The 113,445-nt window shown below is 60.8% G+C and carries 106 protein-coding genes and 1 pseudogene (2 of these 107 only partly in view); 67 read left to right on the forward strand and 40 right to left on the reverse strand.

Translation table 11 applies throughout. The annotated features are described in order from the left end of the window. The 8 genes from NZ453_RS09835 to NZ453_RS09870 form a co-directional block, all read left to right on the forward strand. Positions 1-391 carry the 3' end of an HD domain-containing phosphohydrolase gene (locus tag NZ453_RS09835; protein WP_263770374.1) on the forward strand. Its footprint begins 632 nt before the window's first position, so only the last 391 of its 1,023 coding nucleotides appear in the window; its start codon lies beyond the left edge, outside the window; the stop codon is at positions 389-391. Positions 392-776: 385 nt separating this feature from the next. Further along, entirely contained in the window at positions 777-1,514 is a 738-nt protein-coding gene (locus tag NZ453_RS09840; RefSeq protein WP_263770375.1) for a FadR/GntR family transcriptional regulator, read from the forward strand. 2 nt (positions 1,515-1,516) lie between these two features. Then, positions 1,517-2,521: an ABC transporter ATP-binding protein gene (locus NZ453_RS09845; protein WP_263770376.1), complete on the forward strand. Its 1,005-nt coding sequence runs from the start codon at positions 1,517-1,519 to the stop codon at positions 2,519-2,521. Further along, complete coding sequence (locus NZ453_RS09850; protein ID WP_263770377.1) at positions 2,518-3,528, forward strand: ABC transporter ATP-binding protein; 1,011 nt, start codon at positions 2,518-2,520, stop codon at positions 3,526-3,528. The genes NZ453_RS09845 and NZ453_RS09850 overlap by 4 nt, the downstream gene beginning before the upstream one ends. Positions 3,529-3,591: 63 nt before the next feature. Beyond that, positions 3,592-5,208: an ABC transporter substrate-binding protein gene (locus tag NZ453_RS09855; protein ID WP_263770378.1), complete on the forward strand. Its 1,617-nt coding sequence runs from the start codon at positions 3,592-3,594 to the stop codon at positions 5,206-5,208. Between the two features lie 79 nt (positions 5,209-5,287). Beyond that, positions 5,288-6,244: an ABC transporter permease gene (locus NZ453_RS09860; RefSeq protein WP_263770379.1), complete on the forward strand. Its 957-nt coding sequence runs from the start codon at positions 5,288-5,290 to the stop codon at positions 6,242-6,244. 16 nt (positions 6,245-6,260) lie between these two features. Next, positions 6,261-7,163 (forward strand): oligopeptide ABC transporter permease, encoded by a 903-nt coding sequence (opp4C, locus tag NZ453_RS09865; protein ID WP_263770380.1) that lies wholly within the window; start codon positions 6,261-6,263, stop codon positions 7,161-7,163. Positions 7,164-7,178: 15 nt separating this feature from the next. After that, a complete protein-coding gene (locus NZ453_RS09870) occupies positions 7,179-8,096 on the forward strand; it encodes a dihydrodipicolinate synthase family protein (protein ID WP_263770381.1) in 918 nt (305 codons plus the stop codon). A 62-nt stretch (positions 8,097-8,158) separates the two neighbouring features. Here the strand turns inward: NZ453_RS09870 and otsB are convergent, their stop codons facing one another. Together otsB and NZ453_RS09880 are read right to left on the reverse strand one after the other, a co-directional pair. Continuing rightward, a complete protein-coding gene (gene otsB / locus NZ453_RS09875) occupies positions 8,159-8,968 on the reverse strand; it encodes a trehalose-phosphatase (RefSeq protein ID WP_263770382.1) in 810 nt (269 codons plus the stop codon). A gap of 17 nt (positions 8,969-8,985) precedes the next feature. Continuing rightward, the gene (locus NZ453_RS09880) at positions 8,986-11,274 is read right to left on the reverse strand and encodes an alpha,alpha-trehalose-phosphate synthase (UDP-forming) (RefSeq protein WP_263770383.1); all 2,289 of its coding nucleotides are present in this window, start codon (positions 11,272-11,274) and stop codon (positions 8,986-8,988) included. Between the two features lie 153 nt (positions 11,275-11,427). On the opposite strand from NZ453_RS09880, the gene NZ453_RS09885 reads away from it, so the two are divergent. Then, entirely contained in the window at positions 11,428-11,607 is a 180-nt protein-coding gene (locus NZ453_RS09885; RefSeq protein ID WP_263770384.1) for a hypothetical protein, read from the forward strand. 394 nt (positions 11,608-12,001) lie between these two features. Here NZ453_RS09885 and NZ453_RS09890 read toward each other — a convergent pair whose 3' ends face one another. Together NZ453_RS09890 and NZ453_RS09895 are read right to left on the reverse strand one after the other, a co-directional pair. Next, entirely contained in the window at positions 12,002-12,664 is a 663-nt protein-coding gene (locus NZ453_RS09890; RefSeq protein ID WP_263770385.1) for a YceH family protein, read from the reverse strand. 382 nt (positions 12,665-13,046) lie between these two features. Further along, the gene (locus NZ453_RS09895) at positions 13,047-13,616 is read right to left on the reverse strand and encodes a hypothetical protein (protein ID WP_263770386.1); all 570 of its coding nucleotides are present in this window, start codon (positions 13,614-13,616) and stop codon (positions 13,047-13,049) included. Between the two features lie 173 nt (positions 13,617-13,789). Between NZ453_RS09895 and NZ453_RS09900 the strand changes: the two genes are divergently transcribed. From NZ453_RS09900 to NZ453_RS09915, 4 genes are all read left to right on the forward strand, one after another. Then, positions 13,790-15,193, forward strand: a complete 1,404-nt coding sequence (locus tag NZ453_RS09900; protein ID WP_263770387.1) for an NAD(P)H-binding protein — start codon at positions 13,790-13,792, stop codon at positions 15,191-15,193. Beyond that, positions 15,193-15,657, forward strand: coding sequence for a DUF2269 family protein (locus NZ453_RS09905; RefSeq protein WP_263770388.1), 465 nt, complete (start codon positions 15,193-15,195; stop codon positions 15,655-15,657). Before NZ453_RS09900 ends, NZ453_RS09905 begins: the two co-directional genes overlap by 1 nt. A 111-nt stretch (positions 15,658-15,768) precedes the next feature. Beyond that, positions 15,769-16,065: a hypothetical protein gene (locus NZ453_RS09910; protein WP_263770389.1), complete on the forward strand. Its 297-nt coding sequence runs from the start codon at positions 15,769-15,771 to the stop codon at positions 16,063-16,065. A gap of 179 nt (positions 16,066-16,244) precedes the next feature. Continuing rightward, positions 16,245-17,393 carry a GNAT family N-acetyltransferase gene (locus NZ453_RS09915; RefSeq protein ID WP_263770390.1) on the forward strand — a complete coding sequence of 383 codons (1,149 nt, stop codon included), beginning with the start codon at positions 16,245-16,247 and terminating at the stop codon, positions 17,391-17,393. Between the two features lie 70 nt (positions 17,394-17,463). Here the strand turns inward: NZ453_RS09915 and NZ453_RS09920 are convergent, their stop codons facing one another. The 5 genes from NZ453_RS09920 to NZ453_RS09940 form a co-directional block, all read right to left on the reverse strand. Continuing rightward, positions 17,464-18,207 (reverse strand): BON domain-containing protein, encoded by a 744-nt coding sequence (locus NZ453_RS09920; RefSeq protein WP_263770391.1) that lies wholly within the window; start codon positions 18,205-18,207, stop codon positions 17,464-17,466. Between the two features lie 348 nt (positions 18,208-18,555). Then, a complete protein-coding gene (locus tag NZ453_RS09925; RefSeq protein WP_263770392.1) occupies positions 18,556-19,890 on the reverse strand; it encodes an RNA polymerase sigma factor in 1,335 nt (444 codons plus the stop codon). Positions 19,891-19,899: 9 nt separating this feature from the next. Further along, positions 19,900-20,745, reverse strand: a complete 846-nt coding sequence (locus NZ453_RS09930; RefSeq protein WP_263770393.1) for an SgcJ/EcaC family oxidoreductase — start codon at positions 20,743-20,745, stop codon at positions 19,900-19,902. A 10-nt stretch (positions 20,746-20,755) separates the two neighbouring features. Beyond that, complete coding sequence (locus NZ453_RS09935; protein ID WP_263770394.1) at positions 20,756-21,118, reverse strand: YciI family protein; 363 nt, start codon at positions 21,116-21,118, stop codon at positions 20,756-20,758. 193 nt (positions 21,119-21,311) lie between these two features. Beyond that, positions 21,312-21,728, reverse strand: coding sequence for a YciI family protein (locus NZ453_RS09940; RefSeq protein WP_263770395.1), 417 nt, complete (start codon positions 21,726-21,728; stop codon positions 21,312-21,314). Positions 21,729-22,023: 295 nt separating this feature from the next. Between NZ453_RS09940 and NZ453_RS09945 the strand changes: the two genes are divergently transcribed. The 3 genes from NZ453_RS09945 to NZ453_RS09955 all read left to right on the forward strand — a co-directional run bounded on the left by NZ453_RS09945 (position 22,024) and on the right by NZ453_RS09955 (position 24,594). Then, positions 22,024-22,464 (forward strand): VOC family protein, encoded by a 441-nt coding sequence (locus NZ453_RS09945; protein WP_263770396.1) that lies wholly within the window; start codon positions 22,024-22,026, stop codon positions 22,462-22,464. 232 nt (positions 22,465-22,696) lie between these two features. Further along, positions 22,697-24,022 carry a ferredoxin reductase family protein gene (locus NZ453_RS09950; protein ID WP_263770397.1) on the forward strand — a complete coding sequence of 442 codons (1,326 nt, stop codon included), beginning with the start codon at positions 22,697-22,699 and terminating at the stop codon, positions 24,020-24,022. A 92-nt stretch (positions 24,023-24,114) separates the two neighbouring features. Further along, entirely contained in the window at positions 24,115-24,594 is a 480-nt protein-coding gene (locus NZ453_RS09955; protein WP_263770398.1) for a hypothetical protein, read from the forward strand. Positions 24,595-24,825: 231 nt separating this feature from the next. Here the strand turns inward: NZ453_RS09955 and NZ453_RS09960 are convergent, their stop codons facing one another. After that, positions 24,826-25,884 (reverse strand): radical SAM protein, encoded by a 1,059-nt coding sequence (locus NZ453_RS09960; protein WP_263770399.1) that lies wholly within the window; start codon positions 25,882-25,884, stop codon positions 24,826-24,828. 232 nt (positions 25,885-26,116) lie between these two features. Here NZ453_RS09960 and NZ453_RS09965 point away from each other — a divergent pair, with 232 nt between their 5' ends. Together NZ453_RS09965 and NZ453_RS22195 are read left to right on the forward strand one after the other, a co-directional pair. Continuing rightward, complete coding sequence (locus NZ453_RS09965) at positions 26,117-26,791, forward strand: type 1 glutamine amidotransferase domain-containing protein (protein ID WP_263770400.1); 675 nt, start codon at positions 26,117-26,119, stop codon at positions 26,789-26,791. Positions 26,792-26,949: 158 nt separating this feature from the next. After that, positions 26,950-27,258, forward strand: a pseudogene (locus NZ453_RS22195) (DUF2231 domain-containing protein); the annotation flags it as partial. A gap of 312 nt (positions 27,259-27,570) precedes the next feature. Here NZ453_RS22195 and NZ453_RS09975 read toward each other — a convergent pair. Beyond that, the gene (locus NZ453_RS09975; RefSeq protein ID WP_263770402.1) at positions 27,571-27,873 is read right to left on the reverse strand and encodes a hypothetical protein; all 303 of its coding nucleotides are present in this window, start codon (positions 27,871-27,873) and stop codon (positions 27,571-27,573) included. A gap of 228 nt (positions 27,874-28,101) precedes the next feature. Here NZ453_RS09975 and NZ453_RS09980 point away from each other — a divergent pair, with 228 nt between their 5' ends. From NZ453_RS09980 to NZ453_RS09995, 4 genes are all read left to right on the forward strand, one after another. Continuing rightward, positions 28,102-28,902 carry an SDR family NAD(P)-dependent oxidoreductase gene (locus NZ453_RS09980; protein ID WP_263770403.1) on the forward strand — a complete coding sequence of 267 codons (801 nt, stop codon included), beginning with the start codon at positions 28,102-28,104 and terminating at the stop codon, positions 28,900-28,902. 227 nt (positions 28,903-29,129) lie between these two features. Continuing rightward, positions 29,130-30,698 carry a CHASE domain-containing protein gene (locus NZ453_RS09985; protein ID WP_263770404.1) on the forward strand — a complete coding sequence of 523 codons (1,569 nt, stop codon included), beginning with the start codon at positions 29,130-29,132 and terminating at the stop codon, positions 30,696-30,698. Positions 30,699-30,846: 148 nt separating this feature from the next. After that, positions 30,847-32,469: a phosphoethanolamine transferase gene (locus NZ453_RS09990; RefSeq protein WP_263770405.1), complete on the forward strand. Its 1,623-nt coding sequence runs from the start codon at positions 30,847-30,849 to the stop codon at positions 32,467-32,469. Between the two features lie 287 nt (positions 32,470-32,756). Further along, positions 32,757-33,455, forward strand: a complete 699-nt coding sequence (locus NZ453_RS09995; RefSeq protein ID WP_263770406.1) for a PEP-CTERM sorting domain-containing protein — start codon at positions 32,757-32,759, stop codon at positions 33,453-33,455. A gap of 180 nt (positions 33,456-33,635) precedes the next feature. Here the strand turns inward: NZ453_RS09995 and bla are convergent, their stop codons facing one another. Next, a complete protein-coding gene (gene bla / locus NZ453_RS10000) occupies positions 33,636-34,523 on the reverse strand; it encodes a class A beta-lactamase (RefSeq protein ID WP_263770407.1) in 888 nt (295 codons plus the stop codon). A gap of 127 nt (positions 34,524-34,650) precedes the next feature. Between bla and NZ453_RS10005 the strand changes: the two genes are divergently transcribed. Next, positions 34,651-35,505 carry a LysR family transcriptional regulator gene (locus NZ453_RS10005; RefSeq protein ID WP_263770408.1) on the forward strand — a complete coding sequence of 285 codons (855 nt, stop codon included), beginning with the start codon at positions 34,651-34,653 and terminating at the stop codon, positions 35,503-35,505. A 6-nt stretch (positions 35,506-35,511) separates the two neighbouring features. On the opposite strand, the gene NZ453_RS10010 is transcribed toward NZ453_RS10005, so the two are convergent. After that, complete coding sequence (locus NZ453_RS10010) at positions 35,512-36,483, reverse strand: GlxA family transcriptional regulator (RefSeq protein ID WP_263770409.1); 972 nt, start codon at positions 36,481-36,483, stop codon at positions 35,512-35,514. A gap of 124 nt (positions 36,484-36,607) precedes the next feature. On the opposite strand from NZ453_RS10010, the gene NZ453_RS10015 reads away from it, so the two are divergent. After that, a complete protein-coding gene (locus tag NZ453_RS10015; RefSeq protein WP_263770410.1) occupies positions 36,608-37,240 on the forward strand; it encodes a cysteine hydrolase family protein in 633 nt (210 codons plus the stop codon). A gap of 144 nt (positions 37,241-37,384) precedes the next feature. Beyond that, positions 37,385-38,896 (forward strand): FGGY-family carbohydrate kinase, encoded by a 1,512-nt coding sequence (locus tag NZ453_RS10020; RefSeq protein WP_263770411.1) that lies wholly within the window; start codon positions 37,385-37,387, stop codon positions 38,894-38,896. A gap of 27 nt (positions 38,897-38,923) precedes the next feature. Here the strand turns inward: NZ453_RS10020 and NZ453_RS10025 are convergent, their stop codons facing one another. Together NZ453_RS10025 and sugE are read right to left on the reverse strand one after the other, a co-directional pair. After that, a complete protein-coding gene (locus tag NZ453_RS10025; protein WP_263770412.1) occupies positions 38,924-39,658 on the reverse strand; it encodes an ABC transporter substrate-binding protein in 735 nt (244 codons plus the stop codon). Between the two features lie 29 nt (positions 39,659-39,687). Further along, entirely contained in the window at positions 39,688-40,008 is a 321-nt protein-coding gene (gene sugE / locus NZ453_RS10030) for a quaternary ammonium compound efflux SMR transporter SugE (protein ID WP_275983138.1), read from the reverse strand. A gap of 242 nt (positions 40,009-40,250) precedes the next feature. Here sugE and NZ453_RS10035 point away from each other — a divergent pair, with 242 nt between their 5' ends. Then, positions 40,251-40,694: a hypothetical protein gene (locus NZ453_RS10035; RefSeq protein WP_263770413.1), complete on the forward strand. Its 444-nt coding sequence runs from the start codon at positions 40,251-40,253 to the stop codon at positions 40,692-40,694. A gap of 7 nt (positions 40,695-40,701) precedes the next feature. Here NZ453_RS10035 and NZ453_RS10040 read toward each other — a convergent pair whose 3' ends face one another. Then, positions 40,702-41,607 (reverse strand): LysR family transcriptional regulator, encoded by a 906-nt coding sequence (locus NZ453_RS10040; RefSeq protein WP_263770414.1) that lies wholly within the window; start codon positions 41,605-41,607, stop codon positions 40,702-40,704. 170 nt (positions 41,608-41,777) lie between these two features. On the opposite strand from NZ453_RS10040, the gene NZ453_RS10045 reads away from it, so the two are divergent. The 3 genes from NZ453_RS10045 (at position 41,778) to gap (ending at position 44,977) form a co-directional block, all read left to right on the forward strand. Continuing rightward, a complete protein-coding gene (locus tag NZ453_RS10045; protein ID WP_263770415.1) occupies positions 41,778-42,791 on the forward strand; it encodes a zinc-binding alcohol dehydrogenase family protein in 1,014 nt (337 codons plus the stop codon). 118 nt (positions 42,792-42,909) lie between these two features. Then, positions 42,910-43,893 (forward strand): GlxA family transcriptional regulator, encoded by a 984-nt coding sequence (locus NZ453_RS10050; RefSeq protein ID WP_263770416.1) that lies wholly within the window; start codon positions 42,910-42,912, stop codon positions 43,891-43,893. Positions 43,894-43,966: 73 nt separating this feature from the next. Then, a complete protein-coding gene (gap, locus tag NZ453_RS10055; protein WP_263770417.1) occupies positions 43,967-44,977 on the forward strand; it encodes a type I glyceraldehyde-3-phosphate dehydrogenase in 1,011 nt (336 codons plus the stop codon). A gap of 153 nt (positions 44,978-45,130) precedes the next feature. On the opposite strand, the gene NZ453_RS10060 is transcribed toward gap, so the two are convergent. From NZ453_RS10060 to NZ453_RS10075, 4 genes are all read right to left on the reverse strand, one after another. Next, positions 45,131-45,550 (reverse strand): DUF1801 domain-containing protein, encoded by a 420-nt coding sequence (locus NZ453_RS10060; protein ID WP_263770418.1) that lies wholly within the window; start codon positions 45,548-45,550, stop codon positions 45,131-45,133. A 149-nt stretch (positions 45,551-45,699) separates the two neighbouring features. Beyond that, the gene (locus tag NZ453_RS10065; protein WP_263770419.1) at positions 45,700-47,361 is read right to left on the reverse strand and encodes a methyl-accepting chemotaxis protein; all 1,662 of its coding nucleotides are present in this window, start codon (positions 47,359-47,361) and stop codon (positions 45,700-45,702) included. Positions 47,362-47,764: 403 nt separating this feature from the next. Further along, on the reverse strand, positions 47,765-48,187 hold the full coding sequence (locus NZ453_RS10070) for a hypothetical protein (RefSeq protein WP_263770420.1): 423 nt from the start codon (positions 48,185-48,187) through the stop codon (positions 47,765-47,767). A 149-nt stretch (positions 48,188-48,336) separates the two neighbouring features. Next, positions 48,337-48,546, reverse strand: coding sequence for a hypothetical protein (locus NZ453_RS10075; RefSeq protein ID WP_263770421.1), 210 nt, complete (start codon positions 48,544-48,546; stop codon positions 48,337-48,339). A 460-nt stretch (positions 48,547-49,006) separates the two neighbouring features. Between NZ453_RS10075 and NZ453_RS10080 the strand changes: the two genes are divergently transcribed. Next, complete coding sequence (locus NZ453_RS10080) at positions 49,007-51,757, forward strand: bifunctional diguanylate cyclase/phosphodiesterase (protein ID WP_263770422.1); 2,751 nt, start codon at positions 49,007-49,009, stop codon at positions 51,755-51,757. A 30-nt stretch (positions 51,758-51,787) separates the two neighbouring features. Here NZ453_RS10080 and NZ453_RS10085 read toward each other — a convergent pair whose 3' ends face one another. The 8 genes from NZ453_RS10085 to NZ453_RS10120 form a co-directional block, all read right to left on the reverse strand. Then, entirely contained in the window at positions 51,788-52,165 is a 378-nt protein-coding gene (locus NZ453_RS10085; protein WP_263770423.1) for a non-heme iron oxygenase ferredoxin subunit, read from the reverse strand. 33 nt (positions 52,166-52,198) lie between these two features. Beyond that, entirely contained in the window at positions 52,199-52,549 is a 351-nt protein-coding gene (locus tag NZ453_RS10090; RefSeq protein ID WP_263770424.1) for an SUF system Fe-S cluster assembly protein, read from the reverse strand. Positions 52,550-52,575: 26 nt separating this feature from the next. Next, positions 52,576-53,022: a Fe-S cluster assembly sulfur transfer protein SufU gene (sufU, locus tag NZ453_RS10095; protein WP_263770425.1), complete on the reverse strand. Its 447-nt coding sequence runs from the start codon at positions 53,020-53,022 to the stop codon at positions 52,576-52,578. After that, complete coding sequence (locus NZ453_RS10100; protein ID WP_263770426.1) at positions 53,022-54,254, reverse strand: cysteine desulfurase; 1,233 nt, start codon at positions 54,252-54,254, stop codon at positions 53,022-53,024. Before NZ453_RS10100 ends, sufU begins: the two co-directional genes overlap by 1 nt. A 61-nt stretch (positions 54,255-54,315) precedes the next feature. Next, a complete protein-coding gene (gene sufD / locus NZ453_RS10105) occupies positions 54,316-55,641 on the reverse strand; it encodes a Fe-S cluster assembly protein SufD (RefSeq protein ID WP_263770427.1) in 1,326 nt (441 codons plus the stop codon). Between the two features lie 2 nt (positions 55,642-55,643). Continuing rightward, positions 55,644-56,474 (reverse strand): Fe-S cluster assembly ATPase SufC, encoded by an 831-nt coding sequence (gene sufC / locus NZ453_RS10110; RefSeq protein ID WP_338051158.1) that lies wholly within the window; start codon positions 56,472-56,474, stop codon positions 55,644-55,646. A gap of 46 nt (positions 56,475-56,520) precedes the next feature. Then, a complete protein-coding gene (sufB, locus tag NZ453_RS10115; protein ID WP_263770429.1) occupies positions 56,521-57,969 on the reverse strand; it encodes a Fe-S cluster assembly protein SufB in 1,449 nt (482 codons plus the stop codon). A gap of 125 nt (positions 57,970-58,094) precedes the next feature. Beyond that, positions 58,095-58,676: a Yip1 family protein gene (locus tag NZ453_RS10120; protein WP_263770430.1), complete on the reverse strand. Its 582-nt coding sequence runs from the start codon at positions 58,674-58,676 to the stop codon at positions 58,095-58,097. A gap of 332 nt (positions 58,677-59,008) precedes the next feature. Between NZ453_RS10120 and NZ453_RS10125 the strand changes: the two genes are divergently transcribed. The 6 genes from NZ453_RS10125 to NZ453_RS10150 all read left to right on the forward strand — a co-directional run bounded on the left by NZ453_RS10125 (position 59,009) and on the right by NZ453_RS10150 (position 67,052). Continuing rightward, positions 59,009-59,203 (forward strand): hypothetical protein, encoded by a 195-nt coding sequence (locus NZ453_RS10125; protein ID WP_263770433.1) that lies wholly within the window; start codon positions 59,009-59,011, stop codon positions 59,201-59,203. 234 nt (positions 59,204-59,437) lie between these two features. After that, entirely contained in the window at positions 59,438-61,360 is a 1,923-nt protein-coding gene (locus NZ453_RS10130; RefSeq protein ID WP_263770434.1) for a PrkA family serine protein kinase, read from the forward strand. A 192-nt stretch (positions 61,361-61,552) separates the two neighbouring features. Then, the gene (locus NZ453_RS10135; protein WP_263770435.1) at positions 61,553-62,818 is read left to right on the forward strand and encodes a YeaH/YhbH family protein; all 1,266 of its coding nucleotides are present in this window, start codon (positions 61,553-61,555) and stop codon (positions 62,816-62,818) included. Between the two features lie 8 nt (positions 62,819-62,826). Next, positions 62,827-64,359 (forward strand): SpoVR family protein, encoded by a 1,533-nt coding sequence (locus NZ453_RS10140; RefSeq protein ID WP_263770436.1) that lies wholly within the window; start codon positions 62,827-62,829, stop codon positions 64,357-64,359. Between the two features lie 135 nt (positions 64,360-64,494). Beyond that, entirely contained in the window at positions 64,495-65,913 is a 1,419-nt protein-coding gene (gene fumC / locus NZ453_RS10145; protein ID WP_263770438.1) for a class II fumarate hydratase, read from the forward strand. Between the two features lie 80 nt (positions 65,914-65,993). Beyond that, on the forward strand, positions 65,994-67,052 hold the full coding sequence (locus NZ453_RS10150) for a PQQ-dependent sugar dehydrogenase (protein WP_263770439.1): 1,059 nt from the start codon (positions 65,994-65,996) through the stop codon (positions 67,050-67,052). Positions 67,053-67,166: 114 nt separating this feature from the next. Here NZ453_RS10150 and NZ453_RS10155 read toward each other — a convergent pair whose 3' ends face one another. The 3 genes from NZ453_RS10155 to NZ453_RS10165 all read right to left on the reverse strand — a co-directional run bounded on the left by NZ453_RS10155 (position 67,167) and on the right by NZ453_RS10165 (position 69,611). Further along, positions 67,167-67,841 (reverse strand): DUF599 domain-containing protein, encoded by a 675-nt coding sequence (locus tag NZ453_RS10155; protein WP_263770440.1) that lies wholly within the window; start codon positions 67,839-67,841, stop codon positions 67,167-67,169. 341 nt (positions 67,842-68,182) lie between these two features. Further along, positions 68,183-68,737 (reverse strand): GNAT family N-acetyltransferase, encoded by a 555-nt coding sequence (locus NZ453_RS10160; protein ID WP_263770441.1) that lies wholly within the window; start codon positions 68,735-68,737, stop codon positions 68,183-68,185. A 4-nt stretch (positions 68,738-68,741) separates the two neighbouring features. Beyond that, entirely contained in the window at positions 68,742-69,611 is an 870-nt protein-coding gene (locus NZ453_RS10165; protein WP_263770442.1) for a TrmB family transcriptional regulator, read from the reverse strand. Positions 69,612-69,698: 87 nt separating this feature from the next. Between NZ453_RS10165 and NZ453_RS10170 the strand changes: the two genes are divergently transcribed. From NZ453_RS10170 to NZ453_RS10185, 4 genes are all read left to right on the forward strand, one after another. Beyond that, entirely contained in the window at positions 69,699-70,343 is a 645-nt protein-coding gene (locus tag NZ453_RS10170) for a TetR/AcrR family transcriptional regulator (protein WP_263770443.1), read from the forward strand. Further along, complete coding sequence (locus NZ453_RS10175) at positions 70,336-71,229, forward strand: alpha/beta fold hydrolase (protein ID WP_263770444.1); 894 nt, start codon at positions 70,336-70,338, stop codon at positions 71,227-71,229. The genes NZ453_RS10170 and NZ453_RS10175 overlap by 8 nt, the downstream gene beginning before the upstream one ends. A gap of 171 nt (positions 71,230-71,400) precedes the next feature. Further along, the gene (locus NZ453_RS10180) at positions 71,401-71,844 is read left to right on the forward strand and encodes a MarR family winged helix-turn-helix transcriptional regulator (protein ID WP_263770445.1); all 444 of its coding nucleotides are present in this window, start codon (positions 71,401-71,403) and stop codon (positions 71,842-71,844) included. After that, positions 71,844-73,409, forward strand: a complete 1,566-nt coding sequence (locus NZ453_RS10185; protein WP_263770446.1) for an MFS transporter — start codon at positions 71,844-71,846, stop codon at positions 73,407-73,409. Before NZ453_RS10180 ends, NZ453_RS10185 begins: the two co-directional genes overlap by 1 nt. Here NZ453_RS10185 and NZ453_RS10190 read toward each other — a convergent pair. Continuing rightward, the gene (locus tag NZ453_RS10190) at positions 73,394-74,629 is read right to left on the reverse strand and encodes a XylR family transcriptional regulator (RefSeq protein ID WP_263770447.1); all 1,236 of its coding nucleotides are present in this window, start codon (positions 74,627-74,629) and stop codon (positions 73,394-73,396) included. The two genes, NZ453_RS10185 and NZ453_RS10190, sit on opposite strands and share 16 nt — an antisense overlap. A 751-nt stretch (positions 74,630-75,380) precedes the next feature. On the opposite strand from NZ453_RS10190, the gene NZ453_RS10195 reads away from it, so the two are divergent. The 7 genes from NZ453_RS10195 to NZ453_RS10225 all read left to right on the forward strand — a co-directional run bounded on the left by NZ453_RS10195 (position 75,381) and on the right by NZ453_RS10225 (position 81,732). After that, on the forward strand, positions 75,381-75,557 hold the full coding sequence (locus NZ453_RS10195; RefSeq protein ID WP_263770448.1) for a hypothetical protein: 177 nt from the start codon (positions 75,381-75,383) through the stop codon (positions 75,555-75,557). Between the two features lie 64 nt (positions 75,558-75,621). Then, complete coding sequence (locus NZ453_RS10200) at positions 75,622-75,789, forward strand: hypothetical protein (RefSeq protein WP_263770449.1); 168 nt, start codon at positions 75,622-75,624, stop codon at positions 75,787-75,789. Positions 75,790-75,918: 129 nt separating this feature from the next. Continuing rightward, entirely contained in the window at positions 75,919-77,178 is a 1,260-nt protein-coding gene (locus tag NZ453_RS10205) for an ABC transporter substrate-binding protein (protein WP_263770451.1), read from the forward strand. Between the two features lie 61 nt (positions 77,179-77,239). Then, entirely contained in the window at positions 77,240-78,175 is a 936-nt protein-coding gene (locus NZ453_RS10210) for a carbohydrate ABC transporter permease (RefSeq protein ID WP_263770452.1), read from the forward strand. Further along, complete coding sequence (locus tag NZ453_RS22055; RefSeq protein WP_263770453.1) at positions 78,172-79,047, forward strand: carbohydrate ABC transporter permease; 876 nt, start codon at positions 78,172-78,174, stop codon at positions 79,045-79,047. Before NZ453_RS10210 ends, NZ453_RS22055 begins: the two co-directional genes overlap by 4 nt. A gap of 37 nt (positions 79,048-79,084) precedes the next feature. Beyond that, on the forward strand, positions 79,085-80,719 hold the full coding sequence (locus NZ453_RS10220) for a glycoside hydrolase family 43 protein (RefSeq protein WP_263770454.1): 1,635 nt from the start codon (positions 79,085-79,087) through the stop codon (positions 80,717-80,719). A gap of 14 nt (positions 80,720-80,733) precedes the next feature. After that, on the forward strand, positions 80,734-81,732 hold the full coding sequence (locus NZ453_RS10225) for an ABC transporter ATP-binding protein (protein ID WP_275983140.1): 999 nt from the start codon (positions 80,734-80,736) through the stop codon (positions 81,730-81,732). Between the two features lie 179 nt (positions 81,733-81,911). On the opposite strand, the gene NZ453_RS10235 is transcribed toward NZ453_RS10225, so the two are convergent. Then, complete coding sequence (locus NZ453_RS10235; protein WP_263770455.1) at positions 81,912-82,391, reverse strand: YbaK/EbsC family protein; 480 nt, start codon at positions 82,389-82,391, stop codon at positions 81,912-81,914. Positions 82,392-82,591: 200 nt separating this feature from the next. Here NZ453_RS10235 and NZ453_RS10240 point away from each other — a divergent pair, with 200 nt between their 5' ends. The 11 genes from NZ453_RS10240 (at position 82,592) to NZ453_RS10290 (ending at position 92,329) form a co-directional block, all read left to right on the forward strand. Further along, positions 82,592-83,392, forward strand: a complete 801-nt coding sequence (locus NZ453_RS10240) for an IclR family transcriptional regulator (protein ID WP_263770456.1) — start codon at positions 82,592-82,594, stop codon at positions 83,390-83,392. A gap of 46 nt (positions 83,393-83,438) precedes the next feature. Further along, positions 83,439-84,086, forward strand: a complete 648-nt coding sequence (gene eda / locus NZ453_RS10245; protein ID WP_263770457.1) for a bifunctional 4-hydroxy-2-oxoglutarate aldolase/2-dehydro-3-deoxy-phosphogluconate aldolase — start codon at positions 83,439-83,441, stop codon at positions 84,084-84,086. Continuing rightward, positions 84,086-85,063 carry a PfkB family carbohydrate kinase gene (locus NZ453_RS10250; RefSeq protein ID WP_263770458.1) on the forward strand — a complete coding sequence of 326 codons (978 nt, stop codon included), beginning with the start codon at positions 84,086-84,088 and terminating at the stop codon, positions 85,061-85,063. The genes eda and NZ453_RS10250 overlap by 1 nt, the downstream gene beginning before the upstream one ends. A 28-nt stretch (positions 85,064-85,091) precedes the next feature. Further along, on the forward strand, positions 85,092-85,577 hold the full coding sequence (locus NZ453_RS10255; RefSeq protein ID WP_263770459.1) for a tripartite tricarboxylate transporter TctB family protein: 486 nt from the start codon (positions 85,092-85,094) through the stop codon (positions 85,575-85,577). Positions 85,578-85,612: 35 nt separating this feature from the next. After that, positions 85,613-87,115, forward strand: a complete 1,503-nt coding sequence (locus tag NZ453_RS10260; RefSeq protein ID WP_263770460.1) for a tripartite tricarboxylate transporter permease — start codon at positions 85,613-85,615, stop codon at positions 87,113-87,115. Positions 87,116-87,225: 110 nt separating this feature from the next. Next, positions 87,226-88,188, forward strand: coding sequence for a tripartite tricarboxylate transporter substrate binding protein (locus NZ453_RS10265; protein WP_263770461.1), 963 nt, complete (start codon positions 87,226-87,228; stop codon positions 88,186-88,188). A 131-nt stretch (positions 88,189-88,319) separates the two neighbouring features. Beyond that, positions 88,320-89,003: a 2-dehydro-3-deoxy-6-phosphogalactonate aldolase gene (locus NZ453_RS10270; RefSeq protein WP_263770462.1), complete on the forward strand. Its 684-nt coding sequence runs from the start codon at positions 88,320-88,322 to the stop codon at positions 89,001-89,003. A gap of 45 nt (positions 89,004-89,048) precedes the next feature. After that, positions 89,049-89,987 (forward strand): PfkB family carbohydrate kinase, encoded by a 939-nt coding sequence (locus tag NZ453_RS10275; protein WP_263770463.1) that lies wholly within the window; start codon positions 89,049-89,051, stop codon positions 89,985-89,987. Between the two features lie 107 nt (positions 89,988-90,094). Beyond that, the gene (locus tag NZ453_RS10280; RefSeq protein ID WP_263770464.1) at positions 90,095-90,958 is read left to right on the forward strand and encodes an SDR family NAD(P)-dependent oxidoreductase; all 864 of its coding nucleotides are present in this window, start codon (positions 90,095-90,097) and stop codon (positions 90,956-90,958) included. 62 nt (positions 90,959-91,020) lie between these two features. After that, positions 91,021-91,356: a hypothetical protein gene (locus NZ453_RS10285; RefSeq protein ID WP_263770465.1), complete on the forward strand. Its 336-nt coding sequence runs from the start codon at positions 91,021-91,023 to the stop codon at positions 91,354-91,356. A gap of 55 nt (positions 91,357-91,411) precedes the next feature. Beyond that, the gene (locus NZ453_RS10290; RefSeq protein ID WP_263770466.1) at positions 91,412-92,329 is read left to right on the forward strand and encodes an FkbM family methyltransferase; all 918 of its coding nucleotides are present in this window, start codon (positions 91,412-91,414) and stop codon (positions 92,327-92,329) included. A 532-nt stretch (positions 92,330-92,861) separates the two neighbouring features. Here the strand turns inward: NZ453_RS10290 and NZ453_RS10295 are convergent. The 3 genes from NZ453_RS10295 to efeO form a co-directional block, all read right to left on the reverse strand. After that, positions 92,862-94,688: an FTR1 family iron permease gene (locus NZ453_RS10295; RefSeq protein ID WP_263770467.1), complete on the reverse strand. Its 1,827-nt coding sequence runs from the start codon at positions 94,686-94,688 to the stop codon at positions 92,862-92,864. After that, the gene (gene efeB, locus NZ453_RS10300; RefSeq protein ID WP_263770468.1) at positions 94,681-95,967 is read right to left on the reverse strand and encodes an iron uptake transporter deferrochelatase/peroxidase subunit; all 1,287 of its coding nucleotides are present in this window, start codon (positions 95,965-95,967) and stop codon (positions 94,681-94,683) included. The genes NZ453_RS10295 and efeB overlap by 8 nt, the downstream gene beginning before the upstream one ends. Positions 95,968-96,104: 137 nt before the next feature. After that, on the reverse strand, positions 96,105-96,968 hold the full coding sequence (efeO, locus tag NZ453_RS10305) for an iron uptake system protein EfeO (RefSeq protein WP_263770469.1): 864 nt from the start codon (positions 96,966-96,968) through the stop codon (positions 96,105-96,107). Between the two features lie 528 nt (positions 96,969-97,496). Between efeO and NZ453_RS10310 the strand changes: the two genes are divergently transcribed. After that, on the forward strand, positions 97,497-99,482 hold the full coding sequence (locus NZ453_RS10310) for a methyl-accepting chemotaxis protein (RefSeq protein ID WP_263770470.1): 1,986 nt from the start codon (positions 97,497-97,499) through the stop codon (positions 99,480-99,482). A 317-nt stretch (positions 99,483-99,799) separates the two neighbouring features. Then, on the forward strand, positions 99,800-100,642 hold the full coding sequence (locus NZ453_RS10315) for a DMT family transporter (protein ID WP_263770471.1): 843 nt from the start codon (positions 99,800-99,802) through the stop codon (positions 100,640-100,642). A 238-nt stretch (positions 100,643-100,880) separates the two neighbouring features. On the opposite strand, the gene NZ453_RS10320 is transcribed toward NZ453_RS10315, so the two are convergent. The 3 genes from NZ453_RS10320 to NZ453_RS10330 form a co-directional block, all read right to left on the reverse strand. Next, a complete protein-coding gene (locus NZ453_RS10320; RefSeq protein ID WP_263770472.1) occupies positions 100,881-102,083 on the reverse strand; it encodes an ammonium transporter in 1,203 nt (400 codons plus the stop codon). Between the two features lie 266 nt (positions 102,084-102,349). Beyond that, positions 102,350-103,963, reverse strand: coding sequence for a methyl-accepting chemotaxis protein (locus tag NZ453_RS10325; RefSeq protein WP_263770473.1), 1,614 nt, complete (start codon positions 103,961-103,963; stop codon positions 102,350-102,352). Positions 103,964-104,274: 311 nt separating this feature from the next. After that, positions 104,275-105,231, reverse strand: a complete 957-nt coding sequence (locus tag NZ453_RS10330; RefSeq protein ID WP_263770474.1) for a LysR family transcriptional regulator — start codon at positions 105,229-105,231, stop codon at positions 104,275-104,277. 214 nt (positions 105,232-105,445) lie between these two features. Between NZ453_RS10330 and denD the strand changes: the two genes are divergently transcribed. Both denD and NZ453_RS10340 read left to right on the forward strand, forming a co-directional pair. Then, on the forward strand, positions 105,446-106,420 hold the full coding sequence (denD, locus tag NZ453_RS10335) for a D-erythronate dehydrogenase (RefSeq protein WP_263770475.1): 975 nt from the start codon (positions 105,446-105,448) through the stop codon (positions 106,418-106,420). 33 nt (positions 106,421-106,453) lie between these two features. Further along, positions 106,454-107,401, forward strand: a complete 948-nt coding sequence (locus tag NZ453_RS10340; RefSeq protein WP_263770476.1) for a sugar phosphate isomerase/epimerase family protein — start codon at positions 106,454-106,456, stop codon at positions 107,399-107,401. Between the two features lie 278 nt (positions 107,402-107,679). Here the strand turns inward: NZ453_RS10340 and NZ453_RS10345 are convergent, their stop codons facing one another. Next, the gene (locus NZ453_RS10345) at positions 107,680-108,645 is read right to left on the reverse strand and encodes a LysR family transcriptional regulator (protein ID WP_263770478.1); all 966 of its coding nucleotides are present in this window, start codon (positions 108,643-108,645) and stop codon (positions 107,680-107,682) included. A gap of 114 nt (positions 108,646-108,759) precedes the next feature. Here NZ453_RS10345 and NZ453_RS10350 point away from each other — a divergent pair, with 114 nt between their 5' ends. From NZ453_RS10350 to NZ453_RS10370, 5 genes are all read left to right on the forward strand, one after another. Next, positions 108,760-109,731: an amidohydrolase family protein gene (locus tag NZ453_RS10350; protein WP_263770479.1), complete on the forward strand. Its 972-nt coding sequence runs from the start codon at positions 108,760-108,762 to the stop codon at positions 109,729-109,731. A 47-nt stretch (positions 109,732-109,778) separates the two neighbouring features. Continuing rightward, positions 109,779-110,795: a TRAP transporter substrate-binding protein gene (locus tag NZ453_RS10355; protein ID WP_263770480.1), complete on the forward strand. Its 1,017-nt coding sequence runs from the start codon at positions 109,779-109,781 to the stop codon at positions 110,793-110,795. Between the two features lie 289 nt (positions 110,796-111,084). After that, positions 111,085-111,591, forward strand: coding sequence for a TRAP transporter small permease (locus NZ453_RS10360; protein WP_263770482.1), 507 nt, complete (start codon positions 111,085-111,087; stop codon positions 111,589-111,591). A gap of 19 nt (positions 111,592-111,610) precedes the next feature. After that, positions 111,611-112,888, forward strand: a complete 1,278-nt coding sequence (locus NZ453_RS10365; RefSeq protein ID WP_263770483.1) for a TRAP transporter large permease — start codon at positions 111,611-111,613, stop codon at positions 112,886-112,888. A gap of 196 nt (positions 112,889-113,084) precedes the next feature. Continuing rightward, on the forward strand, positions 113,085-113,445 hold the 5' portion of the coding sequence (locus tag NZ453_RS10370; protein WP_338051155.1) for a lipocalin family protein. 221 nt of this gene lie beyond the right edge of the window; the window shows 361 of its 582 coding nt (coding positions 1-361); the start codon lies at positions 113,085-113,087; the stop codon falls past the right edge of the window.

Genomic DNA, 113,445 nt, shown 5'->3' on the forward strand with positions numbered 1-113,445 from the left:
CCGCACGCCAGCCGAGATTCTCAGCAAACCGGGAAAGCTCAATGACATCGAGTTCGGCCTGATCAAGCAGCATGCCGAAACCGGGTACGAAATCCTAAAAGCGATTGCGTTCCCGTGGCCCATTGCAGGTGCCGTCCTGCAGCATCATGAACGCATGAACGGCAAGGGGTATCCGTATGGCATCGACGGCAAGGATATCCTGCTCGAAGCCCGCATTATCGCCGTCGCCGATGTCGTCGAGGCGATGATCTCCTTCCGCCCGTACCGCCCGGGCCTCGGCGTGACCTCCGCACTCGAGGAAATCACCCGTTTCCGGGGTGAGCGCTACGACGCGGACGTCGTGGACGCCTGCCTGACGTTATTCAGGGAAAAGGGCTTCGCGTTCGAGTAGGGCTTTCTCGTCCCGTTACCGTTCCTCCGCTGTTGCCGGTATTTGCACAACTCGCACAGCGTCATAAGCGTTTCACCCTCGCCTTGGGGATTCGAAACGCCGCAGCCTCACAAGTTCGCCCCCGCCTGAGTGCCTGCCAGCACGGTTTTTCCCTCTCCTTTATGGGCAGGTAGGTTCTGGGCGAGCGAAGCGCTGTTTTCTCTGTCCAGGGCGGCGTTCTATTTTCATGAAATGTCTCCTTACTCTTTTCTCCTTATCATATAAGTCAATAATGTCTTGTAACATCAGCAAGTTAGTAGTTAAATTAATTAACCGTTGACCTGAAATTAGATATCCGATAACCTCTTTATCCAAGTTATCGGATATCTAATAAGAGGGTCAGACGATGCTTAAGCGGTCACGGGAACCGGGCTTGATCCGTATCATTCAGGAACGGATCAAGCAGATCATTACGGAGAATGAGCTGCAGCCGGGCGATCTCCTTCCGCCGGAAGGACAGTTGGCTGAAGACCTCGGCGTGAGCCGAGGTTCGGTGCGCGAAGCGGTCAAATCGCTAGAGTCGCTCGGGATCGTCGAATCGCGGCATGGTGAAGGCGTCGGCGTCCGCGAGTTCAACTTTGACTCCGTCCTCGACTTCCTTTCGTTTGGGCTCGCATTTCAGCCCGCACGCGCCTCCGAAATCCTGCAGATTCGCGAATGGTTGGAAGAATCGGCCGTCGTTGCGGTCACGCCGCTCATCGACCAGGCGCAACTCGATCAGATCGAGAAGCTGCTCGTCGTCTGGGAAAAGAAAGCCGCGGCCGGGGAATCGACCTCCGACGAAGACCGCAGCTTCCACCGTATGTTGTATTCACCGCTAGGCAACGCTTCGTTGCTGAGTCTGATCGACATCTTCTGGGTTGTCTATAACGCGCTCGCGATCCGCAAGGTCCCGGAAGACCGCGATCCGCTGCTCACCGTGCAGGCGCACCGCGAGCTGTTCGAAGCCGTTTGCCATCGCGATGCACCGTTGGCGCGTCAGCGCCTCAGCGAACACTTCCGCAGCATCGAGCTTCGCTTCAAGCAAGGGCTCGAAAGCGGAGCAGGAAAGAACGCCGCGTCCAACGCCACGGTCACGGAGTAGCCATGCCGTCCCTGCTTGAGGTCCGTGACCTCGTGACCCGGTTTTATTCCGAGGGCGCGGTGATTCACGCTGTCAATGGCGTCTCGTTCAGTCTCGACACCGGCGCCTCGATGGCCATCGTGGGTGAGAGCGGCAGCGGAAAATCGGTGACGGTGATGTCGCTGATGCGCTTGGTGCGCTTTCCACCCGGCCGTATCGAGGGCGGCGAAGTGATTTTCGAAGAGCGCGACTTGCTGCGGCTCAGCGAAGAGGAAATGCGGCGAATTCGCGGCAACCGCATTGCCATGATCTTCCAGGACCCGATGACCTCGCTCAACCCGGTATTGTCGATCGGGCTGCAAATGACCGAGGGTTTGCGTGCGCATCTCGGCCTGGGCGAGCGCGCGGCACGGGATCGGGCGGCGGAAATGCTCTCGCTGGTCGGCCTGCCGAGGCCGAAGGAACGTCTCGACGACTACCCGCATCAATTCTCCGGGGGCCAGCGGCAGCGGATCATGATCGCGCTTGCACTGTCCTGTAATCCGGCACTGTTGATTGCCGACGAACCGACCACGGCGCTCGACGTAACGGTGCAGGCGCAGATCGTCGAGTTGATCCAGGGGCTGCGAGAAAAACTCGGCATGGCGGTCATCTGGATCAGCCATAACCTCGGCCTTGTCGCTGGCGTTGTCGACAAGGTCGCCGTCATGTACGGCGGGCACATCGTTGAACAGTCGCCAGTCGACGAACTGTACGAGCACCCGCGGCATCCTTACACGCTCGGCCTGCTGAAAGCGATCCCGAAGATGGACGGACGCGACCAAGGCCGTTTGTTCTCGATCGACGGGATGCCGCCCGATCTGAGGCGTCCGCCCGAATCTTGTCCCTTTGCCCCGCGCTGCATCTATGCCGTTGATCGTTGCCGGCAGGCTTTGCCGCCGCTGGATGAACTGGGCGCAGGGCAATCCGTGCGCTGCTGGCGCGCCGACGAGGTGGCGGCGCTCAACGTGGCGGGAGCGATGCGATGAGAACGGCCGAACACAAGGACGTCCTCGTCCGCGTCGAAGACCTGAAAGTGCATTTCCCCATCCTGCGCGGACTGCTCAAGCGGCAAGTTGGGGCCGTGCGTGCCGTCGACGGCGTGTCGTTCGACCTCTTCCAAGGCGAGACCCTGGGGCTCGTCGGCGAAAGCGGTTGCGGCAAATCGACCACCGGGCTGGCGATGTTGCGATTGCTTGACCCGACCTCGGGACGGATCGTCTTCGGCGGTCGCGATGTGGCGTCGCTCGACCAGCGCGAATTGCGGGCCTCGCGCAAGCATATGCAGATGGTCTTTCAGGACCCGTATTCGTCGCTCAACCCACGTATGACGGTCGGCAGCATCATCATCGAGCCGCTCAACGTGCACAAGATCGGCACGCCGGCCGAGCGACGCGGACGCGTACAGGAACTGATGCGCCTCGTCGGGCTGAATCCTTCGTTCATCAATCGCTACCCCCACGAGTTTTCTGGCGGCCAACGCCAACGCATTGGATTGGCACGTGCGTTGGCCACGAATCCGTCGTTGATCGTCGCCGACGAGCCGATCTCTGCCCTCGACGTGTCGATTCAGGCGCAGGTCGTGAACCTGATGGCCGATCTGCGCGGACAGCTCGGTCTTACCTACCTGATGGTGTCGCACGACCTGTCGATGGTCCGCTACATCAGCGACCGCGTGGCCGTCATGTACCTCGGCCGCATCGTCGAGCTCGGTCGGCGCGATCCGGTCTTCGATACCCCGCGGCACCCGTACACGCGCGCTTTGCTGTCCGCGATACCGACGCCGAATCCGAAACGCGAACGCGAGCGGCGCCGCATCGTTCTGCAGGGCGATGTGCCGAACCCGGCGAATCCGCCGTCCGGCTGCCGGTTCCATCCTCGCTGCCCGCTTGCCACCGACGTTTGCCGCGAAGCCGATCCGGCGCTTCGCAATATCGGCGGCCTGCCGGATGGCCCGCCTCATCTCGTGGCGTGCCACCACGCCGAGAACGTCTGAAAAACACGGTTTCACTCTTTGCGCTGCAATCGTTATCCAAAATCAATGAAAGGAAACTTTGCAATGAAAACTCGCAAGACCCTTATCGCCGCGTCCGCCGCGCTCGTCGCGCTGTCATTGCTCGTCTCTCCCCTGATGGCATCGGCACAGGCAAAGACCGACAAGACGATCCGCCAGGCTTTCCGCACGGGTTGTATGGCCGGCCCGCTGTACACGACCTGCGGCAACCGCCTCGACGAAACCGTTCTGCAAGGATTGGCCCACGTGACGTGGAAGGGCGACGGCGTCAAGGCGCTGTTGGCCGAATCGTGGAGCACGCCGGACAAGGGCGCGACGTGGATTTTCAAGCTGCGCAAGGGCGTCAAGTGGCATGACGGCAAGCCCTTCACCGCCGATGACGTTGTCTTTTCCTACAACACCTATGCCGATCCGGCCGTCGCTTCGATTATCGCCAACAACCTCTCCGACGTGAAGGGCTACGAGGAGTTCCGGTCCGGCAAGGCCAGCAGCCTGAGCGGCGTGTCGAAGATCGACGACCATACGGTGAAGTTCGAACTCAACGGTCCGCGGCCGCTGTGGGTCGAGTTGAAACAGATCTATTTCTCGATCCTGCCCAAGCACATCCTGGGCGACGTCAAACCGTCGGAACTTGCGCGCTCTCCGTTCTGGACACAGAACCGCGTCGGCACCGGTCCGTTCAAGTGGTCGAAGTACGTCCCCGATCAGTATGTCGAGGTGGTGCGCAACGACGACTATTTCCTGGGCAAGCCGAAGGCGGACCGCATCGTCTATCGCATCTTCGCCGACATTCCGAGCATCCTCAATGCGCTGGCGGCGAACGAAGTCGACGTGATGTCGTATGAAGGCGGCGGCATCCCGGTGAGCGACATCGAGCGCATGCAGAAAGTGCCGACGCTGACCGTGCTTCCGAACGTCGACGCCGGCCTGCCGACCTACTTGCAGTTCAACTTCGCGCAGCCCTTCCTCAAGGATGTGCGTGTGCGCCAAGCAATGATCTACGCGATCGACCGCGAAAAGATCATCGCCACGGTGCGCAAGGGGACTGGAAAAATCTCGAACACGATGTTCCCGGCCACCTGGGCGCAATCGCCGTCGCTCAATCCCTACAAGTACGATCCGGTCAAGGCGAAGCAGTTGCTCAAGGAAGCCGGTTGGGATTCGAGCCGCAAGATCGACTTCATCTACTACTACGCCGATCAGGTCAATAAGGACACGGTGACCGCGATTCAGGCCTACCTCGCGGCGGTCGGCGTGAATATCGTGCCGCGTCTGCTCAACCCGGCGGAGATTCAGACGGTCTACAAGGACGGCACGTTCGAGATGGGCTATTTCGCCAACGGGCAAGGCCTCGATCCGTCGCTCGGCGCGCTTACCAGCACCTGCGGCGCGCAGCTTTCCTTCACCTATTGCAACAAGCGGGTGGACGAGCTGTATGACCTGGGGCTGAGCGAATCGCAACGTGAAAAACGCGCGCCGTACTACCAGGAAATCTCGAAGATTCTCAACGAAGAGGCGTTCCGCGGCTGGCTCTGGTACGAAGTGCGCCCGCTGGCCTTCAACAAGCGGGTGATCGGCGCCAGCGAACATTACGCGGAGATGCCGACGTTGATCTTCAACCTGCCGGTGTACAACGAAGTGGAGAAGTGGGACGTCAAGTAATTCCGTCCCCACAGGCGGCGGCGAGGGCGCTTACCGTCCGTTCCGCCCGCCTGTGTCCAGACAATCCTGAGAAACCCCGATGACCACCTACATCTTGCGCCGCTTGCTGGTCAGCATCCCCATCCTGTTGGGGATTACCGTGATCGTGTTTTTCGTCGCATCCAAAATGCCCGGCGACGCGGTGCTGGCGATGATTTCGACGGAAACGCCGCAGGCCGAGGACCTGATCAAATTGCGGCGCGGCCAGCTCGGCCTGGACTTGCCGCTGTACGTGCAATACGGGCGCTGGCTGTGGCAACTGCTGCAAGGAAATCTCGGCTATTCGTTTCAGACTGGCGAATCGGTGATCGACATTCTGCTGGCGCGGATTCCGGCGACGCTGCAATTGATGGGCACGGCCTTGCTCATCGCCATCGTGCTCGGTGTCGCGATGGGGGTCGTCTCGGCGCTCAAACAGTATTCGCGTACCGATTACACCTTCACCTTTCTCGGATTCGCCGGCATCTCGATCCCGGATTTCTTCCTCGGGATGGTGCTCGTCTACCTGCTTGCGATCCAATGGCCCTTGTTTCCGACGTCGGGGATCTCGACCGCCGGCGAGCCGTATTCGCTGGTCGATAACCTGCGCCACCTTGCACTTCCCGCGCTGGCGCTCGGCCTCGTGCGCACGGCGACGTTCATGCGCTACACGCGGACGAGCGTGCTCGAAGTCATGAACAACGACTACGTGCGGACAGCCCGCGCGAAAGGCTTGAGCGAATGGCTGGTGGTGGTCAGGCACATCCTGCGCAACGCGCTGATTCCGGTCGTTACCGTGATCGGCCTCACGCTGCCGGTGCTCTTCGGCGGTTCGGTAATCATCGAGATGATCTTCCAGTGGCCCGGGATCGGTTTGATGTTCATTGGCGCCGTTACCGCCCGCGATTCACCGGTCATCATGGGCTACGTGCTCTTCTCGGCGGTGATGGTGCAGGCCAGCAACCTGCTCACCGACATGGCCTATAGCTTCCTGGATCCTCGGATCCGCTACGACTGAAGATTGAGGGTACTTGATGATCGCCACTTCTTCCGAACCGCTCGCCGCCGGCGCCGAGCCGATGCCCACCGGCGAGAGCCTGTGGGCCAAAGCGCGCAAGCGGTTTTTTCGCCACAAGCTGGCCGTTCTCGGGCTCGTGGTCCTGACCGTTCTCGTGCTCATGGCCGTTCTCGCACCTCTGATCGAACGCTATTCGCCGATCGACCTCGACCTCGGATCGATGAGCCAGGCGCCGAGCGCCGCGCACTGGCTTGGAACCGACACGACGGGACGCGACGTGTGGTCGCGCATCGTCCATGCCGGGCGGGTTTCGCTCTCCGTCGGCCTGGTTGCCGTATCGATCTCGACGTTCATCGGCGTCCTCATTGGCGGTATCTCGGGTTATGCCGCCGGCAAAGTGGATATGGCGCTGATGCGTTTCACCGACATCGTGATGGCATTTCCGTCGCTGGTGATGATTATCACGATTGCCTCGGTGCTCGGGCCGAGCATCTACAACACCATGCTGGTGATCGGGATACTGACCTGGCCGGGTATCGCGCGACTCGTGCGCGGGCAGTTCCTGTCGTTCCGCGAACAGCAGTTCGTACTTGCAGCACGCTCGATCGGCGTGACCCCGTTTCAGATCATGGTGCGGCACCTCTTCCCCAACGTCGTGGGTACCGTCACGGTGGCGGCCACGTTCGGCATGGCGAACGCGATCCTGCAGGAAGCCTCCCTGTCGTTCCTCGGACTCGGGGTCCAGGCGCCCACGCCGAGCTGGGGGAACATGCTGCAGGATGCCCAGTCGCACGCCATCCTCGAAGGCACGCCGTGGTTATGGATTGCGCCCGGCCTGATGATCGCGCTCGCGGTGCTCAGCATCAATTTCATCGGAGACGGGCTGCGCGATGCGCTCGATCCCCGTTCGGTACATTGACTCATGGAGAACAACATGTCGAAGCAATTCTGGATGTCGGGCCTGATTCCGGCCACCTTTACGCCGATGCACGAGGATGGCCGCCTGAATCTCCCGTTGGTACCGGCGATGGTTGAGCGTCTGCTCGCGTTCAAGGTCTCCTCGCTCTTCGTCTGCGGCACGACCGGCGAAAGCGCCTCGTTGACCACCACCGAACGCAAGCAAACGCTCGAAGCTTTCCTGGATGCCGCCGGGGGTCGCATTCCGGTCATCGCTCACGTGGGGCATACGGCGGTCGCCGAGTCGCGCGATCTCGCCAAGCATGCCGCGCAGGCCGGTGCCGTCGCGATCGCGGCCACGCCGCCGTTCTACTTCCGGCCGGGTTCCGTCTCGGTGCTCGTCGAATGCATGGCCGAGGTGGCGGCGGCGACGCCGGAGTTGCCATTCTACTACTACCACATCCCCAGCCTCACGGGCGCCGCGCTCGACATGGACGAGTTTCTGAGAGCCGCCAGCCGGCGAATTCCAAATCTCGCGGGGATCAAATACACGGCGCCGACACTGTATGAATTCCAGACCTGCGCCGCCCTGGAAGACGCACGTTTCAACATGGTGTTCGGCGTCGATGAAATGCACCTGAGCGGCCTCGCGGCCGGAGCGCAGGGTGCGGTCGGCAGCACTTACAACCTGGCTGCGCCGCTGTACCACCGGATCCGCGAAAGCTTCGAGGCGGGTCAAATCGACGAGGCGCGGCGTCTGCAGTTGCTCTCCGCGCAGATGGTCGTTATCGCGAAAAAATACCGGGGGCTGCCGGCGATCAAAGCCATGATGCAATTCGCGGGCATCGACTGCGGACCGGTGCGCTTGCCGTTGGTTCGGCTAACTGCTGAAGAGACTCGGGAACTGCGTCGAGGGCTGGAGGAACTCGATTTCCTTCGCTGGATGCAACCGTAGGACGCGCTAGGACTCGCTGAGGGGAGAAGCCGGCCTTCTCGATTCTTCCCGATTCGAATGCGTCAGGGGCCGTTTCCCGCCACGTCGGGTTGGGGAGTGCCGGTGAGCCGAGGAACCGGGTGTCCGCCGGCTTTTGCGGCGCCGGCCAGCCACTCCCGGACGGCGGTGACGTCGGCGAGCACATAGTGCGCGTTGACACAGTCAGGGCCCACGCCGATGGAGACGCCGCCGCGTTCGTTGACGGCCATGAAGCCGTGTTCATCGGTGCTGTCGTCACCGACGAAGACCGGACGGCGACCGGCAAACGGCGGCTCGTTGAGGTAGGCGGCCACTGCCGTCGCTTTCGTGATCGCCGCCGGCTTTACCTCGACGATGCACTTGCCTTCCTGCACGACGAGGCCGGAGCCGACGCGTTCGACGAGTTGTCGCATCAAGTCTTTCACGTACTGCGCGAGGTCCGGCGCTCGCCGGTAGTGCAGTGCAAGGCTCAATCCCTTGTCTTCGAGAAGGAGCCCGGTGTGCTGTCGCAACACGGGGTCGAGCGCGTCCTGGATGGCCTGCTTGGCGCGTGTGGGTGCCGCGTGTACCCAGAGGCGGCCTTCGGCATCGCCACGTTCGAGCCCGTGTTGACCGGCCTTGGCGATCTGGGGGAGGCCGACACGGCGTTCCAGGTCGGTGAGCGCGCGGCCGCTTACCAAGGCCACGGCGCCGTCCGTTGCGCGATGGAGTGCCGTCAGGAGCTCAGGCAACGTGTGGTCGACGCGGACCGCGCCCGGCGTCGGGGCGAGTTCGATCAACGTGCCGTCGAAGTCGAGGAAATAGGCCCAGTCGGGCTGGGCGGCGGGCGGAGGTCCGATGATTTCGCTTGCCATTGCTGCAGTCGGATGTCCTAGGTTGGAGAAGGTGTCGGTACAGCCGGCGGTGCGCCGGTGTTGCCGACGGGAGTGTCCGGAAGCTTGCTGCGCCGACGCATGAGCGCGGCATCGAGCAGCATGCGGCCGGCCCAGCGGTAGACGTTGAACTCGGCGATCAGCCCGCGCATCAAGCGCATGCGGTCCGCCTGTTCCTGCTCGGGCATCGTCAGCGCCACATGCAATGCGGCAGCGCACTGATCGACATCGTAAGGGTTGACCACCACCGACTCGGGCAGTTCACGTGATGCACCGGTGAATTGCGAGAGGACGAGCACACCGCGCTCATCGTCGCGCGAGGCGACGAATTCCTTCGCCACCAAGTTCATGCCGTCGTGCAGGCTGCCGACAAAGCAGAGTTCAGCCGCTCGGTAGTATTCGTATACCTGCCACGGTTCGTGGTGTTCGACCTTAAGCAGGATCGCGGGCGCGGCGCCGCTGAAACGCGCATTGATACGTTCGGCGAGGGCGACGACGGCGTCGTGGTGGTTGCGGTAATCGTCGATACTCGCCCGGCTGGGCGCGGCGATCTGAATGAAGGTGAAGCGTCCGATCCATTGCGGGTTGAGGTCGAACAGGCGCTCCACGGCAAGGAAGCGTTCGAGAATGCCCTTCGTGTAGTCGAGGCGGTCCACGCCGACGCCGATCGCCTGATCGGGGGGCAAGCCATTCAGCTCGCGAATATGGCTTCGGCAATCGGCCACGGGCTTGCCGACCATTTCCTCGGAGGGCGGCCAGGCGATTGAAATCGGGTAGCGGCGGACAGCGGTCAGCTTGCCGCCCTGGCTGACCGTGAATGCTTCGCGGTCGACGCGCGCTTCGATCAGCCGGTCCACGGTGTCGACGAAATTATTCACATGGTATTGCGTGTGAAAGCCGAGAATGCTGCTGCCGAGCAACCCGCTGACGATATCGGCGGCCCACGGGCAGATGGCGAACGATTCGGGGTTCGGCCAGGGGATGTGCCAGAAGGTGATTACCGTTGCGTCTGGCAACGCCTCGCGAATCATGCGCGGCAGGAGTGCGAAGTGGTAGTCCTGGACGAGAACGATCGGGTCCCGGGTTTTCGATTCGCTGACCACGGCGTCAGCGAACTTGCGATTCGCGGCCACGTAATGGGCCCAATCGCCGGAGCGGAAGATCGGGCGCACGTGCGCAATATGGCACAGCGGCCAGAGGCCCTCGTTGGAGAACCCGTAGTAATAACCGGCTTCTTCTTCGGGCGTCATCCACACGCGGCGGAGCTGGTAGGCGGGTTTGTCGGGAGGCACGGCGACGCGGTCCCGAGTATCCACGACGTCGCGGTCGGCGCTGCCGGTACCTGTCGCGATCCAGACACCGGAGCACGCGCGCATGATCGGTTCCAGCGCCGTCACCAGACCGCTGGCCGGTCGCTGCACTTCGATATGGTCGCCCTTGCGCTGATGGATGTAGGGCTCGCGGTTCGATACGACGATCACGTCTTCCCCGCGCAACTCGCCATGAAGAATGGCGCGCAGCGTTTCAGGGGCCCAGGTGAGCTGGCTTTCGTCGCGCGCCGCGCGCTCGGCTTCGAGGTCGCGGATCAGGCGTTGCAGGTCGCGGGCGATGGGGCGGAATTCAGGAGCCGGCGGGACGATCTCGCTCGCCTTCGGTGGCGCCGGTGGCGAGGTGACGGGTTGCCGCAGGAGTCCCTCGCCACGCAGCAACGCTCGTGTCCCGGCGACCCAGCCGCGCCATGAAAGCTGCGCGATGATGACGGTGATCAGGGAGACGGCGGCGGCGAGCCCGAGGAAAAAGTAGAACAGGTAGCGGCGGGTTTCCTGGCTGCGCCGTTCAAGGAAATTCATGTCCTGCACGAGGATCAGGCGGCCCTCCGGGTGCGTCTCGCCCACCAGCGGCCGGACGGCAACGTGCAGGGGACCTTTCGGCAGGTGGAGGACCGATCCGCGCGGAGCGTTCCAGCGCTCCAGGTCGTTACAGCGTATCTCGGCGGGCACCGAGCGCGTCGCTTGCAGCTTGGCCTGCGGCGTCGCACAGTAACCGATCGCGTAGAGCCGCTCATCCTGGCTGATGCGCGAGAAGAACGTCATGATCTTGTTCGACGAGCCGGTGACCAACGCATCTTCGAGCGGTTCCTCGACCGCCTTGGCGATAACGGTTGAGCGGGCGTCGAGGTCGCGCAGGGACCAACGCAGCGTGAGTTCGTCGACGAGCGGAGCGACCACGTAGGCAATGGCCGCGAGAATAAGCAACAGGGGTAAGACGAAGCGCAGGGATAGCCGCATTATGAGTTCCTCTGTTATGTCGCGGAAGAAGCCTGCGACCGGACGGCGTCTGCCGTCGCCGCGGACTGCGTAGCGGAACATCAGAAAGGAAAAGTGAAATCCCGGAAGGGCTCGCTCGATTCGCTTCGGTTCCTGCCACGGTGAGATCGATCGTTGTCGGTGTTTCCTCCTTCGTTGGTGCCGTTCCCCATCGGCGTATTGAAAACTGCTGCCGTATTGCCGTACGTGTTCGTCGGCAACAACATTTACGTTGCCGCTGTCGAGCGCCACAGAAAGCTGCGCGAGCACGATGCGTGCCACGCGCGCGTCGCAAGCAATCAAGGCGCGATCTAGGAGGGAAGATGCGGTTTTTTGAGCTGACGCAAGAAGCTGAACGCGAAAACCGATTGTTATTCCGTATTCTTGTCGGTTTTGTTTGGCGAATGACGGAAAAACTCGGTCAGATTCTGGAAAAAATCTAACAAAACGTGCTTTAACGCGGATTGTTTAGGCGAAAAGAGGTGATTTGGCTGAGAACTCAGCAGGTGAGCTTGCTTCGCGCGGCGAAGCGGTTTCCCACTCTTACCGGTAATTCTTTCAAGACAGGGTTGGGCGGCGGGAATCACCTGGTCGCTCTGAACTACCCTGAACTACTCGTCCGTTCAAATGCCTGGCGGAGAAAACACGGGCAAAGCGGACAGTTGGGTCTGCCTTCGCGTTGCGGACGGCAACGAAGGGCGGCTACCCCTCAATCTCCCGTACTCGGCGGCAGAACGGCACGCAACTCTTCGCGCAGGCTGGCGAGTTCCCGTTCGAGCCGTTCGACACGCGCTTCGAGCACGGCACAACGATCCGGATCGGTGGCCGGTCCCAGTACCGGTTCGTTTTCCATGGCCATGGACACTGGCCCACAGAGAAGATGCATCCAACGATGCTCACGTGACCCGGGCGCTTTCGGCAATCGCACGGCCAGCGGCCCTTCGGCGCGAGTGGCGAGTTCCTCGAGATAGGCTTCGACCGACGAGGCATCGCCGAAGCGATGCAGCCTTTCGCAATTGGCGCGCAACTCGCTTGCGGTCTGCGGCCCGCGCAGCATGAGGATGGCGAGAAGGGCTGCCGACCCGGCCGGAACCCCGTAACACTTGCCGAAGTTATGCGCGTAGCGCAGCACGCGGCCGGAAGCTCCATAGGTTTCGAGCACCAGCAAACGGTTGCGCAGCTCCTCCAGGGCCGTCTGGATCTCGGCTTCGCTGACGTTCATGACGGGATGGCGCGAGGTCTTCTGGTTGCAGCCGGCCGCCAGGCCGTTGACGGTCAGAGGGTAGGCGTCGGGCGTGGTTTTTTCCTTTTCCATTAGCACGCCGAGAATGCGGGCTTCGAGGGCAGTCAGTTCGGGCAGAGGGGAGGTCATCGGCGTGTCCTTGGCAGCTTCGGATACGCGAATTGTCCCAAGCCCTGGGCGGGGCGGCAAGGAGAAGAAAAATGCCGAACAGGAAGGAGGGCGGATTGGCGCCGGGTCGATCGGTGCGCTTCATTGGCCCGGCCGTGACACGCCAGGCAGGTCGCCTGTTAGCTCGGAAGAGTGGGCGCGGAGGAAGCGGGGGCGAGACCTATGCGGGTTGTGCTTGCCGAATCCGCCTGAACGGGAGTTTTTTGGGCCAGGGTATGCACCGAATGCAGCGCGCAAGCGCCGAGCAAGAAATAAAGCATGGCGACGAGGCGCAAGGAGGGTTTCGGGCGGGGCTTCTTCGGGGGCATCGCTATCTCCTGCTGACAAGTCCTAGGCGAGCAGGTTAGCCGTCATGCGTTACACCCTCATGACCCGTCTTGCGCTTGTTCGTGGATCGGAGCTTTGTTTCCTCGGCCCTGAGGCGTCGGCGATCCCGTGCCGCAGTAAACAGAGTGCCGGCAAGAAGCCCGATGCCGAACATCGCGTACACGCCGAACAACGCCTTCGCTGAAAGGTGGTGTTGAAAACCGGGCGTCAGCCGATGCGGGACGACGGCGAGATCGACGGCGGCGGCAAGCGCCGTGATCAAGCCTGCACCTGCGACGTGGGCCCCGAGCGAGTGTCCGGGCTCAAAGGGGCGTAGCGACTGCGTATGAATAAGCGCCCAAAAGCCGGATGAGAGATGGTGCACCAGCACGCCGGCGACGGTATAGCGTACGCTCGGCCGGTGCTGCCCTAGCGCGGGGTTGCCCCAGATCCAGTGGCTCGGTGCGTTGACCGCGGCCCACACTGAACCGTTCTCGCGCCGACAGTGCGCCGACATGGCGGCGAGCGACGTAAGGCTCGCTACGCTGCCGACAATCGCGGCGTCCCTTAACGCCGTTCTCCACGTTTTCCGAGTTCCGGTTTGCATCCTCAGTTCCTTTCACGTCGCCGCGGCCATTTCGATTGCCGGGGGGCAGCGTGCGTGGGAATCCGTGTCGCTCGCTGCGTCCGGGCGAATGCGGCCGGCTTGGTCGGAGTTGTCGCTCGACGGCCATCGTACCGGCTGATGGCCCATCGTTCGGGAACGCCTGCGGCCATTCGATGCGGCCTTCGGAACACCATTTGCCGGGTAAAGAGGCCGGCTCGGCGCCCAGGCAATCGGCATTCCGTACCCGTAACCCGGGCCGGCCTCATTTCCCTCCGGAGGTTCCCATCGTCATTCTGCTCACAGGCGCGACCGGCTTTCTTGGCAGTCGCTTGGCCCGGGCGCTTGCCGACGCAGGGCACGACGTCGTGTGCGCGCTGCGCAATCCGCAGCACGCTGCCGCGCGCGCCTTGCCTGGGAGAATGGTTCAGGCAGACATGTCGCGTAACGTGCGGGCGACGGACTGGGCGCCCCATCTGCGGGGCGTGGACGTGGTTATCAATGCCGTGGGCATTCTTCGTGAATCAGCGACCCAACTCTTTTCGACGCTCCACGTCGCCGGGCCCTGCGCGTTGTTCGAAGCGTGCGTGGAGGCTGGCGTGCAGCGCGTGATCAACATTTCTGCGCTTGGCGCAGATGATGGTGCCGTTAGTGCCTACCACCGCAGCAAGAAAGAGGCCGACGATTTTTTGCTGCGGTTGCCGTTACGCGCCACCGTCGTGCAGCCTTCGCTGGTGTACGGAGCGGGTGGTGCGAGCGCATGCCTATTTGCGAAGCTAGCCACCGCTCCGCTCATTCCATTGCCCGGCCATGGCGAACAACTCGTACAACCTATTCATGTCGATGACGCCGTGCAGGCGATCATGGCACTCGTTCAAAAGGAGAAATGCATCGGCGAGCGGGTCGCTCTGGTAGGTGCGCGGCCGGTGACTTTGCGCGAATTTCTCATCGAGTTGCGGCAAGCCATGCGTTTGGAGCCTCCTTGGTTTCTGCCCTTGCCGATCGCCCTCGTAAAGCTTGCCGCTTCCCTCGGAGGAAATTTCCGCGCCAGCTTGCTCGACCGGGAAACCCTCGGCATGCTCGAGCGCGGCAATACGGGGCCGCCCGAGGCGACGCGGGTCCTTCTCGGCCGTTCTCCGCGTGAGCCCTCGGCGTTCATCACGCCCCCTGAGTGCGAAGGAACGCGGGCGCTTGCGTTGCTGGGCTGGTTGCTGCCGCTGCTGCGCTTCAGCATTGCGATTGTGTGGCTCGTCTCGGGGGTCGTCTCGTTCGGCGTGTTTCCGCGCAACGAAAGCTATGCCTTGCTCGCGCGTTCCGGAATCGAGACGCTGTGGGCGCCGTCGATGCTCTTCGGCGCGGCTGCGCTTGATCTGGCGTTCGGCATCGGCACGTTACTACTGAGTAACCGTTACTGGCTGTGGCTGGCGCAACTCGCGCTGATCATCGTTTATACCATCATCATTACGGTGTACCTGCCGGAATTCTGGGCGCATCCCTTCGGCCCCATTCTCAAAAACGTGCCAATGGTCGCTGTGCTGGTTCTGCTGATCGCTTTCGAACAACGGCAGGAGAAACGCTGATGGACTACACCGTGGTGAAATGGGTACATATCCTGTCGTCCACCTTGCTTTTCGGCACAGGCATCGGATCGGCCTTCTACATGTTGTTCGTGAGCCTGAAGGCGGAACCGAAGGCGGTAGCCATCCTCGTGCGTTACGTTGTGCGCGCCGACTGGCTATTCACTGCGCCGACGGTCATCCTGCAACCGCTCAGCGGCTTCTACCTCGCGCATCTCGCCGGCTTCCCCATGACGAGCAAATGGATCGTGGTGTCGTCCGCCCTTTTCGGCGTGGCCGTCGTCGCTTGGCTTCCAGTGGTGTGGATGCAGATCCGCATGCGTGACCTCGCCCAGCAAGCCGTAGAGCAGGACCGGCCGCTCCCCAAGCGCTACTGGCGTTACCTTGAATTGTGGTCTCTGCTCGGGATGGTAGCGTTCTTCGCTCTTGTCGCCATCTTCTGGCTGATGGTGGGCAAACCCGCATAACCATGCCGTGTCGGGCCGCATCGGCGCGGGGCACATGCATTGCCCGGTGAAGGGACGGCGAAGCGGACGCTGCACTATCCGCATGATCAATTCTCGAAGAGGAGATGAACGATGAACAAAGGAAGCGGCATCCTGAATAACACCGATGTACAGCCCGACTTGCCGGGACCGGTGGACCCCGATCGGCCCGATCTCCCGCAGCCCGACGTGCCGGAAGGCCCGGACGTTCCTGATGTTCCGGACCTGCCTGATCTCACCGATCCCATACAGCCTCCGGTACGCGGAGGACGCGGTCTCGATGCGCGTGAGAGCCCGGAAAAGCTCAAGGAGAATCGCGGCAAGCTGCGTGTCGACGACGAACACAAGACGCCTGAAATGCAGAAGGATCACCGGGGCACCTTTCCGTGACGCCGATGAACGGCGAAGAATGTTCTTAATACGGAGCGCTGACATGAGCGCACCCGATACCGCTACAACGGAGCCTCCCAATGAATGGGAACCAAACCCTGGTGGGGCGGCTCGGAGGACAGTTGTTCCCAAAAGCGGCGATGTTTGCGAGAGTGGGAACGCCTTCGGAATTACCGCTCATGTCTTCGCTGTCGATCGGCATGGTAACTTCCGCCGCCGGCATTCCGCGGGCGGTGTGGGAGCGTTTGTGTCCGCCCAACCATCCCTTTCTCAATCTGGACTTCCTGAGCATCCTCGAGCATCACGGCGCGGCGGGGCGTCATCTCGGCTGGGTGCCTCGTCATCTCGTGGCGACCCAGGCTGACGACGAGATTGTCGGGTTGTTGCCCCTCTACGTCCGCTTCAACTCGCACGGCGATTTCATCCATGACTGGTCTTGGGCGTCGGCCTACCAGCAGATCGGACGCGCGTACTATCCCAAGTTACTGACCGGCTTGCCCCATACGCCGGCCGCCGGACCGCGTCTCCTTGTCAAGCCAGGTCCGCACGCCGACGAGATCAGGAACGCGTTGATCGACGCCGCACTGAAGGTGACCAGCGAGTTCTCCGCCTCCTCCTGGCACGTCGCGTTTCCGGACGATGCGGACTATGCGGCCTTGCGCGAAGCGGGGTTGCTGGTAAGCCATAACGTACAGTTCCACTGGCAGGCCGGCGATTGTGTCGACTTCACCGATTATCTGGCGACCTTTACCGCGGAGAAGCGGCGCAAGGTGCGCGCAGAGCGGCGGCGAGTGGCGGAAAGCGGGCTGGCGATCGAGGTACGGCACGGCCACGAGATCGACGCCGCCGAGTGGCCGCGCCTCCATGCTCTGTACGCCTCGACGTTCGAGAAGTTCAACAATTACGCCGTGTTTACCCCTGAGTGTTTTGCCGATCTCGGTGTTGCCCTCGGACGGCGCATGGTGGTCTTCATTGCGCGCGACGGCGGGAAACCGGTGGCTGTCTCGCTTTGTTTCCGCAGCGACGAAGTACTGTACGGGCGCTATTGGGGTTGCCACGGCAATTACCACAGCCTGCACTTCGAACTGTGCTTCTACCAGGGCATCGAGTATTGCCTGCGCGAACATCTGCGCCGTTTCGAGCCGGGGGCCGGCGGCGAGCACAAGGTCGCGCGCGGTTTCACGCCCACTGTCGTGCGATCGGTGCACTGGATTGCCGATCCCGCAATGCGGCGGCTAATCGGGCGCCATCTCGATCAGCAGGGAAGCGCTGTGGAGGCGTATCGCCAGGAGGCGGCGGAACACCTGCCGTTTCGCAATGCTACGTGATCGGCGTACGAGTACGGTTAGGTGACCGCCCGACGGCCCGCATGCGGCCGCATACAGTCGTCAGGGAAAATCAGGCGATCTCTAGCTTATTGATCACCTGTTCGACGCCGTAGATGTACCAAACATCGGTTTCGATACGAGCGCGTTCCGCTTCGTTGCGTACTTTGCCCATCAGCGTTACGGTGCGGTCGCGGCACGCGATATTGACCCGCTCCATATTCAGGGAGAGCATCGGGTCGGTTTCCAGCACCAGACTGAGGGCCTCGATGATTTCCTCCTCGTTGTCGTCCTCCGCGGGCTCGATCGTCAGGCTGTTCACCACGTCCCGGCAACCCCGCGCCCACCAGGCGAGAACGCCCGCCAGCCGCTTATGCGAAAGGCTGATTACTTCGCCGCTCAGCCGCACCACGCCGTCGGCCACCGCCACTTCGATCACACCGGCCGCGTCGGTTCCGGTGGCGGCGGCCGGCGCTTCGCGCAGAACTTTACGCTCGCCTTTCCCCCAGGCGTAAATCGCGCACGTTTGGAAATCCACGGATTCGAGCAATTGCTTGCAGACGGCGTCCCGCGTTGCCCCATCGCCGAGCGGGTGGTTGCTGCCCATACGCAAGTGATCGACGACTTCTGTTACGCCGGGGACGGAATTGGTCGCACGCAAGACCAGTTTTTTTGCCCCGATATGCGGGACCCAGCCATCGACCGTCAACGTGCCTTCACTGAAGGTCATCGCGATCGGAGAGTTCCTCGGATCGAGGCGTGCGGCCCGTTCAATGGCCGCCTGGGCCTGCTTTACGACCGTTTCGTTACTCTGCATGGGGTTTCTCCTTCAGGTCGGCTCTTGGCCGTTTGATTCATCGTCGTTTGGTAATTCGTTTAGCTGTTCAATCCCGGAATGCCACGCACAGCGCCATTTGGCGGCCTTGGGGAGGCTACCTGCGGAGGTGCGCCAACTGCGTTTCCGGCTTCTTGTTGCGGATTGCCGCTTCCAGTGCGATGGCTCATGGCTGGAGACGTCCGGTACGCGGCAACCCGCGATCGCCCGAAACGTCCGTTCCAAATTTTGGAGCCGCGTATATGAAGGAAGTTCCTCGCTCGGCGCAACGGGCTGCAGGTGTGAGGCCGACGCCGACGGAATACGCGCGACGGCGGCGTGGGCGGGTCGCTAAACGGCGTTACAGCGAGCGGCGCGTGCCAGCAAGAGGGCTTTCTCGCGGGTATTCGCCGCCAACGCGGCCGCCCGCTCGAATTCCTCGCGTGCTTCGTCCGCGCGCTGCAGGCGGAAGAGCAACTCACCGCGAACGCTGGGCAGCAGGTGATAGCTTTGCAGTGCCGGTTCGCGCATCAGTGCATCGACGGCCGCGAGCGCGGGGGCTGGGCCGTACGCCATCGAGACGGCGACGGCGCGGTTGAGGCGGACGACAGGCGAGGGGACAACGGTGTCGAGCGCATCGTACAGCGCCACGATCTGTACCCAGTCGGTCTGCTCAACGCTGGCCGCGCGGCTGTGGCATGCCGCAATCGACGCCTGCAAGGCGTACGGACCGAGGTATCCTTCTCGACGGGGCAAGGATTCGGCACGCGAGAGCGCATCGAGCCCACGCCGGACCAGGAGATGGTCCCAGCGTTTGCGATTCTGATCGAGCAGCAGTACCGGTTCGCCTTGTGGCGAAATGCGCGCGGCAAAACGCGAGGCCTGCAATTCCATCAGCGCGACGAGTCCCCAGACCTCGCTTTCGTCGGGCATCAAGCCGGCGACTACACGTCCGAGGCGCAGCGCCTCCTCGCAAAGGGCCGGCCGCATCCAGTCGTTGCCGGCCGTCGCCGTGTAGCCTTCGTTGAACATCAGATAGATGACTTCGAGTACAGATGCGAGGCGGCGGCCCAACTCCTCGCCGCGCGGAACCTCGAAGCTGACCTTGGCGGCAGCGAGAGTGCGCTTGGCACGTACGATCCGCTGCGCGATCGTCGGCTCCGGCCGCAGGTAGGCGCGCGCGATCTCGTCGGTGGTGAGGCCGCCCATCACGCGCAGCGTGAGGGCACTGCGCGCGTCGGGTGAAAGAATCGGGTGGCAGGCGGTGAAGATCAGCCGCAAGAGGTCGTCGCCGATCGTGTCGTCAAGGCGGGCATCGATGATTTCGGCGTGCGTGTCGCTGGCGACTTCATGCTGGAAATCGATGGCCGCGCCGATCTCGTCGGCCTTATTTGCGGTCAACCGGGAGTGGCGCAGGTGGTCGAGCGCACGCCGTTCGGTAGCCCGCATCAGCCACGCACCCGGGTTGTCCGGGATGCCGTCGCGCGGCCAGGTTTCGAGCGCCGACAGCAACGCGTCCTGAGCGAACTCCTCGGCCAGTCCGACCTGGCGTACGAGGCGCGCCGCGCGGCCGATGACCTTGGCGGCCTCGATATGCCAGATGGCCTCGATCGTACGCCGGACGTTGTCGGTTGTGCCCAGCCGCCCGGTGTCCGTCCCGGCCGAGGTGTTCGTTGTGTTTTGCATCGGCCGGTGTTACTGCATCGAATGCAGGCCGATCATATTGCCCTCGGTATCGGTCACCAGCGCAATGAAACCGTACTGACCGATGGACATCTTGGCCTTGTGCAATCCGCCGCCGGCTTCGACAGCGCGCGCGGCCTGCACGGCGCAATCCTCGCAATGGAAATACACGAGCGCCCCGTGGCCGGTCGATGGACAATCGGGCATCTTGACCAGCGCACCGGCGGTGCCGTAACGGTCCATTTGCATCGGGAAAGCCCAAAATTCCATCTGCTCGATGGGGCTTTCGAGGCGGGTGAGGGTAACGTCGAATACCTTGTTGTAGAACGCCTTGGCCCGTTCCATGTCCTGCACGTAGATTTCGAACCAGCCGACCGGATTGACTGGAGCGCAAGGTTCGGCTGCGGCGGCAGAGCCGCCTTCCTCCGCGGTGGGTTGCAGTACCACTTTTTCGGTGAACGGGTCGAACGGCGCCGAGCAGTGGTCGTGGGTAATCAGCCAGCTTTGGTTGTCCTGCCGCTTCCAAACGAGCGACGTCCGCAGCCAGTGCCGACCGGCAGGGTGTCCCGCAGGCAATCCCGTGAAATGCCAGAGAAAGTGCGATGTGGCCAGCGTGCCGCCGACTTCGATGCGCACATCCTTCTTTTCGATCGAGAACTGGTCCGGGAAATGCGGAAAGCATTGTTCAAGCTTCTCGCGCATGGCCTGCACGCCCGAACTGAAGGGCGGTATGGCGTCGAAAAACACCGCATCGGCGGTATAGAGCGCGAGGCAGCGGTCGGCATTCTTGTTGCGGAAGGCCGCGCCCCATTCTTCGAGTGCGGCGTGGATCGCTTGTTCGTCGGTCATCGTAGTCATGGTCATCTCCTCAATTCACATAGCAGGGTGCGCATTCGCGGACTTCGACGCTTGCCCACTGGACGGCGGGGCAGCGGCGGGCAATGGCTACCGCCTCGTCGCGCGTCGCGACATCGATCAGAAAGAAACCGCCGATCATTTCCTTGGCTTCGGCGAACGGGCCGTCAAGCAACTGCTGCATGTTGTCCGCCGTCCGCGTCTTCACGCGCACCGCGTGTTCGTCCGGTCGCAACGATTCGGCACGCAGCAGCACGCCTTCGCGTTGCAGTTGATCCTTGAACGCCACCATCTTGTCGTAGAGGACGCGGGCGTCGGCCGTTGGGCGCTCTGCGCGTTGACCGCGCGGCTCGACCACCATGAGTAAGTAGGCCATCTCAGCGGCCTCCTGCATGGAGGAGAGAATCGCCGAGGGAGCGTCTGCGCTTGGCAGGCACGTCGGCGAGAAAAATTGGCCGACCGGGGTGTTGCGCGTGTCGTTGCATCGTGATCTCCTTCTGCTGTTGTTCGGGGGTTGCCAACGTCGACGTACCGAAGACGGCCAAAACGACATCGACCGAGAAAAGCCTTTACACGTTCCCTGCCAGCGCCTTGAATCGTTCGACCGACGGCGATGGGGGAAAATCCTCCAGCGCGTAGAGCGGTCGTACTTCGATTTCGGCCGGATTGCCTTCACCGCAGGGGTTGGGAAACCGGCGCGTCCAAGCGATCGCCTCTTCCCGGCTGCGTGCCTGGATCAAGGTGTAGCCGGCGATCAGTTCCTTGGTTTCGGCGAACGGACCGTCGATCACGCGCCGCTGCGTACCTTCGTAGCGCACGCGCCAACTTGCGGACGTTGGCTGCAGACCTGAGCAATCGAGGAGTGCCCCCGCTTGCGCGAGTTCTTCGTGGTAGTCGAGCATTTCCGACATGATCGCGGGGTCAGGCGCCGGCGAGGTTTGTGCCTCAGTCTCTGGGGTCGCCTTGACGATGATCAGAAAGCGCATTGTTCGTCTCCTTGTCTCCGGGTTGTACGCCCTACGGGGCGTTTCGGAAGTACGACGAACGAGCGGCGCTTGAATCGACAACGACAACTCGTTTGCCGCGAACGCGGGACGAAACGCCTTATGGAGCAGGAACTGGCGCCGAGACATACAACGAACGAATCTGAGCGGTGCCGGTCGATTGCTCTAAGTAATCGTTGCGGCAAGCGGTTCGCTGAGGATCGGCCGGTCACGTGGAGTCGGAGCGCAACGGCCTGAAGCCGACAAAGCAACAAAGTGAGGACACGACCATGCAATCATGGAAAGGAGCGCGATGATGAGCAGCGAGCGAACAGTTCTGGCGACCGTGATCCCTTGCCTGCGTTATCGGGACGCGTCGCGCGCCGTCGAGTGGCTGTGCGCCGCTTTCGGTTTCACGCGCCACGCCTTTTACACGAACCCGGACGGCACGGTGGCTCACGCGCAGTTGGCATTCGACAACAGCATGATCATGATCGGGTCCGTAGACAACAGTTCCGAATGGGGAAAGTTGATCAGGCAACCGGACGAGATTGGGGGAGCCGAGACGCAGAGTGCCTACATCGTCGTGCCGAATGCCGATGTCGTTTATGCTCAAGCCAAGTCCAGCGGCGCCGAGATACTCATCGACATCAAGGACGAGGATTACGGTGGGCGCGGTTTCACATGCCGCGACCCCGAAGGCCACATCTGGAACTTCGGCACGTACAACCCCTGGTGAGCGTCGTCGGCAGACGCTTCGCGCAGAGCGGAGTCGAGCGAAGATTCTCCTTTTTAACCCTCTGCTGCATCTGGCGGTAGAGTTCTCGCGACAGCACGAACCGACCGTCAGAACGAAATCGCTTCGGCGGTTGCTGTAACAATCCGAAACATATTCCGCGGAGCATGTAATTCTTTCTAATGCCGGCCGGAAGAGAATACCGCTACGTCATCATTCTCTACCGGGCAGGCAAATGAAAAAAATCGGACTCCCGCTTACGCTGTTGATCATCCTCACTTGGGCGGCGCTGCAGCCATCCGAGATTCTTTCCTTCTCTGCGGCCTACATGCCGATGCGCAAAGCGCTCACGGTTCTGACCGGCGCCCTGGCCCTTGGCTGGATGGGATTCTGCATGCTGCTTGCATTGCGTCCCATCTGGCTTGAGCGGTATCTGGGCGGCCTCGACAAGCTGTATCACGTGCATAAGTGGGCCGGGATCGTCGCCGTATTGTTGGTTGTGGTGCACTGGCTGATCATCCTGTCGCCAAAGACGCTCGTTTCCTGGGGTCTGCTCGACCTGCCGGCGCGGCGCCCGCATGGTCCAGGCCATGGTGGCGGCGGTTCCCTGACGGGGTTCGCCAAGGAGATGGGTGAGTGGGATGCGTGGCTGATGATTGCACTCGGTATCGTCGCGCTGCTGCGTTTTGTTCCTTACGGCTGGTTTCGCAAGCTGCACAAGGGGTTCCCCGTGGCGTTCCTGATTGGTGCATTCCATGGGGCCGTCCTGCTTCCCGACGGCAGTGCCATGACGCCGTTCGGCTGGTTGGTCATTGCAATTTCGATTGGCGGCAGTTTCGTTGCACTGAAGTCTTTGTTTGGCCGTATCGGCAACGAGCGTCAACACCGGGGTCGGGTGCTCAGTGCGCAGACGACCGAGGCTGGCGTTCTTGATCTACGCGTCGATCCGGGTGCCAATTGGCCGGGGCACGCGGCTGGGCAGTTCGCGCTGGTTACGCTGGAGCCGGCGGAGGGCCCGCATCCCTTTACGATCGTCTCCGATTGGGGCGGAAACGACCGCTGGAACGGCGAACTCCGCTTTGCCATCAAACCGCTCGGCGATTACACGCGGTCGTTGGCCGGGCGCTTCAAGAAGGGCGACCCGGTTGTCGTCGAAGGCCCTTACGGCAAGTTCGATTTCGGCGATGTCTCGGAAGAACAAGTCTGGATTGCCGGCGGCGTTGGTGTGGCGCCGTTCATCGCTCGCCTCGAAAAACTCGCGGCAAGCGGCGGTGCCCAAGGCAAGGTGCACTTCTTCTACTCGACCCACGACGCCAAGGAAGCGTCGTTCCCGGTTGGGCTCGAAGAATTGTGCCGAAAGGCTGGCGTCGAATTGCACAAGCGAGTCACGGCATCGGGCAAGCGCGTCACCTCGGGCGAGATCGGCCGTTGCGTCGGCAAGGCGAGCAGCGTCTGGTTTTGCGGCCCAGCCGCCTGGGGACGCGATCTCCAAACGGTGCTGAGCAAGGAGTTCGGACTGGCTCCGCACCGGTTCCACCGGGAACTGTTCGAGTTCCGCTGAGACGACGAGAATAATCACCGCATCCGGCGCTGGCAGGTAGCCATGCGTGGCCTTTTGACCAGCGCCACGATGTATCGAGAAGGGAGAACGCCATGAAGATCCTGCCGACGCTGGTCGCAGCGACCATCCTGCCGCCGGTGGTCGTTGCCACCGTGGTTTCAATCGGCCTGCTGACGGCTGCAAGCGCCTTCGCGTACGTGAAGGGACGCCACGAAACGGCTGACCGGAAGTCACTTGCGGCCAATGCGACGGCCAAATCTGGCAGCCACCAGCGACAGGACGTATCGCCTCCCGATAATGTCTCTTTGCGCACGACGTTGCACCTAACCTCGCAACAGGACCGGCTCTGGCGCGAAGCCGAACGTGCCGATTGGCAGGCGCACGGCGCTGCTCAGCAACCGGGAGGCGCGGCTTCTGGTGAGAACGGTGGCTCAGGCGCGGGCAAGCAGGCGGAGTCAGGAGACGTGAGTCGGCAAAGCTGGCAAGCCGTGTATGAAAGCCTGGATGCCGAACAGCGGGAGAAAGCGGCTAGCTTTTTCAACGACAAGCTCGGGGAATCAACTGATTCCTAAGTTCAAGGCATTCGGCCGCCCCTAATGGTGCGCGAGGGAGCCGTCGCTCGTATGTCGCGCTTTGTGCTTTCCCTGAGGAGAGGAAGTTGGGGCGGTCGACCGTCAATCAGTTGCCGCTTAACCCTCCTTGTGCCGATTCTCAGATGTAGATGGGCGCGAAATAGTGTGACGATCGAACGCCGGCTAAGCGTTCACGCCGGGCTGTTTTAGCGCCTAAGACTCTCCGGCCATTCAGAAAACGTGGTGGTAGACCGAGCATGCCTTGCAGATATCGGGCGGCTGGTCGCTGTCGAGGGCGGCGCGGAAGTCGTTGTATTCGGCACTGTTCCAGACGTCCGCGACCCCACGTTCGATCATGTTGCCGAAATTGGCTCGATCCGGCGTGCCCACCATGCAGCACGGCATCGCCAACCCCTGGTAGCTCACATAGGCACCGTGCCAAGGCCAATCGCAACGCTGTCGACCGGGCGTGCCGGGCGGATGCTCGCGTTCGTCGAGCCGCGGCAGACGTAGATTCACGCCCAAGCGGGCCGCGCGTTCGCGGGCCGCGGCGAAGACGCGTTCCACTTCGTCGCGTTCATGAGTGCGCAAGGCTTGCTGTTCAACGAATTCGCGCATCGGGCGATATTTTTCCGGCAAACCTTGCTCGCTGAAGTCGTGACAGAGCTGCTGCACCCAGACGGCGTCGATGCCGCGAGCATGGGCGAAGTCGACCAAGCCTTCGAGAGCGAGGAGATTGCGCCGCATCACGACCGCCACTACGCGAATTTCCGGGCGGCTTGTTCCCACGTTTCGACGTGCGTCGAGCACACGGTCGAGATTGCGTGCCACCTTCGAGAAGTGGCCGCGCACTCGAATGTACTCATAGGTGTCCGCGTCGGCCGCATCGAGCGAAACGTTGAGCACGGCGAGCCCGCTCTGCACGCATTCTGCGGCGCGCTTTTCCGAAATCAACGTGAGGTTGGTGTTGCACGACACAGCGATGCCTTTCGCCGAAGCGTAACGCACCATGTCGAAGAAACGCGGGTGCATCGTGGGTTCGCCGAGGCCTTGCAATTGCAACTCGGTGAGTCCGGGGAAACCGTCCACCAAACGCACGAAGTCTTCGTAAGGCATGAATGCCAGCGGCCCGAAAGGCGGTCCGTCTTCGCGGAACGGGATCGTGCACATGCGACAACGCAAGTTGCACTGCCCGACCGGCTCGATCTGCACAAAGGAGGGAAGCGGGGGCGACGGTTCCCGGGCTGGTCGGGCAAGGGGGGATGCATCCACAGCGGTCACGGCGGTCATAGTGGTGGTACCTCGCGGAGTTGCATTCCGGCGACAGAGCAAACGCGGTTCCCGGTCGGTGTCGGTACGGCCCACATCGTGGGTGGGCGATAGAGCACAGGTACAGGGTTTGCCGCGAATTCAGGGACTGTGAGCAGAACGTGAGGGGCTGTCAGGATTGAGCGGCAGCGCCGACGGTCGGCGGCGAGCGGCCGCCAACGTTTCATAACACCTGAAGGAGATCCCTATGCAAATGAACCAGAACGCCGCGTTGCGCGGCAAGAACGTGGCTGTCCTGATGACCGACGGTGTCGAGCAAGTTGAATACACCGGCCCGCGCCAGTTCCTGGAGGAGCACGGCGCCACGGTAACGCTGGTGGCACCGAAGGCCGCGGGCGACAAGGTGCAAGGGTTCAACCACCTCACACCGGCCGACCAATTTTCGGTGGACATGGACGTGCGCGACGCGCGGCCGGCCGAGTTCGACGCCCTCGTATTGCCGGGCGGCGTTGCCAACCCGGACAGCCTTCGGCTGAGTCCGCAGGCGATTACCTTCATCCGTGAGTTTGCACGCGAAGATAAACCCATCGCGGCCATCTGCCACGGCCCCTGGACATTGATCGACGCGGGGATCGCTCAGGACAAGCGGCTGACAAGCTGGCCGAGCCTGAAGGAAGACCTGCGTAATGCGGGCGCCGAATGGACCGATGCGCCGGTAGTTGTCGACGGCAAGCTGGTCACGAGCCGCAAGCCCGACGACTTGCCCGCCTTCGACGACGCCCTGTTGCAGGCGCTGGGAGGCAAAGAACAGTCCGCTCGGGCAGGCGAGAGGGGCGCACGCAGCCAGAAAAACGCGGTGCCCGGCCGCTCCTTCAGCGAGAGCCGGCATAACGTGCAGGAAGACCCCGGCAGCCAGGTGAGCGGCTAAAAGGTACGGCATGCCGGCGGTGGATCGGGCTCAAGGCGTCGGAGAGGGGCGCCGGGAGACCGTTCTACCGTCGGCGGCTGTTACTTGCCGTAAGGCGTACTTGCTGAGGTGCGTCCATGGAAAGCAAGGCGAAGCTCTTCGGTCACCCGATTCATCAGATGCTCATCGTGTTCCCGCTCGGGCTGCTTGCAACCTCGGTCGTGTTCGACCTTGTTCATCTCCTTGCGCCCGCCGCCCTCGGAGGTGATGCGGCGAGGACGGCGTATCGGTTGATTTCTGCAGGTTTGATTGGCGGCCTCCTCGCGGCGCTGTTCGGGGTGGTGGACTGGATGGCGATTCCGGGTGGCACGCGAGCCAAGCGAATTGGCGCTCTGCATGGCGGGGGCAACCTGCTGGTCGTGGCGCTCTTTACCGTCAGTTGGTGGCTGCGCAGAGACCCCGTCGACCAGCCTTCAGGGGCAGCCCTGGCCGCTTCGTTCGCAGGCGCTGGCATATCGCTGTTTACTGCTTGGCTCGGGGCGAACTCGTCAATCGACTTGGAGTCGGCGTATCGCCAAACGCGCACCTCGATGCCCGCAGTTCACTCGATGGGCCGGAGCCGAGAGGTACCGCCGCGCAAGTCGAGAGAAATCTGTGACCTGGCGCTTGGCGGGGATAGCGCCAACGATGTGACGCACGGCGTTACCGCCACGTGGCGAGATAAGTCGCCGGGCGAGCCCACTGCTGGTTGTTTTCAAAAGGAACGCACCGGGAGCGCACCGAAGCGTTCCCTATCTCCACTACTCGTTACCTTTCTGATTACTTCCCGCAGGCGCCGGGTTCGCCGGGCTGGACTGAGGTTTCGCGGGTTCGGCTTCCGAGCCGGGCTTGAGCTTCCAGTCGACCGGGTCCTTTTCGGTTGCGATCTTCCGCTCCGGGTGCTTGGCCGGGCTTGGCGCGATCGGGTCGCTGGCGGGAAAGGTCTCTGCCAGCGATTCGTCGAGCACTTCCTGGTAGGTCGGGTTCGACCGTTCTTCCTGCGGGGCGGCGTTTTTCGGATCGTCGTCGACCGGGGGTGTGGCCGGGGTCGGTTTGTCGGTCATTGGGACCTCCTGAGCGAATCGGTTTGCGAACGTTTGCGAATGAGGCTGAGATTTCATGCCTCGGATTCGGGCAAACCATGTGCCGTAGGCGAAGAAGGAGTGGTATGGAGCCGAGTCGATAGCGGACGAAAGCGAGTCGCGCACGCGAGTCAGCGCGTCACGGCGTCACGTTGTCCTTGTCCGGCACCGCGTTTGCCGACGGGCAAGCTGATATCCACGGAGTGCAGCATGAAGACTCGTCTCAAACCCATCGCGGAGCAGGTCGTTGTCATCACCGGCGCCTCGAGCGGCATCGGCCTGACAACGGCACGCCACGCCGCCGCACTCGGTGCGCGCCTCGTTCTGGTGAGCCGGAATGCGGAGGCGCTCGGCGCGCTGGTTCAGGAGCTACGCCGCAATGGGCACTTCGCAACGCGCGTGGTCGCCGACGTGGCACGCATCGACGACGTGCGCGAGATCGCCGAAGTCGCGCGTGGAGCCTTCGGCGGTATAGACACTTGGGTGAATAACGCCGGCATATCGGTATACGGCAAATTGGAAAGCATTCCGCTCGAAGACCAGCGACGCCTCTTCGACACGAATTTCTGGGGCGTCGTGCATGGCTCGCTGGTCGCGGCAAGCGAGCTGCGACGGCGTGGCGGTGCGTTGATCAACGTTGGCAGCGAAGTGTCCGACGTGGCGTTGCCGCTGCAGGGAATGTACAGCGCGTCGAAGCACGCGGTGAAGGGATTCACCGAGCCGGATGTCGTCGCCGATGCAATCATCTATGCCGCGCAGCACCGCAAGCGCGACATCTACGTCGGCGCCGCATCGCGACTGTTTTCGATTGGCAACCGGCTGATGCCTCACTTGATGGACAAATATCTCGAGCGGTTCATGTTTGCCCAGCAACGCTCGCAACGTCCGCGCCGCCGGGGAAGCCCGTCCGCCCTGTATGCGGCGGGTGTCGGAATGCATGAACGACAGCGGCAGGAAAACCGCGTCGCCGAATCGAGCCTGTACACGCGCTTGACGACGCTCGACTGGTAGACCGAGTAGGCCGGCAGCGAGGGCCTGTACGTCCGGCACTCTCAGACGGCCCTGATACTTGCCTTTGTTCCTGCAATAAGGAGTAGCATGATCTCGCACCTTTGAGGGGCGAGATCGGTTGCGGGCTGCCCGTTACCGTTCGTCGCCCGGTGATTGGCTGACCATCTCCCGTTCGAGCGAGCTAAAAAGACTCCGCTTGAACTGCCGGAAAACAACCGGGGAGCGCCATGACCCGCGCCACCTTGCAATCGGTATTACGACGGGTGAGCCAGGCACTGAGCCGCGAAGCGGTCGTGTGGGCCATTTTTTTCCTTTCGGTGCTCGTCACTGTGGCGCTCTGGCGTTACGCTTCGATCGAGCTCGAGCGGAGCTGGCACGAGAATTTTCGCTACCGCGTGGAGCGGCAACGCCTGGTTTTCCTCCAACACGTGAACCAATACGAGCAGCTCCTCCGGGGTGCCGGTGGGCTGTTCAGCATGGGGGAGCGCATCACTCGCGAGCAGTGGCACGGGTATGTCGAATCCTTGGAACTAGGACGGCTTCTCCCCGGTGCGCAGGCACTGGGTTTTGCGGTCGTCGTTTCGAGAGCGGGCCGAGAAGTTGTTGAGGCGACGGTTCGTGCCGAGGGGTTCGCAAATTACACGATTTACCCCGATGGTGACCGGGAGCCGCTATCTGCGGTTGTCTTCATTGAGCCTTTGACGGCAGGCAATGCGCACGTGCTCGGCTATGACATGTACGTCGACCCGGTGCGGCGGGAGGCCATGGAGCGCGCCCGGGACAGCGGCCAGCCGGCGCTTTCGGGGAAAGTCGACCTCCTGGCTGGCGATGGGGGTAAGGCCTACCCGGGCTTTCTTGTTTTTATGCCCGTCTATCGCCACCGGTTGGGGCTTGAGAACACGATGGATCGGCGCGTGGCGCTGACCGGTTTCGTTTTCAGTGCTTTTCGCGCCGACGATCTCCTCAGCGATTTTTTCCGTCTCGCCCGAAATGAGATCGGCATCGCGATCTACGATGGCGAGCCGAACCCAGACAATCTCCTCGCCACTTCCTGGAAAAACGGGGTTCATCCCGGTGCCGCCAGCCGTCATACGATCGAGAGCCAGATAGAGATCGCGGGGCATCGGTGGACGGCACAGTTCCACAGTTCTCCCGCGGCCGACGCCGCGTATGCCAGTGGCGGGCCGAAGGCCGTGCTGCTCGGCGGGCTGGTGTTGAGCCTGTTGTCTTTTCTCATGCTCGAAATGAATGTGCGCTATCAGGAGTTCATCCGCGAGCAGGCGATCCGCGACCCGCTCACTGGATTGTTCAATCGGCGGTTCATGGAGGAAACGCTCGAGCGGGAAATGAGCCGGGCGACGCGTTCAAGCCAGAAACTCGCCGTGGCCATCGTCGACCTCGATCATTTCAAGGCCCTGAACGACACCTTCGGGCACGATGCGGGCGATCAAGTCCTAAAGGACTTCGCCGGGCTGTTATCGCGTTTCCGGCAGGGGACGGACGTTGCCTGCCGTTTCGGGGGCGAGGAATTCGTCCTCATCCTGCCCGAAATTGAGCCGCCGCAAGCGATAGAGCGTCTCGAGGAACTGCGGCGCTGGGCCGCCGAGCTTGAACCGCGTGTCGGCGACCGGCCGTTGGGCCGCGTCACGGTTTCGATCGGGCTGGCGATGGTCCCAACTGACGGGGCTTCGATGGACGCCGTGTTGAAGGCGGCGGATAAAGCGCTCTACGCGGCTAAAGAGGCGGGAAGAAACCGCCTGGTCGTTTCGCCAGCGACGACGGCAGGCCTGCAGTAATCGCCGGTTTTGCCCCTGCACGTGCTAAGGTGATTCCGTTTCCTTAAGCTCGCCTTAAGGTGAGGTGCTTATCGTTGCGGACGCGCTCAACCATCACTGGCGACAACTCCCGGGACGTCCCGGGCTATAACCCATAAAGGCGGCCGGCTTGAAGCTAAACCTTCCTTCAAAAACCCTAAGCGGCAATACGCTCATCCTTCTCGTTTCCCTGGTCATCGTCGCTGGCGGCAACCTCACGTTCTTTTCCAACGTCCTCAAAACCTACTCGCTGGGCGGGATGGGGATCGTGTACTTCGGATCGCTGGCAATTGTGCTCACCGCGATCACGGCGTTGCTGTTCTCGCTGGTCTGCTTCGGGCGACTGACGAAACCGATCCTGGTTGTGTTCCTGCTCCTCTCGTCATTGGCGGCCTATTTCATGGACAGCTACGGCGTCGTGATCAACGAGGAGATGCTGCGCAACGCCATTGAGACCAATGCCGCGGAGAGTTTCGACCTGCTCACCGGTAAGCTCGTTCTGTACTTTGTCCTGCTCGGCGTGCTGCCAGCGTTCGTCGTCAGCCGATTCCGTCTCAAGCCGCGGGGCTTCGGCGCCGCGTTTAGGGCGAGGGCCATTTTTGTCGTCGTTCTCGTCGGTGTGATTGGGGCGTTGATTGCCGCTTCGGGCCCGTTCTACGCTTCCTTTCTGCGCGAACACAAATCGCTACGCAGCTATGCCAACCCGACCTATTTCACCTACTCGTCGGTGAGGCTCGTTCAAGGCGCGTCGGCTGCCACGGGCGGCACGCAGACGGTTGCCGTCCTCGGCGAGGATGCGCGGATACCGGAGACCGACCAGGATCGCGAGCTTATCTTCCTCGTCGTCGGCGAAACGGCGCGTGCCGATCATTTTTCGCTCAACGGCTACGAACGCGACACCAATCCCCGGTTGCGTGAGGCGAAGGCCGTCAGCTTTCCCAACGTGTGGTCATGCGGCACATCAACGGCCGTTTCGGTCCCCTGCATGTTCTCGATGGGCGGCATGGACAAGTTTGACGTGAAGACGGCCGGCTTGAAGGAAAACCTGCTCGACGTGCTTCGGCATGCGGGCGTGAACGTGCTGTGGCTGGAGAACAATTCGGACTCGAAAGGCGTCGCCATCCGGTCCGACTACCGGAACTTCAAATCGCGCGACCTCAACCCGGTATGCGATGAGGAGTGCCGTGACGAAGGCATGCTGGTCGGGCTACAGGACTACATCGACAGCCACCCGAAAGGCGACATCGTGGTCGTCATGCATCAGATGGGTAATCACGGGCCTGCGTACTTCAAGCGTTATCCGCCAGCGTTCGAGAAATTCACGCCGGCATGCAAGAGCAACGACTTGAGCCAGTGCAGTAACGAAGAAATACGCAACGCCTACGATAACGCGATCCTTTATACCGACCATTTCCTCGGTAAAGCGATCGATGTGCTGAAGCACAATGACGACAAGTTCGAAACCGCCCTGTTATACCTCAGCGACCATGGCGAATCGCTGGGTGAAAACGGTATCTACCTGCATGGCTTGCCCCGCGCCGTCGCGCCCGAGGCCCAGATCCACATTCCGGCGGTGATGTGGACAGGGAAGGGTTTCGCGCACGAGATCGACGAACAGGGGCTGCAGAAGAAACGCTTGGAACGTTTTACCCACGACAGCGTCCCGCATACAGTGCTCGGGTTGATGGAGATCCAAACCAAGGTATACCGCCCGGAACTCGATATCCTCAAAGGTTTGAGAAAACACGAGTAGGCGGTAGCGCCTTCCGGCTGATCAGCGTTCCGGTCGCCTCCTTACCGGGGCTGCCCGTGGAGGCGAAAACAGGCGCCCCCTGTCGGAGCCCTTTACACCTGCCCGTGCTTACCTTTCGGGCAATCTCGCCAAGGCCCGAAAACCTTTTTCTTTTCAAGGTCATTCCCTTCTCCGGAATGCACCTTGCTTCGCCCTCATTGCGCCAGCGGATACCGTTGTCTGAGGTATTCCTGCCGCGAGGTTCCAATACCAAGAAGTACGCAAGTACCTAACAGGGGGATTTCATCATGCTAACCAAGGCGATCTGGCCGCTTTTCGCACTCGTTGTCGCATCAAATGCGGCGGCGTATTCGGTGAACAACGCCAGCGGATGGAACACAACGGGCCTGACCGGGTTCTCCACGACCGGCGCGATGATGGACGGAATGACCGTCTCGGCCATCTTCGTCGATGGGACCAAGCAAACGGCGACCTGGGCCGACGATCCGTCGTCGGAAAACGGCGGTAAGGCAAGCGGTACGGACTTCATCTTCAGGGAATCGGGTGACACCTTCAGCAATCGCTGGACGCTGACGAGCACCGCGAGCCTGAAACCCATCCGCTCCTTGATCGTCGATGCAGGTACCGGCAATACCGTGTTCGATATCGTGTACGCAATGGGTATGGATTTCGGTTCGCCAGGATCGATGAACGGCTACTTCGACATAACGCTCATCAAGGCAGGCGTCGTCGCCGATGTCGTCTTCTCCGGACCGGTTTCTGTAAATCATGTCTTTTACGGCGACCTGTACCGGACGATGACGATCAACTTCACGAACCCGGAAGGCTACTTCGGCTTCAATTTCTTCCGTATTCAGGCCGATACCGACAACCTGCGAATCGCGGGCGACATCGTGCCCGACAATGGCGTCCCTGAGCCGACGGTCATCGCGCTACTGGGCGCTAGTCTGCTGGGCCTGGCGTTTGGTCGTCGCCGGAGGATGTAGCCTCGGGTGTCTGAATTCGAGGGTACAAGCGCCCTCAAAACTGAGAGAAGGAGCCAAGGGCTTCCAGTGATGGGAGCCCTTGGCGTTTTCCGGCGTGATAAGCCACCTGTTTCCAACGTAACCATTGCCGCGACGCTTGCGAAAGGCGGCGTACGACGCCGGGTGCGAAATCGGCCGCGCCTAATCGCTCAGCCCGGCAATCAACCGGCCGATTTCCTTGTACGTGGATTCTTTGGCGGCGGCGTTTCCGGTTGCCCCCGCGAGATAGGCGGTAACGACGAAGGGAGAGCGTGCGCCTGCCCAGATGACGCCGATGTCCGCCATGTCGCGTCGGCTCGTTCCCGTCTTGTCAGCGATAATCCAGTTCTCGGGAAGCCCGGCCTTCAGCCGCTTGCCGCCGGTTTGGTTGCCGACGAGCCAGGCACGCAGGAGCTGCCGCGACTTTTCGGACAGTACGTTACCCAGGACCAATGAACGAACCGTTTCGGCCATCGCGCGCGGCGTCGTTGTGTCCATCGGCTCCGTGGGGTGCGGATTGTTCAGTTCGGTTTCGTACCGATCGAAACGCGTCACGGTGTCCCCGATCTGGCGGATGAATCCGGTAAGACCGGCCGGCCCGCCGAAGCTCTTCAGGATGAGGTTCGCCGCCGTGTTGTCGCTCGTCACCAAGGTCGCCTCGCATAGCTCGGCGAGTGACATGCCATTGCCGTCCGCGTGCTTCTCGGTGACGGGCGACCACTCGACGAGATCCTTCTTGGCGTAGGTAATGCGGCGTTGTATCGAATCCTGGCCTTGGTCATCACGATAGAGGGCGAACGCACTGGCGGCGAGCTTGAAGGAGCTCAGCATCATGAAGCGTTCGTCGGACCGGTTACCGTATTGCGCTCCCGTCGCCGTGTCGAGGATGTGAACGCCCAGCCTTCCACCCGACGTGGCTTCCAGCGCGCGCAGGCGGGCGTGGGCTGCGTCGGTGCCCAGATCGGCCGAGGCGAAACTATTTCTTGTATTGATCGCGAGCAGAGGCAAAACCGCGGCCGGTGTGAGCGAGATGAATCTGCGTCTGTCCATGGGCGTTTTCTCCTGTAATCTGGTTGGGGGTGGAAGCGAGATTCTAGGGAACCGTCTGCGATCGAAAAAACGGGAAAAAACTCGGACTGACCAAAGAAAAACTTGGAGAACTCCCGGAGGGAAATGCATGGATTTGCCGCTCAATGCCTTGCGTGCCTTTGAAGTCTCGGCGCGCCATCTCAACTTTACCCGTGCAGCCGAAGAGCTTTGCCTGACTCAGACCGCGGTCAGTCAGCACGTGCGCAATCTCGAAAGCCGCCTCGGCACACGACTGTTCCGCCGCGTGCCGAAGGGCTTGGCCTTGACCGACGAAGGACTGATGCTGTTGCCGGTACTGGTCGAGTCGTTCGAGCGCATGTCGTCGCTGCTCGACAACCTGCGCCGCGGCCAGAAGCGGGAGGTATTGTCCGTGGGGACCGTGGGCACTTTCGCCGTCGGTTGGCTGTTGCCGCGCCTCGGTGAATTCCAGAAGCGGCATCCTTTCGTCGAACTCCGCTTGTTCACCAACAACAACCGAGTGGATCTGGCGGGTGAGGGGCTCGACTGCGCGATTCGCTTTGGCGACGGCCATTGGCACGGAACCGAAGCGCTGCGGCTGATGAGCGCTCCGTTGGCTCCGATGTGTTCGCCGCTTCTTCGAGGGCGCTTCAAGGAGCCGCGCGATCTGTGCGCCGCGCCGCTGTTACGTTCGTACCGCAATGACGAATGGGCGGCGTGGTTCCGACAGGCAGAGGTTACCCCGCCGGTGATTACGGGCCCGATGTTCGACTCGTCGCTCGTGCTCGCCGATGCTGCCGCGCAAGGTGCCGGCGTGGCCTTGCTGCCGACCCGTTTCTTCGAGCGCGACCTGCGCAGCGGCCGGTTGGTCAGGCCGTTCGATATCGAGATCCAAGCGGGCCGCTATTGGTTGACGTCGCTGACGACGCGGCGCCGGACGGAGGCGATGGACGCCTTTCGCGACTGGATTCTCACCGCGGCTTGACGGTATTTAGCCCCCCTTGAAGGTTCGCCGCCACGCATTCGGCGATACCCCGAACGCCTTGCGGAAATGCAGGCGCAACGAGACGGGCGAACCGAAGCCGACGCTCGCAGCAATGCGCTCGACCGACTGATCGCCGGCTTCGAGAAGACGCTGCGTGAGGCGCAGCCGTTCGCTGAGGAGCCATTCGAGGACAGTGTTCCCGGTCAGCGCACGGAAGTGGCGCGTGAATGTGCGCCGGCTCATCAACGCTTTTTCGGACAGCGAATCCAACGTGTGGGGGAGTTGCAGGTTGGCGCGCACCCAGTCGATCAGTCCCGCCAGCCGGGCGTCGCCGGCGCTCTCGGGAAGCGGTTGTTCGACGAATTGGGCCTGCCCACCCTGGCGATGCGGTGGCACGACGAGGCGGCGAGCCACGTGATTGGCATATTCCGCACCGCACCAGCGGCGTAGCAGGTGCAGGCAACAGTCAATGCCGGCCGCCGTGCCGGCGGAAGTCAACACGTTGCCGTCTTCGACGTAGAGCACGTCGGCGTCAACCTGCACCCGCGGGTAGCGGCGCGCGAAGTCGCCCGCGTAGGCCCAATGCGTCGTCGCGCGACATCCGTCGAGCAGCCCGGCTTCGGCCAGTACGTAAGAACCCAGGCATAGCCCGACGATCAGGGCGCCGCGGCGTTCGGCGGCTTGCAGCGCGGCGATGAGTTCCTCCGGAGGTGCTACGTCCGGATCGGGCCAACTGGGCACGATGATCGTGTCGGCGCACCGTGTCGCTCTCAGACCGTGCGAGGCGCTGATGGTGAATCCGGCAGAGGTGGCCAGCGACGTCCCGCCTGCCGAGCAGACGAGCAGGTCGAGCGGTGGATGGATGAATGGCGCATCCACTTTCGATTCACCGAAGACCAGGCAAGGGACGGAGAGAGGGAACGGGCTGATGCCGTCGAAGGCAATGACCGCGATCGTGTGGCCGGGCTTCGTTCTCATGAAAATCGATGGCGCACGTGAATGGCCCGATCTTATCGTATTTTGTCGATCGGGCCACTCGTCGCCAGATCGCCAGCCGCGAATAATGGCTGCGTCATTTACGCAACCAACGAAAGGAAACGCGATGTCGCAACCTAAACGAGCGCTCGTCGTCATCGACGTGCAGAACGAATATTTCACCGGCAACTTGAAGATCGAATATCCCGATGTGGCCGTTTCATTGCCGAACGTTTGCCGGGCCATGGACGCGGCGCGAGCGCACGGGATTCCGATCGTCGTTGTCCAGCACATTGCCCCGGAAGGAGCACCGATCTTTGCGCCGGGAACCCCTGGGGGCGCGTTGCATCCGGAGATCGCACGTCGCGACTGCGACCTGATCGTCGAGAAGAAGCGCACCAGCGCGTTGCACGGAACGCCGCTCGCCGCCTGGCTGCGCGAGCGGGCCATCGATACGCTGACCATCGTCGGCTACATGACCCACAACTGCGACCACACGACCGTGCTTCATGCCGGCCAGGAGGGATGGAAGGTCGAGGTTTTACATGACGCGACCGGTTCTGTTCCGTATGCGAACGAGATGGGCTTTGCGTCGGCCGAGGATATCCACCGTGTGTTCATGATCGTCATGCAGAGCAATTTCGCCGCCGTGGCGAGTACGGAGGATTGGCTGCACGCAGTGGAAGACGGGAAGCCGCTGCCGTCGAGTTCGATCGTTCAATCCAATCGCCAGGCAGTCGCTGCGCGAAGCGCCGGTTGATAGCAACCAGTCTGGTTGGTGCCCATGCATCCTCGGGCGCACTCGGAATCGTGCGAGTTGCTGGACCCGTCCACCGGGAAAAGCGGGTGCTGTCGATGGCAAAGCCTAGAATGGGGTTGTTCCGATCCCAATAAGGCAGCCGCCATGCAGAACTATTTTGTCGGAATCGATAACGGGGGAAGCGTCACCAAAGCGGTGGTGTTCGATGCGGCCGGCAGGGAGGTAGCATGCGCGGCGGAACGTGTTCCGGTCATCCATTCTCATCCCGGTTTTACCGAGCGCGATATGGAAGCGTTGTGGCGAGCTAACGTCGATGTCATTCGCGACGTGGTGGCGGCGTCCGCCGTAGATCCCCGGCGGATTGCCGGTATCGCGTGCACCGGCCACGGCAAAGGCATGTATCTGTGGGGAACGGATGACCGACCGGCGGCCAACGGCATCGTTTCCACCGATACCCGCGCGTGGGCGTATCCGGACGAGTGGAAGCGCAACGGCGTGTCGGCGGATGCTTTCCCGAAGATCATGCAGACCCCGCTGGCTTGTCAGCCGGCCGCCCTCTGGCGTTGGTTCCAGGACAACGCACCGGAGGTGCTGCAGCGCGTGCGCTGGTTGTTCTCGGTGAAGGACTACATCCGTTTTCGCCTGACTGGCGAAGCCTGGGCGGAGATGACGGATTACTCGGGGTCCGGGTTGATGAACCTTGCCGAAACCCGGTTCGATCGCGAGTTGCTTGATGTATTCGGCATCGCCGACGTGTATGACCGCTTGCCGCCGCTGTGCGGCTCGACGGCGTTGTGCGGGACGGTGACGGAAGAGGCTGCACGGCTCACGGGGCTCATGGCCGGGACACCCGTGGCCGCCGGCATGTTCGATATCGACGCCTGTGCCGTCGCCATGGACGTGACCGACGAAACCAACTTGTGCGTGGTCGCCGGCACGTGGGGAATCAACGAGTACGTTTCGCGAAAGCCGGTGCTTGACGGTTCGATCCACATGAATTCGTTGTTCTGTGCGCCCGGCTACTATCTGGTGGAAGAGTCGAGCCCCACATCAGTCAGCAACAACGATTGGTTCATCGACGTTTTTATGGAAAGCGAAAAAACGCTCGCGCAACAGCGCGGGGTCAGCCTGCATGCACTGGCTGAGGAACTTGCGGCCTCCATGGGCATGGACGAGCCGCCGATTCTTTTCCTACCGTTTCTGTACGGTTCGAACGACAACCCGCAGGCGCGAGCCTGTTTCCTCGGGTTGGAAAGCAGCCACTCGCGCCCGCACCTCATCCGTGCCGTACTTGAAGGCGTCGTCTTCTCACATCGCGTGCATGTCGAACGTTTGCTCGCCGGTCGCTCCCGCCCAGAAGCGGTTCGCCTGGCCGGCGGCGCCGTGAATAACCGGGTGTGGTGCCAGATTTTCGCCGACGTGCTTGGCCTCCCGATCGAGACCGTCGATACCCGGGAACTCGGTGCGCTTGGAGCCGCCATGGCGGCTGCGGTGGCCACCGGCGGCTATCCCGATCTCAAGGCTGCCGCGCGCGCCATGGTGCGGATAGCGGATCGTCTCGAACCCGATCTGGGTAAGAAACCCGAGTACGACAAGAAGTTCGGGTTGTTTACGGCGGCCAGTGCCGCGCTGGACGGGCTTTGGAAAAGGTTCTAGAGCGAATGAAGATGAGGGGAGCCTCGATTACGTCGACGGGCCGACGACCGTTGCCCCTTCGACGCCGTGGCGGGCAAGGGATTGGGCGATGAAGCCGTTGGCTTTCAGTTCCTCGACGAAGCCCGTCAATTGTGCGGCTGTTTCCTCGCCGCGGGCCCTCGCGACACCCATCGCCTGCCGGATGATCATGAAGTGGCCGGGCAGCAGGCGCAGGTCCGGATAGCGCCGCATGTCGGCCTCGAGTTGTTGCTTGACGCTCGCGGCGACATCGATTTGCTGTTCCATGAACAGGTCGACCACCGCCTGCGTGTTCGGTGCGCGCACCAGTTCTGCTTCTTTGAGCGACCGTGATAGGAAAAGGTCGTAGGCACTGCCACGGCCGACCACGACCCGCCTACCGTGTCGATCGACGTCTTCGTTGGTACGGACTGGCGACGCTTCGCGTACGAGGTAGCTGCCTTCGATGAGCAGGTAAGGTTCGGTGAAGGCGATCTGTTCGCCACGCTTTGGGTCGATGGCAAAGAAGCCGATATCCGCGAGTCCTTCGGCGATGGCCTCGACCGACTGTTGCGCGGTATCGACAGCGACGAGTTCAAGCCCGACACCGAGCCGCTGGGCGAATTCGGTCGCCATGTCGATGGTCACGCCATAAGGCGGTTTGTCGGGAAACGAGCGGCGCGCGAGGACCGCATTGCCGAGGTTGATCGCTGCGCGCAGCTTGCCGCCGGGAGCGAATAGATCGACGGCGTAGACCTGGGTCATGGCGTTTCTCTCAGTGCTTCCGATATGGACTAGGGCGTGGCCAGCTTGAGGCCAACGATGCCGGCCAGGATCAGCGCGAGGCTAAGGAGCCGGCCGATGTTTGCCGATTCTCCGAAAAGGATGATGCCGAGGATCGCCGTACCGACGGCGCCGACCCCTACCCATACCGCATACGCGGTGCCGACCGGCAACGATTTCATGGCGATGCCGAGCAGGACGACGCTCAATATCATGGCGATCGCGGTTCCCACGCTCGGCCACAGGCGCGTGAATCCTTCCGTGTATTTGAGCCCGATGGCCCAGGCCATTTCAAAGAGACCCGCGGCAAAAAGCAGCAACCAGTTCATCATTAACTCTCGCAAGATTCCATCCCTTTTTGACTGGAGCACCGGGAAACGTTCCATGCTCGAAGGGACCTATGTCTTGGATTGTACGTGGATGACGTCGCCAGGCGAATCGAGTGAGCCGCTTGCACGTTGCCCCGCAAGACGGCGCGAGTGGTGTATGTGGTGTATGGCCGTAGCGGCGAACTATTCGAAGGTCACCGGTTCCAATCTCCGGGTGTGGGATAACGCATGGAAACGGAGCCATCATGTTCTTCAAGGCGCGAGCCGGGCATTCCCTCAACCCGATGTACTACTTCGTGAGCTTTCACTCGCCGTATTTCCTCCTGTATGTGAAGTGCCCCAAAGCGCGCGTTTGGCAACTTGCTCGTTCGCAGCAGGAACCGTTGAAAGTCGTCGACGGAAGCGCCGAGCGGACGGTGTATCCCGTTCTCCTTTTCTCATCACGCGACGATGCCGAACACTATGCGGCCAAGGTTCTTGGACTCCGGCCGAAGAAGGTTTCCTTCGGTCTGAGCGTCTTTCTGCTTTGGCATGAGGGTGAACACTTCGAGCCGGTTACGTTGCCGGAAGAGACCATCTCCGTCGAGATCAAACTGCGGGTCGCGCCCGTTGTCTATGTGAAAGAGGAACACCCCGAGAAGATGGGGTCGGTACACCCCTTGCCGTTTGCCGAGCGCCGCCGGGATTAAAGGCTTATCAGGAACCGGCTGCTGTCTCGCCGAATCGTATCGCCAGGAATTCCCGCAGTCTTTGCACCGTATGGGTCAGCGCGCTGCGGTGCGCACAGACGAGCTGCAGCGGCGTCGGCTGGCCGAATTCGGGTGGAAATATTTCTACCAGACGCCCCGCCTGCAAGTCGGGCAGCACGTCGAGCCGCGATTTGTACACGACCCCGTACCCCGCGACCGCCCAGCGCCGGACCACGTCGGCATCGTCGCAGACGCGGTCGCCGTTCACCTTGATGGTCTGCGCGCCGTTCGGCAATTGGAAGGTCCAACGATCGTAAACCTCGTCGCCCATCACGTACCGCAGGCAGTTGTGTTGGCGCAGGTCCTCCGGAACCCGCGGCGCGCCCGCCCGAGCCAGATAGGCGGGGGAGGCGCAGACGGTACGTCGGTTGTCGGGCGCCAGCGGCAGGGAAACGAGGCTCGAATCGGCCAGCCGTCCGTAGCGGATTCCCACGTCGAGCGGTTCGCGGAAGAAGTCCGCCGTTTGGTCGCTCATGCGCAGATGCAACGAGAGCTTCGGGTGCTGCTCCTGGAACTCGTCCAACCACGGCAGCAGCACGTTGCGGCCCAGATCGGAGGGGACCGAAAGCCGCAAGACGCCACCGATTTCGGCTCGGCCTTGGGCCAGAGCCTCCTCGCCGCCGGCCACCGCCGAAAGGATCGCCTGCGCGTGCGGCAGGTAGCGTTCGCCGTCGGGCGAAAGCCGCATACGGCGCGTCGAGCGTACGAAGAGCCGAAGCCCCAATTCGCTCTCCAGGCGTTGCACGCCCCCGCTGGCGAGCGCGGGGCTCAGATCAAGCTGGCGAGCCGCTGCCGAGAAGCTTCCGAGTTGGGCAGCGTGAACAAAAACCTGCAAGTCGTCGAGCCGAACCATTTTCAAAACAAACGAGAAAGTGTTTGGTCATTTTCCTCGTTTATCGCCATAAAACAATCCGCGAAGATGGCCTCCGACACTACCCGATGGGCTCGCGGGCCATCACATCGATGCTCCGGGTCCCGGTATGGGTTGTCTTCATCCCCTAACTTTTCGTAAGGAGTTCGCAAATGAAAGCCGTCGGTTTGTACAAATCCCTCCCCATCGACCACCCGGAATCGCTGGTCGACATCGAATTGCCTGATCCCGTCGCGACGGGCCACGACCTGCTTGTCGAAGTCCACGCGGTTTCGGTCAATCCGGTCGACGTGAAGGTGCGCATGAAAGCGACCCTCGCCGCCGGTGAGCCACGTGTGCTTGGGTGGGATGCTGCCGGCATCGTGCGGGCGGTGGGCGAGAAGGTGACACGGTTCAAGGTCGGCGATCGCGTCTGGTACGCGGGTCAGATCGACCGGCCGGGGAGTAACGCCGAACTACAACTCGTCGACGAGCGCATCGTCGGCCCCGTTCCCACCAAGCTCGATTTCGCCGAAGCCGCGGCCATGCCGCTAACCGCCCTCACGGCGTGGGAATTGCTGTTTGATCGCCTGAAAGTGCAGGAAGCCGATCCGACGCAAGAGAACAGGCTGCTCGTCGTCGGGGCCGCCGGTGGCGTGGGCTCGATTCTCGTTCAACTCGCTCGTCGCCTCACTGGATTGACCATCGTGGCCACGGCTTCGCGCCAGGAGACGCGCGATTGGGCGCTGGAACAAGGTGCGCATTACGTCATCGATCACCATCAACCTTGGGCAGAACAGCTTGCCCAGCTCGGCATTGGCGATGTGACGCACGTCGCAAGTCTCACGCACACGGGTTCATACATTCCGCAAATCGTCGACGTCCTGCGCGCCGAAGGCCAGCTTGGGCTGATCGACGATCAAGCTCAACTCGATATCATGCCCTTCAAGGCCAAGGCGCTCTCGGTGCACTGGGAAATGATGTTTACCCGGCCGGTATTCAAAACGTCGACCCTGGCCCGCCAGCACGACATCCTGCGCAAAGTGGCCACGCTCGTTGACGCCGGGGTGGTGCGGACGACGTTGGCCCGACGTATCCAGGGAATAAATGCGACGAATCTCAAGGAAGCGCACGCGCAGATCGAGACGGGAACCACGCGCGGCAAGATCGTTCTCGAAGGCTTCTAGATAGACGCCTCTCAAGACCCTCACCCTGGGCATGAGCAGGTCGCCGCAGGGGTGGGAGCCGCCTGCGGCGCCAAGTGCTACACTTGGCTCGTTTTATATAAAAGGTTCTTATGAGGCCATGCGCACGTTCCTGATCATCGTTCCCGACGGCGGCCTGCTATTCGAAGCGGCGGGGATCGCCGACATCCTTACGCATGCCAATCGGTGGAATACGGCTCAGTCTCAAGAGCCGCTGTACGAGGTGGCGATTGCCACCACGCAGCCGCATCGCGTGGCGCATGGGCAATCGGGGCTGAACCTCCTCGCGGACCATCGTCTCGCCGACCTCGACCCGGAGGAAGCGCGCGATACGATCGTGATCACCGGGCGGGGTATCAATGAAGATGAGCGCGTCGTTGTCGCAGAGTGGGTGCGCCGAGCCGCCCCGCATGCGCGACGCACGGTTTCGGTCTGCGGCGGCGCGTGGATATTGGCGCTCGCGGGTTTGCTCGATGGGCGGCGGGCGACGACGCACTGGCGATTGCTCGACGCCTTGCAGGCGAACTTTCCGCAGGTGAAGGTGCAACGAGGGCCGATCTATGTACGGGAAGACTCGATCTGGACGTCGGCTGGCGTGACGGCTGGCTTCGACCTGACGCTCGCCCTTGTCGAGGAGGATTGCGGTTTCGCTTTGGCGCGCGACGTGGCGCAAGACCTGGTGATGTACCTGCGCCGTCCTGGCGGGCAGTCGCAATTCAGCCGCTATCTGCTCACGCAGGCGAAGACGCCGGGGCCGATCCGCGATCTGCAGGCGTGGATTCTGGAAAACCTGGACGAAGATCTCTCGGTGGAAGCGCTGGCCGGTCAGGTTTCGATGAGTCCGCGCAACTTCACTCGCGTCTTCACGCGCGAAACCGGTATTTCGCCAGCGAAGTACGTGGAAGAGGCCCGGCTCGATGCAGCCCGTCAGCGCCTCGAGCAGGGGGCGGAAGGCGTGGAGCAGGTGGCACTGGCAACGGGCTTCGGTAACGGCCTCAATCTACGCCGGGTCTTCGAACGAAATCTGCAGCTTACGCCCACCGAGTATCGAGACCGCTTTTGTTCGCAAGTTGGCTTAAATTGATCTTTTAATGTCGTGTACGCCATTCTTCGCCGCGGCTAAAGTGAGCGAAGGATAAACAGCGACAGGAGCAAAGATGGTCAAGATAGGTATCAACGGGTTCGGCCGCATCGGTCGCAACGTTCTGCGCGCTGCTCACGGTCGGAATGACTTCCAGGTCGTCGCGATCAATGACCTGACCGACAGCAAGACGCTCGCTCATCTTCTAAAGTACGACTCGCTTCTTGGCACGTTTGCCGCCAACGTGGAAGCCGCGGAAGGGCAGATGGTGGTCGACGGACGGACGATCCAGGTGTTTTCCGAACGCGACCCCGGCGCGATTCCCTGGGCTAGCGCAGGCGTCGATATCGTGATCGAGGCGACCGGCTTTTTTACCGACAAGGCCAAAGCCGAAGTCCACATCAGCCGCGGTGGTGCCAAACGCGTGATCATCTCGGCGCCGGGGAAGAACGACGACCTCACGGTCGTCATGGGTGTCAATCATGATCGGTACGACCCTGCCCGCCACCGCGTGGTGAGTAACGGAAGCTGTACCACGAACGCGCTGGCGCCCGCGGCGCAAGTGCTTCACCAGGCTTTCGGCATCGAGTACGGCCTGATGAATACGACGCACGCCTATACCAACAGCCAGGCGCTGCACGACCAGCCGGAGAAGGATCTGCGCGGCGCCCGGGCCGCCGCTCTTTCGATCGTTCCGTACTCCAGCGGGGCGGCGAAGGCGATCGGCAAGGTCATCCCGGAGCTCGAAGGCCGGCTGACCGGTTATTCCCTGCGAGTGCCGGTACCCGTCGTCTCGATCGTTGATTTGTCGGTGACGCTCAAGCGCGACGTAACGGTAGCCGAAGTGAATGCCGCCTTCCGCGAAGCGGCTGTCTCCGGTCCGCTGAAGGGTATCCTCGGTTACAGCGAGGAACCGCTGGTGTCGAACGATTACCGGGGCGACGCGCGCTCTTCGATTGTCGACGGACTGTCGACCCTCGTCATCGGCGGCAAGCTGGTCAAGGTCCTGACGTGGTACGACAACGAATGGGGCTTCTCGAATCGCCTCATCGATCTCGCGCTGCTGATAGAGAAACGCGGGCTGTGATCGCGGCTTCAGCTCGGCGGCGCCTTTCCATACGTTAGCCGTTACGCAAGAACGCCGCTTGACCGATGGTTGCTTATAGGGAAATCAGGCGGGGCCGTGGGTCCCGCATTCCCTTGTGAGCCAGCGCCGTTTTGGGCGGGAAGGCCGCGGTGCTTACGCTTTCGCCTTGTGTGGCTTTCCCTTTCGGTTCGACGTGTTGAGATCGATCGCGCCGCGAACGAGCGCCTTGAACGCTTCGGCGTCGACTTCTTCCCCTTCGTGAATGTCGATTGCGCGGCGCGTATTGCCGTCGAGACTCGAATTGAAAAGCCCGGCCGGGTCGGGCAGCGAGGCACCCTTGGCGAACGTCAGTTTCACAATTGACTTGTAGGACTCGCCGGTGCAGATGATGCCATCGTGCGACCACACCGGCGTTCCCCTCCATTTCAACTCTTCCGCGACCTCGGCATCAACTTCCCTTATGAGCCGGCGCATCCTGCTCAGGGCCTCTCCGCGCCAGTCGCCGAGTTCGGCGATCCGTTTGTCGATCAGTTCGGATGGCGTGGCAGTCGCCGCCGCGTCGGTTTCGCTCATGTTCTCCTCCTGAAATGGCCTGACTCAAACGCTGATGTGGAAATGCCGCGAGGGTAATTCGACAATCCGACACCACCGTGACGTGGCACGTTCCCAGAGCTGAGCGAATCAGGATGGCCGCGAGGCAGGAGTCGCGGCCTGGGGCGAACCTAGGCTTTGAAACGATCTGCCAGTTCTCGCATTCCCGTCGACAGACGTTTCATCTCCTGGGCCGCGCGATTGACTTCTTCCATGGCCGAGCTGTTCTCGTCGCTCATGGTCGCAATGACTTCGACCTGCTTCGCGATCAAGTCGCTGGCCGTGCTCTGTTCCTTGAGTGCCGTGTCGATTTCCGCGGAGACCTCGACCACGCGCTTCGAGCCCCCGTGAATATTCACCATTGACTCGCCCGCTACCCGCGCGCTCTGCGCGTTGGTCTCCACCTGGTCTACGAATTGATGCGTCTGCTCGACGACGTTTTGCGTTTCGGTCTGGATGCTCTGGATGAGACCGGCGATTTCCTTTGTCGAACTCGCCGTGCGCTCGGCGAGCTTGCGTACCTCGTCGGCCACGACGGCAAAACCGCGCCCTTGTTCGCCGGCACGTGCGGCTTCGATCGCCGCGTTCAGGGCGAGAAGATTCGTTTGATCGGCAATTTCCTTGATCACGCCGACGATACCGCCGATTTCGTCGGTACGTTTATTCAAGGCTTCCATCGTTCGCGATGTCGTTTGAGCCGATTCGGCCATTTCCAACATTTCGCGCACCGTCTTGTCGATCGCAACACTGCCGTGTTCGGCGGTGCCAAGCGATTGGGTCGCAATATCCTTGGCCGTGCTCGACGAATCGGAAACATGGTTCAGGCTCACGGCCATTTGTTCCATGGAGGCGGCCATCGACGAGGTGGACTCGTTCTGCTGCTCGACGGAACTGGCCAATTGTGTGACCGAATGGGAGAGCTCGTCCGACGCGCTTGAAACTTCGGAGCCGGCCTCCTTCATCCGTCGCACGACGGACTGAAATTCGTCGAGGAGGCCGTTGACGCTTGCCGCTACGTCGGCCATCTCGTCGTGGCCCGGCATGTGGATGCGCCGGGTAAGGTCCAGGGAGGAGCGGATTTCCCCGGTCGTCGTTTGCACCTCGGCGATCTGCCGAGCGATTCGTCGCACCGTTATCCAGACAATCATCGTCGACAACACCAGGCCGGCGATCATCAGCGCGATTTGCAGGTTTCGCGCGCGATCGTAGGTGGCTTGGGACTCCTCGATCTGCCGAGCCAAATGAGCGAGTTCGCCTTCTTGTACCCCGGTCACGAGCTTGTTCATTGCCTCGGTGGCGGCGCGATCCTTTCCTTTCAGGGCAGCGTCGAGTTTCTTGCCGCTCTCCGGATCGTGGGTGTCGAATCCGTTAAGAGCTGCCTTGTAAGCTTCTCCCAACTCCACGTGGACGCGTAGCACATCTTGTAAGCCTTTGATGACTTCGGCATTGGCCGGGTCGTTCTCCTTGCTGAGCGAGTCGAGCGCCTTTTTAAGCCTTTCCTGGACCGTACGTTCCTTCTGGAGGAACGCGTCCCGATACTTCGCCAGCTCGCTTTCATCGTTGCCGCGAATGAGAATGTTTTTCCACTCCTGAACCTGCGTCTTGAAGTCGATCCCGGCGCTCTCTATCTCCACTAGATTGCCGATACCTCCTTGAATCTCCTGTATATCGGCGCGGAGTTGCGAATTGAAGTGCGACAGCTGGAAGAGTCCCAGTCCGCCGGCGAGGAAAATGCCGCCTACGGCGAGTAGGCCGAGGACAAAGATGCGGTGTTTGATGGTGAGACTGTTCATGTCGTATCCAGATTGAATTGAGGATGCAGCGGAAATGCGCAGGTCTCGGTGAATTGAGGGGTAGCGTGTGGAGATGCAGCCGGCGGACTGTATCAGCGGCCGAGCGCTCGCCTTGGCTTGGCTGTCGCCATTGGTGGCGTACAGCAAGGAATGCGGACATTCCGCGTATGAAAATCAGTGGGTTAGGTTAAGAGTGCAAGACGTGCGCATCGAGGCCGACCTTGCGCACATGGGTGCCGATGTGGCGGCTCTCGACCTATCCCTGTTAGCCACGATGAGGCCAACGCGGCGGTACCTCGATCGATTTGCTTGGTGTTGGCAACCGGCAATTCAGTGCTAGCCCACTGATCTTGGAGCACCAGGGCTGGGTTTCCCTCGTCGCCGGGCAAATCCTCGTCGGCAATCAGCGGCTAAACCAATGGAACCATCGCCGCTTGGCGCGCCGTGAGGCGAGTTCCTGGGCGATATGCAGGCATAAGCGGCGATGCGCGTCGCCATACGGATCATCGGCCCATTTATCTTCTACCTCGTGGTAAGCGCGCTGCTCAGAAAGGGTAGGGTGCGGTACCGGGTAGTCCCACGATTGGGATCGGTTTTCGTGCCATGACCGAATGACAGGCAAGATGATGGCGTTGAGCCGCTCTACAAAGCGGCATCGCTCCTGATAGTGCTCTCGCAACTCGTCTTCGAAAGCAAGGAGGAAGTGGTCCTCAATGTTCCAGTAAGCACCGCATAGCCTGTTGGTCGGGGGCAGTGTTCCGTTGCCAAGACCCTGGGCAATACCGATAGCGACGCGCACAACATCCGGGCCGGACACAATTTTCATGATTCCCTGACAAGAAGGACTGGAATTAAGGGGCCCACAAAGAGTGGCGCGAAAGGGGAAAAAACCGAGCCTGCGGCCTAAGGCGTCGGAAGATGAGTGCCGGGAGTGTTTTTTCCCAGCGGGCATCGCAAGGGGAATTCCGGCGACGCTTACTCCTCAGAGTCGAGTATGGCGATGATCCGTTGCGCCAATTCCCGCGCTCTTGGTTTGTCGAGAATGTACTGACGATCGGTGACGGCCTTTTCCAGCGCTTCGGTCGCATCGGGAAGGCAAGCAAAGGATAAAAGGATCGCCTCGTACTCGGGCAGCGTCTTCAGTTGCCAACCAGCCACGGCGAACGTCGTTGGGTCTTTTTTCATGCGGGTACCTCGGGGAAGGGGTGGCGGCGGACTCATGGTACTCCTTTATGCTGGATTTTCACTTCATGTGCGATGAAGCCCGTTTTCTTTGCGGTCAAACAACCCCCGAGGACCGGCGGATAGGATCGGGCGCCATCGATCGACGTCGTCTAGGGGCAGTTGGCCCTGATGGGGTCGCCATCATTGGCTGTTATCCATTGAAGTGTCGGCTACGCCGGTGCCGAGAGCGAAAAAGGGCCTGCTTCGATGGCCTGCTCCGGGGTGAAGCCGGTGGCTTGCAACCAGGCGTGTTTTCGGGAACAGTCACCGTTCGGCGGGCCGGTTTGGCACCGAGGGGATTTTGGTCCAGACTGTGTCATAACGAGTCCGTGCCGGTCGGATGGGATGCCGGTTGGCGTGCTGGATCGCTTGTTACGGGGGTATGGCCTAGGTGGAGCTTCGGAAGCGCGCCGGAGGATGGTTGTTTGCTGCGCTCGTGACGCTGAACGTCGCGGCGGTGGCGCTTACCGTTTTAGCCTTAAAGCTCCTCTACGAGCGGGATATCGGCTTGGCCGAGACCCGCAGCCGGAGTGTTGCTCTGGCGATTGAGTTGGCGTTGAGCAACGAGATCAGCAAGATCGATCTTTCCCTGTCCACCCTCATTTCGGAGGTCGGGCACCATCCGTTGAACGAGGAGGATGGTGCCGTCCACGCGATTCGCGACCAAGTACGACAGCATCGCCTCCAACTGGTGGAAACCGAACCGTGGAGTCTTGCCGACGCCGAGGGGCGAGTTATTTTTAGCGAGGGCGGCGACGCATTGCCGGGTATATCGCTGGCCGATCAGGATTACTTTAGGGCGATGAAAGCGGGGCGTTTGACGGGTCTCGTGATGACACGCCCGCTGCGCAACTCATCGACGGGAAACGAAGTTGTCGTTTTTGCTCGCGCTTTCAAGAACAGTGCCGGGAACTTCGGCGGGATCGCGGTGATTCCTTTGCCACTTTTGTATCTCTACCAGTTGCTCGCCACGTTCGACATCGGCCCGGATGGGGTGATCAGCCTGCGCGATCAGGAAATGGGCATCATCACGCGCTTTCCCTCGATGCACCGGGGCGTTCCGATCGCCGTGGGCGACACGCGGATGAGTCCGGAAGCAACGCGTCTTCTCCAATCCGGGCGAATGGTCGGCTCGTATCATGCGCGCACGGCGATTGATCAAGTGGAACGCATCTACGGTTACCGCGCGATCAGTCAGGGCGCGTTCTACACCTTTGTCGGTGTGTCGAAGCAGGCCGCGCTCGCCGGCTGGAGGAATCTGGCTGTCGGACTATCGGCGTTCCTCGTGCTGTTCCTCACCGTCACCAATGTTTCCGGGCTTCTTCTGCATCGCTACTGGAAACGCCAAAATGCATTTTCGCGATCGCTGCAGGAGAGTAACGATCGGCTGGCGGCGTCACTTGAGGAGCTAGGGCTGCGCGACAAGGCGCTCCTGGCAGCGCAGGATGCCGGGGGGCTGGGCACGTATACGCTCGACATCGCGAGCGGCGTGTGGACCTCGCCCGCGAAGCTCGATGAACTGTTCGGCATCGACAGCGCATTTCCGCGGACGGTGGACGGATGGCTGGCGCTGATTCACGCCGACGATCGCGCGCAGATGCGATCCTATTTTATGCATGAAGTCATCGCCAAGCGTGGTGTGTTCGACCGGCAATACCGGATCTTGAGGCCGTCGGACGGCAAGGTGCGGTGGGTGCGCGGCTTGGGCAAGCTCGAATTCGACGAGCGAGGCACTCCCATTCGTATGAGCGGCACGATCCAGGACATCACGCCGTTGAAGGAGAGCCAGCGACGACTGGAGCGCATGGCCTTCTTCGACAGCCTCACCAGCCTGCCCAATCGCACCTTGCTCTCTGACCGTATGCGCCGGGCCATTGCCCAGTGCCGGCGCAAGGAAGGTCAGGTGCTGGGGGTGTGCTACCTTGACCTCGACGGTTTCAAAGCGGTCAATGACCAGCGCGGTCACGCCGTCGGCGATCAACTCCTCATCGAGGTGGCCAAGCGGCTGCAGAGCTGCACGCGCAGCATCGACACGGTGGCGCGCCTCGGAGGTGACGAGTTTGTGGTGCTCTTCTGCGGGCTTGAAGACGGCGCGGCGATCGAAAATGCTGTATCGCGGTTGCTGCAAACATCGAGCGAGCCATACCACGTGGGCGGGATGCGCGCCCTCGTGACGCTCAGCATCGGGGTGACGATCTTTCCCTTTGACGCGGCCGACGAGCCCGACGTGCTCCTGCGCCACGCCGACCACGCGATGTATGAGGCGAAGCGCAACGGCAAGAACCGCATGCACTTCTTCGATACCGAGAGCGAACGTCGGTATCGCGACCATCAGCAACAATATGCCCGGCTCGTGGAGGCGCTTGCCAACGGCGAGTTCCGACTGTTCTACCAACCCAAGGTCTCGCTGGAGACAGGCAAAGTGGTGGGCGCCGAAGCGCTGATGCGCTGGCTACATCCCGAGCAGGGTTTGCTTGCCCCGGGCAGCTTCCTGCATGTGATCGAGGCCACCGAACTTACGATGCCGGTCGGCGAATGGGTGCTGCAGGAGGCGCTCGCACAACGGCAGCGTTGGCATGAGCAGGGGATCGACCTGGAGGTCAGCGTCAACATCTTCGGTCTCCATTTGCAGCGCGCAGACTTTGCCGAGCGCCTGCAAACCATTCTCGCCGCCTACCCGGCGCTCGATCCGGCCGGCCTGGAACTCGAGATCCTCGAGACGACGGCGCTTGAGGATCTCGACGAGGTGACGGAGCGTGTCCTCGAATGCAAGCGGCTCGGCGTCCGCTTCTCGCTCGACGACTTCGGCACGGGCTACTCGTCGCTCACCTATCTGCGCAAGCTGCCGGTGGAACGGGTGAAGATTGACCGTTTCTTCATTCACGACATGCTGGGCAATGCCGAAGCGCGGGAAGTCGTCCACGGCATCGTCGGCATGGCGCATGGTCTTGGACGAGATGTCGTGGCGGAAGGTGTTGAGAGCTTGGCGCTCGGTGTGCCGCTGGTCGGATGCGGTTGCGATATCGCGCAGGGCTACGGCATTGCCCGGCCGATGCCGGCCGAGGAAATCCCTGCATGGTTGGAAAAATGGACGCCACCGGTGCTTTGGCAGGAAGCGACGCCCGAGGACGTGCTCTATTTCGGCAGCAGCTTGCTCGAGGCCGCCCACTGAGCGGACAGTGCTTGGAAAGCCGGTTTCCCGCTATTCGTCGAATCGATTGTCCCGAACCTGCACGCGTCCTTCGACGACGCGAACCGGAAAAGTCGCCACCGGCTCGTAGGCCGGCGGTGTCAGTGCCTCGCCGGTAACAAGAGAGAACCGCGCCTGATGGCGAGGGCAGATGATCTGGTCGCCGTCGATTTCGCCGCTCGATAGCTCTTCGGCATCGTGCGAGCACATATCCTCGATGGCATAGAAGCGGCCATTGACGTTGGCGACTGCTACCTGCGTTCCTGCCAGGTCGACCGTCCGGCACGTTCCTAGGCGAAAGCTCGCCACGTCGGCCACGTCGACCCAATCATCCCAATTGTCTCCATCGTTCATTTCCTGGGTTTCCCCGCCATCGTTCATCGCGTCCATTGCTCCCTCTTGTTGCGCATGCTGAGCCGAGTGCTAGATCAAGCCGAGTTGCAGCCGGGCCGCCTCGCCCATCATCTCCATCGACCAGGGCGGTTCCCACACAAGCTCGACCTCCACATTCTCGACCCCCTCGACCATCCACACCGCGCGGCTGACCGTGTCAGGGAAGGTTTGGGCGACGGGGCACGTCGGAGCAGTGAGCGTCATGCGCACGTGCACCGCTCCTTTTTCCTCGTCGATATCGAGCGCGTAGACCAAACCAAGATCGTAGATGTTGACCGGGATCTCCGGGTCGAACACCTTGCGCAATGCGGCGATCACACGGGTTTCGAGCGGGCTGCGATTGTCGTCGGCAACCGTCGGGGAAGTCGTTTCATCGTTCATTTCGGTCTCGCTTTGTTTCGCGACGCTCATTCCGTCGACACCGGTTCCGCACGGTCACGTAGCGCCGCCTGCAGCGTATGCCAGGCGAGCGTCGCGCACTTCACGCGGGTCGGGAACTCGCGCACGCCAGCGAACACGTTCAGCTTGCCGAGCGACGGGGACTCCTCGGGCGCCGAGCCGGTGACGAGGTCGTGGAAGGCGCCGAAAAGCGCTTCGACCTGCGCTTCGGTCTTGCCTTTGAGCGCCTCGGTCATCAGCGATGCGGAGGCGGTGGAGATGGCGCAGCCGGCACCATCGAAGCGCGCGTCTTGCACGATGCCGTTTTCGACCTTGAGATACAGCGTCAGGCGGTCGCCGCACAGGGGATTGAAGCCCTCGGCACTGTGGTTGTGACCGGGCAGTTCTCCGCGGTTGCGAGGGCGACGGCTGTGATCGATGATCACTTCCTGATAAAGCTCGCGCAGGTCAGACATCAGGCAAAAACCTCCTTCACACGACGCAGGGCGGCGAACAGGGCGTCGACCTCGTCGCGGGTGTTGTAAAGGCCGAATGAGGCGCGCACGGTCGCCGGCACGCCGAAACGCCCCATCACCGGCATGGCGCAATGATGGCCCGTGCGCACGGCGACTCCTTCCAGATCGAGGATGGTGCCGATGTCGTGCGGGTGTACGCCGTCGAGGACGAAGGAGAAAATGCCCGCTTTGTCCTTTGCGGTTCCGATCGGGCGCAAGCCGGGAAAATCGGCCGCCCGCTCGTTGGCGCGGATCAGCAAGTCGTTTTCGTGGCCCGCAATGGCGTCGAGCCCGATGTCTTCAACGTAGTCGATGGCGGCAGAGAGGGCGACGCCGCCGGCGATGTTCGGTGTGCCGGCCTCGAACTTATAGGGAAGGTCGTTCCAGGTGCTTTTGTTGAAGCTCACCTCCCGGATCATGTCACCGCCGCCTTGCCACGGCGGCATCGCGTCGAGCAGCCGCGCCTTGCCGTAAAGGGCACCGATGCCCGTCGGGCCGTACAGTTTGTGTCCGGAGAATACGTAGAAATCGCAGTCGAGCGCTTGCACATCGACGCGCGCGTGCGGTGCCGCCTGCGCGCCGTCGACCAACACGACAGCGCCGTTGGCGTGTGCCATTTCGATCAGTTCGCGTACCGGGTTGATGGTGCCGAGGGCGTTCGAAATATGAGTGAATGCCGCGATCCGCGTGCGTGGCCCGAGCAGGTGCTCGAACGACGTCAGATTAAGTTCGCCCGCGTCGTTGATCGACGCGACACGTAGCACCGCCCCGCTGCGTTCGCACAGGAGCTGCCATGGAACGATGTTGGAGTGATGCTCCATGGCCGTGATCAGCACTTCATCGCCGGACTTGAGCCGTTGTCCGTAGCTGGCGGCAACGAGATTGATCGCCTCGGTCGCTCCGCGCACGAAGACAATTTCCTCGCGCCGCGCGGCGTTGAGGAAGCGGCGTACTCGTTCGCGTGACGCCTCGTATGCGTCGGTGGCCTCCTGGCTGAGGAGGTGCACGCCGCGGTGAATGTTCGCGTTCATCGTCCTGTAATAACGCAGCTCGGTATCGATCACCGCCCGCGGCTTCTGGCTTGTCGCCGCATTGTCGAGATAGACGAGCGGGCGGCCATGGACCTCGCGGTCGAGAATCGGGAAGTCGCGCCGGATGCGTGCAATGTCGTATCGGTCGTTCGAAGCAATCATGGTTCATGTCTCCGCAGGCAGGAAGCGAAGCGCACCAGCGTTTCGCGACGGCGTACCCGCTTCATGCCAGTTTCTCCAACGGCTGAGGCAAGCGGGCGCGGATAAGCGCGTCGATTCGGTCGCGTAGAGCGGCAAAAGAAACACGTTCGGCCATTTCCGCCGCGAAGCCGTAGGTGAGCAGGGCGCGCGCAGAGGCGTCGTCCACCCCGCGCGACCGTAGATAGAAGATCTGGTCGACGTCGAGTTGGCCGACCGTCGCGCCGTGGCTGCACTTGACGTCGTCCGCCCAGATTTCAAGTTGCGGGCGGGTATCGACCTCCGCATTATCCGAAAGCAACAGGTTGCGGTTCGTCTGCTCGGCATCGCTTCTCTGCGCATTCGGTTGCACGACGATCTTGCCGTTGAAAACGCCGTGGCCGGCGCCCGCCATCACGCCTTTGTAAAGCTCGCGGCTCGTGCCGCGGGGCTGGTTATGATCGATCCGCGTATGGTGATCGATGTGCTGGCGGCTATTTGGCATGTACAGGCCGTCGAGCGTGCATTGCGCGCCTTCTCCATTGAGCGCGACATTGATTCCCACGCGCGCCAGCACCCCACCGAACGCATGCGAGCCGGAAACGAAATGCCCATCGCGTGCCACGTCGGCGGTTACGGCGGCGATATGGAAAGCCGCCCTGCCTTCGTCCTGCACCTTGTGGTGTTCGATGCGTGCGCCACGCTTTATCGTGATATCGGTGACGACGTTGGTGAAGTAGGCCGCGTCGGTCAAGGCCGCGTGCTGCTCAATGATCGCTGCCCGGCTATTGGGGCCGGCGACGATGATGTTACGCGTATGCGTGGCGGTGTCCGGCGTTGTCGCCAGGTAGAGGACATGAATCGGTTCGACCAGTTCGACGCCAGCTTCCAGCGCGACGAAAAGTCCGTCGGACATCCATGCCGTGTTCAAGGCCGTGAACGTCGAAGCTCGGGGTGTCGCGCGCGTCATTGCCGCCTCGACTTCCTCAGGCTGCGTTTCCAGCATGGCCGCCACGCTGGAAACTGCGGCACCGACTGGCAATGGGCGAAGCGATGAAAGCTCGGGAACGTGGCGGCCGTCGACGAACACCAGCATCGAGGTCCCGGGGAGGGCGAGCCCGGCGACAATGCTCGCGTCAAACGCCGAGGCGGCGCGTATCGTCGGTAGCGTGAAGCGTTTCTTCTCGATCGGCGCTACGTTGGTGTATTTCCAGCCCTCGTCGCGGGGTGTGGGAAAGCCAAGGGCGACGAAGCGCTTTATCGCATCCTCGCGCAGCGCCGTGAGCCACTGCAGCCGGCGTCCCGGGAGTTGCGATTTGTGCTGCGCATACTCGTCGAGATGGTATTTGTGTGATTCACCCAGCAGGCGCATGGCTATTCTCCGCTGGGTGTACTCGTCGCCGTTCGGCCGGCGGGGGCGGCTCCGCTCGGAAGCGATTTTTCGGCGGGTGCGCCATTCTCCACCCAGGCATAGCCGCGGCGTTCAAGCTCGCGCGCGAGTTCGGGACCGCCCGAAAGCGCGATGCGTCCCTGCGCCAATACGTGAATGTGGTCGGGGATGACGTAATCGAGCAGACGCTGGTAGTGCGTTATCAGGACGATGCCCCGATCGGAACGGCGCATCGCTTGAATACCGTCGGCCACGGTGCGCAGCGCATCGATGTCTAGGCCCGAATCCGTTTCGTCGAGGATCGCCAGGCGCGGTTCGAGCAGGGCCATCTGCAGGATTTCGTTGCGCTTCTTCTCGCCGCCGGAAAAACCCTGATTCACCGGGCGGTACAACAACGCCTCGTCCATGCCCATGGTGGTGAGCTTGTCGCGCACGAGGGCCAGAAAATCCATGGCGTCGAGTTCTTCCTCGCCGCGATGCTTGCGCGCCGCATTCACCGCCGCCTTGAGCAGGTAGATATTCGATACGCCGGGGATTTCGACCGGGTATTGAAAGGCGAGGAAGACGCCCGCGCGCGCGCGCTCTTCCGGGGCAATGTCGAGCAGGCTGTGTCCGTCGTAAAGGATCTCGCCGCTGGTCACGGTGTAACGATCGCGACCGGCGAGCACGTACGCCAGGGTGCTTTTGCCCGAGCCGTTCGGCCCCATCACGGCATGCACTTCACCGGCGCGCACGGTAAGGTCGAGGCCGCGCAAGATCGGACGGACGGCGGCGCCATCGTCGACACCGGCGTGTAAGTTACGTATCTCCAACAAAGTGTTCATTCGCTTTCCATTGTGTTCGATCAGGTTCGCCGCCTCATTAGCCGACGCTCCCTTCCAGGCTGATGCCCAGAAGCTTTTGCGCCTCGACCGCGAATTCCATCGGCAATTCCTTGAACACTTCCTTGCAGAAACCGTTCACGATCATGGCCACAGCATCCTCCGCGGAGAGCCCCCGGCTCTGGCAGTAGAAAAGCTGGTCCTCGCCGATGCGCGAGGTTGTCGCTTCGTGCTCGATCTGAGCGCCCGGGTTCTTCACTTCAATATAGGGGAAGGTATGCGCCGCGCATTGGTCGCCGAGTAACAGTGAGTCGCATTGCGTGTAATTGCGTGCGTTGACCGCGCTCTTGGCCACCTTCACCAGTCCGCGGTAGGCGTTATGCCCGTGTCCGGCGGAAATGCCTTTGGAAAGAATCGTGCTACGCGTGTTCTTGCCCAGGTGGATCATCTTGGTTCCGGTGTCCGCCTGCTGATGGTTGTTGGTGAGCGCCACCGAGTAAAACTCGCCGATGGAGTTGTCCCCGCGCAGGACGACGCTGGGGTACTTCCACGTGATGGCTGAGCCCGTCTCGACCTGCGTCCACGAGATCCGCGCGTTATCGCCGCGGCACTCGCCGCGCTTGGTGACGAAATTGTAGATGCCGCCTTTGCCGTTCTTGTCGCCGGGGTACCAGTTCTGCACGGTCGAGTACTTGATCTGCGCATCTTCGAGCGCAATCAATTCGACGACGGCCGCATGCAATTGATTCTCGTCGCGCATCGGCGCTGTGCAGCCTTCGAGGTAGCTCACGTAGGCCCCCTTGTCGGCGATGATCAGCGTGCGTTCGAATTGCCCGGTATTGCGCGCGTTGATGCGGAAGTACGTCGACAGTTCCATCGGGCAGCGCACGCCGGGCGGGATATAGCAGAACGAACCGTCCGAGAATACCGCCGAGTTGAGACAGGCGAAGTAGTTGTCGGTGTAGGGAACGACCGAGCCGAGGTACTTCTGCACGAGCTCGGGGTACTCTTTCACCGCGTCAGAGAACGAACTGAAGATGATGCCGAGTTCGGCCAGCTTTGCTTTGAACGTGGTCGCTACCGACACGCTGTCGAAGACCGCATCGACGGCGACGCCGGCCAGCATTTCGCGTTCGGCCAACGGCACGCCGAGTTTTTCGTAGGTGCGCAGGAGTTCGGGGTCGACCTCGTCCAGGCTGCGTGGCCCTACCTTTTTCGACTTGGGCGCCGAGTAGTAGGAGATCGCCTGGTAATCGATCGGCGGATACTTCACCGACGACCACTTCGGTTCCGTCATCGTCAGCCAATGCCGGTACGCTTGAAGCCGCCAGTCGAGCATGAACGCCGGCTCGCCCTTCTTTTCGGAGATCAGGCGAATGACGTTCTCGTCGAGCCCGTGGGGAACGGTATCGCTTTCGAGTGGCGTGAAGAATCCCTGGCGATACTTCTGGCCGATGAATTCGTCAAGGTTGAAGGTCGGGCTGCCCATAAAACGTTTCCTCCGTTCCCAGGTCGGACCGGTCGCTTTCGCCGAGGTTCAACCTCGCCGGCGAACGGTCCGCCGGAGGGCATTCGGAGCAAGCCTCCGGCGCACGCTTTCCGTGCGCCAGATTTTCAGCTCAGCACGGCGCCCCAAGCCACGAAAGCGGCGACGATCATCGTTACCCACGCCACCAAACCGGCGGCGAGCACCGAGCCGGCGACCAGCAGCGAATGCCCCTCATCGGGTAGACGGTATGTGCGGTCGACGCCCTGATATATCAAGGCCGCTGAACCAGCGAGCGCGAGCAACGTCACGGTGAGATTGAAGGCAAGGCTCGGCACGGCGAGGGCGAGCGGCGCCAGCCAGAGCGGCGTCGGGACGACGGCCGCGAAAGCGAACGCCGCATGGTACGGCGGCTCGGCGTTGGCCACCGAGCCAATCTTCTGCAACACGAATCCCATGATCGGCACCATCAGAAGTTCGGCGGCAAAGAAGATCGCCGCGAGGGTCATCGCCTGATTGGGCCCAATGTCGAGCAGAGGCAACTCGTCACCGTAATTCCGCCACGCGTACATAAGCATGGCGGGCGGGATCAGGGACATGGGAATCACATAGGCCAGATAGACTTTGGCTACCGACGGATGGAAGCGCGTCAGCCAGTCCCAGCCTTCGCGCCGCGAAACGAGCATTCTTGGGAACATCATGAGGTTCATGGTCGCTCCTTTCGTTGTGTTTCGTCATGAGATGAGGCACGCATTTGACCCACCAACGCGAATTTGGTTTGCAAACCTCGCGGGCGGCCTACCGAATTCAACTAGGTTTGAGGTAGGAGTGGCAGAAGGCAAATTGCGCTGACGCGCGCAGTGCGGCGTCACGGATCCTTTCTCCTCAACGGCCAGTGTTTGGACGATAGATGCTAGCCCGAGGGGGAACTTCGCCAAAAAACGCGGCGTCGAAGTGCACGAACGGGACGGAGCGCGTCGTCTGGGCTGTGTCGCCCAGCCGGGCAATGCGTTTCCCGTGTCCCGGGTTTGGATTGAACACCATGAACGATGATCGCCGACACGACCGCGTCGACGCCCGGCTCGACGCCGTGGTGAACAAAGGATTGGCCGCCGCCATGCTGGTCAATCTGTCGGCGGGTCTGAAGATCATGAGCGACGGAGGCGTGCCTCCAGACGTCGCGGTGCGCGTTTGCCTCGAACCGCAGCACCGGCGGGCGACGGACTGGAAACGCTAGCGCACTTCTTCCCAAATCGGTGTTTTTGCTATCGGGCGATGTCTGCCGGGTTGGCGTTCGGCTGCCGGTCGTGTACCGGCGGGCCGGTGCTTGCGGCGTGCATGCATGCTCACGGACCGAAAACACGACGAATGCCTGTTACAAGCTGAAACGGAAAACCCGGGAAAGGCGCAAACCTTTTCCCGATACGCTGCTCTAACAAGCGGGATGCAGCGCTCACGAAGGAGGTTGGGAATGTCGATCTTTGCCCGATATCAGAGCCGTTACGAAGCGGCGCAAGAAGAGGAAATGACGATCCAGGAGTATCTGGAACTGTGCAAGCACGATCGCAACGGTTATGCCAGCGTCGCGGAAAGGATGCTGGAAGCGATTGGTGAGCCGGAGCTGGTGGATACGCGCACCGACCAACGCCTCTCGCGCATTTTCGCCAACAAGATGCTGCGCCGTTACCCGGCCTTCCGCGATCTCTACGGAATGGAAGAGGTGATCGAGCACATCGTCTCGTACTTCCGACACGCGGCGCAGGGGCTGGAAGAAAAGAAACAGATCCTTTACCTGCTGGGCCCGGTGGGCGGCGGAAAATCATCGCTCGCCGAGAAACTCAAGCACCTCATCGAGCGAGTTCCCTTCTATGCGATCAAGGGATCACCGGTGCATGAATCTCCGCTCGGTCTTTTCAATCCCTTGGAGGACGCTGATCTGTTGGAAGAGGACTACGGTATTCCGCGCCGTTATCTGAACACGATCATGAGCCCGTGGGCCGTGAAACGCTTGCACGAGTATGGTGGCGACATAACGAAGTTCCGCGTCGTCAAACTCTACCCGTCGGTGCTTTCGCAGATCGCCGTCGCCAAGACGGAGCCGGGTGACGAGAACAACCAGGACATCTCGTCGCTGGTGGGCAAGATCGATATCCGCAAGCTGGAGACCTACTCGCAGGACGACCCGGACGCGTACTCGTATTCCGGCGGCCTGTGCCTGGCGAACCGCGGCGTGCTCGAGTTCGTCGAAATGTTCAAGGCGCCGATCAAAGTCCTGCACCCCTTGCTGACCGCCACGCAGGAAGGCAACTACAAGGGTACGGAAGGCTTCGGCGCGATCCCGTTCGACGGGTTGATCCTCGCGCACTCGAACGAGGCCGAATGGCTGTCGTTCAAGAACAACCGCAACAACGAAGCGTTCCTCGACCGGATCTACATCGTCAAGGTGCCGTATTCGCTGCGTGTGTCGGACGAAGTGCACATCTACGAAAAGTTGCTCGTCAACTCCTCGCTGGACCAAGCCCCGTGCGCACCGGACACGCTGCGCATGATGGCGCAATTCTCGGTGCTTTCGCGTCTGAAGGAACCGGAGAACTCGAGCATCTTTTCCAAGATGCGGGTGTACGACGGCGAGAACCTGAAGGACACCGACCCGAAGGCCAAGAGCTACCAGGAGTACCGCGACTTCGCTGGTGTGGACGAAGGCATGACCGGGTTATCGACCCGGTTCGCGTTCAAGATCCTGTCAAAGGTCTTTAACTTCGATCACCGCGAGGTGGCGGCGAATCCGGTGCACCTCATGTACGTGCTCGAACAGCAGATCGAGCAGGAGCAGTTCCCGGCGGAAATCGAGGAGCGGTATCTGCGCTTCATCAAGGAATACCTCTCGCCGCGTTATGCCGAGTTCATCGGCAAGGAGATCCAGACGGCCTATCTCGAGAGCTACTCGGAGTACGGCCAGAACATCTTCGACCGCTACGTGCTTTACGCCGACTTCTGGATTCAGGACCAGGAATTCCGCGATCCGAATACCGGCGAGATGCTCGATCGCAACGCGCTCAACGAGGAGCTGGAAAAGATCGAGAAGCCTGCGGGAATATCGAATCCGAAGGACTTCCGCAACGAGGTGGTGAACTTCGTGCTGCGGGCGCGGGCGAAGAACGGTGGGCGCAACCCGACATGGACCTCGTACGAAAAGCTGCGCGCGGTCATCGAACGCAAGATGTTCTCGAACACCGAGGAGCTGTTGCCGGTGATCTCGTTCAATGCCAAGGCGAGCGGCGAAGAGCAGAAGAAGCATCGCGATTTCGTCGATCGCATGGTGGCGAAGGGTTACACCGAGAAGCAGGTGCGGCTGCTGTGCGAGTGGTATCTGCGCGTGCGCAAGTCGTCATAGTCGGCGGACGAAGGACAAGGCGCGACGACGACGCGACGAAAGGAGCAGGCTTGCGGCAAGGAGATGTGCGACATCACGGCGGCCCGGGTTGTGCCGGAACGAGACCGGGGTCTGCTCCGGGCTCTCCGCGCACGGTTGTGGCGTTGCGCATGACATCCCGGTGCCGACGAGCTTGAACCAAGGGAGAATACGATGACCGTGCGTATAGTTGACCGCCGGTTCGACAGCAAGAACAAGAGTTCGGTGAACCGCAGCCGCTTCATCCGGCGGTTCAAGGGGCAGATTCGCAAGTCGGTTTCCGACGCTATCAACCAGCGCGGCGTGCGCGATCTCGACAACGGCGAAAAGATCGGCATCCCCGGCCGCGACATTGCCGAGCCGCAATTTGCCCATGGGCAGGGTGGTACACGCGAGATCGTGAGTCCGGGCAACGACCGTTTCGTCACCGGCGACCAGTTCGAGCGGCCACAAGGCGGCGGTGGAGGTCGTGGGCGAGGGCAGGCGAGTCGCGACGGCGAAGGCGAAGATGACTTCGTCTTCACGCTGACGCGTGACGAATTCCTCGACATCTTCTTCGACGAACTGGCGCTGCCGAATCTCGTCAAGCGCCAGTTGGCGCAGATCGAGCAATTCAAACGCGTGCGCGCCGGTTACACGCAGTCCGGCGTGCCGGCGAATATCAATCTCGGACGCACGATGCGTGGCGCCGCCGGTCGGCGCGTCGCGCTCGGCGGACCGCATGCGATCCGGCTGCGCAAGCTGCAAGCCGACCTCGACGAGTTGCGCAAGACGCGCCCAGAGGATGACGTCGAAGTTCAGCACTTGCGGCGCGAGATCGTGCGTTTGCGCGCCAGGATCGAGTCGCTGCCGTTTATCGACCCTTTCGACCTGCGCTACAACAACCGCATCCGCATCCCGCAACCGACCACGCAGGCCGTGATGTTCTGCCTGCTCGATGTTTCGGGCTCGATGGACGAGGCGCGCAAGAACATCGCCAAGCGCTTCTTCATGTTGCTCTACCTGTTCCTGAATCGGAACTACGAACATATCGAAGTGGTGTTCATTCGCCACCATACCGTGGCTTCCGAGGTGGACGAAGACGATTTCTTCACGTCGCGCGAATCCGGCGGCACGGTCGTATCGAGCGCATTGGTGCTGATGCAGAAGATCATCCAGGAGCGCTATTCGAGCGCGCTATGGAACATCTACGGCGCGCAGGCCTCGGACGGCGACAACTGGAACGACGATTCTCCGCGCTGCCGGGAACTCCTGGAGAATGCGTTGCTTCCCGTCTGCCAGTACTTCGCGTACATCGAGATCACCGACGGCGCGCCGCAGAACCTCTGGGAGGAGTACCAGAAGCTGCAGGGTAGCCACGAGCACTTCGCGATGCAGCGCATCGCCACGGTGACCGACATCTACCCGGTTTTCCGCGAACTCTTCAAACGCCGCGCCTAGGAGAGATCATGACGCAAATGCCTGTCGCGCTGGCCAAGCCACTGCCGGTCGGTTCCGAATGGACGTTCGAGGCGATCACCGAGTATGACGAAGCGATCGGCGAGGTGGCCCGGGAGTACGGCCTCGACTGTTACCCGCACATCCTCGAGGTGATCAGCGCCGAGCAGATGATGGACGCCTACGCGTCGATCGGGATGCCGGTCTATTACAACCACTGGTCGTTCGGGAAACACTTCCTGGCCACTGAAAACCGTTACCGTCGTGGGCAGATGGGGCTGGCGTACGAGATCGTCATCAATTCCGACCCCTGCATTGCCTATCTGATGGAGGAGAACACGCTAACGATGCAGGCGCTGGTGATCGCGCACGCGGCGTACGGGCACAACTCCTTCTTCAAGGGCAACCATCTGTTCAAGCAGTGGACGAGTGCCGACGCGATCATCGACTACCTGGTGTTCGCGCGGAATTACATCGCCGAATGCGAAGAGCGCCACGGCGTCGAAGCGGTCGAGCGGCTGCTCGACGCCTGCCATGCGCTGATGAACGTCGGCGTCGACCGCTACAAGCGCTCGCCGCGGCTCTCGCTCGAAAAGGAAAAACTACGCCAGAAGGAGCGGGAAGCTTACCTGCAAGCGCAGGTGAACGACCTGTGGCGGACATTGCCGCCGCGCCCCGAGGCCGAAGCCATGCCGCGCGAGGAAAAGCGCTTCCCCGAAGAGCCCGAAGAGAATCTGCTCTACTTCATCGAGAAGAACGCGCCGCTGCTCGAACCGTGGCAGCGCGAGGTCGTGCGCATCGTACGCAAGGTCGGGCAGTATTTTTACCCGCAGCGGCAGACGCAGGTCATGAACGAGGGCTGGGCCTGCTTCTGGCACTACACGCTGCTCAACACGCTGTATGACCGTGGTGCGCTGTCCGACGGCTTCATGCTCGAATTCCTGCAATCGCACACCAATGTCGTCTACCAGCCGCCGTACAACAGCCCGTACTACTCGGGCATCAACCCGTATGCGCTCGGTTACGCCATGTGGCAGGACATCCGGCGCATCTGCGAGAACCCGACCGACGAGGACCGCGAATGGTTTCCCGATATCGCCGGGTCGGATTGGCGCGCGACGTTCGATTTCGCGATGCAGAACTTCAAGGATGAGAGCTTCATCGCGCAATACCTCTCCCCGCGCCTGATGCGCGAATTCCGGTTGTTTTCGGTTCTCGACGACGATCGGCGCGGCAAGCTGCGCGTCGAGGCGATCCACGACGACTCCGGATATCGTCTGCTGCGCCAGCAGCTTTCGGAGCAATACGACCTCGGCAGCCGCGAGCCGAACATTCAAGTGTGGAACGTCGACCTGAGTGGGGACCGTTCGCTCACCTTGCGCCATTTCGTGCACCAGCGGCGGCCGCTCAACGAGTACAACGACGTCGTTCTCGAGCATCTGACGGAGCTTTGGGGTTTCAAAGTCCGCCTCGAACGCCAGAATTCCGACGGCACGGTCGACCTGCTCACCGAGAAGAAGACCGAGCGCCGCCGGCACAACTGACCATCGCAAGGTTGTACCCATCGAAGTTTTGGACGGATGGGCGGCCAGGATCGGAAAGCCGGTTGCCGACTTCGACGGTCGCCGGGCCGCGTCGGTCAGATCGGGTTCGCAAACCACTCGGCATGGAGCGGAAGCATGAACGAAACGCGCATCGAGCACGATTCCTTCGGCGACATCACGGTACCGGCCGAACGTCTATGGGGTTCGCAAACCCAGCGTTCGCTTGAGCATTTTGCGATTTCCAACGAGACCATGCCCAAGGCCGTGGTGCTCGCCCTATGCGCCGTCAAACGCGCGGCGGCAAAGGTGAACTACGACCTCGGCCTGTTTGCCAGGGAGAAGTGCGACGCGATTGTGGCCGCCGCGGACGAAGTCCTGGCCGGCAAGCACGCGGACGAGTTTCCGCTGTCCGTCTGGCAGACGGGATCGGGCACACAGTCGAACATGAACGTTAACGAGGTGCTGGCCAATCGCGCCTCGGAGATTCTCGGCGGCGTGCGGGGCGTCGGCCGTCTGGTGCATCCGAACGACGATGTAAACCTCGGTCAGTCGTCCAACGATGCGTTTCCAACCGCGATGAACGTGGCGGCGGCGCTCGGCGTTACCCGGGATCTGCTGCCCGCGCTCGCCAGCCTGCGCGAGGTTCTGGAAGCGAAATCGGCGACCTTTGCCGGCATCGTCAAGATCGGCCGCACGCATCTGCAAGACGCGACGCCGCTCACGCTCGGCCAGGAGTTTTCCGGCTACGCGTCGCAACTGGAGTTTTCCGAATACGCAATCGGTGAGGCCGTGCGCTCGCTGTATCCCCTGGCGATCGGCGGCACGGCGGTCGGTACGGGGCTTAACACGCATCCCGAGTTCGGCTCGCGCGTCGCCGCCGAGCTTGCCAAAACCAGTGGAGTTCCGTTCGTCAGCGCCACCAACAAGTTTGCGGCGCTCGCCGCCCACGACGCACTGGTGAGTGTGCACGGCACGTTGCGCACGCTCGCTACCTCTTTGATGAAAATCGCCAACGACGTGCGTTGGTTGGCCTCAGGGCCACGCTCGGGACTCGGCGAGATTTCGATTCCCGAGAACGAGCCGGGTAGCTCGATCATGCCCGGGAAGGTCAATCCGACCCAGTGCGAGGCGCTGACGATGCTTTGCGCCCAGGTCATGGGCAACGATGTGGCGATCGGTATCGGCGGTGCCTCGGGGAACTTCGAGCTCAACGTCTTCAAGCCGCTCATCATTCACAACTTCCTGCAGAGCGTCTGCCTGCTCGCCGACGGCATGGCCAGCTTCGAGAAGCATTGCGTCATCGGTATCGCGGCGAATCAGGAGCGCATCGCCGAACTCGTGGATCGCTCTCTCATGCTGGTGACGGCGCTCTCGCCGCACATCGGGTACGACCGTGCGGCCGAGATCGCCAAGCGTGCGCACCGGGACGGCGGCACGCTGCGCGAGGCGGCGCTGGCGCTCGGCTACATCAGCGGAGAAGACTTCGATCGCTGGGTTAATCCGAACGAGATGATCGGCCTCGGTGGCGCCGATGAACCGAGGGCCGAACCGTGATCGCGGGTTTCCGCGCACGAACGACGCGCTTCCTTGCCATCCTTGCGCTCGCCGGCGGGATTGCCCTTCAGGCGCCGAGTGTGGCGTCCGCCGCGGAACTGCCGCTGAACAAGGTCAAACTACCACCGGGTTTTTCGATCGAGGTCTGGGCACACGTCGAGAACGCTCGCCAGATGGCGCTCGGGCGGAATGACGAGAAGGGCGGCACGCTGTTCGTCGGTTCCCGCGAGGCGGGCAAGGTGTTGGCCGTGAGATTCGGTCCGGGCTTCAAGCCGCAGGGCGTGACGACCATCGGCAGTCGCTTGAAAATGCCGTCCGGCGTCGCGTACCGCGACGGGCGTCTTTACGTTGGCGCCGTCAACCGCATCCTGCGTTACGACGACATCGACAATCGGCTGGACGATCCGCCGCAACCCGTCGTCGTCACCGACAAGCTGCCGAGCGAGACCCACCACGGATGGAAATTCATCGCCTTCGGCCCGGACGGCAAGCTCTATGTGCCGGTCGGCGCACCCTGCAATATTTGCGAGCCCGAGAAGGACGTGTATGCCAGCCTGTTGCGCATGAATGCCGACGGCAGCGACCTCCAAGTGTTCGCTCACGGTATCCGCAATACCGTCGGATTTGATTGGCAGCCGCAAACTGGCGCTCTCTGGTTCACCGAGAACGGGCGCGACATGTTGGGTGACGACGTGCCGCCGGACGAACTCAATCGCGCGTCGCGCGCCGGCCAGCATTTTGGCTATCCGTACTGCCATGGCGGGGACATCGCCGATCCGCAGTTCGGCGACAAGCGCCGCTGCGACGCCTTCGAGCCGCCCGCGCGCAAGCTCGGCCCGCACGTCGCCGCGCTCGGGATGCGGTTCTACACGGGCCGCATGTTTCCGGCCGAATACAGGAACCAGATCTTCATCGCCGAACATGGCTCCTGGAACCGTGCGCAGAAGATCGGCTACCGGATTTCGCTGGTGCGCGTGCAAGGCGACAAAGCCGTCGCCTACGAGACGTTCGCCAGCGGTTGGCTCGACGGTCAATCGGTGTGGGGCCGCCCGTCTGATGTGCTCGTCCTGCCCGATGGCTCGCTGCTCGTTGCCGACGACTACGCCGACGTGATCTACCGCATCAGCTATCGCGGGTGATTGCCGTGGCCCCGGCGGCTGGACAAGCGCCAGGAGAGTCGTGGGCCGCGCGGGTCAGCGGGCTGGGCCGAGCCCGTAAGGTGCCGGCGTCAGATTGACGATCTGGCGGACGCGCTATTGTGAAAGCGCGTTCAACACCGGCGAGGAGAACTCCCGGCGGGCCAATACGATGACGATGACCACCGTGGAGACGATGAAGAGCCACGGCGACACCATCCACGACATGACGGCCATGCCAAAATAGTAGGCGCGCAGGCCGCGGTTGAAGTCGTTGCCGGCACAGGTATTCACGGCGGCGAATTTGCGCGCGTGCCGTTCGAGTTCTTCCTGGTCGCCTTCCTGCGGCACGGCGCCGAGCGTGATCGACAGAATATTGAACTGGCGTAGCGCCCAGGTAAACTTGAAGTAGGCGACGACAAAGACGCCGAGCAGGATGAGCAGCTTGAGTTCGGTCGCTTCGCGCGACATGCCGCGCGAAAACGGCAGCTCGGAGGTCATCGTCATCAGCTGGTCCAGGGCGCCAAGCGCGGCGAACAACGCCGCGATGATGTAGATCGACGTGTTGGCGTAAAAGGAAATACTGGTGAGCAGGTTGGCGATCAAGGCGACGTCGACGATGCGCGGGTTGCGGGTGAGCATCACGCGGCCCCAATTCAGGCGTAGCGCGTTGGTGGCTTCGTGCAAGGTCTTGCGCCGACTCCAGCCGCGCTCGACGACCTGCTCATAGCCGAACCAGCATGTCAGGAACCAGGCGAGCCCCGCCCAGTCCAGCCACGAAAACTTGTTCACAAAACTCGCAAGAGTCATACGCGCGCCCGTATCGTTGTCGTTCGAAAAGCTGCGTCGTGCGGCTACGCCCCGCATGCGCTGCTGGGACGACGGCCTCCGTGACGTAAGAATAGCGGAGGCTGGAGCGGCCGGGTAGGGCGGATGTTTCGTGTGGGGATTGCGGGAAGCCAGGGTCTTTGCGGGCCAAATGAGCTTCCGCGTTTCCGGCGCTGGGCCCCGACGGACGCGCTGCAAGCTGTACCGCCTTCGCATGGCACAGCCCGAGGGCGCCTTTCCTGTATTGCGTATCGCTCTATCGCTGGCTCTGTGCCGTGGACGGGTTTTCCTGGCGCCAGCTCCGCCTAAAGGGTGAGCGACATTTTCAGGTTTTCTCGCGGGACGGTGTACCGGTCGTCCCAATGACGTTCGACGATGGCGAACCCGGCTTTCTCGTAGAGATGCCGGGATTCCGGCAACTGATCGACGGTCCACAGGAAGACTTTTTCGTGACCGCGGTCGCGACACCAGTCGAGCGCGCCGCGCAGCAGCGCCGAACCGGCGCCCAGGCCGTGATACTCCGGATCGACGATGAAGAACCGTAACTGCACACCGTCGGTGCCGGCATTCTTGCCGAGCATCGAGATCGAGCCAATGATCTCGTCCTTGAAATGCGCGGAAAGAATCAGATCTTCCTCGGGGTCGTAATGCTCGATGAAGTCGCAGATTTCGCGCGTGATAAGTATTTCGAACGGCGCGCCCGAACCCCACACCTTTGCGTAATAGCGTCCGTGCAGCTCACCCAGCCGGCCCACGAGACCCGGTGTGTAGCCGCGCAGCAGGCGGATGCCGGAGGGCAGGGGAGCGGCCCGTTGCGTTCGCGGGCGAGACGTTTCGGTGGTGGCTGTTTGCATGGGCATGATTTCATCCTTCAAAAGACGTGGCTTCGCACCACAGGTGTTCGAAAGCCAAATTCAACATCGCGACGGCGCCGCGGTTGCGAATGGCGACAGCGGTGAAGCTCGGCGGGCCGCCAGCCGGGTCCTGCATGGAAACGAGCACGATCTCGTCGTCGAACGACTGCATTTTCAGCGGCAACTCGGGCACGACACGGATTTCCATGCCCATTTGCCGATACTGCGCCAGCCAACTGCGGACAGAGGCATCGACCAGCGTTGGCTCGTCGCACAATGAGCGATAACGCAACCCGCTGGCGATTGGTGTGCGCATGAAGGCGTCGTTCTGTTGCTCGGAAAGGATCAGCGGGCTCTTGATGCATGAATTCACGCTTTTGCGCGCTCCCTGTGCCAGAGCGACGGCGCGGTGCGCGATTCGCGCCGCGCCGCTAAGGACCTCGACATAAGCGAGCGGATCGTTATGCGAACGGCCTTGCGCGAAAACAGGGGCCAGTTGTACCGCCAGATTCGTTGCGAGGGCGGCGGACTCCTGCTTTCGACGTTCGAGGTCGGCGGCTGTTTCGGAAGCCAGATATTCAAGCGCGACGTGCGGATCGACGGCGGCAAAGGCTTTCGGATTCGTTCCGTACTCGATGCATAGTCCTTTGGCAACGAGCGAAGCGAGAACATCGTAGGCGCGTTGGCGGGGAATCTTCGCGCGTGCGGCGACTTCGGGCGGCGTCAGGCTGCTGCGCCCGAGCAGGGAAAGGTAGGCGCCAGCCTCATAGGCCGTAAGTCCCAGCGGAATCAGTGTCTGAGGATCGATCATGATCGTCGTTTTGTGTGTCACCACGTAATAGTGGTGACTATATGGCGAGAGCTTACGGAATGCAAGCACAGAAATCATTTCCGTGGATGCTTGCACATGGTCATTTCGCCTGTCATAATGAATAAATATTCATTCACCGATTCATATAATTCTGTAATGACTGCAAAAACAAACCGACGCAATGCGCGTGAAGTGCTGCCTCCTGAAGAGCGCAGGGAACGGTTGTTTGCTGCAGCCAGCCGAGTATTCGCCTCCCGCGGATTTGCCGGAACCAAAATTTCCGACATCGCGCAAGCCGCCGGCATCTCGCAGGGGCTGATGTACCGCTACTTCGACTCGAAAGAGACTTTGTTTACGGAGCTGATCGCACATTCGTTCGCCCGCTTGAACGCCGCGGCCGCCATGCTGGAGAAAATGCCGGCACCCGCTGACGAAAAGATTCTGCTTGCTCTGCGGCAGGTGATCGGCGGCATGCGTGACGATCCGGCCTTCCCCGAACGCGTCTTGCTGATTGCGCAGGCGTCGATCAGCGAGGGCATTCCGGCAGCGACCAAGGCCGTCATCGCCTCAGAAAGCATGAAGCCTTACGAGGCTGTGGCCCGCATCATGGCGGCGGGGCAGCATGAAGGCACGGTAGGGGAAGGCGAACCGATGGAACTCTCAACGCTGTTCTGGACGACGATCAAAGGGCTCGCCTTGCATCGCGTCTCGCAAGGAGATCGATTCCGGGCACCCGACACGGCGATCATCAGCCGCTTATTCTTGACGACAAAACGGCAAGAGGAGCCGAAAAATGATTGAAGCATCGGCCGCCGAAGGCTGCACCGCATACGGGAGTCCCCGCATTGCGGATACCGCACGTGGCCGCGTGGAGTACGCCGATTTCGGAGAAGGGCCTGCGGTCGTTGCGCTGCATGGCGCCATGGGCGGTTACGATCAAAGTGCCATTCTCGCGCATACCGTACTTGGCGGCCGGAACCGCATCATTGCCATCTCCCGCCCCGGTTATCTCGGTACGCCGCTCTCTTCGGGGCGTTCGCCGGACGAGCAGGCCGATCTTGTCGCTGCGCTGCTCGATTTGCTGAGCATCGAGCGGGCAGGGGTAATAGCAATATCCGGTGGCGGACCGTGCGCGCTCGCGTTCGCCCACCGTCATCCTGAACGGTGCAGTGCGCTTGTCCTCATCTCGACGGTAAGCGGGCCGAATCCGGTCTCGATTCCTTTGCGATTCCAGATCATGAAGCTCGCGGCACGTATCCCGCCACTTGTCTCGCGTATGCGGGCCAAGGCGCTTGCAAACCTCGAAGCCACGGCAGCGCGGTCGGTCAGGGACGCCGTCTGTCGGCAGCGCATGCTGAACCATCCCTCCGCGCGCCGCCTGTTCGTCGCTCTGACCGAGAGCCTGTTCGACCGGATGGCGAAGCGCCTGGTCGGGACGGACAACGACATCCGTGTGACAGCTTCTGCAACGTTTCCCTTGGAGGAGGTCGCGGTGCCGACCTTGATCGTACACGGTACCTGCGACGAGCGCGTCGACTTCATGACTCACGCCGCGGCGGCGCGAGCCCGAATTCCGGGGGCGCGATTACTAAGGCTGGAAGGTGGCGAGCATGCGGCCATCTTCACGCATCGTGATCAAGCCAGGGAAGGCATAAGCCGCTTTCTCCGGGACGTCCCGCCACGTTAACGGCCGAAGGGCATCTATCAGGCTGTCGATGAGCCGGCAGGGGAAGCGAACGGTCAGCGCATTGCCAATCGCCCTTCATTTGGTGACCAAGATACACCTTTGGCATGGAATGGTTGCGCCGCGCAACTACCTGGCTTAGAATGTTGCTTAACGCAACTAATTCGGCCGATCATGACTTCCTCCGTCGCTCGCCAGTTTCGCGATCTGGTATGCCTGTACAACCAGCATCAGCGCCGTTTTCTGCATAGTCGCGGCTTGCCGCCGCAGCAGCATATGCTGATTCTTCTCCTACATCGCGGGCCGATCACGCAGGGTGACCTCGGCCGCATCATCGGCCTCGACAAGAGTTGGGTCAGCCGTGTCGTCGACCGATTCGTGGCCGACGGGTTGGTCGAGAGAGAGCCGGCTGAGCATGATCGGCGCAGCGTCCTGCTCAATCTCACAGCGCTCGGGACGGAACAAGCCGAAAGCATCGATGCGATGCTCGACGAGTTTGCCGACCGGCTGTTCGGCGACTTGCCGCCCGAGACGCAAAAGCGTATCGGCAAGACGCTCGATGTCCTGACGGAGACGCTGTGGCAGCGAGGCGCCGCCGTATTCGGCAAGGGGGCTTGATGGACCGCCCGCAACGCAGCTTCCGCGCCTCGTTTGCCGCGATGGCCGGGCTTTGCCTTTCCGTCGTTTTGATCGCGATCAACGGCACCGTTGTCGGTACGGCGCTGCCGCGCATCGTTGCCGAATTGCGCGGCTATGACCTCTATCCGTGGGCCGCATCGGCATTTCTGATGGGCAACGCGGCGATGATTCCGATCGCCGGCCGGCTCGGCGATCTTTATGGTCGCAAGCCTTTCGTGCTTGCTGCGATCACTGCGTTCGCCCTGGCTTCGGCAGTTTGCGGCATGTCGGGGACGATGCTCCAGTTCGTGCTGGCGCGCGGACTGCAGGGGCTTGCTGGCGGCATGCTGGTGGGTGTCGTGTTCGCGTGCGTTCCCGATATTTTTCCGGACTTGCTGCAGCGCGTGCGTTGGCAGGTGATGCTTTCCGCAAGCTTCGGCATCGCGACGGCCGTGGGGCCGTCCCTCGGTGGTTGGATGACCGAACACCTTGGCTGGAGGAGCGTCTTCTACGTCAATCTGCCGGTAGCCTTGGCCGCAGTGCCAGTCATCGCCTGGTTTTTGCCACACGTGGTGCATCACGACAACGAGGACCGCAGCATCGACTGGCTCGGTGCGCTGTTTTTGACAGCGGCCATCTGCGGGCTGCTGCTCTCGGCCGAATACAGCCAGCGCCACGGCTTTGCTGCGCCGTTATCTATTGGTTCTTGGGCGGCGACTGTGGCCTTCGGCATCGCATTCTTCCGTCATCAATATCGAACTTCGGCACCCATCGTGCCGCCGGATGTGATGGAAAATCAAGGCGCGCGCAAGCTGATGCTGCTAGGGGTCATGACCGGCTTCACGATGTTCGTGATGGTCTTCTACATCCCGCTTCTCCTGCAGGGAAGTTTTGGGCAGTCGCCAAAGCAGGCGGGTTTCGTGATGACGCCACTGCTTGTGTGCATCACGGTGGGCAGTATCGCCAACGGCCGGATTCTGCCGCACCTGCGGCGGGCAGAGCGGCTCATCGCTTGGGGGCAGATGGGCACGCTAGTGAGCTGCCTGTTACTGGCTTTGCTCAATGCCGATATGCCGAGTGGCTGGATGATGGCGATCTTCGCGCTCTGCGGAATCAGCCTTGGATTTCAGCTCCCCAACCTGACGTTACAGATGATGGAAGTGGCGGGGCGGACGAATTTCGGCGTTGCTTCGGCACTGATCCAGGCCACGCGCATGATCGGCAGCATGATTGGCGTATGCGTCGCCAGCGTCCTTGTCAACGGGGTATATGCCAGGGGGTTGAAAGACGCATTGGCTAGACTCCACATTGCCAACCCGGAGGTCGCCGAGTTGGCGTCATCCCCGCAAGTTCTCATTCGCGAACAGGACCGGGCGGCGCTGCAGTCACTGGCTCACCAGGCAGGAATCGACACGGCACCGCTCCTCGACGCGGCGCGTCATGCACTGACCAACGGCGTTCGCGCTTCCTTCCTGTTGTGCGTGTTGATCGCTGCGATCAGCATCGCGGTCAGCTTGCGCTTGCCGCGCTATGGGGTGCGGACAGCAGTTCAGGGGGCGGACTGAACCGCGCCTGAATTACTCGCCGGACGCGCCGGTCTGGAAACATACGAACGCGCCCCTTGAAAATCCAGCGGCGAGCAACCGAGTTCGCGCCGGAACACGGCGTACATGTACTGCAACGTCGTGAAGCCGCTACGCTCGGCGACCTCAGCGCACGAAAGATTTCCCGATTCGAGCAGTTGCCGAGCGAGTTGAAGCTTGAAGGCGAGAATCTCATCGTGCGTGGTGTAGCCGAACTGCTTGCGAAAATGCGTATCCAGCGTCGTGCGCGACACGCCGACGTAATCCGCCACCTGCGCTACCTTCACCCCCTGTGCGGCGAACTGGCGAATGTAATGCCGCGCGCGCATGACGTGTGGGTCGTAAATCGGCTGATGGCGCGAGGAGGCCTGCGCATTGACGCCTTCAGGGGGCACGAGAACCCGGCGTGTCTTGATCGGCGCGCCGACCAGCATCTGGTGCAGCAGGCCTGCAGCGATACGCCCCATCTTGCGCGTGCCCTGCGTGACGGAACTGATCGGGATCCGGGTCAGCATGCGAAGTTGCGCATCATCGTCGATGCCGGCGATGGCCACCTCTTCGGGAACCGCGATGCCATCCATGATGCACGCCTGCAGGATCTGGCGTGCGCGGGAGTCGGTGACAGCGATGATGCCAATCGGCTTCGGCAAGGCGCGCAGCCAATCGATCAGGTTGTCGAGGATCGCGCCCCAGTCGAGAGCGAACGTCGGCAGGCCATCGAATACCTCTGCCTGTAGGCCGTCGGCTTCCACGAGGCTGACGAACGCCTTGGCGCGTTCTTGTGCCCAACGGTTGGTCGGCGCGGGCGGCATGCTGTAGAGCGCGAAGCGCTGCAGGCCCATGTCTATCAGATGCTGGTAGGCGGCCGCGACGAGCTTGGCGTTGTCGGTGGCGACGTATGGGATCCCGGGCGGGTAGTCGGCGGCGAGCTGGTACGAGCCGCCAACTCCGATCACCGGCATATGGCGCTGCTCGAGTAGAACGTCCATCGCCGGATCGTCGAAATCGGCAATGACGCCGTCGCCGGCCCAGGAAAAGACGCTTTGCGGCTCCGAGCGGAAATCCTCATAGAGCAGCATGTCCCAGACGATGCGGGTTGAGCGCACGTAGTCGCAGACACCGGAAATGATGTCGCGGCCATACGCGCCTTTCCCCTTCAGCATGAGAGCGACTCGGAACGCCTTGACCTTGTTTGACCCCATGGTTTCTCCGTATCCGCTTGAGGTGACGCCTGCGTCGAGAGAGTCAGTATAAGCCGCCAAAAAACGAAGTTTCCGAAAATCGGCGTTAGCGTGCATTGCTTGAAAAAAACGTAAAGCCGGTTGCGAAAACGTGCGGCGTAGAATCGGCCACACTAAGTTGTTAATCAGGGATGCGACGGCTGTACGGCGGTGGTTTTACCAGGCGCGTCGCTTGGGCAAAAACACGGAGCAGAACAAAGGAAACGCTATGAGGATCAGCAGGTTCGTCGTTCAATCGGCGCTCGCCGCGTCGGTATTGCTTTCCCGCTTGCTCAGGCCGAAACCGTGAAGACGTTGCTGGTGGAACCCGACACGGTGGCGAGCAAGGATTACTGCAATGCCGTGCAGAAGGCATTCGAAGCGCGCAACCCGGGTATCACGGTCGAGACGCAGTACTTCTGAAGTGCTCTAGCCAAGAGGCTACTGCAACACCCAATTCGATGTTCCACGAAGAATCTACTGCCTTCGTAATCTTTGCCTCTTTGCGCCTTTGAGGTGGACGTAGGTTTTTCGTCTGTCATTCATCGCCCTGGATTACGTAATTGACGAACAAAGATCAGTCTGATGGCGTCGAAACGTTATCTAGTAAGTCCTTGAATGTAAAGAATTTTATGTGTATCCGTGCTTGTGAATAAACGTTAAAGCCGCTGAGCGTTGCTCTTGCTCGTTCGCCCCTTAATCCGGGGTGCGCTGCCGTCTCCGGAATGCGTACATGATTACCCTCAAGGAAATTGCCGAAGTCGCAAGAGTCTCCCGGGGAACCGTGGAACCGGTGCGGCAACTCGTTGACTACTTGATGCACGGCGAGCTTCCCGAGGAACCCATTCAATATACGCGGGCCGAAATCCTTATCCGGCAAAGCCTTTCGAATTTGACGCAAACCCCATGACCTGGCGCCAGCCGGGAAAAGACCCTGGCAGACCCAAGAACTACGCCTGAACGAGGAAACCGTAATGTCATCAATGATCAATATGCCCGAAGTGAAACTTGGCGTCGTTGGAGTTTTCCGGGATTTTTCCGGCAAGCCTGACCGCCAAGCGCCTTGCGGCACTCGCCGATTTTCTCGCCGAGCAGAAGCTGGCTTTTCACGTTTGTTCGACCGTCGTCGAGAACGAAAATGATGTCGTGGCAGGGCAGCCACGAAGATGAGGTGATCTGCCCCGATGGGTCCGAGGGGGGCTGCAAGAAAGCACGCTAACCGTTGAACGTTCAGCCGCCGCAGTGCGGCCAATTACCACAGGAGGAAAAAGATGAAGAAACTGCTTTTAGCCGCCGCTCTGGCCATGTCAATGAGCATGACGAGCAGCCTCGCCGTTGCCGAAACCGTCGTCAAAATTCTCGATCACGAACCAACGACCAAAGAAGAGAAGGAATTCCTCTTGCGGGTGGCGAAGAAATACGAGGAAAGCAACCCCGACATCAAGATCAAATTCGATTTCCTCGACGACGTTTCGTACAAAGCCAAATTACCGACGCTCCTGCAATCCTCCGAGCGTCCCGATGCCTTTTTCACCTGGACCGGCGGCGTCTTCTATGAGCAAGCCCAGACTGGCATGCTCAAGGACATCACCGACATGATGACGCCGGCGGTCAAGGCCCGCTACGCCACGATCGGTCTTGACGGCTTGAGCTACAAGGGCAGGCTTTACGGCGTGCCGATGTACGCCTCGAACATTCTTATCTGGTACAACGGCGATCTCCTGAAACAGGCCAACGTCGATCCCAAGGCGATCAAGACCTGGGACGATTTTCTCAATGCCTGCGCGGCGCTCAAGAAGGCCGGCATCACACCGATCACCATAGGCGGCAAGGACAAGTGGCCGATCGCCTTTTTCTACGGCCCGCTGGCGCTGCGCATCGCTGGTCAAGACGGGATCAACGCGGCCAATCGCGGCGAAAACGGCGGTTTCAACAACAAGGACTTTGTTCGCGTCGGCAAGGAATTTGAGCGTCTCGTCAAGCTGGACCCTTTCCAGCCCGGCTTCATGGATACCGGTTTTCACAAGTCGGTCGGCCTGTTCGGCGACGGCAAGGGCGCTTTTCTCCCGATCGCCCACTACGTCATCGACATGAACGCCAAAAACTCGACTTCCGGCAAAGGTATCGGCGATAGCCTCGACTTCATCCCCTTCCCGGCGGTGACGGGAGGCAAGGGCGATCCGAAAGACACCTTCGGTGGCATCAACGGCTGGCTACTGACCAAGAGCGCCAAACCGGAAACGCTCAAGTTCCTTGAGTACCTGACCAACAAGGAAAACCAGATGGAAAGCGCCCGTCTCGGCCTCTGGCTGCCCATCGTCAAAGAGACCCAAGCCAACATCAAGGATCCGAGGGTGCAACGCGTTGCCAAGCTCCTTGAAGAGGCTCCGCACCACCAGCTCTACCTCGATCAGGCCCTGGGTGCCGTCGTCGGCGCGGCAGTCAACGACGCCGCCGCCGAACTCGCCACCAAGGAAATTACCCCGGAAAAAGCCGCCAAAAGGATAGAAGAGGCGCGCGAAATCCGCTGAGCGTTCGAGCAACCGGAGGGGGCACGCCTTCCCTCCGGTTTCGGCACAGGGTCATAAAGCCATGACGACAACAACGAGAGCAGAAGCTCAAAGCAAGGGGCCGGTTGCGAGGCTCAAACGCATGTATGACGACGGCAAGCTGACGACGATATTTCTGTTTCTGCCGCCAGCGCTGGTGCTGTTCACGATTTTCGTCATCTGGCCCATCCTCAACGCCACCAACTTCAGCTTTTACAAGTGGAGCGGCTACGGCGAACTGACCAATTTCGTCGGAATGCAAAATTTCCAGCGGCTCGCCAATCATTCGATCTTCCATCAATCGATCTGGAATTCGGTGAAGCTGGTTTTGGTCTCGCTACTCATTCAGATTCCCCTGGCCTTGACCATGGCACTTCTCATTTACAAGAAGACCAGCGTCAATACCGCTTTCCGCCTCATTTTCTTTGCTCCCTACATCCTCGCCGAGGTCGCCACCGGCCTCATTTGGAGCTTCATTTTCGACGGCGACTACGGCGTAACGGCCCAGATCACCCAGGCGCTCGGCATCGACCCGATCTATATTCTGGCGGACAAGAATTACGCGTTCCTGACCATCATCACCGTCATCATCTGGAAATACTTCGGCTACCACATGATGATTTTCATCGCCGCGCTGCAAGCGGTTCCCCATGATCTTCTCGAAGCGGCGGAGATAGATGGCGCAAGCCCCTGGCGCATCGTCTGGTACGTCAAGATTCCCCTCATCGCCCACGCGATCAAGTTGAGCGCCTTTTTCGCCATCGTCGGCGCGCTGCAGGTCTTTGACATCATCATCCCGCTGACGAACGGCGGACCGTCCAATTCGACGCACTCGATCGTCAGCTATCTCTATTACTTCGGCCTCGTCCAGCTCAACGTTGGGTACGGCAGCGCGGTTGGCGTCGTGCTCTTCTTGCTTTGCATCGTGACCGCCTTCAGCTACAAACGCTTCGCCATCGACAAGGGAGGCGAGTTGTGAAAACGGTGACAACTGCGACAACAGCGACCGCGGCGAGAAAAATCAAAAAGGCCTCGCTCTCCGGAACGCTTGCCCGCGCGGCCGCGCTTTCGATCGTCGCGGCGCTCGTCATCCTGCCGCTCTTGGCCACCTTCCTCGGCGGTTTCAAAACGGTCGGAGAGCTGCGCACCTCGCCCTTTAGCATCCCGGCCGTGTGGCACGGCGATTTTTACGCCAGGATCCTCGGCGATGGCGCATTTTGGCGCTTCCTCGGCAATTCGCTCGTGATTTCGCTGGCGTCCGTTTGCCTCACGCTGTTTTGCGCCTCGATGGCCGCCTACGTCTTCGCGCAAATCCGCTTTTTCGGTTCGAAGTACCTGCAGTCCTACCTCCTCCTCGGCATGATGTTTCCATTCGCGACAGCCATCGTGCCGCTCTTCCTGCAAGTCCGCGATTTCGGCCTCCTCGATAATGCGTTGGGGGTGATTCTGCCGCAGACGGCGTTTTCCATGGCTTTTGCCATCGTCCTGTTCCGGAGCTTTTTCCGGCAGTTGCCGAAAGAACTCTTCGAGGCGGCGCACGTCGACGGCTGTGGCTATATCGGCTTCTTCTTCCGTTTCACCCTGCCGCTATCCACGCCCATTCTGGCGACGGTCGGCACCTTCGCTTTCGTCCAGAGTTGGAACAACTACCTCTTGCCGCTCATCATCCTGAACGATCGGGCGCGCTATACCTGGCCCCTTGGGATCATGCAGTTCCGCGGGGAGTTCCTCGTCGAGTGGAACATGATTCTCGCCTTCGTTTCGCTGACCATCGCGCCGGCGCTGATTTTCTTCGTCATCACGCAAAAATATATCGTCGCCGGCCTCACCCGCGGTTCGGTCAAAGGCTGACGCCAACTTCAACTTCCAATCTCCGAGGGGGCTTGCCATGCCGTCGTCGCAACACTTTATCCAGAACCCGATCCTGCCCGGCTTCAACCCCGATCCTTCGATCGTCCGCGTGGGTAGCGACTACTACATTGCCACCTCCACTTTCGAATGGTATCCCGGGGTGCAAATCCATCATTCGCGGGATCTAGTCAATTGGCGCCTGGCTTGCCGCCCGCTGTCCCGGGCGAGCCAACTCGACCTGCGCGGCGAACCGGACAACTGTGGCATCTGGGCGCCCTGCCTCTCCTATGCTGACGGGTTGTTCTGGCTGATTTACACCGACATGAAGCGCAAGAGCGGCTCGTTCCGGGATTCGCACAATTATCTGGTTACCGCCCCCGCCATCGAGGGGCCGTGGTCCGAACCAGTTTTCCTCAATTCGTCCGGATTCGACCCGTCGCTGTTCCACGACGATGACGGACGCAAGTGGCTGGTCAACATGCTGACCGACTACCGCGCAAGACCCTCCCGCTTTGCCGGTATCGTTCTCCAGGAATACGACGCAGCAAGTCAACGGCTGGTCGGTCCGGTGACGAACATCTTCAAAGGGTCTCACTTCGGGTGGACCGAAGGGCCGCACCTCTATAAGCGCGGCGGCTTCTACTATCTCATCGCCGCCGAGGGCGGCACGGGTTACGAACACGCGGTAACGATGGCCCGCTCGGCCTCGATTACGGGTCCCTACGAACTGCATCCCGATCTGGCAGTCGTCACCTCGCGCTACGCGCCCGATGCCGAACTGCAACGCGCCGGCCACGGCGATTTCGTCGAGACTGCCCATGGCGAAACCTACCTCGTCCATCTGGCAAGCCGCCCCATCCCCGGCCTGCGCCGTTCACCGCTGGGACGAGAAACCGCGATACAAAAATGTGCGTGGAGCGAAGACGGGTGGCTCCGGCTTGAATGCGAAAAATATACGCCGCAAATGTGCGTACCCGCGCCCGATTTGCCTATCCACACATTCCCAGTTGAGGCCGAGAAGGTAAGGTTCGCCCCCGGCGATCTGCCGGCACCCTTCCAGTGGCTGCGCACGCCGTATCCGGAACGGCTTTTCTCGCTGACTGAGCGCCCTGGTTATCTGCGCCTCCACGCACGCGAGTCGGTCGGTTCGTGGTACGAACAGTCGCTGATCGCCCGCCGCCAGACGGGATTTGACTACGACGCCGAAACCGAGGTCGAGGCCGACCCGAAAAACTTCATGCAACTCGCCGGGCTGATAGCCTACTACAACCGCTCGGCCTACCATTACCTGGCCCTGACCTGGGACGATAGCGTCGGTGCCTGCCTGCAAGTCATCACGTGCAACGGTGAGTGGCCAAACGCAGCGACCTACCTTGGTCTGGAAGAGCCGGTGGCAGTGCAGGCAGGCAAGCCGGTCGCAATGCGCATCGAAGTTCGGGGAACCGCACTGCGCTTTTTCTGGCGGCAGGACGGGCGCTGGCAGCGGATCGGACCAGTCCTCGATGCCTCGGCACTGTCCGACGAATGCGGCGAGGGGCAGAACACACGCTCCCCCCTGTCCTTCACCGGCGTTGGCAACTTCACCGGCGCTTTCGTGGGGATGGCAGCCAATGACGTGGGCGGCTTGGCCATGCCCGCAGACTTTTCCTATTTCTCCTACGTGAATCTGTAGCAAGGACGACGGCGATGGCAGCTCTCGAGTACATCAACATCAAAAAATGCTTCGGTCCGGTGACGGTCCTTCCCGACATCTCGCTGACCATACCGCACGGGTCGTTCACGGTGTTCGTCGGCCCGTCCGGCTGTGGAAAATCCACGCTCCTGCGCCTGACCGCGGGTTTGGAGGACGTCACCGCCGGCGTGCTCAAGATCGACGGCGAAGACGTGACGGACAAACAGGCCTCGGCCCGCGGCATTGCCATGGTGTTCCAGTCGTACGCCCTTTATCCGCACATGACGCTGGCGGACAACATCGGCTTCGCCCTGAAAATGGCCGGCCTGCCAAAAGCAGAAATCCGCCGCAAGGTGGAAAGCGCGGCGGAAGTCCTGCAATTGACGCCGCTCCTCGCGCGCAAACCCGGCGAACTTTCCGGCGGGCAGCGGCAGCGCGTCGCGATCGGCCGTGCCATTGTCCGCGAACCCAAGGTATTTCTTTTCGACGAACCGCTATCCAATCTCGACGCGGCCTTGCGCACGCAGATGCGGGTCGAGTTGGCGCAACTCCACAAACGCCTCGGCGCGACCATGATCTATGTCACCCATGATCAGGTCGAAGCGATGACCCTGGCCGATCGCATCGTCGTCCTCAACAAGGGGGTCATCGAACAGACCGGTACGCCCATGGAGCTCTATACGCGTCCGCAAACGCTGTTCGTCGCGGGTTTTATCGGCTCCCCGAAAATGAACCTTTTCTCGGGCAAGGTCGCCGCGGCAGCCGGCGCGCATACTTTCGGCGTGCGGCCGGAACACATCGACGTGAGTGAAAACGGCGGTGAATGGCGCGGCGAGGTGCGCTTCGTAGAGCGCCTCGGCAGTGACACCTTCCTGCATGTCGAGGTACCCGAAATCGGCTTGATCATCGTCCGGATGGATGGAACATCGACCTATTCGGGCGGAAGTACCATAGGACTGACCCCGCGCGCCGGTTTTACGCACCGCTTCAACGAACAGGGGGCGGCAATTTGAGCGACGAAGAAGATGGCCGCTAACACACGAACAGTCCTCGGGATCGAGCCAGTACCCAAAGTCTGAGTGCGGTATTGTTACGGGGCGGTACCCGGAAAACCGTCTGGAGTCACTCACTTACCGAACGGCCGCCGCTTATAGTCCGGCAGCCCGTGCGGCATTCCGCCGCGCTCGTCGATTCAACTTCCGCCATTCGTTGGCAGTTGGCATACGTCCACCCACTCTCCTGCGGTCACTTCCGCCAGGCGACGCGGTGTGATGCGCACGGCGCTATGGATTGCCCCCGCCGCGGGCAACACTTCATCGAAGTCCTTTAAGGATACGTCGAGGTAGACTGGAACGGGTGTGGCCAAGCCGAATGGGCAGACGCCACCTACTGGATGTCCGGTGAGGGTCGACACTTCCTCGGCTCCGAGCATCTTTCCCTTGCCGAAGGCATCCTTGAATTTCCGATTATCAATTCGTACGTCGCCGCGAGCGACAACGAGGATAGCTCGGCCATCGCCAAGGCGGAACGCCAACGTCTTCGCGATTCGCCCTGGCTCGACCCCGTGAGCTTCGGCCGCGAGAGCAACGGTGGCCGTGCTGACATCGAGTTCGATGATCGGGATGTCCGCATTGCGCGCAGCGAAGAAATTCCGGACCGATTGCAAGCTCATGATTTCGTCCACAAAAGCAAAAATTCTAGCGCGCTCCTGGATATAGAAAATCTTTCCAAGATGATGTGGAAAACATTTCCTCATTGAGCTAGACTACGCGCCGTTGCTGTTCCGCTACTGTGGGCGGGCTTGATGTTTCAGCCCGGAAAGGCTGGCGGGCAGGGCATCGGCGGCGTATATCACGCATGTGGAGGGCCTTCATGGCGAATATGAGCACCTCGTCGGTAGAACGGGGGTTGGCGATACTCGAACTCTTGATCGAGAACAACGAAGGGCTGCAAATCAGCGAGATCGCGCGGTATCTCGCACTCCCGCTCAGCGCTACTCACCGGTTGCTGCAGGCATTGATCAACGCGCACTACGTGAAGCAGGAAGTTCTCAGCGACCGTTACGTGCTGACGCTCAAGCTCGGTGCCATGGGGCTGCGCCAAGTGTCCGGAATGAACCTCACGGAAGCCGCGCAGCCGATACTCGACGATCTCGCACGCAAGACCGGCGAACTGGTGCGCCTGGCCGTGGTTGAAGACGATGAGATGACGTGGGTGGCCAAGGCGCAGGGGGCTACAAGCGCCATCCGCTGCGATCCAATCAGTGGCCGCCATGTACCGCTTCATACCACTGGCATGGGGAAGGCGTGGCTTGCCAGCATGCCGGAGAAGGAAGCGGTCGCCCGCGTCGTGGCGACTGGTTTCGAGGCTGAATTGTTGGGGCCCAACGCGATCCGTACCGTCGCCCAATTGCGGCGCGAAATCCGGAGGACGCGTGAAATGGGGTTCGCGCTCAACGAGCAGGAATCCGAGCTCGGGTTGTCGGCGATCGCCATGCTGGTCAAGGATCCGAGTAAGGCCAACCGCGTGGTCGGCGCCGTATCGATCGGAGGTCCGACTTTCCGACTCAATACCGAGAAGCTCATGTCGTTCGCGCAGCCACTTCATGAAGCCATCTGCCAGATCGAGCAGATATGGCCGGCGCGAGCGCACACCAACATCAGAAACGGCTGACCGGACGACCCGGAGGCCAACGACCAGAACGAGACAGGGAGAAACGATGCAAGCCTACAAGCCCACGATGCGCCAGATTCTCGCCCGCGTGCCGGTGATGCCGGTGCTGACGGTGCATGACGCGGTCGTCGCGGCCGATCTGGCACAGGCATTGGTCGACGGCGGCATTTTTACCTTCGAGGTATTGATGCGTACGCCAGCCGCTGCAGATGCCATCCGTGCCATGGTCGCCGCCGCGCCCGAAGCGCATGTCGGAGCAGGGACGCTATTAACGCGTGACGATGTCAAGCGTGCCGTGGACGCAGGCGCGGCGTTCGGGGTTTCGCCGGGATTGACCGATACCTTGGCGCGTGCTGTGAATGAGGCGCACCTTCCTTTTCTTCCCGGGGTCTCGACGGCGGGCGAAATCATGGCGGCCATCGAGCATGGTTTCCTGGAGCAGAAGCTGTTTCCGGCGCACGGTGCAGCCGGAATCACGTGGCTGCAAAGCATGGCCGGGGTCTTCCCGCGGGTGACTTTCTGTCCGACCGGCGGCATCAAGGTGGGTGACGTGGCCGGATATCTGGCTCTGCCGAACTGCAACACCATCGGGTGTTCGTGGGTTGCCCCGACGACGCTGGTGCAAGCCCGCGACTGGTCGGCAATTACCACGCTCGCACGCCAGGCAGCGGCGATGACGGGGGCCAGCGCTTGATGCAGACGGTCGAGTCGCCGAACGAGGCTCCGCGCAAGCGGATGGCTGCGGTCGGAGCCATCTGCAACTCCAGCATCTATCGCGTTGCCAACATCCCGCCGCTGCCGTCCAAAGTGCTCGCCGATGAGATGTGCCAAGTGGTTGACGGTATGGCGCTTTCGGCCGCGTATGCATTTGTGCGCCTCGGCGGCCATGCCGGAATTTGTGCGCGCGTGGGTGACGACGACCTGGGCGTTTCGATGCGACGCACGCTCGCGGCGGAGGGACTCGACACCAGCGGGTTGCGCAGCATCCCGGGAACCGTGACGTCGCAGGCCGCCGTGATTGTCGATCATCACGGGGACCGGCTCGTCGTTCCTTACCACGACCATCGCGTCGACAAATCGCCGGATTGGCTGCCTTTTGCCGACTTGGCAAGAGCCGATATCGTGCATTGCGATGCTCGGTGGGTCGAGGGGTCAGAGGCGGCCATGCGGGCCGCCAACGCAGCCGGTGTGCCGTGCATGATCGACGGCGATGTGGCACCTCTCGACGTGCTTGAGCGGCTTGTCCCGCTCGCCACCTACGCCGTATTTTCCGACGCGGGCTTGTCCATTTATGCCGGATGCAACGACGTCGAGACGGCGCTGATCCGAGTCGGGTCCCGACATCCGGGGCACGTCGGCGCGAGTTGCGGGAGGGAAGGTTACGCCTGGTACGAAAACGGGCGTGTTCGCCGGGTTCCGGCGCCGGAGATCGAGGTTGTCGATACGCTGGCTGCCGGCGATGTTTTTCATGGCGCCTTTGCATTGGCGCTGATGGAAGGGCGGGGCATCACTTATGCGGCGGAGTTCGCGTGCGTTGCAGCTTCGTTGAAATGCATGCGCTTCGGCGGCCGACTCGGTTGCCCGACTCGAGCCGAAGTTGACGAAGGTATGCGAATCGCGTACGGGCCGCGCGGCTCTGGGAGGCTCAACCGGTCGTGCCTTGCCTCATGAGCTGAGAAGGAATTGGAGGGAAATAACAATGGATGAAACGACAAACGAAGCAAGCAGAAAAGGCTTTTCCGGCTGGGTCCGGCGGCAAAACGCGGGGTTATGGTTTGGTATGGGTTTTCTCGCGTTCTCGATCCTCTTTTTCAAGATGTCTTTCGACTTGCCCTATCAATCGAAGCTGGGTGCCGGTCCTGGCATGTACCCCCGCTGGTTGTCGGGACTGTCGATTGTCGTCGCTTTGATTTACATCTGGCAGTCGTGCTCGATTCAGGTCTTTCGTGTCGGCGACTGTTTTCCTGGACGGCAGGCGCTACTCAACGTCGCCACGATCTTTTTTTCGTGCCTCGCGTTCCTGTTTCTGCTCAACACCGTGGGGTTCATCATCGCCGGCTCGGTTCTGATGTTCATCACGTTTGTCCGCAACTATCGGTTGGTGCCCGCGTTGGCCTTGTCGGTCGGCATCACGCTGATCTGCTACCTCATTTTCAAGGTGTGCTTCTCGGTGCCCTTGCCGTAAGACCGAATTCGAAAATCTGAACCAGGAGTCAGTCAATGGAGTCATTGATGGGATTGTTGTCGGGCTTCGCCGTCGCGATGACCTGGCAAAACCTCTTGTACTGTCTGATCGGCGTCACCGTCGGGCAACTGGTCGGCGTGTTGCCGGGAATCGGGCCGACGACGGCCACAGCGCTTCTGATTCCGCTGACCTACGGAATGCAGCCCGTGTCGGCCATCATTATGCTCGCCGGGATTTATTACGGCGGGATGTATGGCGGGACGATAACGTCCGTTCTGATCAACACCCCCGGCGAGGCGGCCTCGGTGATCACGTGTCTTGACGGTCACGAGATGGCGAAGCAGGGCCGCGCCGGCGTGGCGTTGGGGGTCGCGGCGCTGGGATCGTTTGTCGGCGGTATCGCCTCGATCCTCGGTCTCGTATTGATCGGGCCGCCTCTGGCGGATTTCGCCCTGCGCTTCGGCCCCACGGAAATGTTCTCGTTGATGCTCTTCGGCCTCACCATGGTCGTGGGCTTGATGGGCGCGTCGATCGTTCGCGGCCTGGTGGCCATGTTCATCGGGTTGAGCCTCTCCATCATCGGCATGGACCCGATCTCGGGCGTGCTGCGTTACACCTTCAACCAGCCATTCCTGATCAACGGCCTCGATCTCGTTACCATCGCCATGGGTCTCTTCGGCCTGTCCGAGATCTTCCTCGGCATGGAAAACCTCGCGGCCGTCGGCAAGCCGGAGAAACTGACGAGCCTCCTTCCCAACCGAGACGAACTCAAGTCAACCACCGGCGCTGTCCTGCGAGGAACAGGTCTCGGCTTCCTGATCGGATTGATTCCGGGGACCAACTCGGCGATTCCGGCGCTGCTCTCGTATTCGATGGAAAAGAAACTGTCGAAGACCCCCGGCAAGTTCGGCAAGGGAGCCATCGAAGGCGTCGCCGGTCCGGAGACGGCCAACAACTCATACTGCGGTGGCGCCATGATTCCGCTGCTGACACTGGGTATCCCGAGTTCGCCGACGATCGCCATCCTGCTTGGCGCGTTCATCATGCACGGACTCACGCCCGGGCCGATCCTGTTTACGCAGAATCCGACTTTCGTCTGGGGCGTGATTGCCAGCATGTTCGTTGGCAACGCCATGCTGCTCATCATGAACCTGCCGCTCGCCGGCTTGTGGGCCAAGATCGCTCTCGTGCCGGCAAAGTTGCTCTACCCGATCGTGCTCATCATTTCCATCATCGGCGCCTACACGGTATCCAACGATCTTTGGGACGTCGGCGTGATGCTCGTCTTCGGGGTTATCGGCTACATCATGAAGAAGATCGACATTCCGATGGCGCCCATCGTCCTCACCTACGTGCTCGGCACGATGATGGAAAAGGCCTTGTTGCAGTCAGTGAAGATGAACAACGGCAGCCTCGTCGGCCTGATCGAGAGCCCGATCTCGCTGACGATGATCATTCTTGCGGCGGTTGTTCTGAGCGGCAGCGTGTACGCCGAGATCAAGCACAAGAAGTCGGCTATCGCGGGGGAGATTGATTAACGCGCGTCGCACGACTCGTCAAAGCGTGACTGGTCGGCAAGTCGCCGCGTCGACCGGAAAGCAGTTCTTCATCATGAGTCCAGCAATTTTCTAACTTGGAGGGAATCGCAATGAAAAAACTATCCGTTCTATCCGCTGTTATGTCGGCGTGCGCAGTGTTCGCCGCGGCACCCGCTGCTGCGCAGGGAGCTTTCCCTCAGCGCGAAGTGACGATCGTTGTCCCGTTCAATCCGGGCGGTGCTTCGGACATGACGGCTCGCATCATCGCCAAGGGGATGGAAGCTGAGCTCGGCAAGCCGGTCGTCGTGGTCAACAAGGCCGGTGGGTCGGGCGGCGTCGGCATGTCGCAGGTGGCTCGCAGCGCTCCCGATGGCTACACGCTGAGCTATATCCCGGTCGAGCTCGTGATGCATAAGGCGCTCAAGCTCTCGGATCTTGAACCGAGCTCGTTCGAATTCATCGGTCAGACGACGATGGTTCCGTCGGCGGTGACCGTTCCCGCCGACGCACCGTTCAATACCATCAATGACCTCATCAAGTACGCGAAAGCCAACCCAGGCAAAGTCCGTGTCGGCAACTCCGGCGCCGGTTCGATTTGGCACATCGCGGCATCCGCCCTCGAAGGCAACCAGAAAGTCACGTTCAATCACATTCCGTTCGAAGGCGCAGCGCCGGCCGTTACGGCGCTGATGGGCAAGCATATCGAAGCCGTTACGGTCAATGCCGGCGAGGTCAAGGCGGGCGTCGATGCCGGCAAGCTGAAGATCCTCGCCATCATGACCAAGGAACGCGACCCGGCTTTCCCGAAGGTTCCTACCCTGATCGAGAGCGGTATCAACCTTGAGTTTGTCGGCTGGGGCGCCTTTGGCGCTCCGAAGGGGACGCCAAAGGCCGTTCTCGACGTGCTCGGCGCCGCGCTGAAAAAGGCGGCCAGCAGCGATGAATTCAAGCAATTCATCACCTCACGCGGAATGGTCGTCAAGTACCGCAATCCGGAGGAGTGCAAGGAATTCGTCAACAACCAGTATGTGTTCTTCAACGATCTCTTGTCGAAGATGGAGCTCGGCAAGTAATCACCCTGCCGGTGCAGCGAGCTAGCGACACGTTGCGCCGGCCTTGTCCGCGGCGGGGAGGTGGCCGTCCTGGCATCTCTGCCCGCCTCGGCGTTCTAGTCAGGAATCGAGCATTACCGATGGGAATCAACATGAATTCAGAAGCGAGCCTTGGGGAACGCTTTAAGGCGGCGGTGGGGCGTTTGCCATTTGTTGCCGTTCTGAGAGGTATCAAGCCGGAGGAGGCCGAAGGCATCGGCCGTGTCCTCTACGACGCCGGTTTCCGGCTGATCGAGGTGCCACTCAACTCGCCCGACCCGTTCTCCAGCATTACCCGTTTTCGCCAATCACTGCCGGGAGATGCGCTTGTCGGCGCGGGGACTGTGATGAGCGCCGACCAAGTGCGACAACTCAAGACATGTGGCGGTGAAATGGTTTTCATGCCGCACTCCGACCTCAACGTCGTGCGAGCGGCCAAGGCGCTTGGATTGCTTTGCGTCCCGGGCGTGGCGACGCCGACGGAGGCGTTTGCAGCGCTCGGTGCCGGCGCGGACGGATTGAAGCTGTTTCCGGGGGAGATGATCACGCCTAAGGTCGTCAAGGCACTGGGTGCCGTGATCCCGAAAGGTACCTTGCTGTTGCCCTTTGGCGGCATAACGCCGGAAACGATCAAGCCATACGTCGAGGCTGGCGCACGTGCGTTCGGCCTCGGGTCGGCACTGTATTCACCGGGTTTGAGCTGCGAACAGGTAGCCGCTCGGGCGGTGTCGTTCGCCGAAGCCTGGCAGTCGATTTGTCCGAAGACAATTCCATGCGCAATCCCCTGCGCGGCATGATCGCTGCATGCACTCTCGGCAAGGGGTTTCTGATTGGCGCCTGAGATGACTTCTGCTCCCCAGCGGAAACGCATGATCGCGGTCGGCGCGATATGCTCAGCCACGATCTTCCGTGTCGAGAACATTCCGCCGCTTCCGGCTAAGGTGTTGCCGACCGAGCGATATCAGTTGGTAGACGGCATGGCGGTCTCAGCCGCTTTCGCCTTTTCTCGCCTAGGTGGCTGCGCACAGGTCTGGTCGCGCATCGGGGATGACTGGTTGGGGAAAATGGCGCGCCAAGGTCTTGTTGACGAAGGTTTCGACGTGGCTGGAGTGCACGTTGTTCCTGGCGCGGCGACCTCCCAGGTGGCGGTGATCGTGGATAAGCGCGGCGATCGTCTCGTCGTTCCGTTCCACGACCCGAATGCCGATCCGTCGGCCGTGTGGTTGCCACTGCAGGAAGTGGAACATGCCGATTTTGTGCATTGCGAGACGCGTTGGGTCGAAGGCGCCGAGGCGGCACTCCGAGCAGCACGTGCGCACAACGTTCCATGCATGGTGGACGGGGAAGTGGCGCCGATCGAGACGCTACAGCGGCTTGTTCCCCTCGCCGACTATGCTGTCTTTTCCGATGCGGGTCTCGCTATCTACGCCGGTTGCCACGATGTGGAAGCGGCGCTTCTCAAGGTGGGCCCGGTGCATCGCGGGCATGTGGGTGCGAGCTGCGGCGCGAAGGGCTACTCGTGGTATGAGAACGGCCGCGTGAGACATGTCGAGGCACCGAACGTCGAGGTAGTCGACACGTTGGCGGCCGGCGATGTCTTTCATGGCGCCTTCGCACTGGCGTTGCTCGAAGGCAAGGAGATCGAGCAGGCGGCGCGTTTCGCCTGCGTGGCGGCGTCGCTCAAGTGCACGCATTTCGGCGGACGCATGGGCTGTCCGACGCGGGCGGAAGTGGAGAACTTCTTGGCCCGCTTTGACGCACCGAGCGATAGACCTGGTTGATCGGAGAACAAACGATCGCCTTCCTGGCTGGGATGCGGGGATAGCCGGCGGAAGTAGGACGAAAGGATTTGCCTCGTTATCGGTAGTGACAATAAAAGGGAGGAATCATGCTGGTTTCGAATGCGGTGCCTTTCTCGGGTATGGATCGCCCGAAGCGCAATTTCTTGGCGGGTCGACGCGCCGTTATCACGGGTTCAACAGCCGGCGTCGGCTTCGGCATTGCCCGGGCGCTTGCCGGCGCCGGAGCGGAAGTGGTAGTCAATGGCCGTCGCCAGGAGGCCGTCGAGGAGGCGGTCGCCAAACTGTCGGCGGAGTTCGGCGAAGCACGGATCTTCGGCGCCGCGTGCGATGTAGGTACGGCCGCCGGATGCAACGAACTCGTTGAGAAACAGCCATCCGCCGACATTCTCATTAATAACGTTGGCGTGTACGGGGTCAAGGATTTCTTCGATATTCCGGATAGCGAGTGGGCGCAGTACATCGACGTTAATGTGATGTCCGGAATTCGTCTTTCGCGTGCTTATGTTCCCGGCATGTTGAAACGTTACTGGGGACGGGTCGTCTTCATGTCGTCGGAGTGGTGCCTCGACATACCCCAGTCGATGATCCATTATGGCTTGACCAAGGGGGCGGCGCTTTCGGTGACGTATGGGCTCGCAAAACGAGTGGTCTGTACGGGAGTGACCGTTAACGCAATCCTTCCCGGTCCCATCCTGCCCGACCTGTCGTCCGTCAAGAACGAAAAGGATGTCTGCCTGACGATGGAAGAACGGATGTTCGCCATCGAAGAGCAGAAGCGGCCTGCCATAAAACAGCATGCATCCTCGATCGACGAGATCGCACAGCTCGTTCTTTACCTGGCATCGCCGGATGGGGCCGGAACGAATGGTGCTACCCTAAGGGTCGATACCGGAAAAACGGAACAGGTGGCCTGGAGGTCTGCGCGTCGCCCCGATCGTCGTTGCAGATAAGGTGTCGGCGTCTAGCCTCCAGCCCCGCTACGAGCTTTGGCATTTGCGGATGCTTCGTTAAGATGTATGGCTATCAGGTTGGCCCGGCAATCCTCGGCATCATTCTCGGTACCTTGCTTGATACCAACTGCCGACGCACCATGACCTCGGCTGGTGAAGAACCTGTTCAGTTCATGCCGGAGTTCTTCACTAGCCGTGTGTCGATTGTCGTCCTTCTGTCGACACTTACCATCCTTAGCCAGATTCGGTTCTGGGGTGCGATAATCGGAGCGTTGGCAGGGCATGTCCAGCACCTTGCAATTTGGCTGTATCCCCCGGTGGTGATGGTGAGACGGCTTTCCCTTGGAAGCCTGGGGTGTTTGCGACAAAATTCCGGCGACGGATTTCACCAGGGATAGGTGAGATGTCCAAACATGAAACGGATGGGAACGGGTATAAGGAGACACTATTCAGATGGCTGTAAGACCGGGTCAATTGACGAAATGGGCAACGCCGTTTGGCGGTAGCGAGTTGTCGTCGTTCTACAACACAATAGATGAGAGCGGGGTGCTGGGCCTTGCCGTCCAGCGCCCAGATGGTACGCAGGAATCGGCGTGTCTTCTAGTTAACCGGTCGGAGCATACGCAAAGCGTAATGTTCGAACTGTTTCGTTCAGGAAGCCTGTATGAGCCTTACACGACGGCGATTGCGGTCGGGGCGCTGCGCTCCGGAGATATGGCCATTGATGTAGGTGCGCACGTGGGTTATTTCGCCGTGCTGTTCCGCCTCTGTGCCGGTGAACGTGGTAGCGTTCTCGCTTTTGAGCCAATGCCAAACACATACCGAGGGTTGTTGAGAAACGTGCTAGGCAATCGGTTCCGCAACTTAATGGTGCTTCCGCTTGCTTTGTCCGATACAGGCGGCGAAGCTACGTTTTTCCTTGATTCGAAGAACGAGGGGGAGAGCTCTTTGGTACCTCGGGATGGAAAGTCCTGTGTGGTACAAGTATCGAGCCTCGACGACTTGTTCCGAGATGGCTTAGAGCAGCGACCTCGCGTATTGAAGCTTGACGCGGAAGGCGTCGAGTTGAAGATCCTCAAAGGCGGGGCTCGTTTTTTCGCCTCGCACGCACCCGATCTCGTTATCTGCGAGCATAACAGGGGGGCGCTCGAGAACGGCGGTGCCAGCGCGGACGATCTACGCCACTTCTTTACGGAGCGCGGCTATCGTTGTGGGATCATCAACAACGGCCACGGTATGGATATGCGCGGTGCGACGTTCTATCGAACGATCGAACCGGGAGAGCCAGCACAGCCAGCAGATTACGCCTACGTGTTCAACCTCATGTTCGTGCGCGAGGGGAGCGGGCTTTATCCGGCTCCGCAGATGTAGGTTGCGGAAAGAACAGGCAGTTATCGGCTCGTCCATTCAGCATTTCGGCCTTGCCGCTTTTCAGTGGTGCAGAGCGAGAAAGCGGACATTGGGCATCTTCCGGGCATGGTGGACAAACTAAGTCACCCGATGACGCACCTTATAAGGTATTCGAAATAAAGAACAGCGTGGCGGGGCGGCAGTGGTAAAACCGGCGGAACGCTATGGGGGACGTTCAATGAACTGCTGTATGCCCGAAGCGTAATTTCTTGCATTGTGCCAACGGATACGTCCGGGTTCGTGGTTTGCTCTGCCGTTTCAATTCGCCGATTGCCCAAAAAACAGGCGAGCCGAAAATCTCTCTCTCCGACATCGACTTAAGGGGCTTGTCCAGATCTTATCCACAGAGTTGGCACATGAATCTGTGAGTAAGTGCGGAATAGTTCCCGTCATTCCTGGTTCTCCGGTTGGGATCGGCCAGAAACCGTCCTGTCGGCAGAGATGCAACAACGAGCAACCTAGGAAGTCTTTAGTGGTGCGGGAAAGCTCCTGCTTACCGCGAGCTATATCGGACGTCATTCGGGGATTGGAGCTGCCCTTGTACCATTCTTTTGCTGACCACGATCTGGATGAGCCCGATCACGGCGAGGTAAACAGCCTGCGCCGCCAGTGTTTCGAGAGTGGAATAGAGCCCTAGCGTTGAACTTTCCAGCCCGGCGGTCTGCAGCGACGTCATGCGCAGATAACCGGTGAGCTGCAGAGCATGCAAGCTCACGCCGAGGATCTTGAAGCCGAGCGCGTAGATCACCCAAGTGAGGAGCTTGAACATGCTGGCGATCGGGAGCTTGTAGCTGGTGCGGAAGAGGACGACGGCGATGACCGTCAGAATGGCGGTAGCCGTGCCGATACCGGTAAGGAAATCGCCAGTGTCGATCCGGGGCAGGATACCGGCATAGAACAGGATCGTTTCTGCGCCTTCGCGGAACACCGACAGAAAGCTCAGGCCGAACAGCGATACGAGGCTGCCGGTTGTCAGCGCGCGGCCCACGTGCCGTTTGAGATAACGGTTCCAGGCCTGCAAGCTCGATTTGCTGTGCAGCCAGGCTCCCACAGCCACCATCATCAGGACCGTGAACACGCCCACCACGCCTTCGATCATCTCCCGATTGCTGCCGGCGGTGGCGATGGGGAAGAGTCGTTGCAGGGCGAGTGCGCTCAGTACACTGGCGAGGATGCCGGTGAGTACGCCGCTGTAGATCCACCGCTTGCCGGACTCTTGCCGAGCAACGTTGAGAGCGCTGAGTAGCGCCATGACGATGAGCAGCGCTTCCAGGCCTTCACGGAGCAGGATCAGCATGGCGTCGATCGCAGAGTACTGTGCCTGCGGATCGATCTGCGCAAGCTCGTTGATCAAGGCCTGCAGCTGCTTCAGCTGGGCAGGAGATTCTCCGTGCGCCACCACTACAGGAATCTGGTTTTCGACACGGCTGTAGAGCCCCGGCGCGCGAGTACTTACCTCGCCTTCGATGACCGGCCAGATCTCGATGAATCGAATAAGCCTAGCCTGGCCTTCAGGCAGATTCTTCGACTCGAATGCAGCCAGTCCCTCTCGCAACAACTGCAATCCATCGGAAAGCTTGAGTTCGTTGTCTGCGGCTGCCGCAGACGCGCCGGCATTGTAGTCGTCGATGGCCTGCTTTAGCCGGCTGGATTGGTGGCGAACTTTGCCTAGATCTACGGGTTGGGTTTCGATGGCCACTCGCATGAGGGCCATGGCCGTTTCGATGGTGCCGTAATGACCGATACTTGTACTGCGTACGATCCGTTCGGAACTAACCCAGATGCCATTGAAGCGCCGGTAGGCCGGAACAAGCGCGGAGGTGTCGTCGGCGCTCGATTGGGCTATCGCTCGCTCGAGTTGCAGATAGGCGGGTGTGATCTTGCGCTTAAAATCGGCTCGCTTGGTGGAGTAATCCACAGGGTTCTGTTCCCGCTCGAAGGCTAGGAGAGCGTTCGATAGGGCAGCGAGTTGCTGGCTGTTGGGTTGGGCAATCGCCAGCCCCAAGCGCTGTTCAACCAGGCGCCCTTTTTCTGAATGACGCGATTCGATCCGTTCGAAATCAGCCCGCAAACGTTCGAGTGATGCCGCAGCGCCTTTCGCATCGTCGTTTTTGGAGGCGCCCATTGCGTCCGACAGCGTGATGTACAGATGGTTGAGCAGCAACGCCTCGCGTTCGCCGGATTGCGCCCAAACTGTCGCCACGCTGGCGAAGAAGGCAGCGGCCACAAGAACGCTGATTCTGAAGAGCTTGCGCATCAGATTGATGCGCATCGAATGCAAACACCGCGCAAATGCGGTGGCCAGCACACCGCTAACCATGGCGTGTCTCCAATAAAGCCTGGCCGATGTACTGTCCTTCTGAAATGCCGCCGAAGCAGGCAAACAGGCCGCTGCCGATGTGGGTAATGTACTCGTTCATCTTGTCGATTCGCCCCAATGCCGATTGGATGCCAATGAACTGACTGGGAGATTTCTGGAAAGACACGAACAACAGTCCGGCATCGAACTGACCCGTTACGGGATCGATACCGTTGGCGTAGGAGAACGAACGCCGGAGGAGTTGGCCTCCAGATCTTTTGGAGAGGCCCATGTGGGAATTCTCCGGGATGACGTACTGTCCCTTGGCGTCTCGCGCATTGACGTCGGCGGCGTCGAATTCAGCTCTGGCGCCGATGGGGGCGCCGCTTGCACGGCTCCGACCGAACGTCTCTTCCTGTCCCTTGAGACTGGTCCGATCCCAGGTTTCCAAATGCATTTGGATTTTGCGGGCGACCAAGTAACTGCCTCCTTGGAGCCAGTTCGGCGCACTAGCCCAGACCCAATCGTTGGCCTTCTTTAAGGTCTCTTGGTTAGCCGTGCCATCACGGAACCCGAAGAGATTACGCGGCGTATCCTGGCCATCGTCGTAGGCATTGAAACCAGCTTGGCTCCATTTCATCGTGACCGAAGAGCGCGCCTGTCGTACGAGTTGGCGAACCGCATGAAAGGCCACCTGCGGATCGTCGGCGCAACTCTGGATACAGATGTCGCCACCCGAAATCTCCTTGCGGATCTGATCGCGTGGGAATGCCGGGAGGTGGGTGAATTCGGGCGGCAGTTGTTCGCTCAGACCGAGCTTGCGCAGGAAGGATGGCGCTACGCCGAAGGTGAGCGTAAGGCTGTACGCGTTCAGGCTTTCTGCTTCGCCGGTATCCGCGGGGGGTATAAAGGGGTTGTCGCCATAGGGTAGGGCATTTTCGCCTCTGGTTAGGCGGATGGCATAGGCTGTCCAGCGTTTGAAGACTTCGCGGATTTCCTGCAAATGCGTGGTATGAAGATCGAGTACGAGGAAGTAGATATGACGTTGAGCGGGCGTCACGATACCGGCCTGGTGCTCGCCGTAAAAAGGAACGGTGGCGGAGGCCCGTGCATTGACTTCGTGCGCGGAATCGGTTGCCGCCGAGGCGGCAGGCGTTGGTTGGAGAACCTGCTGGACCGGCTTCCTGGAGCAGCCGGCGAGCAGGCCGCCACCCACGGCGAAGCCAAGAGAACCTGCGCCAACGCGGCCTAAAAAGCGCCGGCGATCCGGCATCGTATCGGTCGTTTTGTCCTGTTTCATGCGGCCTTGTTCAGAGTGGTACTTACCAGTGGAAAATCAGCTTCGTCGAGTCAGCGACCGCAGGGAAGCGACGCTCTGTCGTGCCGCGCCGAGGGGGGGACGCAACGTCATCCACGGTGGCTCCGACAGTTCGTTGGTTACTTGAGAATCGCGCCCATCTGCGCGAGGGGTTCCCCGAGTTTGTTGACCGCTTCGGCCAGCGCCTTCGTGTCGTCCTTGGTGAGGGCCGTGTAGGGCTTGTAGCCTTCGCCGTCCTGGTGCTTTGCGAGCAGGTCATTTACGGCTTTGAACTTGCCCGTCAACTCCGCGACGAGTTCCGGATTTTTCGCCTGCAGCTTCGGTGTGAAGATCTCGAAGATCTTCTCCGCGCCTTCGATATTGGCCTTGAAGTCATACAGGTCGGTGTGCGAGAAGATTTCTTCTTCGCCGGTAATCTTGGTCGTCGACACTTCGTTGAGCAGGTCCACCGCGCCTTGCACCATCAGTTCTCCGGTAACCTCCGCCGTCGGGATCTTTGCGCGTAGTTCTTTGATGTCGTTGATGAGTTGATCGGCCAGGGCCTCCGTGCCTGCCGTAGTGTTTTTCGTCCAGAGGACTTTCTCTATCGTATGGAAACCCGTCCAGTTCTCGTCTTTTTCCAGGTCGGCTTCGCGGTTATCGATGCGCGGGTCCAGGTCGCCGAAGCTCTCGGCGACAGGCTCTGACCGCTCGAAATACATGCGTGACGGGGCATAGAGTCTTTTGGCTTCGACGAGATTGCCAGCTTTCAGGGCGTCCACAAATCTCTGGGTTTCGGTGAGCAGACCATCGATTTGTCCCTCGACCCACGCCTTGTAAGCACTGGTTTCAACTGCTAGATCAACGGCGGTAGGGGTGTCTGGCGGGGCAGACTCGGCGAGAGAAGCCGTTGCTGCCGGCGCCGCTGGTTCTTGCTTGCTGCAAGAGGCCGCGGACAAGGCAAGAAGAGCCGCCGCGAGGAGAGAGAACGACACGGGTTTCATCTGGATTCCTTGGATGAACGTTACGGAAACGTAGATCTTACAATAGAAATGAGAATCATTCGCATTAGAGGTTGAAAAAAGAACGACGACTCTCACTCAAACATCAGGGTGAATTCCATCCGAGACACCAAATCGAATCGATCAAGGGGCTTCGCGCGTGACGGTGTGACTCGTGTTCTTCGTCATCGCACGGTGAATTCCGGATACGCCTGGGATCGAAAGATCTATCGTTCCCGCATGCCGGTTAGCCGGGGCCGACAACGATAGCTTTTTCGGCGGCGCTGGAAACGAGCTATTCGACGAGATTGCCGGGGAAGAGTGGGGATTCTCTTCATACGCTGGAACTGAGGTGCCAATTTCTTGCTCAGAGCAAACACTGCAGGGCGGTGAATCATCAGTTGGCTTGGCCGCGGTTTCTTGTGGCGGGTTGCTGCGGATAAGGGATGCCGGAATGCGCCTCGAATGGATTTCGAAGCGGTTGTTAGTCTTGAATCGCGATATCGCAAGTCTCGCCCACACGGGGTGACCATGGCTAATCACAGTACGATCAAACAACGACTCCTGCTGTTGCTCGTCGTGCCCTTGATCTCGCTAGGTATCTTTGGCGGGAAACTAATCGCCGACAGCTATTCCGAGTATCGGAGCGCTCAGCGAACGCAATCGGTCTTGCGTCTTGCTGTCGCTGCCGGCAACCTGGTGCATGCGCTGCAGATCGAACGCGGTGCAACAGCGGGGTTCCTGCAGTCGAAAGGTGGCAATTTTTCCGACGTGCTGCCTGGCATCCGGGCCAAGACGGACGAACAGAGAAGCGCCTTCTCCGCAGAGGTTTCCGGAATCGACCGCGCCGCGATGCCGGCGTTGGGAGCCGTGGTCAAGCGGGCAGAAAGCGCACTTGAACGGATTCCCGACCTAAGGGAGCGTGCCAAGTCCCAGCAAATACCCGTCAAGGAACACATGGCCGCCTATACGGGGACCATCTCCAGCCTCATCAACATCATTGCTTCCGGAGGACAGTTCAATTCGGACGCGACTATGGGCCAGCAGCTTCTGGCTTACCTATCGTTTGTGCAAGCCAAAGAACAGGCTGGCCAGGAACGCGCACTCACGACCGCCGCTTTCTCGGCGGACCTGATTGAAGCTGCGCTCTTCCGTCAAATACTCGAAAGGCATTTCCGGCAGGAAGCCTATCTCGACGTCTTCCGGTCCACGGCGGGAAAGGCGGAAAACGCCGCATTCGAGAAAGTGCTGGGTGAGAACGCGGCGAAGGAAGTGCAATCAATGCGCAACATCCTTTATGAGAAGTTTTCAATGAGCGGTTTCAAGGCCGACCCACAGACGTGGTTCAGGACCATTACCGACAAGATCGACGCCATGCTTGGCGTCGAACGCCTGATAAGCAGAACAATCGATGAACGTGCAAGCCAAGTGGTGGCAGGCGAGAGGAACCTTCTCGTCGCTTGCATCGTGCTGACAGTGCTCGCCATGGTTGTGATGCTTAGCGTTGCCGCCTGGGTCTCCGCCAGCGTGAGCAGGCCCCTCAAGGAAGAAGTGAGGGTCGCCGAGTACGCTATACGGGAAAACGATTTTTCCCGCAGTGTCCCAGAAGCCGGGCCCGCGGAAGTTGTTCGCGCAGGCAAGGCGTTCAATGACCTGATGAGTGAGTTTCGCGAGATTATCATCGACGTCAAGCGGTCCAGCGAACGCATATCGGGAGCGGCCCACGACCTGGCGTCGTCCAGCCAGCGAGTCCAGGAAAGCTCGGCGTCGCAATCGGAAGCGGCCTCGGCGGTTGCGGCTGCGGTTCAGGAAGCGTCGGTCAGCGTCAGCGAGACGGCGTCGAATGCGAAGAGTGCGACCGACGTTGTGAACCGGGCAAGTCAGGAGACGACAAAAGCAATGGCGGTAACGAAAGAGGCCGTCTCTACGATGAAGTCCATTGCCGAGCTGATCGCCCACTCTGCCGGGGGCGTAAGAGATTTAAGTACGCGTTCCGAAATGATCGGTGGAATCGTCGGCGTCATCCGTGAGATCGCGGATCAAACCAATCTGCTTGCTTTGAATGCCGCTATCGAAGCGGCTCGTGCCGGCGAGTCCGGACGGGGATTCGCCGTCGTCGCGGATGAGGTCAGGAAACTGGCCGAACGCACCACGAAAGCGACCTCCGAGATCAGTTCGCTTATAACGATCATCCAGGAAAGAGTGAGGACCACCGCCAGTTCGATGCAGGAAGCCGATGGGCAGGCGACCGAGAGTCTGAAGTTGGCGGGACGCGCCGAAGAAGGGCTTGCGCGTATCAGCGAAGGATCGGATCGAGTGGCGGACTGCGTGTTCGCCATTTCAGGCGCGTTGAGCCAGCTGGATTCGGCGATTCGCGAGGTCGCTCAGAATGTGGAACGGATCGCTCAAATGACTGAAGTGAACAACAGTGCGGCAGAGTCGAACTACTCCACAGCAAGATCTCTGGACGGCCTATCTGCGCAATTGCGGGAATCCGTGATCAAGTACCAGACGTGAAGGCGTCCGGCGCAAAGCGGTGCGCGGTCGGTTGAACGACCGAGTCCAAATGCGTTTCGGCACATCGGCTGCGTCTGCCGGAGAGCCGGCATCGGCGACTGCCAGGTGATCGATTCCTGGATGGATCGGGTGATTCGGAAGAATCGTCGGCATAGCGCAAGCTTTACGCGAACGCTACCTGGCGGAACCGGTGGGGCTTGGGCGCGTCTGATGGCCGGACGTTACGGGATCGATGGCCAGATTCGTAGCCAAACTACGCCATACCGCATCGCGTGCGTAATTGCTCTGCGTTATGGCTGTTACGGGCGGACTCCACATTGAGCAAGATCGGAATTGTTTTGCTGACGGCGGGTACGATGGTTGCCTTTGCCGCCAACTCGCTGTTGTGCCGCCTCGCGCTGCGGGAGGAGCACATCGATGCGGCGACCTTCACGTCCGTCCGGCTGGCTTCCGGGGCCGTCGTGCTCTGGCTCCTCTTGCTCCTTCAAGACCGACCCGTCCGTCAGCACGGAAGTTGGCGTTCCGCTCTAGCCCTATTCGTTTATGCGGGCGCGTTCTCCTATGCCTACCTTTCCTTGCCCGCGTCGACCGGCGCGTTGCTGCTTTTCGGTGCCGTGCAAGCGACGATGATTGGTTATGGATTCTGGCGGGGAGAACGACTTGGTCGTTTTCAGTCTGTCGGGCTGGTGGTTGCGTGTGTCGGGTTGGTCGCTCTGCTAATGCCAGGTCTGTCGGCTCCATCCCCAAGCGGCGCGGCCTTGATGCTCACCGCTGGTGTTTCTTGGGGAATCTATTCGTTGCGTGGTCGTGGCGGCGTCAATCCAACGGAAAGCACCGCGAGCAATTTGATTCGTACGCTGCCTTTTGCGGCCTTGCTCAGTGTCGTCATGGCGTCACGTTCCGCTTTCGACCTGCAAGGCATCGGCTATGCAATTGCCTCAGGTGCGCTCGCATCCGGTGTTGGGTATGCCATTTGGTATCGTGTTCTGCCGAGCTTGAAAGCCACCACGGCCGCGACCGTACAACTTAGCGTCCCCGTTATTGCTGGATTCGGAGGAGTCATCGTTCTTGGTGAGACCATCACCCAGCGACTTGTGCTTTCAGCAATCGCCATTCTCGGCGGTATCGCGCTCGTCATCGCTGGACGAAGGAGCCGTTGAAGCGGCAAGACGATTTCCAGCCGGGAAAGGAGTGTTCAAGAAATCGATGGTTATCGGACCGACGGTTCCTTTGAATCCTTTGCTGCTTAGCTTCCCGCCTGCGACAAATCGGTAGTGCCTGGTCCGAATAGCAGAAGCAGCGAAAGTACGAAGCCCGGCGTTGGCCGGACTTCGATCATCTATTGTCCGAGAGAATCCATTTTCGCCGGATAGATTCTCTTGTTTCCGATCATTACCCTTACCAGTTCGACTCGTTCTCCGGCGTGGCGCTGATCTTGTGGATCGATAGGTCGGCGCCTTCAAATTCTTCTTCGCGGTCGAGACGTAGGCCGACAAGTGTCTTCAAGGTCCCGTAGACGATGGCGCTGCCTGTCAGCGCTATGGCGACGGCCATCCCGGTCATGATCAGCTGCGGCAGGAAGGCGATGCCGCCGGCTCCGCCCAGCGCCTTCTGCCCGAAGATGCCCGCCGCGATGCCGCCCCATGCGCCGCAAAGCCCATGCAGCGGCCAAACACCGAGGACGTCGTCAATCTTCCAACGGTTCTGGGTCAAGGTAAACATGAAGACGAACAGAGCGCCGGCGACGCCGCCGACGGCGAGGGCACCGATGGGGTGCATCAGATCGGAACCGGCGCAAACGGCGACCAGTCCCGCGAGGGGGCCGTTATGCACGAAGCCGGGGTCGTTCTTGCCGAGGAGCAGGGCGACCAAGGTGCCGCCGACCATCGCCATCAGTGAGTTCATGGCGACGAGTCCGGAGATCTTGTCCAGTGTTTGGGCGCTCATGACGTTGAAGCCGAACCAGCCGACGGTGAGTATCCAGGCTCCGAGTGCAAGGAAAGGGATCGATGAGGGCGGGTGCGCGGCGATGCGGCCTTCTTTTGTATACCGTCCATGCCGGGCGCCGAGCAGTAGGACGGCGGGCAGGGCGATCCAGCCGCCCATGGCATGCACGACAACCGATCCGGCGAAGTCATGAAACTCTTCACCAAAGGTCGCTTTCAGCCAGGCCTGGATACCGAAAGCCTGGTTCCACGCGATGCCTTCGAAGAATGGATAGATGAAGCCGACGATGACGAAGGTCGCAATAAGTTGCGGATTGAAGCGCGCACGCTCGGCGACTCCGCCCGAGATGATGGCCGGGATGGCCGCAGCGAAGGTAAGCAGGAAAAAGAATCGCGTCAATTCGAAGCCGTTCTTTGCCATCAATGTTTCGGCACCGGAGAAAAAATTGACGCCGTAGGCAATCGAGAAGCCAACGAAAAAGTAGGCGATCGTCGAGATCGAGAAATCGACGAGGATTTTTACCAGGGCGTTCACTTGGTTCTTCTTGCGCACCGTTCCGAGTTCTAGGAACGCGAATCCGGAGTGCATCGCGAGCACCATGATCCCGCCGAGAAGAATGAACAAAACGTCGCTACCCGTTTTTAGTGCTTCCATGAGCCCCTCCGAAAGAGATTGGGTGGCGAAAGCAATTAGTGGGCCGTTTTTATCATTTCAATAGAATCATAATCTTAAAGAAATTCTCGTTGTGGCTGGTCACTCTATTAGTGCGAACAAGGCAAATTGAGCACCATATTGGGTCGCAGAGGGGCCCTAGCCGCGAACGTTCTCCGTTTCGGTGCATAGCGTCGATGGTCGTGGTGCGCGAATCTGGACCCGGCATCGGTCTGGCAGGGGATACCGGGACCAAATGGGCGAAACAACTAAACGCGGAACCGCGAGACGGTTCCCTTTAAGCCCGTAGAAATCTCTTCGAGGCGTTTCGCCGTGCTGGCAACCGCGGAGACCGAGGAAGAGTTTTCGTCTGACATCTGCGCAATGGATTCAACATTGCGCGATAGCTCGCTTGAGGCGCTACGCTGCTCGCGCATCGCTTCGGAGATGCCGGCGATGGCCTCGCACACCGTCCGCGTAACGTCTTGAATGGCGGTCATCGACGCGCTCGCCGTCTGCGCCGCGGTCACTACCTCGGCGACCTGTTCGCGGCTCTCCGACATGCTTTGCACGGCGCTGGCGACACCTTCCTGAATTGTCGAGATGACCTTGCTGATTTCTTGTGCGGAAGCTGTCGTCCGTTCAGCAAGCTTGCGCACTTCGTCAGCGACGACGGCGAAACCTCGTCCTTGTTCTCCGGCGCGCGCGGCTTCGATCGCTGCATTGAGCGCTAGCAGGTTCGTCTGGTCGGCGACATCGCGTATCACGGTGGTGATGCTGCCGATTTCATGCACGCGCTCCGAAAGCTTGTGAATCTCTCGCGCTGTCTCGTCTACGTGAGTAGCGACCTTGCCGGTTTTCGACGCGGCAAGCTCCGTTTCTTGACCGCTTTGGCGCGCGAGTTCGCCGGCGGACTGAGCACGCTCGTTGGCTTCGTCGGAATTGGTGGCCACGTGGTCAATGCTGACCGTCAGTTCCTCGACCGCGGCGGCGGCGGAAGCTGTCGAGGTCGATTGGTGGGTTGTGCTTGCCGATACTTCCTGCGCGGCCGACGAGAGATGCGCGGCGGACGCGGTAATCTCTTCGCTTCCACTCATAATGCCGCGCACGGTTTCCGAGAGATCGCGACGCATCAGTTCCATCGAGCCTAGCAGGTTGCCGATCTCGTCGTTCGACCTCGTGTTTGACGCGCCGTTCGCCGTCAGGTCGCCTGAGGCAATCGCCTTGGCCATGCGATTGGCGACTTCGAGCTGGCTCCTCACGGTTCGCCGGATCTGGAAGATGAGTCCCGCAACGAAGACGATCGCCACGAGCGAAACACCTAGCGAAACCCAACTGGCCATGCGTTGCGCAGCGCGACCATCCGTGGAGGACATTTCACCCAGTTTCTCATTGAACTGCATATGCGCTTCAAGTGCCTCATTGAAGTGCTCCGCGACCTGGGCTGCGTCGATCAAGTGTTGGCGCGCTTCGGCTTGTTGATTCGCACGCGAGAGCTTTAAGGTGTCCTCGACGCTCCTCATATAGTTCGTGAACGTCTTGGTGTCTTCCGCCAATAGACGTTTGTCCTCATCGTTCATTACCAGCGGCTCATAGTCCTTCAACGCCTTGGCGAGCGATTTCTCCGCTTCCGAAATCTTGCTTTCGAGGTCCGTCTTGCTCTTCGCGTCTTCGACAAGCGCATGGCGGTAGCTACGCACACGGATATGGCTGAATTCGAGAAGCGCCTTGTCCAGCAGAATGACGCTTGGGACAACGTTCTCGTTGCCGAAATTGGCCGCTTTGAAAATGCGTTCCATTTGCGTCAGGTTGAGAATTGCGATGAAAAGTATCGCCAGGGTCGAGGCGATCATGGTCATCATCAGCCGTTTTGAAATTGTCATTCTTTCCTCTCGTCGTAGGGGCTGGCTCTATTGGACGATCATGCGGCCGGCACGTGGGGAAAGCCTCGGGACCGGCTCATTTACCGTGGCTCCGGCGGCGTAATCCACAGACTTTTCTTCGCCATGACGCTTTGGGGAGCGCTCTCATGCTAAGTGGTTGCCGAGCGCGACGACATCGGTAATTTCCCGATCACTCGCTTCTAAATACCCTATATCACCAGATGGTTTTAGCCGATGTGATTGGTGAGGTGCCATGCCAGGCGGCCGAGCCATTAGCCGAGTACGGCTCTCGCCGAACGAGACGTGGAGCATTAAGACGCGTTGGCTTGGGAATGCAAGAGATCAAGGAATCGCTGTGCGATTGGAGTAACTGTCCGATCGCGGTGAACGAGACTTCCCCAGTTGGTCAGGGAATGTTTGAACGTATAGGGCAAGGTTTTCAGAACGCCCGTCGTCTCGTACATCGCTGCGATGGAATGCGGGATGGCGGCGATCATGTTTTCGTAGGCAAGCAGGTTGGTGGCGACGAGGATCGATGTCGTCTCGATCAGCCCGAGCGGCAGGGCGGCGTGATGGGCTAGGAATTCTTGTTCGATAACTTCGCGCGAAGGGCTTCCCCGCGGTTGCAGAATCCATGGGTAGGCGAGGAGCGAGGTGAAGTCGAGACGCTTCTTTGCCGACTTCGCCAGAGGGTGCCCGGGCGCGACGGCGATCGCGATGTTCTCGTCGGCGATCGGGCGAAATAGGCAGTCTTGCTCGGACAAGCCGGTGATTTTCGGCAAGCGACCGATGACGACGTCGATCGTCCCGTCGCGTAGTTGCTCGACCAGACGGTCGCTGGTGTCGATGAGCACTTCCACCGACAACAGTGGATAGCGCCTCTTCAGTTCCACGAGCGCCGAGCATAGGTGCGTCGGTACCGCGACCATGATGCAGCCGATGAAGAGCTTTCCGGCGCTGCCCTGACGGAGTTCTTCTAGCTCGTGGGTGAGTGCGGCGACGTTATTGCGCAGATTGCGGAAACTGTTCATCACCAGGTGCCCGGCCGGATTGAGCTGCAAGCCGCGACCGACGCGATCGAACAACCGTTCGCCGAGTGCGTCTTCGAGTTCTTGCAGCATCTGGCTCGCCGCCGACTGGGTCATGCCCAGCGAATCGGCGGCGCCGCGCAGCGTCCGGCATTCGTGGATCGCGAGCAGCAGGGCCACTTGGCGTAGGCGCAGGCGATTGAGCAACGGGGGAATCGGGGTGGTGCCGGTTTTGGTCATGATCGTTCTGTTTTACTTATCAATGTATCAAATACTTTAAATATACGTAAACAAAAGCGCTTGCTAGGATTTCTTCCGTCGTGATGGAAGTACGGCGGAGGCCGGCCTAGGGCTGGTGCTGAATAACGAGGCCTCCCGGAAACGTCAGGATCAAAGCTGGGACCGGCCCACGGGACCAGAATAGCTAACCTCAAAAGACAGGGCGGAAAAGACCATGAAAGTACTGATCACTGGTGGTGGCGGTTTTCTGGGTTACCGTTTGGCGCAAGCGTTGCTCAAGAAGGGCACGCTGGTCGACGTTGAGGGCAAGCAAGAGGCAATCTCGCAAATCGTTCTGTTCGATATGGCGTTTCCGGAGAATGCCGACACACGTTTGAAGTGCGTGAAGGGCGACCTCACCGACAGGGCGTGCGTCGAAGCCACGCTGGGCGGCGACACGAACGCGGTCTTCCATCTGGCGTCCGTCGTCAGTGGGGGGGCCGAAGCCGATTTCGATCTGGGCATGCGCGTCAATCTCGACGGCACGCGCGGGCTGCTTGACGCGTGCCGCAAGCAGGCCAAGCCGCCACGTTTTGTTTTTACGAGCTCGGTTGCCGTGTTTGGCGGTGAGCTTCCCGAGGTACTCGATGACAGTACGACGCCGAACCCGCAAGGTTCCTATGGCGCGCAGAAGGTGTGCTGCGAATACCTCGTTACCGACTATTCGCGCAAAGGTTACATCGATGGACGCTCCCTGCGTTTGCCGACCATTTCGGTGCGCCCGGGCAAACCCAATCTTGCGGCATCGTCGTTTGCCAGTGGCATCATCCGCGAACCGTTGAACGGTGCGGTGTCAGTCTGCCCGGTGGGCCGCGACGCACGAATCTGGCTACTCTCTCCGGGCAAGGTGATTGAGGCGCTCATTCACGCCTACGAATTGCCCTCGTCGACGTGGGGCGTCAAACGTGTCGTCAATTTGCCGGGCAATACGGCGTCCGTCGGAGAGATGATCGACACGTTGCGTCGGATTGCTGGCGACAAGGTTGCGGACCTTATCCAGATCAAACCCGATCCGCGTATTGAAGCCCTCGTGCTCTCGTGGCCAGCACGCTTCCGTAACGACCGCGCGCACCAACTCGGTTTCTCGGCAGACAAGGACGTCGAGTCGATCATCCGCGCATATATCAGCGATCAGCGCATCAAGGTCTGATCGTTTCTTGTAAAACAGATGTGAAAGCACCCTATGTCAGATAACCAAACAAAAGGCTGTACGCAGCTCAACCGAGACAACTGGCCGATCGCCGCGGCGATGATCAACTTCCCCGGCATTCTGCCTGACGGCAGCTTGGTCCAGGAACAGTCGGTCGATCAATGGGCCGAATCATTACAACAGGTGGTCGATGCCGGCTTTACGGAACTCGATCCGACGGATAGCTGGCTCCGCGTGGCGGATCTTTCGCCCAGCCGACGGCGCGAATTCATGTTCCTCGTGAAGAGCCTTGGGCTCACCATTCCGGCGATCTCAACGTCACGTCGCAGCCCGATCGATCCGGTACACGGCGATGACTATCTTACGTACGGCCACCGCGTAATCGACACGGCAGCTGAAATTGGTGCGAAGGCCGTTTGCTTTGGCCTCTTCGGTGGGCTTACCGACGAGCAGAAAAAGCAACTGTGGTTCTGGACGGCCGACGGTGTAAAGAATCCTGACGATCCCGCTACCTATCAGAAGGCGGTGACACGCATCCGTGAGCTCGGCAAGCACGCCGAGGAATACGGCATCGAGGTCTCGCTCGAAATGTACGAGGACACGTACATCGGTACGGCCGACGGCGCGGTTCGCTTCGTCAATGACGTCGATGTGCCGGCGGTAGGCATCAACGCGGATATCGGTAACTTGGTGCGTCTGCATCGCCCGGTCGAGCATTGGCTCTCGATGATCGAGAAGGTTGTGCCGTATGCCAAGTACTGGCACGTCAAGAACTACATGCGTATCGAAGACCCGGCGAAGAATCTGATCGTCTCGTATCCGACATCGCTGGCACTGGGCATCATCAATTACCGTGTGGCGATCCAGAAAGCCATCGCGTGCGGATTCAAGAGCGCATTCCTCTGCGAGCACTACGGCGGCGATGGCCTCAGCGTGTGCGCGATGAACCGCGAATATCTAAAAAGCATTCTGCCCCGATAAGGATACGCTGCGTACCGATCGCCAAGGGGGGCGAGGCAAGGGGAGAAAAGGCGCCACCGTGCGGCTTTTCGACCTTTGCCTCCATAATCCGCTCCGCATCGGCGCGCTCTCCAACGCGTAGTACAGCGCACTGGCCAGCCTATCGATTTCTCTCCTCAGCGGTCTCCGTCTCTCGTTATCGTCTCCATGAAACGCTAGTTTTCGCCGGAACATAGCGAGCTTCGGCCGACGACGGGAACCCCACCCGAACGTCGGCCGTTTTTTTGTGTGCCTTTCTCTTATTCCGCCTGGTGCTTGGTGCCGGCATGCATAAGATCAAGAAAGCGTTGCATGACCGTATTGATATGCCGATCGCGCTGAACGAGCGTGCCCCACGACGTCAGCGAATGCGTGAAATCGTAGGGAAGAATGCGCAGCAGATTGTGGCGTGCGAAACGATCGGCCATCGAACGCGGGATGACGGCGATCATCCGGCTGTGGGCAATGAGATCAGTGGCCGTGAGAAACGACGAGGTTTCCACGGGGCCGGGAGGCACCGCGGCATGGTGGCTGCGGAACTCCTGCTCGATGATCTCGCGCAACGGACTTCCACGCAATTGGAGAACCCAGGGGTAATCGAGCAATGCGCGAAAATCGAGACGTCGTCGACTTTTTGGGGCAGGGGTCAGTGGATGATCACAGGCGACCACCACGGAGAGTGCCTCTTCGCCGACCGGCGTGAACACGCAATCCTGGTTGGCCGGACTGGTCGGGTCCGGCATGCGGCCGATGACGACATCAAGCCGCCCGTCGCGCAGCATTTCGATCAGACGGTCACTGGTATCGACGCTCAACTCGAACGACAACAACGGGTACTCCTGCTTCAGTGCCAACATGGCGGCGCTGAGATAGGTAGGCGCGGCCGCTGTGATGCTGCCGACGAGAAGTTTGCCAGAGCTACCGAGCCGCAGTTCATGCAACTCCCGACCCAATGCGGCCATGCTGTTACGCAAGCCGCGAAACGTATTCATCACCGCATGGCCGGCCGCGTTCAAGACCAGTCCTCGGCCGATGCGATCGAACAGCGGTTCTCCCAGCGCATCCTCGAGTTCATGCAGCATCTTGGTTGCCGCCGGCTGGCTCATCCCCAAATGCTGTGCCGCCGCGTGCAGGGTGCGGAATTCGTCGACGGCCAGCATCAGCGCCACTTGGCGCATGCGCAGACGATTCAGCAGTTGTTCGGTGCGAGAGGAATGAGCAGGCATATTGATAACCTCGGGATATCAATATATCAAATAGTTTCAATATTCGGGAATCAATCCGGTTGTTACGATTTGCTTCGCCGCGCGGATCAATTTGCGATAAGGATAATTTCCGCCATGAACGAAGTTTCGCCCGACCTGGCACACGCCCGTGACGAGTTCCTCGCTTCGGGGGACGATGCGTTGCTGCCGATCGTCGATGCTCACCACCACTTCTGGGATCTTCGCAATCCGCATCCCTGGCTTACCGAATTGCCGCGGATACCGTTCCGTTACGGGGACTATGAGGCGATCTGCAAGGATTTCCTGCCTGCCGACTATGCCGCAAACTGTGCTCCTCACCGGGTGCTGCGCCATGTGGTGATGGAAGGGGAGTGGACGCCGCAGAATCCGGCCGGAGAGGTCGTCTGGATGAAGTCTTTGGCTACGCGCTGCGGTAAACCGCACGCGATGGCCGCCCAAATCTGGCTCGATCGTGATGACGCCGAAGACTTGATGCGGCTCTACGCCTCGGAGCCATTTCGCGGGTTCGTACGCAGCGTCCGCCACAAACCCGCCTGCGCGGCGCGCGAGGACTACCGGCCGGATTGGGCGCCGCCCCGGTCGATGCGTTGCCCTCTCTGGCGCCAAGGCTATGCCAGACTGGCGAGCTTCGGACTGATGTTCGAACTCCAGGCCCCTTGGTGGCATATGGCCGAGGCGGCCGAACTGGCACGCGATTTTCCGGAAACGCCTCTTGTCATCAACCACGCGGGCTTGCCGGGAACGCGAGATGAAGAGACCTTGCGGCGATGGAGAGAGGCAATGGCCCTCCTGACGTCGTATCCCAATGTGCACGTGAAGATATCCGGCATCGGCGTACGCGGTGAAGCCTGGACCCCCGAGCAGCAAGCGCCGGTGGTCGATGCGTTGATCGCCGACTTCGGCGTTGCCCGTTGCCTGTTTGCCAGCAACCATCCAGTCGATGCAATTGTCGTGAAGCTGGATCGTCTATGGAGCGGGTTCAAGGAACTGACCCGCCAGTTGATTCCCGAACAACGTCTGGCGTTGTTCTGTGATAACGCGGTCGCTCTTTATGGTCTGCGTTGATTCGATGTGCCGTAGCCCAACCAAGCGAACAAAGTCAGGAGGACTTAATGAAAGCGTTGAAACTACTATCACTGCGCGGTGCGCTCGCCATCACCGTCGCTGTACTTTGTCTCGGAACGGCGGCGGCATCCGCTGACGAAATCAAGGCCAAGTTCGGCACGTCGCTGCCGGATAGCCACCCGCAGACGTTGGGTGCAAGAAAGTTCGCCGAACTCGTCGACAAAAAGAGCAATGGCCGCATCAAGATCACCGTCTACTCCGGCGCGCAGCTAGGCAGCGACCAACAAATGCAGGCGGCCTTGCGCGGCGGCACGCAGGAATTCACAGCGCCGTCGACCGCGACGTTGGCCAACCTGGTGAAGGAGTTCGGCGTCTTTGGGCTTCCCTTCTCGTTCGCTAGCGAGAAGCAGGCGGACGCCGTATTCGACGGACCGTTCGGGCAGAGCATGCTGGCCAAGCTGGCCGACAAGGATCTCGTCGGACTGGCCTACTGGGAGAACGGGTTCCGCCACTTCACGAACAGCCGGCGTCCCATCGTCAAGGCCGAAGACCTGGCCGGGCTGAAAGTGCGCACGATGCAGAACACGTTGTACATCGACCTCTTTTCCGGGTTGGGGTCGAACGCCATTCCGATGCCGGTCAATGAACTGTATTCGGCACTGGAAACGAAGGCGGTCGACGCTCAGGAAAACCCTTTCACGGTCGTGCAGGCGCAGAAGTTCTTCGACGTGCAGAAGTACCTCTCAACGACGGGGCATGCGTATGACGCTCAAGTGCTGATCGCGTCTAAGAAGTTCTGGGACAAACTGAGTGCAGCCGACAAGAAACTGATTCAGGAGGCCGCACGCGAAGCCACGCTATACCAACGCCAGACGAGCCGTGAGCTTAATGCCAAGGCACGCGAGGAGTTGGCGAAAGCCGGAATGCAGATCAACGACGTGTCCGATGCCGAGCGGCAGCGCATGCGGGAAAAATTGCAGCCCGTGATTGCCAAACACCAGGCCGCGGTAGGCGAGGAAACAGCCAAGGAATTCTTCGCCGCCATTGCCAAGGCACCGAAGTAAGCCTTGTTGGCCGGCGGGCGGAATCGCGGCGGCCACGCCGGCCATCGATGCTGTGCAAAAGAACGTTGCGTCTCCGGAGAGGGCAAATGATGAAAAACACATTGATGTGGCGGCTGGCCGCATTTGATGTTGCTGCCCGAAGCTTGAAGCACGGACGTCGAAACAACATGAATCGGAGGCAAGGGATGGTTGAGCAGGCGGCATCAGCGGGCATGGCCGCGACGGGCCGAGCGACTAACGGGGAAGGTGGGTACGCGGCGTTTGCGCCGTATTCCGGTGGAGAACGGCGATGAAGATTCTCGACAAGCTGGTCAAGGGCGTCGAGGTCGTGCTCGTTGTCATGTTCGGCATCATGGCCGTCCTGGTGTTCGGTAACGTCGTTCTGCGTTACGGGTTCAACTCGGGGATTGTGTTTTCCGAGGAAGTTTCCCGCTTCATGTTCATGTGGCTCACGCTGATCGGGGCGCTGATCGTGATGAAGGATCACGGCCACCTCGGTATGAGCAGCGTCGTCGCCCGGTTGGGCGAACGGGGACAACGCATCTCGCGCTTCCTCGCCGATTCCATGACTTTGGCCTGTTGCCTGCTGTTGGTGCACGGGACGTGGCGCCAGGTGATCATCGGTCTCGACGATCGGGCTCCCGTGACTGGCATACCCATGGGATATATCCAGCTGTGCCTGCTCATCTCTAGCGTCGGCATGTCACTGGTTCTTGCCTATTCGCTGTGGCGGCAGATTACCGGACGTATGCCGCGCGAAGAACTCGTCCCCTACAGCGGCAGCGTCGGCGAATGAACGGGAAGAGGGAACAACAATGACTATCGCCACCTTCCTCGTCGCGCTGCTCGGTGCCATGGCGCTTGGGGCACCGATCGCTTTTGCGCTGCTCATCTGCGGCGTGGCGCTGATGATCCAGATGGACAACTTCGATACGCAGATCATCGCGCAGAATCTGCTCGAAGGCGCCAACAACTATCCGCTGATGGCGGTTCCTTTCTTCATGCTCACCGGCGAGTTGATGAACGCCGGCGGCCTCTCGCGGCGCATCGTGGAAGTCGCCGACGCGCTCGTCGGCCACGTACGGGGCGGGCTCGGTTACGTCGCGATCATCACGGCGGCCGTCGTCGCCAGCATCTCCGGCTCGGCGGTTGCGGACACAGCGGCCGTGGCGGCTTTGCTTATCCCGATGATGCGCAATGCGGGCTACAACGTGCCGCGTTCAGCGGGGTTGATCGCCTCCGCCGGCTGCATCGCGCCCGTGATTCCGCCTTCGATTCCGTTGGTCGTCTTCGGGGTGACGACGCAGCTGTCGATCACCAAGCTCTTTATCACGGGGATATTCCCGGGCCTGCTGATGGCGTTGACGCTCGCCGTCACGTGGCGGATCGTGGCCAAAAAAGAGCCGGGCGGAAGCCAGCATGCGTTCGATTTCGGCCGTGTCCTGGTTTCGCTACGCAACGGAGTGTGGGCGCTCGTGCTGCCGTTCGTCATCATCGGCGGCATGAAAGCCGGCGTTTTTACGCCGACGGAAGCGGCGGTCGTTGCCGTCTTCTACTCGCTGCTGACCGGGCTTTTCGTCTATCGCGAACTCGACTACCGCAAGGTTCCCGGACTCATGCTGGCTGCGCTGAAGACGTCAAGCACGATCATGTTCCTGGTGGCTTGTGCGATGGTCTCAGCTTGGTTGATAACGATCGCCAACATTCCGGCGCAAGCGATTGCCATACTCGAACCCTTCATGGGCAGCCCGATTCTGCTGATGTTCGTGATCATGGTGTTGATCGTCATTGTCGGCACCGCGCTTGATCTAATGCCGACGGTACTGATTCTCGGGCCGATCCTCGTTCCGGTCGTCAAGCAGGCGGGAATCGACCCGTACTATTTCGGCGTGATGTTCATGATGAACAATGCGATCGGACTGCTTACGCCGCCGGTGGGCACAGTCCTCAATGTTGTTGCCGGTGTCTCGAAAGAAAGTCTTGACAAGGTGATCGGTGGAGTGTGGCCTTTCCTGCTCGCGGAGACCGCCTTGATGTTCGTTCTCGTTTTCTTCCCTTCGCTGGTGACGGTTCCGATGAAGTGGTTGATGTAAGTAGCTAAAAGTTTCCGACCCTGCCAACTCGGCCGGCCGACGGGCGCTCCTCCCGTCCGCCGGCTTCTTTTTGCTTCCTTGTCCGTTGAGGATCGGGTTCTACCGTACCATCAGTGGGTCGGCAGGGCGGAAAGCGAACGTAATGAAACTGAGCGATGAGCCATCGGTCTATTGCATGGTCCACTGGAAAGAAAACATGCGTTATACATATCTTGCCGCTTGTTGCGCAATTGTCATCGCTTCAGGCGCGGCCACCATGGCACGTGCCGGGGATGATGGCCGGACACCGGTTCATCCTCCGCTTGTTCCGATTGCATCGCTCGATGTGCCGCGTTACATGGGAAGGTGGTACGAGATCGCGAAGTATCCGAACCGTTTCCAGAAGAAATGTGCGAGCGATACGCGTGCCGAGTATTCGCTGTTGGCTGACGGGCGGGTCAAGGTGCTGAACCGATGCCGCACTGCGAGTGGCGAGCCGGACATCGCGGAGGGTGTCGCGCGGCAGGTTGGCGGAAAGGAGTCGGCGCGACTCGAAGTACGATTCGCGCCGGCGTGGC

Origin of the sequence: Propionivibrio soli (assembly GCF_025770765.1) — a bacterium.
Taxonomy (GTDB): Bacteria; Pseudomonadota; Gammaproteobacteria; order Burkholderiales; family Rhodocyclaceae; genus Propionivibrio; species Propionivibrio soli.

Bases quoted from the DNA above. Each gene is read 5' to 3' on its own strand.
- sufB (WP_263770429.1), bottom strand. From the start codon at position 57,969: ATGGGCAGCCCGACCTTCAACCTTGACGAATTCATCGGCCAGAAGTAT.
- NZ453_RS10265 (WP_263770461.1), top strand. From the start codon at position 87,226: ATGAAAAAACTATCCGTTCTATCCGCTGTTATGTCGGCGTGCGCAGTG.
- sugE (WP_275983138.1), bottom strand. From the start codon at position 40,008: ATGATGAACTGGTTGCTGCTTTTTGCCGCGGGTCTCTTTGAAATGGCC.
- NZ453_RS10330 (WP_263770474.1), bottom strand. From the start codon at position 105,231: ATGACCAAAACCGGCACCACCCCGATTCCCCCGTTGCTCAATCGCCTG.
- NZ453_RS10250 (WP_263770458.1), top strand. From the start codon at position 84,086: ATGCAGACGGTCGAGTCGCCGAACGAGGCTCCGCGCAAGCGGATGGCT.
- gap (WP_263770417.1), top strand. From the start codon at position 43,967: ATGGTCAAGATAGGTATCAACGGGTTCGGCCGCATCGGTCGCAACGTT.
- NZ453_RS10010 (WP_263770409.1), bottom strand. From the start codon at position 36,483: ATGAGAACGAAGCCCGGCCACACGATCGCGGTCATTGCCTTCGACGGC.
- NZ453_RS10065 (WP_263770419.1), bottom strand. From the start codon at position 47,361: ATGAACAGTCTCACCATCAAACACCGCATCTTTGTCCTCGGCCTACTC.
- NZ453_RS10005 (WP_263770408.1), top strand. From the start codon at position 34,651: ATGGATTTGCCGCTCAATGCCTTGCGTGCCTTTGAAGTCTCGGCGCGC.
- NZ453_RS10180 (WP_263770445.1), top strand. From the start codon at position 71,401: ATGACTTCCTCCGTCGCTCGCCAGTTTCGCGATCTGGTATGCCTGTAC.
- NZ453_RS10190 (WP_263770447.1), bottom strand. From the start codon at position 74,629: ATGGGGTCAAACAAGGTCAAGGCGTTCCGAGTCGCTCTCATGCTGAAG.
- NZ453_RS10025 (WP_263770412.1), bottom strand. From the start codon at position 39,658: ATGACCCAGGTCTACGCCGTCGATCTATTCGCTCCCGGCGGCAAGCTG.
- NZ453_RS09845 (WP_263770376.1), top strand. From the start codon at position 1,517: ATGCCGTCCCTGCTTGAGGTCCGTGACCTCGTGACCCGGTTTTATTCC.
- NZ453_RS10160 (WP_263770441.1), bottom strand. From the start codon at position 68,737: ATGCCCATGCAAACAGCCACCACCGAAACGTCTCGCCCGCGAACGCAA.
- NZ453_RS09975 (WP_263770402.1), bottom strand. From the start codon at position 27,873: ATGACCGACAAACCGACCCCGGCCACACCCCCGGTCGACGACGATCCG.
- NZ453_RS09940 (WP_263770395.1), bottom strand. From the start codon at position 21,728: ATGCGCTTTCTGATCATCGTCAAGGCGACCCCAGAGACTGAGGCACAA.
- NZ453_RS09855 (WP_263770378.1), top strand. From the start codon at position 3,592: ATGAAAACTCGCAAGACCCTTATCGCCGCGTCCGCCGCGCTCGTCGCG.
- eda (WP_263770457.1), top strand. From the start codon at position 83,439: ATGCAAGCCTACAAGCCCACGATGCGCCAGATTCTCGCCCGCGTGCCG.
- NZ453_RS10020 (WP_263770411.1), top strand. From the start codon at position 37,385: ATGCAGAACTATTTTGTCGGAATCGATAACGGGGGAAGCGTCACCAAA.
- NZ453_RS09905 (WP_263770388.1), top strand. From the start codon at position 15,193: ATGGACTACACCGTGGTGAAATGGGTACATATCCTGTCGTCCACCTTG.
- NZ453_RS10090 (WP_263770424.1), bottom strand. From the start codon at position 52,549: ATGAACGATGAAACGACTTCCCCGACGGTTGCCGACGACAATCGCAGC.
- NZ453_RS09910 (WP_263770389.1), top strand. From the start codon at position 15,769: ATGAACAAAGGAAGCGGCATCCTGAATAACACCGATGTACAGCCCGAC.
- NZ453_RS09880 (WP_263770383.1), bottom strand. From the start codon at position 11,274: ATGCGGCTATCCCTGCGCTTCGTCTTACCCCTGTTGCTTATTCTCGCG.
- NZ453_RS09870 (WP_263770381.1), top strand. From the start codon at position 7,179: ATGTCGAAGCAATTCTGGATGTCGGGCCTGATTCCGGCCACCTTTACG.
- NZ453_RS10355 (WP_263770480.1), top strand. From the start codon at position 109,779: ATGAAAGCGTTGAAACTACTATCACTGCGCGGTGCGCTCGCCATCACC.
- NZ453_RS10135 (WP_263770435.1), top strand. From the start codon at position 61,553: ATGACCGTGCGTATAGTTGACCGCCGGTTCGACAGCAAGAACAAGAGT.
- NZ453_RS10285 (WP_263770465.1), top strand. From the start codon at position 91,021: ATGTATGGCTATCAGGTTGGCCCGGCAATCCTCGGCATCATTCTCGGT.
- NZ453_RS10195 (WP_263770448.1), top strand. From the start codon at position 75,381: ATGATTACCCTCAAGGAAATTGCCGAAGTCGCAAGAGTCTCCCGGGGA.
- NZ453_RS09950 (WP_263770397.1), top strand. From the start codon at position 22,697: ATGAAAAAAATCGGACTCCCGCTTACGCTGTTGATCATCCTCACTTGG.
- NZ453_RS10310 (WP_263770470.1), top strand. From the start codon at position 97,497: ATGGCTAATCACAGTACGATCAAACAACGACTCCTGCTGTTGCTCGTC.
- NZ453_RS10100 (WP_263770426.1), bottom strand. From the start codon at position 54,254: ATGATTGCTTCGAACGACCGATACGACATTGCACGCATCCGGCGCGAC.
- NZ453_RS10350 (WP_263770479.1), top strand. From the start codon at position 108,760: ATGAACGAAGTTTCGCCCGACCTGGCACACGCCCGTGACGAGTTCCTC.
- NZ453_RS10260 (WP_263770460.1), top strand. From the start codon at position 85,613: ATGGAGTCATTGATGGGATTGTTGTCGGGCTTCGCCGTCGCGATGACC.
- NZ453_RS10255 (WP_263770459.1), top strand. From the start codon at position 85,092: ATGGATGAAACGACAAACGAAGCAAGCAGAAAAGGCTTTTCCGGCTGG.
- NZ453_RS10280 (WP_263770464.1), top strand. From the start codon at position 90,095: ATGCTGGTTTCGAATGCGGTGCCTTTCTCGGGTATGGATCGCCCGAAG.
- NZ453_RS09840 (WP_263770375.1), top strand. From the start codon at position 777: ATGCTTAAGCGGTCACGGGAACCGGGCTTGATCCGTATCATTCAGGAA.
- NZ453_RS09860 (WP_263770379.1), top strand. From the start codon at position 5,288: ATGACCACCTACATCTTGCGCCGCTTGCTGGTCAGCATCCCCATCCTG.
- NZ453_RS10295 (WP_263770467.1), bottom strand. From the start codon at position 94,688: ATGGTTAGCGGTGTGCTGGCCACCGCATTTGCGCGGTGTTTGCATTCG.
- NZ453_RS10270 (WP_263770462.1), top strand. From the start codon at position 88,320: ATGAATTCAGAAGCGAGCCTTGGGGAACGCTTTAAGGCGGCGGTGGGG.
- NZ453_RS09925 (WP_263770392.1), bottom strand. From the start codon at position 19,890: ATGCAAAACACAACGAACACCTCGGCCGGGACGGACACCGGGCGGCTG.
- NZ453_RS09995 (WP_263770406.1), top strand. From the start codon at position 32,757: ATGCTAACCAAGGCGATCTGGCCGCTTTTCGCACTCGTTGTCGCATCA.
- NZ453_RS10210 (WP_263770452.1), top strand. From the start codon at position 77,240: ATGACGACAACAACGAGAGCAGAAGCTCAAAGCAAGGGGCCGGTTGCG.
- NZ453_RS10240 (WP_263770456.1), top strand. From the start codon at position 82,592: ATGGCGAATATGAGCACCTCGTCGGTAGAACGGGGGTTGGCGATACTC.
- sufD (WP_263770427.1), bottom strand. From the start codon at position 55,641: ATGCGCCTGCTGGGTGAATCACACAAATACCATCTCGACGAGTATGCG.
- opp4C (WP_263770380.1), top strand. From the start codon at position 6,261: ATGATCGCCACTTCTTCCGAACCGCTCGCCGCCGGCGCCGAGCCGATG.
- NZ453_RS10130 (WP_263770434.1), top strand. From the start codon at position 59,438: ATGTCGATCTTTGCCCGATATCAGAGCCGTTACGAAGCGGCGCAAGAA.
- NZ453_RS10365 (WP_263770483.1), top strand. From the start codon at position 111,611: ATGACTATCGCCACCTTCCTCGTCGCGCTGCTCGGTGCCATGGCGCTT.
- NZ453_RS09945 (WP_263770396.1), top strand. From the start codon at position 22,024: ATGGAAAGGAGCGCGATGATGAGCAGCGAGCGAACAGTTCTGGCGACC.
- NZ453_RS10175 (WP_263770444.1), top strand. From the start codon at position 70,336: ATGATTGAAGCATCGGCCGCCGAAGGCTGCACCGCATACGGGAGTCCC.
- NZ453_RS09915 (WP_263770390.1), top strand. From the start codon at position 16,245: ATGTCTTCGCTGTCGATCGGCATGGTAACTTCCGCCGCCGGCATTCCG.
- NZ453_RS10225 (WP_275983140.1), top strand. From the start codon at position 80,734: ATGGCAGCTCTCGAGTACATCAACATCAAAAAATGCTTCGGTCCGGTG.
- NZ453_RS10070 (WP_263770420.1), bottom strand. From the start codon at position 48,187: ATGAAAATTGTGTCCGGCCCGGATGTTGTGCGCGTCGCTATCGGTATT.
- NZ453_RS10205 (WP_263770451.1), top strand. From the start codon at position 75,919: ATGAAGAAACTGCTTTTAGCCGCCGCTCTGGCCATGTCAATGAGCATG.
- NZ453_RS10120 (WP_263770430.1), bottom strand. From the start codon at position 58,676: ATGAACCTCATGATGTTCCCAAGAATGCTCGTTTCGCGGCGCGAAGGC.
- NZ453_RS10125 (WP_263770433.1), top strand. From the start codon at position 59,009: ATGAACGATGATCGCCGACACGACCGCGTCGACGCCCGGCTCGACGCC.
- NZ453_RS09960 (WP_263770399.1), bottom strand. From the start codon at position 25,884: ATGACCGCCGTGACCGCTGTGGATGCATCCCCCCTTGCCCGACCAGCC.
- NZ453_RS09890 (WP_263770385.1), bottom strand. From the start codon at position 12,664: ATGACCTCCCCTCTGCCCGAACTGACTGCCCTCGAAGCCCGCATTCTC.
- denD (WP_263770475.1), top strand. From the start codon at position 105,446: ATGAAAGTACTGATCACTGGTGGTGGCGGTTTTCTGGGTTACCGTTTG.
- NZ453_RS10170 (WP_263770443.1), top strand. From the start codon at position 69,699: ATGACTGCAAAAACAAACCGACGCAATGCGCGTGAAGTGCTGCCTCCT.
- NZ453_RS10075 (WP_263770421.1), bottom strand. From the start codon at position 48,546: ATGAAAAAAGACCCAACGACGTTCGCCGTGGCTGGTTGGCAACTGAAG.
- NZ453_RS10290 (WP_263770466.1), top strand. From the start codon at position 91,412: ATGGCTGTAAGACCGGGTCAATTGACGAAATGGGCAACGCCGTTTGGC.
- NZ453_RS10320 (WP_263770472.1), bottom strand. From the start codon at position 102,083: ATGGAAGCACTAAAAACGGGTAGCGACGTTTTGTTCATTCTTCTCGGC.
- NZ453_RS09895 (WP_263770386.1), bottom strand. From the start codon at position 13,616: ATGCAAACCGGAACTCGGAAAACGTGGAGAACGGCGTTAAGGGACGCC.
- NZ453_RS10220 (WP_263770454.1), top strand. From the start codon at position 79,085: ATGCCGTCGTCGCAACACTTTATCCAGAACCCGATCCTGCCCGGCTTC.
- NZ453_RS10325 (WP_263770473.1), bottom strand. From the start codon at position 103,963: ATGACAATTTCAAAACGGCTGATGATGACCATGATCGCCTCGACCCTG.
- bla (WP_263770407.1), bottom strand. From the start codon at position 34,523: ATGGACAGACGCAGATTCATCTCGCTCACACCGGCCGCGGTTTTGCCT.
- NZ453_RS09965 (WP_263770400.1), top strand. From the start codon at position 26,117: ATGAACCAGAACGCCGCGTTGCGCGGCAAGAACGTGGCTGTCCTGATG.
- NZ453_RS10345 (WP_263770478.1), bottom strand. From the start codon at position 108,645: ATGCCTGCTCATTCCTCTCGCACCGAACAACTGCTGAATCGTCTGCGC.
- NZ453_RS10140 (WP_263770436.1), top strand. From the start codon at position 62,827: ATGACGCAAATGCCTGTCGCGCTGGCCAAGCCACTGCCGGTCGGTTCC.
- NZ453_RS09930 (WP_263770393.1), bottom strand. From the start codon at position 20,745: ATGACTACGATGACCGACGAACAAGCGATCCACGCCGCACTCGAAGAA.
- NZ453_RS10015 (WP_263770410.1), top strand. From the start codon at position 36,608: ATGTCGCAACCTAAACGAGCGCTCGTCGTCATCGACGTGCAGAACGAA.
- NZ453_RS10045 (WP_263770415.1), top strand. From the start codon at position 41,778: ATGAAAGCCGTCGGTTTGTACAAATCCCTCCCCATCGACCACCCGGAA.
- otsB (WP_263770382.1), bottom strand. From the start codon at position 8,968: ATGGCAAGCGAAATCATCGGACCTCCGCCCGCCGCCCAGCCCGACTGG.
- NZ453_RS10040 (WP_263770414.1), bottom strand. From the start codon at position 41,607: ATGGTTCGGCTCGACGACTTGCAGGTTTTTGTTCACGCTGCCCAACTC.
- NZ453_RS10035 (WP_263770413.1), top strand. From the start codon at position 40,251: ATGTTCTTCAAGGCGCGAGCCGGGCATTCCCTCAACCCGATGTACTAC.
- NZ453_RS10360 (WP_263770482.1), top strand. From the start codon at position 111,085: ATGAAGATTCTCGACAAGCTGGTCAAGGGCGTCGAGGTCGTGCTCGTT.
- NZ453_RS09980 (WP_263770403.1), top strand. From the start codon at position 28,102: ATGAAGACTCGTCTCAAACCCATCGCGGAGCAGGTCGTTGTCATCACC.
- fumC (WP_263770438.1), top strand. From the start codon at position 64,495: ATGAACGAAACGCGCATCGAGCACGATTCCTTCGGCGACATCACGGTA.
- NZ453_RS10185 (WP_263770446.1), top strand. From the start codon at position 71,844: ATGGACCGCCCGCAACGCAGCTTCCGCGCCTCGTTTGCCGCGATGGCC.
- NZ453_RS10340 (WP_263770476.1), top strand. From the start codon at position 106,454: ATGTCAGATAACCAAACAAAAGGCTGTACGCAGCTCAACCGAGACAAC.
- efeO (WP_263770469.1), bottom strand. From the start codon at position 96,968: ATGAAACCCGTGTCGTTCTCTCTCCTCGCGGCGGCTCTTCTTGCCTTG.
- NZ453_RS10085 (WP_263770423.1), bottom strand. From the start codon at position 52,165: ATGGACGCGATGAACGATGGCGGGGAAACCCAGGAAATGAACGATGGA.
- NZ453_RS09955 (WP_263770398.1), top strand. From the start codon at position 24,115: ATGAAGATCCTGCCGACGCTGGTCGCAGCGACCATCCTGCCGCCGGTG.
- NZ453_RS10275 (WP_263770463.1), top strand. From the start codon at position 89,049: ATGACTTCTGCTCCCCAGCGGAAACGCATGATCGCGGTCGGCGCGATA.
- NZ453_RS09850 (WP_263770377.1), top strand. From the start codon at position 2,518: ATGAGAACGGCCGAACACAAGGACGTCCTCGTCCGCGTCGAAGACCTG.
- NZ453_RS10235 (WP_263770455.1), bottom strand. From the start codon at position 82,391: ATGAGCTTGCAATCGGTCCGGAATTTCTTCGCTGCGCGCAATGCGGAC.
- NZ453_RS10200 (WP_263770449.1), top strand. From the start codon at position 75,622: ATGTCATCAATGATCAATATGCCCGAAGTGAAACTTGGCGTCGTTGGA.
- NZ453_RS09935 (WP_263770394.1), bottom strand. From the start codon at position 21,118: ATGGCCTACTTACTCATGGTGGTCGAGCCGCGCGGTCAACGCGCAGAG.
- NZ453_RS09985 (WP_263770404.1), top strand. From the start codon at position 29,130: ATGACCCGCGCCACCTTGCAATCGGTATTACGACGGGTGAGCCAGGCA.
- NZ453_RS09920 (WP_263770391.1), bottom strand. From the start codon at position 18,207: ATGCAGAGTAACGAAACGGTCGTAAAGCAGGCCCAGGCGGCCATTGAA.
- efeB (WP_263770468.1), bottom strand. From the start codon at position 95,967: ATGAAACAGGACAAAACGACCGATACGATGCCGGATCGCCGGCGCTTT.
- NZ453_RS10060 (WP_263770418.1), bottom strand. From the start codon at position 45,550: ATGAGCGAAACCGACGCGGCGGCGACTGCCACGCCATCCGAACTGATC.
- NZ453_RS10050 (WP_263770416.1), top strand. From the start codon at position 42,910: ATGCGCACGTTCCTGATCATCGTTCCCGACGGCGGCCTGCTATTCGAA.
- NZ453_RS09900 (WP_263770387.1), top strand. From the start codon at position 13,790: ATGCGGCCTTCGGAACACCATTTGCCGGGTAAAGAGGCCGGCTCGGCG.
- sufU (WP_263770425.1), bottom strand. From the start codon at position 53,022: ATGTCTGACCTGCGCGAGCTTTATCAGGAAGTGATCATCGATCACAGC.